The following is a 115,343-nucleotide window of genomic DNA, read 5'->3' on the forward strand; positions in this document are numbered from 1 at the left end:
TCCGATATTGCATTGATAATATCATATTGCGTGATGATATTGATTTTGCCAAACTCATCCTCTACTAATACAGCTTGTGTATCTTTATTGATCAGTGCTGATATTTTATCAATCGATGTTTTTAAGTCAACAAATGGAAACGGTTTTGTCATAACATCTTGCACGGAAGATGATTTAAGAGCAGGATTTTCCAATAGTGCAATTAAAATATCCGACTCTGTTATTTTACCAACAACCATACCTTGTTGCGTGACAGGGATCTGAGAAATATTGAGTGTTTTCATGAAGTTAAATGCTTCAAATACGGTTTGTTGTACATCTGCAGTAACAATGGCCTGTTCGCCCCTTCTTTTTAAGATACTTTTTGCATTTAGTTTCTCGTCTTCTAAGAATCCACGTTCTCTCAACCAATCTTCATTATACATTTTGCCCATATAGCGAGATCCGTGATCGTGAAAGATGACGACAACGAGATCGTCTTCTTTTAAACTGTCTTTTAGTTGAATAAGTCCTGCTAATGCTGATCCTGCAGAATTACCGGCAAAGATACCTTCCTTACGCGCTAATTCTCTTGTCATCAATGCCGCGTCTTTATCGGTAACTTTTTCAAAAAGATCTATTACACTAAAATCAACATTTTCCGGGAGAAAATCTTCACCTATACCTTCAGTTATATAGGGGTATATTTCATTTTTATCGAAAATACCGGTTTCTTTATATTTTTTGAATACAGAACCATAAGTGTCAATACCCCATATTTTAATATTTGGGTTTTGCTCTTTTAGGTATCGGCCTGCACCTGAAATAGTTCCACCAGTTCCTACACCTACAACCAAATGGGTGATTTTTCCTTCTGTTTGTTCCCATATTTCGGGACCAGTTTGCTCGTAATGCGCTTGTGCATTGGAAGGATTATCGTATTGATTGGCTTTCCAGCTATTAGGAACTTCTCGTTCTAGCCGGCTAGATACCGAATAATAAGAGCGAGGGTCTTCCGGATCCACATTTGTCGGACATACGATTACTTCCGCACCAAAAGCACGTAAAGCATCGACTTTTTCTTTAGATTGCTTATCAGTTGTAGTAAAAATACATTTATAGCCTTTGACAACAGCTGCCATGGCCAAACCCATACCCGTATTTCCTGAAGTTCCTTCAATGATCGTTCCTCCCGGTTTCAATAAACCCGCCTGCTCTGCATCTTCAATCATTTTGAGTGCCATCCTATCTTTAATCGAGTTTCCAGGGTTGGTGGTCTCGATCTTCGCTAGGATAGTTCCTTTGAGATCTTTGGTTATTTTGTTTAGTTTAACAAGAGGGGTGTTGCCTATTGTTTCTAAAATGTTATTATACCACATAAATTTACTGTTTGTTTATACAAAAATACCAAAAATAGTCTGTTTCTTAGAATTTCAAATGTTTCACAGTCAACCCATTATTTTTAAGTTGTTTAAGTGCGTCTATTCCAATACTGATATGTGCATCGACATATTTAGCCGTTACACTAACATCACTATTGGCTGTTTTGACACCTTCAGGAATCATCGGCTGATCGGAAACAAGTAATAGTGCACCTGTTGGAATCTTGTTCGCAAACCCGACACTGAAAATGGTAGCCGTTTCCATATCCACAGCCATAGCACGTATTGCTTTAAGATATTTTTTAAAATCTTTATCGTGTTCCCAGACTCTTCTATTGGTCGTATATACTGTACCGGTCCAGTAATCTCGGGAATGATCGCGGATAGTCGTTGAGATCGCTTTCTGTAAGGCAAAGGATGGTAATGAGGGTACTTCTGCAGGAAAATAATCGTTGGATGTACCTTCACCCCGGATGGCTGCAATCGGCAAGATGAGTTCTCCAACACCAATTTTCTTTTTCAGTCCTCCAGTTTTTCCTAAAAATAGGACTGCCTTTGGTGAGATGGCTGATAATAGATCCATTACAGTTGCCGCCATTGGGCTTCCCATACCAAAATTTATAATTGTAATACCACCTGCTGTGACACTTTGCATCGGTTTATCTTCTCCATAGATGGGTGCATCGTCATGCATTTCTGAAAAAATAGTGACATATTTTGAAAAATTTGTTAATAAGATATAATCTCCAAATTCCTCTAATGGTCTTCCAGTGTAGCGTGGCAACCAGTTATGAACGATCTCTTCTTTAGATTTTAAACCTGGTGTGATAGGGGTATCAACATTTTTTTTACTTTTTGCCATAATTCATCTATTTAATAATTTAACCTCATTTGAAGGAAGAGCGGTCTGAATAATACATATGGTTAAAAAAAATCCCTCGCGATTAGCGAGGGATTTTTTTAAGCGACTTGCAATTTTTTGATGTCCGACTTTTCAAATTTTTTCGTGGCATATTCTAAGGTGATATGCAACTCCTTTTGATTCGTCTTTTCCTTTGATGTAGGAATTTCAAACATTGCGTCGAGCATAATAGCCTCGCATATACTTCTTAAACCACGAGCTCCAAGTTTAAACTCATCCGCTTTATCAACAATAAAATTGTAAACTTCAGCATCAAATTTTAATTCAATTCCTTCGTATTCAAATAATTTTCTATACTGTTTGATTAACGCATTTCTAGGTACAGTCAAGATACTTAATAGTGTCTCTTTGTCCAATGGATTTAAATACGTTAACACAGGTAATCTTCCTATTAATTCTGGAATTAATCCAAAGCTTTTTAAATCCTGAGGGGTAATGTATTTATAGAGGTTTTTTAAATCAATCTCTGCATCATCCTCATTCATGCGGTAACCCACTGTCTGTGTACGTAGGCGATTGGCGATTTTCTTTTGAATACCATCAAATGCACCACCACAGATAAATAAAATATTGCTGGTGTTTACGGCAATCATTTTTTGGTCAGGGTGCTTACGTCCACCTTGAGGCGGTACATTAACAACTGTTCCTTCTAAGATTTTCAATAAAGCTTGTTGAACACCTTCTCCAGATACATCTCTAGTGATCGACGGATTATCACTTTTACGTGCGACTTTATCAATCTCATCAATATAGATGATTCCACGTTCAGCAGCAGCAACATCATAATCAGCAGCTTGTAGTAAACGGGTCAAGATACTTTCGACATCCTCACCTACATAACCTGCTTCTGTCAATACTGTCGCATCCACGATGCTGAAAGGCACATTTAATATTTTTGCAACCGTTTTAGCCAATAAGGTTTTACCTGTTCCCGTTTCACCTACAACGATCAAATTTGATTTTTCAATTTCGATCTCGTCTTTATCAACTTTTTGATTTAAACGTTTGTAGTGATTGTATACTGCAACAGAGATGACCTTTTTAGCGTCATCCTGTCCGATCACATACTGATCTAAGTGTTCTTTTATTTCTAACGGACGAATTAACTTTAACGCAGTCTGTAATGTTTTACTCTTGCGCTGTTTCAATTCTTCTGCTAGAATTTCGCCAGCTTGATTGATACAACGATCACAGATGTGAGCGCCATCTCCGGCGATAAGCATTTGGGCATCATTTTTACTCATCCCGCAGAATGAGCAATGAACACCACTGTTATTATTTTTAGCCATTACTATTTAATAATCTCCTTTTTAGGAAGTAAAATCTCATCAATCATTCCAAAATCTTTTGCCTCAGAAGCTTTCATCCAATAATCGCGGTCAGAAGATCTTTCTACCCATTCATAAGTTTGTCCCGAGTGATCAGCAATGATGGTATAAAGCTCTTCTTTCAATTTCATCATTTCACGTAGATTGATTTCCATATCTGAAGCAACACCTTGAGCACCACCTGAAGGTTGGTGGATCATCACACGTGAGTGTCTCAATGCAGCACGCTTACCTTTTGCACCAGCAACCAATAACACAGCACCCATAGAAGCAGCAATTCCTGTACAGATTGTCGCTACATCTGGTGCAATATATTGCATAGTATCGTAAATACCTAAACCAGCATATACACTACCACCTGGTGAATTGATGTAGATTTGAATATCACGTTGTGCATCTGTTGATTGTAAAAACAACAATTGTGCCTGAATGATATTCGCCACTTGATCGTTGATACCATCACCTAAGAAAATAATACGGTCCATCATCAAACGTGAGAATACATCCATTTGAGCAACATTTAATTGACGCTCTTCTACGATGTACGGGGTCAAGTTTGTAGGTGTATTTACTTGTGCGCGTGCTATAAAACCATCAACATGTTGACTTCCAATTCTATGATGCTTGATGGCATATTTTCTGAATTCGTTTTTATCTATATTCATATTCTTTGTGATTCAAATTTATAAGACTAATATAAAACTATATTTTAAATAATAAATACTCTGCACGATTTGTTTTACATCTGAGTTACAATTCTATTAAAAGTTGATCGTAACTGGGGAGCTCTTCGATAAATATGAATGAGCTATTTTGAAAATCAATCTTACAATAGTAATGCTCTAATCCATTGCTTACTAACAGTAACGGAATTTTATGGATAGAATTGTAATTGGCGATCTGTTCGAAGGTCGCTTGTGTAATTTTGATGTGTGGAGCTTTAAATTCTGCTAACACTATTTTTTCACCTCGATTATTATAGATCAATAAATCACTGCGCTTTTGAAGATCATTTAATTTTAAACCGCCTTCAATTTTCATTAAGGATTTAGGATACTTTTTCTGAAGATGGAGATAATGGACCCAGTGTTGACGCACCCATTCCTCAGGTGTTAGAACAAGTTTCTTTTTCCGAAGATCATCAAAAATGAAAATCGTTTCATTTTCCTTTGTCAATTTCGCGGGATATGGCGGTAAATTTAACGGAATCGGGTTAAACATAATGCAAAGATACTAATATTTTGTTTTACACCTAATAACCTTGATTGCGGATTCCACAAGACAAATTTTACTGTTCATCAATTTAGTTGTAATTTAGAGGCATCATGAATATCAGCCCTATTTTAACAGACATCAAGAAACGTAAATTTCAACCCATCTACCTATTGCACGGTGAAGAAAGTTATTTTATAGATGTCATTAGTGATGCTTTGGAGCATACTGTTCTTAATGATGCTCAAAAAGGTTTTGATCAAACTGTATTGTATGGAAAGGATACTGATTTTTCGACTATCGTAAGTGCAGCTAAGCGCTATCCCATGATGAGTGATCATCAACTTATTATTATTAAAGAGGCACAGGATCTGAAATGGAAGGATGACGAACTCTTGCTGAAATATGTGGAACAGTGTACGGCATCTACTGTATTGGTGTTCGATTACAAATATGGTAAATTTGATAAGCGGAAAAAACTGTATAAAGCCATTGAAAAAAAGGGTCTTGTTGTTGAATCAAATAAACTTTATGATGATAAGATAGCTGCTTGGGTTATTTCTTACCTTAAAGAACAAGGGTGGAACATCCACCCGCAAGCGGCAGCATTGCTTTCTGAATATTTAGGTACAGAGCTTTCTAAGATTGTAAATGAGTTGAATAAGCTCATGCTCAACGTGCCCAAAGAAAGAGAAATTCTTGTTTCGGATATTGAACAGAATATCGGTATTTCTAAAGATTTTAATGTATTTGAACTGAATACCGCTTTAGCTAAACGAAATGCACTCAAGGCTTATCAGATTGTTGATTATTTTGCTGCTAATCCTAAAAGTAATCCATTGGTGTTGGTTCTGGGGACTATTGCAGGTTATTTCACTAAGATATTAAAGTATCATTACATCGTTGATAAAAGTACAGCAGCTAAAGAACTGGGGGTCCATCCATTTTTTTTAAAGGAATATGAACTTGCTGCGCGCAACTATAATAGAAGAAAAACATTTGCCATTATTGAAGCATTGAAAGATGCGGATCTGAAATCTAAAGGAATGAATATTGGAAGTAATACCACTACGAAAGATATCCTGACAGAATTGATATTTACAATACTGAACTAAATATTCGCATTTTTTAAAAAGAGAAAAATATAAAAATTATCTAAAAAAGCCTTTCTTAATTATTTAAGAAAGGCTTTTTTTTGTCAATAGGGTCGTGTTATGTTCGTTTAGTAATCTTGTTTTCAGTGGTTTGTATGTAATGTTATCTTTTTGTAAATTTTAAATTAAACACTTGTTTAAATTAAACACTTGTTTAAATTTGCACACGGTTTTTAAAAAAACAAAAAAATGGAGTTTAGTGAGAAACAGTTAGAGATCCTGCATGTAGCAGAAAAGCTTTTTTCAAAGAATGGTTTTGATGGTACTTCTGTCCGTGATATTGCGCATGAAGCTCAGATTAATGTGGCTATGATCAATTATTATTTTGGATCTAAGGACAAATTGCTGGATGATCTTTTTGATTACCGAGTTGAAAAATTCAAAATGGATGAAAGTATTTTGCAGTTGACGATTCCTGTCATGGACATATTGGACGAAATGGTGAGCTCGTATATTAAATATATGAATTCCAGTTTAGCCATTTATCAGATCATTGCGATAGAAGCGGGCGTGAAGAAAAGATTGATGCTTTCTGATTCTTACAAGAATTTGAAGGTTCATAATTTACATGTTATCTCGAGTATTATTCAAAAAGGGGTGGATACAGGTGAGTTTCGTCCAGGTAATGATCCTATCCTCATACATGCAACGATGATGGGTACTTTTATGAATTTCCAGATGAACCGCTCATTTTTAAAATCAGAATTAAATATTACTACAGATGAGGAGTATAGTGAATATATGGAATCTACTTTAGTAACACATTTACAAAGAACGATTAAAGCTTTATTAACATATGAATACTAACATAGGAAAGTTTACACTTATACTTTTCTGTCTACAAGGTGTAGCATTTGCTCAGCAAAGTGCTCCCCTTACTTTGCAAGAGGTTATTCATCTTGCGCAGACACAAAGTTTAGAAGCAAAAGCTTCAGAAACAAAAATTACTGGTAAAAAATTGGAATTGGAGGCATCAAAGAATACATTACTTCCAGATGCTAAGTTGAGCGGACAATATTTGGCCATGACTTCTCCGGATGTCAAATTTCAGATCCCCTTGTCATCGTCTTCAGATCCGATGAGTATTAAGGCAAATCAATTATTACTTGGTCAAGCTTCTGTCAGTATGCCTATCTATACAGGTGGTAAAATCAAAAATAGTATTGCAGCTGCTAGCAACGCTGTCAAAGCAGAGGAGTTTTCTGCACTCGCATTGAAAGATCAATTGGCGGAACAAGGGATCAATCTCTATATCAATTTATATAAAGCGCAGCAAACGACTCTTTTAATGGAAGAAAATATCAAAAGATCTGAACAGCGTGTTGCCGATTTTAAGGCAATGGAAGCAAATGGGATTATCCCTCGCAATGATCTTTTAAAAGCGGAATTGCAATTGTCCAATTACAAAGTTGCCTTGCAGGAAGCTCAAAAGAACGCTACTGTTTTAAATTATCAGTTGGTTAATTTCTTGAAATTGGATGAAGCAACCAAAGTCCCTTCTATCAATTTGGATGAAGCGCCATTAATGGTAGATATTTCAGATGCAAATACTGCATTAGCCAATAGAAATGAGTTGAAAGCGCTTCAAGCAGAACACGATATCGCTTTGAATAGGGTAAATATTGAAAAATCAAATGCCTTACCAAAAATTGCTTTGACTGGTGGTTATGCTGCATTGGATGTGCATAATTTGATTACCGTTAAAAATGCGGTAAATGTGGGGGTCGGAATATCTTACGACATTGGATCGCTTTATAAAAACAAGAAGAATGTCAATATTGCGCGCAATCAAGTAAGTCAAGTGGATGAGCATGTTGTGATGATGAATGATAAAATTAAAGTTCAAGTACAACAGGCTAATGAAAATTATCACTTAACGATATCTCAAAATCAGTTATATACAGAGGCCGTAAATCAAGCAAATGAAAATTATCGGATCGTTAAAGATAAATACGATAATGGGGTAGCGGATACCGATGATTTGTTGGAAGCCGATGTACAGCAATTACAATCAAAAATCAATTTAGCCATTTCCAAGGCTAATACGGTTGAAAAGTATTATGATTTACTTTTAGTAAATGGTCAATTAACAACAAAATAATTAGAAATATCAATGGAAAATCAAGAAGAAAAGAAACCATCAAATAAGAAATTTGTCTTCATTCTTATTGCTCTTATCTTAGTTGGAGGAGGGTACGGAGGTTATAAATACATACACAGTCAATCGCATGAGACTACTGATGATGCACAGGTGGATAAGAATATGAATCCGATCATCCCAAAAGTAGGGGGATATATTGCTCAGGTCTATGTGAAAGATAACGATATCGTTAAAAAAGGAGATACTTTATTTACAATTGATACACAAGATTATTTGATTAAAGTAAAGGAGGCAGAAGCAGCTTTATTAGGTGCTGAAGGTTCTCTTGAAGTGTCAAAAGCTGATGTGAATGCGACTTCTGCAAATGTGGCGATCTCAGATGCTACCGTACGCTCTAATATCGGAAGTATTGATGTTGCTCAAATTCGTGCAGAACAAGCTCGAAATGATTTCAACCGGTATTCCAATTTGTACAACAATCACTCGATTACAAAACAACAGTATGAACAAGCGTTAACAACTAAGTTGGAGGCCGAGAAGCAGGTGGAGATTTTGAAACAACAACGAAATGCTTCCAATTCGCAACGTGAAGCAGTGCTTAGTAAAACAAATGTCGCTAGTAAACAAACTGCCGTAGCACAGGCGAATATTGATCGTGCGAAGGCCGCCGTTGATGCTGCTAAATTGAATCTTTCTTATACGGTAGTAACTGCTTCTGCAGACGGTCAAATTTCCAATGTGAAAATTAGACCAGGACAAATGGTTAATCCTGGTGCTGCTTTATTTTACATCGTCGATAATCATGAAACTTGGGTAGTTGCTAATTTTAAGGAAACACAAATGAATGATATTCGAATTGGACAAAAAGTATCAGTCATCGTAGATGCCTATCCAAATATTGAATTTGAGGGCGAAGTGAATTCATTTTCTCCAGCAACAGGTTCTCGGTTTTCGTTGTTACCACCAGATAATGCAACTGGTAATTTCGTAAAAACAGTACAACGTTTACCTGTAAAAATATTACTTACAAAAGCTAATACTGCAGATCATATTGCTTTATTGCGTCCAGGCATGAATGCAGATGTTGACGTTCATTTAAAATAAAATTATGACAGCTACACTTGATCAAGATAGCCTCATTGAATATGGGTATCGACGTGTAATCATTACCATTATAGCCGTTTTATGTGCTTTACTGGAGATTGTAGATACTACGATTGTCAATGTTGCTCTCAATGATATGAAAGGAACATTAGGTGCGACATTGACGGATATCGCTTGGGTCATAACGGCATATGCGATCGCAAATGTTATCGTGATCCCCATGACAAGTTGGCTATCGCAACAGTTTGGTCGCAAAAATTATTTTGCTGCCTCCATTATTATTTTTACGGTTGCTTCTTTTTTATGTGGTAACTCCACTAATATTTGGGAACTTGTATTTTTTAGATTTATACAAGGTATGGGCGGTGGAGCTTTATTAGTTACCGCTCAGACTATCATTACTGAAAGTTATCCGCCTGCCAAAAGAAGTATGGCACAGGCTATCTACGGCATGGGTGTTATCGTAGGTCCTACTTTGGGCCCGCCGTTGGGTGGTTATATTGTGGATCATTTTTCCTGGCCTTACATTTTCTACATCAATGTACCTCTAGGTATTATTGCAGTTCTTTTAACGCTTTCATTTGTTAAGAGTCCAAAATATGGAGAAAAACAAGCCGCTAAAGATGTTGATTGGTGGGGTATGATTTTCCTTATCATGTTTATTGGTTCTCTACAATATGTGCTTGAACATGGACAGCAGGATGATTGGTTCTCTAATAGGACTATCGTTATTTTATCCATTACTTCTATTTTGGGATTACTCTTTTTCGTCTGGCGGGAGTTGACATACGACAGGCCTATTGTTAATCTCCGGGTTTTAAAGGATAAAAACTTGCAAGTGGGTGTCGTAATGAGTTTCATTTTGGGTTTTGGCTTATTTGGATCAACGTTTGTTATTCCGATCTATACCCAATCGATTTTAGGTTGGACGGCTACGGATGCAGGATTACTACTGATCCCAAGCTCACTCATGACGGGGTTTATGATGCCTTTTATAGGAAAGATGATTCAAAATGGTGTTCCCCAGAAATACATGGTGGCCATAGGGCTTTGTGTTTTCTTTGGTTTTTCATTCGTAATGTACAGTCGCTTGACCAATGATACAGGTGCTGAACATATGTTTTGGCCTTTGATATTTAGAGGAGTGGGATTGGGCTTATTATTCGTACCCGTGATGACTTTATCATTGTCGACTCTGTCAGGTAAAAGTATTGGTGAAGGTGCTGCTTTTACCGGTATGATGCGCCAGTTGGGTGGTTCATTTGGTATCGCACTGATTACTACTTTTATCTCCAGATTTACACAAAGTCACCGCGTGAATCTGATAGCACATCTTGATCCCACTAATTTTGAAGTGCAACAAAGAATCAATCAGCTACAGGCAAGTTTTGTGGCAAAAGGATTCACTCCTAATGAAGCTTTGGCAAAGGCGTATCAATTGTTAGAAGGTTCTGTAATGAAACAAGCAACAGTCTTGTCTTATATGGATGTGTTTTTATATATCGGATTATTATTTATAGTCTGTGTACCCTTTGTATTGATGATCAAGCAGGGTAAAAATAAAGTTGATACTTCCAGTTTACATTAAGATTTTTGTAAACTTTTGATAAAAGCAGCAGTAATATAGATTACTGCTGCTTTTTTTATGTCAGTAAATCGACATTAACTCTGATCTTTCTGGAGCGAAATATAAAATGCGCATGCTGCAGCAGGTTATTCTTAAAATGTTGCAGCAGGGTATTGAAAATTTTGACTGTAACAATTCATGTATTTATTTGTTGCTATATTAAGAATTGATATAAACCTGGTAGTTGATCAATAGTTGATATCAGGACAAAAAACTAAGCAAAAAACTTATGAAATTATTACTTATTCTTTTTACCGCTTTTTTCATTGCTTTAATAAGCACAAAAATAGTTTATGGTTTTTGGGATTTTTTGTTTGCCGGAAATCTAGGTATGGCTGTTTTCATCATTTTTACAGGCTTGTCACATTTCAGATTCCAAAAGGGTATGGTGATGATGATCCCTGAATTTATTCCAGCAAAACTATTTTTAGTGTATCTAACTGGGGTACTCGAAATCGCTGCAGGTATAGGTTTGATGATACCGTCTTTACGAGCTATGACAGCCATATTGTTAATCATCTTTTTTATTGTAGTTTTTATAGCTAATGTGAATTCTTCAAAAAAAATGATCAATATTTTTAAAGCCGATTATACAGGGCCAGGTATGAATTATCTGTATGCTCAAAGACTTCCGATGCAACTTATTTTAATTGCATGGACTTGGTATTTTGGACTTTATTTAAAATAACCATCCTGTAATAAAAATCCTCCTACATCGAGAGATGAGGAGGATTAAACCAAATATAATAGAAGGGGGAGGGAATGTTATTTTGTTAAGATATTATCAAAGGTGATAGCCATGTAGTATAAAGCTCCAAGTGTTGGACCACCTGCATATTGAATGTAATGATTATTCAGTATATTACTTCCGCCAAGTTTTATTGTCGATTTTGACATTTTGTAACTCACCTGAGCATCAATATTATGATATGCAGACACACGTGCATTTACAAGTGGACTTTCCCAATTAAACGCATCTTGCCATTTCCAGACGACATTAAATCCAAAGTTTGGAAGTATCTGTCTATTTCCAAACGAAAGGTTTGACGCCCATTTTGGCGTATTAAATCCTGTAACAAAAAGATCAGAATCTTTATTTTTTGTGATGTCACTATAGTTGATATTCCCAGCTACTGTATAATTTCCGCTGAAATTGTACGTAATCCCTAAAGAACTACCGTAATTGTTATAACTATTTTTTGCATTCGTATAGACGCGGTAACGCGTTTGTTTGGATCTATTGCTAGCTAGCATATCCAATACAGATGCGTCTGTGTTTATTTTATCGGTAGCGGGAACAGCAACTTCTACTTGTCCCAAAAATCCATTGTACACATTGCTGTAGAGATCCCAATCAATTGCTAATTTATTTTGAAGAAGGACTGCTTTATAGCCAATTTCAAAAGATTTAATACTTTCAGGTTCTGTTGCTTTTAGATTTGTGACCGTCAGTAGACCTCTGTTCTTAAGCGCTGCATCATTGGATGTTAATCCAGTGGCAACATCTTTATTTACTGCTGCATTGAATGTGTTAACAGACTGCAATGTATATGAATTGTCTAAATATCCAAGACCCTCATTGATATAGGAAAGGCCACCTACCCGACGTACATTCCCATTATTGACAAATGATAACGCTTCGAAAAGTGCAGGAAAACGGTATCCATTTTGGAATGATGCACGTAGATTGTGTTTTTCTTTTAGTGTATATACCGCTGCGATTCTGGGATTTATTTTAGCTGAAAATTCAGGATTATAATCGACTCGTAATGATCCAAAAAGTTTTAATTTTTCATCTAATAATGATTTGGTAATCTGTCCAAAGCCACCAAATTTTTTATAATACACATGATCTCCGAAAGAGCCATTTGCTAAGGGTTGGCTACGTTCTGCAATTGGTCTTTTAAAATCAACAAAGTTATTTCCATCTGGAAGGACTTCATATACAGTTGCATCGCCACCGATAAGCAGGTTGAATATGTTGATGTGCCTACTTAAATCCCATTGAGCATTAGCATGATAAGTTCGACTCATTTGCTTCAACTGAGCACCACCCGTTGCGGTTCCGGTAGCCACTCCGGCGTTTAGGTGATCCCAATTGTTGATTTGTGTAATGGTATTTTTCAAATCCGCAAAATCTTTTGTACCTGGTTCTACGCGACCATTATCAGCAAGTTTTCTCGCATTTTGTAGCGCTTCGGTTAGTGAAGTACCCGAATTTAATTGTGTCTGTAATGAATTTTTAAACAAGTCACGCCAAGCATTGTTCGATAGATGTGTTAGATCGAGATTATCAGCCAACGGTTTGATGTTATAGGAATCACCTGTATTTTCAGTAGAAACATAAGTTTTGATGGAGTAGTCATTTCCTTTTAATTCTAATTTATGATTTTGAACTTTCACATTGTCGAGTTGAATTTTGTTTCCACGTTGAAATACGCCATCCATTTGACCAAATCTATAACTGTATGATAATTCGGCATTTTCGTTTAAACGGTAATGTAGCGCAGCATCAAATTTTAAATTTTCAACTGTAGGCTTTGAAAGATCTTCCTCTTTATAACCTGTGCGTCTAACAATTAGAGATTGGTTTGCTTTACCATTAATATTCAAACCAGAAAGGGTTACGGCATTATTATTTTCGTCACCATAAATATTCCAGCCATCGTAGGCGGAGTTATTATTTCCTGAAAGTTCTGGGAAGCTAGGATTTGCTGTGTTTAGTGTGTTTGGATTTTGATCCTGATAAGAATTAGAGAGCCAGTCAGTTCCTCTTAAGTAGCTAAGATTGACCTTGAATGCAAATTTATTATTGAAGGATTTGGCAAAACGGACGGCATTTTCAGTGAGGTTGCTCAATTCTCGGCCAGTACCACCGGTATGATTTAGCCCATTTTTGGAGTACACGCTTAATCCTTCGTACAAAAACGGATTTTTTGTCAATAGATTAGCCATCCCATTAATGGCATTCATACCATATAGAGCAGAAGAAGCGCCAGGAGTTATTTCAATACTTGCAATGTCCAATTCAGTTGGACCAATAGCATTACCTAATGGAACACCTAATGTCGCTGCTTGCATATCAACACCATCAGCCAACTGCACAAATCTAAAGTTATTGGGAATATTGAAACCTCTAGTATTGGGGATTTTGAATGTAAGACTTGAAGTAGTCATCTGAACTCCCTTAACATTTTCAAGTGCATCGTAAAAACTAGGAGCTGGTGACTCGCGAATAGCCCTAATATCCAGTTTTTCAATAGATACAGGAGATTTTAAGATGCTTTCTTGAGTTCTTGAAGCTGTAACAACCACTTCCTTGCCCAATATGGTTTGAGTGAGTAGGGAAAGATTTAGATTGGATTGAGGTCCAGTGACTTCATAGGTCTTGGTTTCAAAACCAACACCTGATACTTTTAGTGTAAAAGGATATTTTGCTTTTGTATTCAGTTTGAAATCGCCCTGATTATTTGTAGAAGTACCATTTACGGTTCCTTGAATCGTAATGGTAATACCTGGTAGCGGCTCCTTTGTATTTTCATCAATGATATGCCCTGTCAGTTCAATGATGTTAGAACCCTGAGCAAATGATTGGGGTGTTTTAGTAAGTCCAATTATGGCTACAACTGTAAAGGTTAGTAATGTTCTTTTCATATTTAATATTAAATCTATCGATTTGGTAGACAAATATATTTTTTAGTTTTCATATTATAGAATTTATTTTCAAATAATAGTACTTATGTTATTTTAATCGACTGAAAAAGAGTGTGTATCGTTTTGTTTTATTGCACTTGTAGGATCTCTAAAAGAAGTTTTTTATGAGAAAAATATAAATTAATTTAATTTTTCATAACTGATATTTTCGATTTGTAGTGGAATAAAATCTAAAAAAGGAGAGTCAGTAAGAATATTTTAGTATTTAATTATTTTGCAAATGTTAGATTCCGTTGCAATTGAAAGCTAAAGATTGTTATTACAAAAGTGATACTTCTTATCTACAAAAAATTAAAATGTATGATTAGAAAATTTAGATTACTTAAAAGGATCAATACTGCTATAGATAGAGCGAAATATTATTTTTTATTGTTGATCAATACTATTGTAATTTTTGTTTAGTACTAATTAATTTTTAGGGTCTTAGATCATTGTTACATTCTTTTTGTTACATGAGATATAATTGATAGCGAAAAACAATCGTTTGCGTTAAGTGAAGTATTATATTTTTTAAATTATTTTTTCTAGAATGATTTGTCTTTTTTAAATTAGGTTAATACCAATTTAAACATTAAATATGAAGAATAAATCATTTTACCTATGGTGTAGTTTAATACTACTGACTGTTTTTTCCTGTAAGGACATTACGCAAGATTTAGCTAACAACGAAGATTCTATGTCTGCCGTCAAGAAGAATCAAGCACTTAATTTGACCAATGAGTGGCGCAATAATCCCTACAAATTAAATGTCATTTACTTTGTTCCAAATGATGTGGATTCTATTCCAAATTTTAGAAAGCGTTTGAGTAGAATATTACTCGATGCGCAAAACATGTTTGCAGATAATATGAATCGTGAAGGTTTTGGAAGAAAATCTTTTGGTTTGGACTTGGTCAACGATTCTCTTATCAACGTCATCTACATTGTAGGTAACTTTGGTAAGGCAACCTATCCTTATGAAGGTGGATCTGGAGCTGTAAAAGCTGAAGTAGATGCTTACTATGCCTTAAATCCTACGGCTAAAAAGAGTGAGCATAACTTGATTATTATCCCAACTTATAATACGGATCCGGCTAATCCTGGAGGACCTCCTTTTTATGGAACCGGAACGACTTGTTATGCTTTAGACTATATCAATTTAGATGCAAAAAATTTAGGAATAGGTGGTGATATCGGATGGAAAGCAACAGTTTGGATAGGAGGGATGATTCATGAATTGGGGCATGGTCTAAACGCGAGTCATAATCGTATGAATAAAACTCTGGCACCTACTTTGGGAACGGCTTTAATGGGAAGCGGTAATTCTACTTATGGCATTTCAACAACATCATTGACAAAAACAACAGCTGCAACCTTTAACAATAGTCAAGTATTTAGTACAGTGACACGTAGTGATTGGTATCAAGCTGCATCTGTGGATATTACTTCACTGTCATCATCTTACACCAACAATAGCATTATTGTTTCAGGTAAATTTACGGCAACTAAACCAGTAAAGGATGTTGTTATCTGGCATGATAGAACTCCTTATGGAGGCAATCAGGATTACGATGCCGTACAGTGGGCAACAAAGGTTATTGGCGTTGATAGTTTTAGATTCGAATGTCCATTAGCTGATTTTTACGATTTAACAAACGAGTATCAAATGAGAATTGGCTTTATGCATGAAAATGGAAGCCGTTCGACTTATAGTTACTTATATAGTTTTGTCAATAGCGTTCCTGATTTATCTAAAGTTGTGGTTCATAATCTGTTGCCTACGACAGGATGGTCGATCATAGCTGCTGATAGTCAAGAAAATGGTGCTCCTGCAAGTAATGTTTTGGATAAAAATAGAAGTACGATATGGCATACGCCATGGTCTTCTGCACAAACGCCGCAGCCCCATTATTTTTCTGTTAATATGGGAGCTAATCGTTCCGTAAAAGGTCTTGCTTTCCGCAATCGTGATAATCTGAACGGTGCGATGAAAGATATTAATATCTATTCAAGTACAAATGGTACGACTTGGACATTAGTGAAAACAGCTCAATTGATACAGGTGTCAGGTAGCTGGATTAATGTTGATCTTCCTTCTGTATTAAGTACGCGCTATTTAAAGATTGAATCAACTAGCTCTTGGGGAAATTTCTTCTACTCTCATTTAGCTGATTTCGGAGTTTATTCAAATTAGTATGATTGACATAAAAAGAGAGAGGTCTTGATTATTTGATCAAGACCTCTCTCTTTTGTAATAATCTGGAATAATTATTTATACATTTCGGCACGTTGTGCTTGTACTACTTCACTATTGATATATTCATCATAGGTCATTAGTTTGTCGATGATACCTTTTGGAGTCAACTCAATAATACGGTTTGCTACTGTTTCCGTTAACTCGTGGTCACGAGAAGTAAATAACATCGAACCTTTAAAATCAACCATACCGTTGTTAAGAGCAGTGATGGATTCTAAGTCTAAGTGATTGGTTGGCTCATCAAAGATTAAAAAGTTTGCGCCTTGTAGCATCATTCTTGAAAACATACAACGCATTTTTTCTCCTCCTGATAATACAGAACATTTTTTCAATACTTCTTCTCCCGAGAATAACATCTTACCTAAGAATCCACGGATGAATTGTTCATCGGCATCAGGATTTGTCGTGTAATCTCTTAACCAATCAACAAGGTTTTCTGTTCTACCTTCAAAGAAAGGTGAATTATCCATTGGCATATCTGCTGGAGTAATCGTAATACCCCATTTAATATCACCTTCATAATCTTTATCACGACCCGATATGATATCGTAAAAAGCTGAGGTAATCAATGAATTGGCTCCTAAAACTGCAATTTTATCACCTTTATTAATCATAAAGGTAATGTCTTTGAAGAAAACTTCACCATTTATGGTCTTACCCAATCCCTCTACTTGTAAGGTCTGATCTCCCGGCTCTCTGTTCATGGTATTGAACATGATTGCAGGATATTTACGATTAGAAGGTTTGATCTCATCGATATTGATTTTATCTAAAGCTTTCTTACGAGAAGTCGCTTGTTTAGATTTAGATGCATTTGCTGAGAATCGACGGATAAATTCTTGTAATTCCTTTACTTTATCTTCAGTTTTCTTATTTTGATCAGTACGCTGTTTCAACGCTAATTGAGACGATTCGTACCAGAAAGAGTAGTTACCTGTATAGATCGTCATTTTACCAAAGTCAATATCCACTGTATGTGTACATACAGCATCTAAGAAGTGACGATCGTGGGATACGACCAGTACAATTGCTTCATACGTAGCTAAGAAATCTTCTAACCAAGCGATCGTGTTAATATCCAAGTCATTGGTAGGCTCATCGAGAATCAAAATATCTGGTTTCCCAAATAAAGCTTGTGCTAATAAAACACGTACCTTTTGATTACCATCGATTTCTGAAACTAATTTATAGTGAAATTCCTCTTTAATACCTAAACTACTCAATAGTGTTGCCGCATTGGATTCCGCATTCCAGCCATCCATTTCTGCAAATAAACTTTCCAATTCACCTGCACGTTCGCCATCAGCATCCGAGAAATCCTCTTTCATATAGATAGCATCTTTCTCTTTCATGATTTTGTACAGTTCTTGGTTTCCCATCATAACCGTTTCCAATACCGTAAATTCGTCGAAAGCATAGTGATCTTGGCTTAAGACCGACATTCTATCGCCAGGTGTGAAAGCAACTGAACCCGTAGAAGGGTCAATATCACCAGAAACAATTTTTAAAAAAGTTGATTTTCCAGCTCCATTGGCACCGATAATACCGTAACAATTACCAGGTGTGAATTTTAGATTGACATCTTCGAATAGTATACGTTTACCATATCGAAGAGAAAGATTTGATACATTAATCATGCTGCAAAGATACGGTTTATTTCTATAATTTTTATTACGTTTTTACGTGTATTGTAAAGTAATGAACATGTCTTTTATCTAATTATACGTATGGAAAGTTACTTTTTTTAGTCGTTAGCAGAGACCATTTATTGTCTTGTTTTCATGATCGTTTATTTAAACTTTGATCAGAGTATAGATCATATCAATTTTGGTAGTAGAGCTCATCAGTACCTGTTGTTGATGAAACTATATTGATCATATGTAACATAACTAAAAGATTGATATATTTATTGGAATGAATTTTAAATTATTTTAACAATAATTAATTTCCTTTTATATCTTTGTACCTTATTTTTAAAAGCTTATTATGAAAAAAATTTTACTATTATCGTTGTCAGTTATTACACTCACTTCTTGTGCAACACTTTTTACAGGAACTAAGCAGACAGTAACCATTAAAACATTTCCAGAAGGTGCTAAAGTAGAAGTAGATGGACTTGATAGGGGTATAACTCCTGTAGCGGTTAGGCTTAAGAAAGGTTTTAGTGGACAAACAGTAACGTTAAAGAAAGAGGGGTATGAATTTAAGATGTTTCAGCCAGAAACTACTTTTAATCCAGTATCTGTCTTAAATTTTATTGGGATAATTGGTTGGGGTGTAGACGCCGCTACTGGTGCAATGATGAAATATGATCCTAAGGTATACGAGATAACGCTTGACCCTAAAAAGTAGGGATTGTTTAGACTCTTACTGCTTATACATTCCCTGTTGTTTGGATTTTATTTTTTATTCTTTACAACAGGGAAATTTATTTTAATATAGCTTTACGCTAAACTATTAGCAGTTCTAATTCATAACGTGATACAATTTTTTAAACTTTTATCTTACATATGACCTATAGGTGTTTGGTTCTAAGAAAAAAAACTCATTTTTTCATTTAATAATTCTTGTTAAATAATGTGAAAACTGATAGCGTGTGGATAGATAGATTATGAAATTGATTAAATTGCTCTTTAATTGTTTGAAAAATTAGAAACAGGAAGATATGAAATGTCCAAATTGTAATGAAACGTTATTGATGACAGAGCGTCATCAAGTTGAAATCGATTATTGCCCTATCTGTAGAGGGGTATGGCTGGATAAGGGGGAACTGGATAAGTTAATATCATATGCCGCGGATCAAAATAAAGTTTCTGCCCCTGTATACGAAGATCGTTCGATCCGTACAGAACAACATGGCGATAGAGAACGATCTGACTATAGAGACAATTACCGTGGCGATCATCATAATGGACAGCATAAAAACCAACAATATCCCAAAAAGAAGAAATCCTTTCTTTCTGATTTCTTCGATTTTGATTAAGGTTTACATGTAAATCTCTGGATGATATAATTTTTCAAAGTCAAATATATACATGATATCACTGCGCTGATATAAAAAGTAGAATGTTTTGAATTGATAAAATAATCGATATGCAGTAAACAGCAATAAGGTTTGTTAAAAATCCAATAGGGTCTTTAACAAACCTTATTGTGTATTAGGCTCTTTAGTAGTTATCTATTGGAGTTGTAAAAATTTTTATTTTATTTTCAATAGCGAATTATATTTTCTTTTGAAGAATATTTAGATGTTGTTATGGTGTCTTAAATTGATCTTAAATATGTTTATTTATTTAATTTTGTCTTTTATGCATAATATATTGGCTATTGTGAAGAAATTATTTATCAAAATAGTCTCTAAGTTTGCAACGCAAAATTTTTATAGATACAAAAGTGATACTTATTACCAGAATGGTAAAGCGGATTTTAACAATTGGGTTGTTATCATGTGCTATTTCAGAGTCAAAGGCTTCTGATACTTTAAGAACTTCTTTGGATGACATCATCAGTAAAGCATTACTGAATTCCAAACAAATAGAGCAGTCTCATCTGCAAATTGGAGAACGGAATCTAGCTGTCAAACAGCAACAAATGGAATTACTTCCTGAGATTTCATTAAGAGGGTCGGCAAGTTATGCAACCAATATGCCGATCTACGATCAAGGTATTTTTAATAAACCTAGCCAGCATGATGTTATCCATTATTTATACGATACAGGAGTTGATTTTTATTTAAATCTGTATAATGGGCATAAAGATTTAATGAAAATCGAATCTCGAAAATTGGAACAGGTGCTTGCTTCAATTGAATGGTCCAATGATAAGGCGCTTATCAAATTAGAGGTGTGTAATCTATTCTTGGAGTTAGAAAGATCTTATATGGATAAAGCCCTTATTGAATCGGATATCATAGATCAAAAGGCGCAAATAAAGGAAATTAACGACCTGTATCATTCAGGAGTTGTACTACACAGTGACGTGCTGCGTATGGAACTGGAACTTTCCAAACGTGAGATGCTGCTGATTCAGATTGTTCATGACATTCAAGCTCTGAATCAGAAATTAAAATTCATTATTGATGTTGACGCTGAGATTATTCCGATTCCTCACGATTTTAAGCGTACGGTCGAAAGTTACGATGATGCCTGGTCTTATGCCAAGCATCACGCTTTCAGCCTTCAAAAATCGGAAGAAGAAGTGAGATTAAAACAACTTGCCATTAAACAATCTCAAGCAAATTACCTTCCTGAATTGTCTCTGACTGGAAATTTTACTTTTGCTAACCCCCAGATATTTCTATATCCCTATAACGATAGTTGGTATCATCTCGGAATTGTTGGTCTTAAATTAAAAATTCCAGTTTCATCCATTTATCGCAATAAACAATTAGTACGAGAGGCAAAAATTTCTTTGGAGCGAGAGCAAGTGAGACATCATTTGGAAGAGGAAAAGATGCAAAATCAACTGTTACAAGCACACTTGGATTACAAATTAGCCTGTGTACAGCGGGACGTATGTATGAAAAATGTAGGCCTCGCTACAGAAAATGCACGTATTATAAAAAACAGGTACTTTAAGTCATCGGCTTTGGTAACTGATTTGCTAGATGCAGATATGGAGCATCTCAAAACCTTATTTGAGCTAGAAACAGCTAAAATAGCCATACAAAAGCACTATTATTTTATTGAATTTTTAAAAGGTACTATTTAAATGAAACCTAAATCTCGTTGGTTTTTAACCGATGCTAATTTGACAACTGTTACGAATTGGCTCGCTGTATTTGTTTTATGTGCACTACTATTTTGGGCAGGAAGTACATTATGGATGAGACTGCACTATGTCTATACCAATGATGCGCAAATAACGCGATATATAAATCCCATTATATCTAGAGTAGGAGGCTATGTCGTTTCAGTAGATTATCACGATCATCAAATGGTAAAGCGTGGTGATACCTTGTTGATTATCGACAACCGTGAATATAAATATGAGGCAGATCAAGCGAATGCTTCGGTCTACAAAGAACATGCAGAAATGAATGTGCTGAGTAGTCAAAAACAAATTTTGATCGAAGAGCACGAAGCGTTGAAAAAATCTATTGCAGCCAACGAAGCCCGTGTCAAAAAACAGCAGTTAGAGTTTGATCGCTATCAATATCTATATGAAGAGAGATCGGCTACTGCTCAGCAGCTGGAAGAAGTGAAAGCTACTTTGGATATCTATAGAAGTGAATTAGCAGCCTTAGAACATAAATTGGAAGCATCACAAGAGCGTGTACACGATGTCGAAGTGCAGAAAACAGTGGTTACTGCTGAGAAAAACAGATTATCCGCCGCTGCTGGACGAAAACATTTGGATGTTGGATATACAATTGTCCGTGCTCCTTATGACGGTATGATTGGTAAACGGAGTATTGAAGAAGGACAAATGATCAATGCTGGTGAAGTATTGGGATTTATTGTAAATACTGAAACTCCAACTTGGGTAACGGCAAATTTTAAAGAAACACAGTTACGTTATTTACATATTCATGATCAAGTGGAAGTGATCGCTGATGCCTATCCAGGTCGGGTATTTAAGGGTAAAATTATTTCAATATCACCAGCAACCGGATCATCTTTCTCTTTACTGCCACCTGATAATGCTACCGGCAATTTTGTGAAAATCGTGCAGCGGGTTCCGGTACGAATTGAACTGGATAAAAAACAAGATGAACGGGTATTACGATCGGGAATGAATGTCAATGTATCCATTGCTAAACATCAAAATAGTGAAAGCAATATTTAGAGAATGGGTTCCAGAATGGCTTATTAAATTGATCCTATTCAGCTGCTTAATGCCGAGTATGGTCTTATTCTTTTTACCAGGAGCCAATGTGCAGGTTACAGCAGGGTACTACGGTGCCCAACCAAGTGATGTACAATTTTTGATTATTCTTTTTTATGCTGGATTTGTTGGATTTTATATATTAGAAAGACGCTTTTTTATATTTTTCCCTATTAAACGGTATTATATCATCTTCAACTTAGTGCAGATTTTTAATTGTTATTTGATGTATCATATTACCGATATCACATGGGTCTATGGCTTACGTTTTATTCAGGGTATGCTGTTTGCCAGTGCTGTTAATCTATCCATATCGATGATATTTTCTCGCCTACATAGCGAGCGTGCAAAGGAGGTCAGTTATTCTATCTTTTTTGGAATGTTACTCTGTAGTTCTCCTTTTAATAGTTTTGTAACGGCCGAATTTATAGATTCATTTAATTTTGATGAATTATACCTCTATGCCGCTTTGGCATTTTTACCCGGAATGCTGTTGGTGTTGATATCAATGAAGTCCACGCGACACATCAAGCCTTATCCTTTATTTTCATTGGATTGGGTAAGTTTTATCCTATTCAGTGGACCTATTATTGCATTTGGTTACATGATGGTTTACGGTCAAGAGGTGTATTGGTTCTGGGACTGCCATATGCAATTAGCACTGTTTTTAGGAATTGTATTATTGCTTTGCTTTGTCATTCGACAATTGACCTTAAAACGTATGTATATGGATATTTCTATTTTTATGAATCGCCGATTTCTTTTGGGTTTGTTGATTCTATACATGATGTACATCGAACGATTTTCTCTTTCAATTTCCAATCAATATTTTCTGCAGGTACTTAAAGTCGATCCGATCCATCTTTCTTATATGCAGTGGTTTAATATTTTGGGAATTATTATGGGTGTTTTATTTGCTTTGTACTGGATCGTCGCCCATAAATCAGTCAAATGGATTTGGATACTCGGTTACTGCTTATTGCTCGCATTTCATCAGATCATGTTTTTTTCATTTGAAAGTGAAGGCAATGATTATAATTTCTGGATTCCCTTATGTATACACGGAATAGGTGTAGGATTGATCATGGTACCGACGATATTATTTACGATTGCAAGTGTCAAGCCACATCTTGCTGTTTCGGCAGCAGCTATATGTTTGTCTGTACGGTATTTGGGGTATACTAGTAGTATTGGCTTACAAAATTTCTTTAAATTATTTGAAAGCAATCAACATCAACAGATATTTCAGGATTATTTGCAAAGGAGCAATGTTATTTTACAAACTTATTTTGATAAAGAAACTACTAAGCTCATGAAAAATGGTCTTCAATTTCATGAACAGGCGACTGCTGAAAAACTCATAGCGCAGCGCGTCAATAATCAATCATTCGTTCGTTTTGCAATGGATTATTATGAGTTGATGTCCATGATAAGCATCTGCATATTAATGTTGATTTTCTTATCGCCTTCGCTAAAGAACATGTACAAAAAACTAAAACAGAATATGGTATCTCCAGCATAATAAAAACGCATCCATACCAAGGTTGTAGTATGAATGCGTTAACACGTGCTACAAAAAATGGTAAAGGAATATGACATCACCCACATATGCAGGTTTAGCATTGTCCTTGATCAGTAATGATGCTTCGATAATAACTTTGATTACACCTCTTAAATTGATCACCGATTTTACTTTTGCTTGTAACTGAACTTCATTATCAACTAATACGGCTTGACCAAATTTTAAATTTTCAATACCATAGTTAATTTCCATTTTCACATTTTTTACCTCGGCAATCTGTTTCCACAAATAGGGTATCAGTGAAAGTGTCAAATATCCATGTGCAATAGTCGATTTGAAAGGTCCTTCAGATTCTGCTTTTTCTTTATCGACGTGGATCCATTGATGATCCAATGTTGCGTCAGCAAAATTGTTGATTTGTTTCTGATCGATCTTATGCCATTGGGATAATCCCAAGAGTTTACCCTCATAGGATTTATAGTCTTCGTAGTTGTTTATTGTAACCATATATATTTGATATGTTAGTTGAAAGTTGACTAATCTTGTTATTTGAAATAGTTTTTTTGAATTAATATAGCGAATATATAATAAAATTAGATTATCCTTAAATGAAAAATGGTATAAAAATCAAATGTACTTAATCACACACTATTTTTAATTTCACTATATAAGGAAGATTTTCATTTTGCAGATACTCTTACTCTTAAAATATGTTATTTTTATAGCAGAATGATGTTAGGTATTATGCGAGTATATAAAACATATATAAGTTGGATTTTCATGCTATTTGGATTGTTTTTTTTATCATTCATAGATTCAAAAAATATAAAAATGGAATTTTCCACATCACAAGTCATGTATCATGCATTATTCCAAAATAGCGCAGGAACAGAGATCAATCTACGTGACCTAAAAGGGAAGGTAGTGGTGATTAATTATTGGGCAAGATGGTGTGCCCCTTGCTTAGCAGAAATGCCTGCCCTAAATCAATTGTATCTAGAACTAAAAGATAATAAAAATATTATTTTCATGGCAGTAGATATGGATCGAGATGTACATCAAGCGACAAGGTTTATGGAAAAAAGAAAATTCAGTATTCCAGTGTATCAGATTCATTCACAACTTCACGAAGATTTAGATACCAGATCTATACCCACAACGATTATATTGGATAAAAAAGGATTGTTAGTGAATAAACATATCGGTACGATGAATTTTAAATCTCTCAAGTTCAAAGAAGCTTTGATTCAGCTCACTGAGGAATAATTATAAATTTAAAGTTTAGGTATTTCAAAATAGTTGTATTATCATTTTTCAGAGCAAAAATCGTGAATTGTCCTGCAGATTAAAAATAAAATTGCTCCAAATTAATCTGCCTTCAGAAAGAGAAAAATTTCTGAAGGCAGTAATATGGTATTAAGTTAAAATTGTTGAGGTAAGGACCTTGGTTGTTTAAAACCTTTGGAGCTATCAATAATTATTTGGGGAGCTTCGGGTTAATCAAAAAATCATGAAATAATTTGGTGTTTTTAGCCACTAAATATTCATATATTTTTGCGCCATGGCTTAGCCTTTTGACCCCAAGGTCTCCTAATATAGGTGCTTTTGGAAGCTTGTCCGTTAAAAATAAATTGAGCGGTAATGTTGTTGCACTGACGATTTGTTGAATATCCGCTTTAGTTTCTGCTAAAGGAACAAATAAACCATCTGCACCTGCCTGATTATATATTTGTGCTCTTTTTATAGTTTCTTCAAGGGCACTTTGGTGTTTCGTCGTGTACGTATCTGTTCGGGCATTAATGAAAATATTTTTAGTCATGGCTTTAATCGCCGAAATTTTATCTGCTAACAAATTTGATTCCCCAAGTTTACGAGCTGATTTAACAACTTTTCCATCTTCTAGATTAATTCCCACAACACCCAAATCGACTAATTGCTTGACAGATTTGGCTACCTGATCAGGATCATCCGAATAACCCGATTCAAAATCTACAGAAACAGGTACTTTGACTGATTTTACAATTCTTTCCACTATAAAAAGTAAGTCATCTACAGGGATCTGCTCCCCATCTGCATAACCAAGTGAATTGGCTATAGCGTGACTGGAGCTTCCTAATGCTTGAAATCCCGATGATTCTGCAATCTTTGCGCTCTGTGCATCCCACACATTTCCTAATATAAGAATATCATGCTGTTGATGTAGTTTTGTAAATTTCGAATATGACATATCGTTTTATTTTTATTGTAAAACATATAATCCTATCAAATTGTTTGTCAACCAACAGTAAAAGCATGTGCTTACTTTTCAGAAAGCCCAAATATTGCCACATGCTTATTTTTAATGTAAAGGTTCAGCGTCTGTTCAGCAATATCATAATGAAGATCTTTGTTCTCAAGGACTTGATATAGATCTGCTTCAATATTCTGTCCCATACAGGCACGCATGGTGGTGCCTAGGTTTGGAAATGAAATTTTATTACTACTTATCAGAAATGGTCCGAAGAAATTATTACAGCTGGAGTTGCCCGAGATACGACCATTTTCTGCATCAAATAGGAGAAAAGCATGGTATTTGGATACTTCTTTTCCATTTAAGCTAATCAATTTCCATTTGAATTTTGATAAGAAAACAGCTGCGGTAGGTAGAGAGAGCTTGCTTTTACTAGCTGATTTGCTCACGACTTTTACTAAATCATATCGATATACTGAAGCATCTTGTGGTGGGTTTTCTAGCTTTGTACGATTAACGATTATTTTGTATGTGTATCCCTCTTCATACTCCAAACCTTTGATATGATCATAAAAATACTCCCATTTATCATTCGGGTTAAATTTAACCATTAGACATTTCATTTGTCCCGCTCCTTGACAGTCTACTCTTTTGTCATTGATTTCCATAGTGAGCTGTTCCCCTTTCATCAGTGATTTTTGTACTACTTTTACAAGTGAGTAGCGATAATTGGATTTATTGGGTTCAACGTTTGTTAATTTTGTTCTTCTCACACGCAGTTCATAGCTATAATTGGGATCATAGTAAAACGACTCGATATTAGCGTAAAAAGGTTCCCAGTCTGCACTGTTATAGTATTTAACTTGTAGTGCTTGTTCGTTTGGAATGCCACCTTTCATTTTAATAGTAAAATCGTTTGTCTGTGCCCATGATGTTAAACTCACTATAGTGAGGGACAAAAATAAGAGTGCCGAGAATTTGATCATATACTTCATTTGTAAATAGAAAACGGTGTATCCTTAAAAATTATTGTATTTTTAAGGTATGAATCACTTAAGCAAAGTTATTGTTTTTTACTTTTTATTCTTACAATTACAAGTTGGGTATAGTCAAGTTAATGCGCCGCTGTTTAATCCACAAAAGGCATTGGGTGAAATTATCGATAAGCAGTTAAGTGAATTATCAGGTATTATCAGAGCAAATCAATCGTCCTATTTTTGGGTACATAACGATAGCGGTGATGATGCACGTATTTATTTGATCAATAAGAAAGGTAAATTAATGTGCAGTTATCAATTGGAATCTATTGATGTCAAAGACTGTGAAGATATAGCCAGAGTGATGATCAATGGAAAATCATTTTTAATCTTAGCAGATATCGGTGATAATCGAGCCCATCGTAAACATGTGAAGTTGTATATATTTCCCGAGCCTGTTTATGAAGATGGTGATCTTTCAATAGTCATCCCAAAACGTGAAATTCGTACCATCACGTTGCAATATAAAGATGGACCTAGAGATGCTGAAGCCTTATTTGTTGACCCAATAGATCGTCAGCTCTATATCGTTTCAAAAAGAGATTTTCAATCTACGGTTTATAAGTCTAACGTATTTAACGATATTAAAAAGAACTTTAGCATATTGACCCCTGTTCAGAAATTACCATTCACTTTTGTGACATCTGCAGATATTAGTCCTTCAGGAGATGCTGTTTTGATTAAAAATCTGACACAGATTTTCTATTGGAAAAGAAAAAGGAGTGAATCGATTGAAGAAACTTTATCTAAAAAACCTATATCCATTCCTTATGAAGTTGAGCCGCAGGGAGAAGCTATTGCTTTTGGTCTAGAAGGTGAGGGGTTTTACACTGTAAGTGAACGTCCATTTGGATTAAAATCATATCTTTATTTTTTTGAAAAACGATAATATAATGAACAAGTGTATCAAGTCTTGGCTAGTGAGCCTTATTTTCATCTTTATCTGCGGCAATATCCAAGCTGCAACAGTAGATACCCTAAATATCAATAGTAAAAGTATGTCAAAAGCAATAAAAACAGTGATTGTGCTTCCTGACAAATATAATCCAGCAGAACAATATCCCGTATTATACCTGCTGCATGGCTATAGTGGAAGATATGATAATTGGGTAAATAATGCTCCAGAGATCAAAAAACTTGTCGATATCTATAATTACATTGTCGTATGTCCAGATGGAGGATTTGATAGTTGGTACTGGGATATAAAAGGAGATAAAAACTATCAGTACGATACATTTGTCAGTCAAGAACTGATCCTTTATATGGATACACATTATGCGACAAAGAAAGATCGCTCGGGACGTGGGATAACTGGATTAAGTATGGGAGGACATGGTGCGATGACCTTAGCTATCAACCATCAAGCGACATATGGTGCAGCAGGCAGTACTTCTGGCGGATTGGATATTCGCCCTTTTCCTATGAATTGGAATATTAAAAGTAGGATTGGAACATACTCGACTCAACCGATGGAATGGGAAGCAAAATCCGTAATTAATTTGATCCATTTACTTGAGCCAAATCGCTTAGAATTAATCATAGATTGCGGTAAAGAAGATTTCTTTTATAAAGTGAATTTGGCAATACACGATAAATTAGATTATCACAATATAGCACATACATTTATCACACGGTCAGGAGCCCATAACTGGGGTTACTGGTCTAAATCAATCATTTATCAAATGGCATTTTTCCATGAGTTTTTTAATAAAAAAGGGGATTCGAAAAAAAATTAATAAATGATTGGCTATTTTGAATAAATGATATAAATTTGTAATATTGAAATCTTTATTAATTTATTATAAACTTAATGATACAAAGCCTTGCTAACCACAAGGCTTTTTTTATCTTTGGTAAAAATCACTAACTTAATATAATGTCACGATTACTACGACCTATCCTTTTTATCTTTTTCTGTTTCTTCCTTAATTTTTCTCTCACTTTTGCACAAAGTAAATTTCAATATTCCGGATATATTAAGAATGCATCGAATGGGGAGACACTTATAGGTGCGGTTGTGCGAGATCTGAATTCGAGTCAGATTGCAAGAACCAATAATTATGGTTTTTATTCGATTCAGTTGCCGGCGGGTAGCCAATCTATCGCTATATCTTATGTTGGTTTTGATGAGCGCACGTTCGATGTAGTTATCGATCGAGATTGTGTATTAAACGTAGACATGACCCCTGCTGGACGCAAGTTGGAAGAAGTGGTCGTATCTGGTCGAAGAAAGATTGGAAATGTTTCGGGTGTGCAGACCGGATTAGTGAAGTTGGAGATTAAGGATATTAAGAATATTCCTGTTGTTTTTGGCGAGCAAGATGTGTTAAAGACCATTCAACTATTACCCGGCGTTACCAGCGGTGGAGAGGGATCCAGTTCTTTCTATGTTCGTGGTGGCGGTGGCGATCAAAATTTAATATTATTGGATGAGGCTGCTGTTTATAATGCTTCACACCTTTTTGGTTTTTTCTCTACATTTAATTCGGATGCGATCAAGGATGTTAATTTTTATAAAGGTGGTATGCCTGCCCATTTTGGAGGAAAGGTGTCTTCCGTTATGGATATCAATATGATTGATGGTAATAATAAAGAATTTGGTGTAGAAGGGGGGATTGGACTGATCGCTTCGAGGTTAAAAGTAGAAGGGCCTATAGTCAAAGATAAGGGCTCTTTTATGATTAGTGGACGTAGAACATATGCTGATCTATTCTTAAAACTATCAAAGGATGAAGATATCAATAAAAGTAAATTATTTTTCTATGATCTAAACGCTAAGGTAAATTACCGTTTTAATGATAAAAACTCCGTGTTTTTGTCTGGCTATTTCGGGAAAGATGCAATGGCTTACAGTGACTTATTTGATTTCAACTGGGGCAATGCTACTGGAACGGTGCGCTGGAATCATGTGTGGAACAGTAAGCTGTTTAGTAACACCACGTTTATTTATAGTGACTTTAACTATAATGTGAATATCGAAGACAATTCAAATTTTAAGATCACTTCTAAAATTGAAAATATAAATTTAAAACAAGACTTCCAATATTATCCAAATAACGATCACCAGATTAGATTTGGATTACAAGCATCTGCGCAAACCATTCGCCCAGCTAGTCTGTATGGAGGAGAAGGATCAGCCGTTAATACCATTGAGATTGAACCAAGAAAAGGATTAGAGACCGCAGTTTATATATCAGATGAGTGGACACTTTCAGATAAATTTAAAGCACTATATGGTCTAAGGGTGAATAATTACAGTATGTTGGGACCCGGTACCATCTATAGTTTTGATGCCGATGGAAATCAAACGGCTAAGACCCTTTATGATAAAAATGATGTGATTCAAAATTACCTCACTTTGGAACCTCGACTATCGTTAAACTATATGTTCAATGAAAATCAGAGTATTAAAGCCTCATTAAATCGTAATTCTCAAAATTTACATCAATTAACAAATACAACTTCAAGTCTTCCAACGGATCAATTTGTGTTAAGTTCCAATAATATTAAACCACAATTGGCAAATCAGATCTCATTGGGATATTTTCAAAATTTCGATAATGCGAAGTATGAAGCTTCTGTGGAAGCCTATTATAAAGATCTAAAAAATCAGATTGATTTTAAAAATGGTGCTGATTTGCAAGCAAATGAAATGTTGGATGGAGAACTTCTATTTGGTAAGGGTAGAGCTTATGGTATCGAATGGTTTTTGAAGAAAAATAAAGGGAAATTGACAGGTTGGTTAAGTTATACCTTATCAAAAAGTGAGCGTCAATTTGATCAGATCAATGGTGGAGAGTGGTTCAACGCACGACAAGATAAAACCCATAATGTAGCTGTAGTTGCGATGTATAAATTAACAGAGAAATGGACATTAGGATCTACCTTTGTTTACTATACGGGTGATGCTGTTACATTTCCTTCTGGAAAATACCAAGTCGATGGCAAAACGTTATTTTATTACACAGATCGTAACAGTTACCGAATGCCTAACTATCATCGTTTAGATATATCTGCAACCTATGATCCTGGAGCGAAGTTAAATAAGCGATATTCCTCTTCTTGGTCATTTGGGCTTTACAATGCATACAATAGAAAAAATGCATACCTAATTGATTTTAGAGAAAATGAAGATAATCCAAATATTACAGAAGCTTATCGTATTGCACTTTTTGGTGTAATTCCTTCTGTAACCTGGAATTTTAAATTTTAATGATGTAGCCATCATGGAACACTAGAAGTCAGATAATGATTATCCTTAGCTGCCCCATGATCGTTAAATCCCTTATAAAGAATAAAATATTTTGACAAAAATGAAAGTTATTTTTAATTGTATCGCATTATTCATAATGGTCTTTTTGAATTCCTGTGAAGATAAAATTGATCTGAAGTTGGATTCTGTAGCTGATAAATATGTGATCGTCGCAGATTTGCACAACGCAAATCCTTCACAAATGATTGTGATCAGCCGCGCGGTTGATTTTTCTAATAACTCCGCGAGTAATCCCGTGATAGGTGCCGATGTGGTGGTGAAAAATATAACCAGTGGTCGCTCTTATCAGTTTGTTGATCGGAGTAATGGAGACTATGTGATGGATCGTATGACATTAAGAGAAGGTAATACATATGCTTTAACAGTCCAAATGCCAGATGGCAGTTTATTCGAATCGACCTGTACCATGCCAGCCTATGTTCCTGTTGATTCTATCGGTTTAGTTCGTAAAAAGACTTTTGATGAAGAATACATCTATGCTTCACTGAGTTTTTTAGATCCACCAGCAAAAGAGAATTACTATAAGTATAAATTGAAGTTGAATAATGAAGACTTCAAATTCAGTGATGTTTTCAGTGATAAGTTTAATGACGGTCTGTTCGTGGAGCATGAAATCGCCAATGAAGATAATGATATCAAAGAGGGGGATGAGATCCAGATTTTGAGACAGTGTATAGCTAAAGATGTGTACACCTACTGGTCAAATATCAAAGGTCAAAATCCAGGATCTGCGGCGCCTTCAAACCCCATTTCTAATATTTCAAATGGAGCATTAGGGTATTTCAGTGTAAGTAGTGCCCAATATTACGATTTAAAAGTGCTTCAAACCAAGAAATTATAACAGTTCAAAATGATAATTCTTAGAAAGTAAATAAGCGATGGTTTTTGGTAGTGCATATTCTACTCTAGGAATCGCTTTTATGTTATCATGAAAAACAATGATTGAACCATTTTCAGTATGCTTAATCGCATTTTTATAACACTTTTCTGGAGATAACGATAGATCAAAATCGCCAGTGAGGACATCCCACATGATGATTTGATAGTCAGGGTATAGTTTTGCTAACTGTGATTTTTTAGCTCGCCCATAAGGTGGACGGAACAGATTACTCTTCGTTAATTCTTGACATTTTTCAATGTTTTCCAGAAAGTGAGCATCCGTTGTTTGCCAACCTTTTAAATGATTATACGTATGATTTCCGACTTGATGACCTTCTAACAAAATTCTTTCGAATAAATGTGGATTTTTTTTAATATTTTCACCTACGCAAAAAAAAGTAGCTTTGATGTTATATTGTTTTAATGTATCTAAAACAAAAGGAGTTAATTCTGGAATAGGTCCATCATCAAATGTGAGGTAAATTTTGTTTTCTTTCCTTGATTTATTCCAAATTGATTTTGGGTAAAATAATTTAAGAAAGAAGGGTGCTTTTACAAGATACATACTTTTATATTTTAGCAAAAATATTAAAACTATTAAGTTCTTACTATGGACGATAGAAAAAATTATAAAAAAATGGCTTTTATGACCATCGTGTTATCCATGGTGGGACTTGCGAGTTTTGGTCAAGGTCAAGTAACTGTTGAAGATGCGATTCGAATCACATTGGAGAAAAACCTGCAGATTAAACAGGCTTCGTTAAATAAGGATCTGGCGGCTCAAGATGTATTTCAGGCCAGGTCAAACTTATATCCAGATTTGAGTTTAGGAGTTAGCCAACGCTTTAATAATGGTCTTGCGTTTGATCAAGTATCCGGAACATTGATTACAGGTAATAAATGGACGACCTCAACTGGCGCAAGTTTAAGTTCTAATGTAACCGTATTTCAAGGTTTTCAAAAAATCAATCAGATTAAGGCCAATAAGCTGTTGTTAGAATCAGCTTCCACCCAAATTGAAAAGATAAAATATGATCTGATGTTATCCGTGTTGGTCAACTATTTGGAAGCGATTACTAATAATGAGATGATGATTGCGAGCAGACAACAAATTTTATTGTCCAGAGAGCAAGTAAAAACCGATTCCATTCAATTTCAGGTAGGTAATAAAACATTGGCAGATCTATCGCAGTCTAAAAATCAGGTAGCCACAGATGAACTTAATCTCGTTAATGCTAGAAATGCATATGAATCTTCTTTATTGGCGTTAAAACAGCTCATGGAATTACCTCCGCAGACCGATCTCCAATTGGTAAAACCTAAGATAGAAGCATTCAATCATGCTTTAGGTCAATACGCCGCTGCAGAAGTTTTTGAAAAAGCTAAAAGTTTCAACCCAGAGGTTAGAAAAGCGCAGATAGACAAACAAGTTGCTATGAAGCAAATTGATATTGCAAAAGGAGGCTATTATCCTACTCTTTCGGTAGGAGTTAGCTATGGAACAAATTACTCATCAGAAGGGAGAAATCTCTATACTGGAGGGTATCTTCCTTTTGGAGATCAATTAAATCAGAATAAATCATTCGGTTCGGGTATTACGTTATCTGTTCCAATTTTTGATAATAATAGAAATAGAGTAAATGTTTCAAAAGCAAGAATCAACCTCCAATTGGCAGAAACCAATGAACAGCTTTTGGAAACAACGTTGAACAAAACTGTTAATCAAGCTGTTTTAGATCTTTCTGCGGCAGCACAGCGTTACCAATCAAGTATGTCTGCATTTAATAGCGCTACAGATGCTTTTCAGGTCATCAAGGAACGTTATGATATTGGAATGGCTAATGGTATTGAATTATTTACTGCGCAAACAAACAGAAATAAAGCTGAATTTGATTTGATTCAAGCAAAATATAATATGATCTTTAAAGATAAAATAATTGATTATTATGTTGGAAATCCTATTAAATTCGATGTCAATTAACCTTATAATGAAAATCTGAAATGGCTAAAAAGAAAAGTAAATTACCAAAAATCATACTCATAAGTGCCGTGGTTATCCTCGTATTGGTTTTAGTGGGCAGCAAATTGGGATGGTTCGGAAAAGGTGATGTCGTAAAGGTTGCCGTAGATGCAGCAAAAGAAATGAATATCAATGAGCTGGTGTCCGCTAGTGGAAAAATACAGCCTGAATTTGAAGTAAAACTAAGTTCTGAAGTATCTGGAGAGGTCGTAGAGTTGAATATCAAAGAAGGAGATATTGTTAAAAAAGGACAAGTTTTATGTCGTATCAAACCTGATATTTTGCAATCTGGATATGAGAGGTCTATAGCAACATTAAATTCACAGAAGGCAAATCTGGCTGCTGCCCAGCAACAGTTGAAACAACAACAAGCTAATTTTAGTAATGTAGAAGCTACGTACAAGCGTAATTTGGAATTATTTAATAAAAGAGTAATTTCTGCTGCTGAAATGGATAAAAGTTCATCCGAATATTATTCAACCTTAGCAGCTATTGAAGCGCAGAGGCAAAATGTACTTTCCACTAAATTTGGTATTGATCAATCACAGGCAACTGTAAAAGAAGCAAAGGATAATTTGGATCGCACCACGATCTATTCACCATCGGATGGTGTTGTATCTTTATTATCAATCGAATTGGGAGAACGTGTGGTAGGTACTGCGCAAATGGCCGGAACCGAAATCATGCGTATCGCTAATATGGATGCTATGGAAGTGAATGTTGATGTAAATGAAAATGACATCAACCGTGTACATGTTGGAAATGAAGCCGAAATCGAAGTAGATGCTTATCAAGATCGTAAATTTAAAGGTATCGTAACAGAAATTGCCTCTTCATCTAAAAATATTGCAACTGTTAGTGCAGGTTCTTCTACAGAACAGGTGACAAATTTTAATGTAAAAGTGAGAATTCAATTAAGTTCTTATGAAGATCTGTTAAAAGAAAATCGTGTTTCCCCTTTTAAACCAGGATTATCTGCCACGGTGCAGATCTTTACAAAACAACAGAAAGGTTTAGCAATTCCAATCCAATCAGTGACCATAAGAAATGGTACTGGAGTAGATAGTTTAAGTACAGATAGCCTCAAAGAATATGTGTTTGTTTTTAACAATGGTTTGGTAAAACAGACAGTTGTCAAAACAGGGATTCAAGATGATAAAAATATCATTATTTTATCGGGACTTAAAAAAGGTGATGAAGTGGTTTCTAGACCATTTGACGCTATTTCTAAAACATTGAAGAACGATAGCAAAGTAGAAAAAGTAGATAAGAATAGCTTGTAGTGATTGTTTTTGAAGTATTTGTTTGATTTACAGTTTTTTTTGTTTTATATAAAAATTTCTGTATTTTAAATAAAACTAATTCAGCATGTTACAGCAGTTTTTTAAATATTTTAAGTTATCCAGAACTGAACAGAATGGTTTCTTTGTACTCTGTACATTGATATTATTGCTGTTCAGTTTTCCTTATATGGCCAATTTTTTTAATAAAACTGATTATGACTCGTATACTATTCAAGCATTTTCACTGTCTGAAAAAGCGGCAATCGCTAGTTCTGATCATCAAAGAGCTGAATCTTCAATGAGAATGAATACCCCCACTAAAGATGTGCATACAGAAAAAAGCTTGTTTCAGTTTGATCCCAATACTTTAGATCAGAAGGGATGGATGAAATTGGGTTTTACGGAAAAGCAGGTCAAGGTTCTACTCAATTTTAGAGATAAAGGAGGAAAGTTTTACAAAAAGGAAGATCTTGCCAAAATCTATTCCATTTCGCTAGCTGAATATAAACGATTAGAAAATTTTATTGCAATTTCACCAACGTTTACTCAAAAACAAACTCAGGATAGGTTAGAAAATCGCGCTAGTATAAGTAATAATGATTCGGGCAAGAAAAACTTATCCATCACAATCGATATCAATACTGGCGATACTACAGCTTTCATGATCTTAAAAGGAATCGGGTCCACATTGTCAAAACGAATTGTAAAATATCGAGAATCCTTAGGTGGTTTTGTTTCTATAGAACAAATTAAAGAAGTGTATGGATTACCCTCCGAAACATTTGAGGCCATACTTCCAAATTTAAAAATTAGTCATCAGGCTTCTGTTGCCAAACTTGATATTAATCAGCTGGATGTAAAATCTTTATCTCAGCACCCTTACATCAGTTTTAAGCAGGCAACAGCAATAGTCAATTACCGCAATCGGCACGGTCGTTTTCAAAATTTGATTGATTTAAAAAAGGTCCTCCTATTAGATGATGATTTTTTGCGTAAACTTGCGCCATATTTAACATTTTAAAGATGCTTGAAGAAAAATTAAAACATATCGTACGTGATGTACATGATTTTCCAAAACCTGGAATCGTTTTTAAAGATATCACACCTTTATTGCAAGATGCGCAGCTTTGCACAGAGATGGTGGACGCATTTGTAGAAAAATTAAAAGATTGTCAAATGGATGCTGTAGCCGGGATCGAAAGTAGAGGCTTTTTATTTGGATTGATGTTAGCCAATCGCTTACAGGTGCCTTTTATTCCTATTCGTAAGCAAGGTAAATTACCTTTTCATACGATTTCAGAATCATATGCTCTTGAGTATGGACAGGCTACTATCGAAATGCATGAAGATGCTTTTCCAAAAGGAAGTAAGGTTTTGATACATGATGATTTATTGGCTACAGGAGGTACAGTTGTGGCTGCTAGTAAATTGATCGAAAAATTAGGCGGTGAAGTTGCAGGTTATTGTTTTGTCATCAGTTTAGATTTTTTAAATAGTCAGGGAAGATTAACTAGATTTAGTCCCCACATTTTTTCTTTAGCACATTATAAATAATTTAATTTATAAAAATCCCCAATATATTTTATGGAATGGATCTCAGACCCACAAATTTGGATTTCACTGCTTACATTGACTGTACTAGAAGTGGTACTTGGTATCGATAATATTGTTTTTATATCGATTCTCAGTGGCAAACTTCCTGCCGAGCAGCAAAAGAAAGCACGTCAGTTAGGCTTAATATTAGCATTGGTAACGCGTGTATTGTTGTTATTCTCTATCAAATGGATTATGTCATTGACAGAACCCTTTATCAATCTAGCGACCACGTTTGGTATTGATAATCCCGATTGGTCCCGTTATTTGGAATTATCAGGAAGAGATTTGATTTTATTTATTGGAGGCCTATTTTTAATTTATAAAAGTACAACGGAGATACATCATAAAATGGATGGTCCACACGATGAACAAAAAGTAATCAAAAAAAGTGCAACTTTTATGAGCACAATCTTTCAAATACTGGTACTGGATATTGTTTTTTCATTAGATTCCGTGATTACAGCTGTTGGTATGGTAGATCAGATTGGGGTTATGGTTGCTGCCGTTATTATTGCCGTATTGATTATGTTACTATCTGCAGAGCAAATCAGTAAGTTTGTGAATGATTATCCATCGGTGAAGATGTTGGCACTGTCATTCCTTCTTCTAATTGGGGTATCATTGACAGCAGAAGCATTTGATCAGCATATTCCTAAAGGATATATTTATTTTGCGATGGCGTTTTCTGTTCTAGTAGAATTTTTAAATATTAAAAGTGAGAAAAAACATTTGCAAAAGCAAAGTGATAAATAAGGAAATAATTAATTAAGCAAAAAGGCTATCACATGTGATAGCCTTTTTGCTTAATTAATTTAAAGCTTATCATAAGCTCAAGTCTGCAGCTTGTGCTATTTTTTTAGGAATATCGATATTTTCCATTTTATGTGTAAACAGTTCTGAACCAGCTCCAATAGCATAAATCGGAACATAACCTGCGGAGTGATTTCCAGATCCCCAAGAAATATTAGCAACTTCATTTAAAGTTTTAACAGCTACCGAAGCCAGCTTATCGTCATTGGCATAGAGACTCTTTTCAGTTGCATGAACATGTTTGATAAAACTATTTTCATAAGCCTCAAAGATTACTTTCTCTTGATTTGCATTGACTTTAACTTGAGTCCATAAGCCCAGATGATCGGCCAATACAGTTTTGATTTGTTCCCAAGTAGCATTCGGTTGATTTATTCGTAATTTAGAAATTATCTTAGAGAGTTCTCCTTGTGAAACTTTTTGATTAGCAAGAGCTTTAAAGTTTAGATTACTACTTCCAGTACCCAATGTCATGCCACCTGTTTCATGGTCAGCAGTAATGATGATGAGTGTTTCTTCTGGGTACTTTAAGTAAAAATCATACGCTACTTGAACAGAGTTATTGAAATCGACCACTTCGTGCAGCGTAGTAGCAGCATCATTGCTATGGCTTGACCAATCAATCTTGCCACCTTCGACCATTAAGAAAAAACCTTTGTCATTATTTTTAGTAAGTGATTCAATTGCTACTTCCGTAATTTCTTTGAGATTTAGATCACCATCTTTTTGATCAATCGCAAATTTTAAAGATTCTGGATCAGTATCTTTATTATTCATCAAGATCATCTTGCTTGCTTTTCTTTTTAAACGATCATAATCTGCTTTTCCGAATGCTAAAGTATATCCTGATTTCTCAAATAAGTTAAAGATCGAAGTAACAGATTCTTGAGCAGCATTAGTATTATGCTTTAAAAACCCAGATCCAGCAAAAAAATCAAAATTTGATTTTGTGATATCTGTTGCTATTTCATAATACTTGTTTCTATTGGTTTGGTGTGCATAGAACGAAGCAGGAGTAGCATGATCGATACTCACGCTTGTTGTGATTCCAACTTTTAATCCTTTCTCTTTAGCTGCATATGCGATACTTTTCAATGGTTTAGTTTGTGAAGAATCCATTCCGATCACGCCATTTTTTGTTTTAGAACCGACTGCAAGCGCGGTGCCGCCTGCTGCTGAATCCGTAATACCATTAGAAAGGGAATAGGTAGATGCAAAAGTAGCTATTGGGAATTGTGAAAAAATTAGCGGTTTCACACCGATCCGATTTTCAAGATCTGCCAGATATACTTCTGTTGAATTTACCTGATTCAATCCCATACCGTCGCCGATCATGTAGAATATATATTTCGGTTTATTTTGAGCAAATAAAATGGATAGTGATGCTAAGTAGAAAAAAGTCGTTGCGAATGTACGTGTAATCATGTCTAAAATTATGTTAGTATTGGTATTAAAATGAATGTATTGTGTGCATGAGGTGGCGAATATAACAAACCTATATTTGCTTAATGTTAAGTTTTAGATTATGGTGGAAACGAGCATAATTGCTCGAATCGAGTTAGTGATATGAAAGAACTAACATTTATTTAAAATACTATATTAAAATGCAATGTAAAAACAATTCTTGCAAGATAATTGTTACAATATGGTGAAATTGTATAATATCAGTTGATATAGCAATATCACTTACTATAACAGATAAACTAAAATTTGAACATTATGGAAATTAATCTTTTAAATTCTGCTAAAGAATTTTTTAACGATGATATCTTGTCTAAGCTCGGTAATTCCGTAGGAGAAGATAAAGAAAATGTAAGGACTGCAATTAATGCAATTGTGCCTGCTGTTTTTATTGGTTTACAAAAGGAATCAGGGATAGGTTTGAGTTCTATTGTTGAAAAAGCTAAACAATATTATGGAGATTTTAATTTTAGTGACTTCTTAAAGACAAATTCAGAAACCGGTCGCATCAATGGGTTGGTAGATGCAGAGCCTCTAGAGCCACATCATAATGATTTATTAAGTTCAATTTTTGGAGATAAACTGAATACTATTATTTCCTCGCTATCAAGTTTTGTTGGAGGCAATGGATCGACTGTTGAGAAATTATTGAATCTTTCCCTCCCGGCCGTATTTTCAAGTTTGACACAAAATGGAACCAATTGGAGCGTAAGTTCCATTGGCAGATTGTTGGATGAAAATAAACATCATTTTACAGCAGCTTTACCATCAGGTCTAGGTCTTGCGGTATTTGGAACTTCCTTTGCTCATGATGATCAGATAACATCATCGACAACTGACGGGATACCCCATGAAAGTACAACACCCGATATCCCGGTAACTGATAAACCAGTAGAAGCTATACTCGTATCAGTTCCACTCGCTAAAAAGGACGAACCACCTGTAAGTCATCCAAGCGATGTCACAGATGAGGCTGTTGCTAAGGATGAAGAATTGACTGTGGTGACCCCACCAGTTGTTTCTCCTGCGGAAGCAACACATGATGAACCGTTAACTGTTGTGCCACCAGTAGTGCCTCCAATTGATCATGTGCCAATTATTCCTCCTCCTCCAGCAGGGCCTACTGTGGATCCTTTGCATACCGAAACTCCACCATCAGGTGGTGGTGGAATCTGGAAGATCTTGATACCAATTGTTATCATTGCGGTTCTATGGTTCTTATTTGGAAAAGGTTGCAAAGGAGATAAGGATCAGGTTGCAGCAACGGATAGTGTTGAAAGAACGGCTGTAGATACGGGGACCACTGTTGTTGCAGTTGTTCCTGTAGTAAGAGAAAGTTTAGAAGTTATTTTACCTGATGGGGTTAAATTGAAAGCTTATAAGGGCGGTATTGAGGATCAACTGGTTCAGTTTCTCAAAACGGATTATAAATCTATGAGCGAAGATCAGTTAAAAGATAAATGGTTCAATTTTGATAATTTGAATTTTGAAACAGGGACGGCTAAAGTATTGCCTGAAAGTCAAGTGCAATTAGAAAATTTAGCTGCCATTTTGAAGGCATTTCCAGATGCGACCATTAAGATTGGAGGATATACAGATAAAACTGGAAATGAAGGTTTTAATAAAAAATTATCTACTGACCGCGCTCAAGTAGTTCAAGTTTATTTGGTAGGAAAAGGACCGAGTAGTCAAGTGATCGGAGCAGAAGGGTATGGCTCTGAGTTTGCAAAAGCCGCAGCTGATGCACCTGAATCTGAACGGATATTGGATCGTATTGTTGCTGTAAGTGTACGATAGATTTCAATTTTCGAAATAAAAAAGGAGTTGAATCATATTCACCTCCTTTTTTTATTTCATAATAATATTGCATTTTTGCGAGTATGGAACAACAGTTAAAGGAAATTTTAAAATCTGACTTTGAAAAATATATGCGTTTTGCCGTACAATCAACTACTGGATTTGGATTTGATGTTTTCGGTGAATACGCGGTATCTGTATTAAACTTTTATGTTGGAAGTGCAATTTTAAACTATCAAAACAAACTTGAAGGTTCCTTATATTTGCTAGAATTATATAATGTAGGTCTTGGCGGGGTTATGACAAAAGAAGATAGAAAAGAGTTGGCTCAAGTTTTTGCACAAGATCCAACTCTTGATTATGGTGTTTTAAAACCAATTTTTGGTTAATCTTGTTGAGTCCAAACCAAGTTCTCAATAGCATAACCAGATTTTCGAGCATACTCCAGATATGCTAATTTTACTTCATCTGGTATATTTTTTTCTCGAGACAGTATCCACATATAATCCAAATTATCACCAAAAACCAGTGCATACTGATAATTTTGATCAAGTTTTACTATATGATAACCACTATAGAAAGGACCAAAAAAAGATACTTTTAAAGCTCCTTTTTTTTGCGAATCCTTAAATTTTGCTTTACCAATGGACTGTTTCCATTTATTTTTGTGATCATGAAATCCTTGGTTATTGACAGCAATACTTCCATCATCATTCTTGTTATAAGTCGCAGTTACCTGAGATAAACCTTTTTCCCATTTGAAATCTAATCGTGCGATTTCATACCATTTACCTAAGTAACGATCGATATCAAATGGCTCGATGACCTTCACCTTCGATTTGACAGGCTTCAATGCATTGTAAGCTAATGTTACTGCGGCAGTAGTGGCAAGTAAGAGTAGTGATTTTTTCTTATCCATCGTTTTATGATTTATTCTAAAAATATAAAGTGTTCCGAATATGATATGCAATAAAAACGCCAAAGAGGATTTGAATGTTTGGTGCTTTATGAAAATAAAAGTAGTAATTTCGTTATTTTAAAATTTAACGCGGTGTATTCAAGAGAAGAAGTAAAACAATTAAAGGAAACTTTTTGGACCCGATTTGGGCAGTATATGGCATTACACACTTCTGCAGATGGTGAGAAGATCAATTGGGTAAATTATAGGACGGGAATTAAAAATCTTCGCTTCAAAATGGAAGCAGATAAACGTGTGGCTTTAATCGCCATCGAGTGGACCCATCAAGATATATCCATGCGAAGATTAATGTGGGAACAATTTGAAGAGTATCGTAATATGTTGACAGGCATACTGGGAGAGGAGTGGATTTGGGATTTAGAAGTAGTAGATGAGCTGGGCAAATTGGTGAGTATGATTTACACGACCATGGAGGGAAAGAGTATTTTTAAACAAGAAGATTGGCCAGATCTTATCTCTTTCTTCAAGCCACGATTAATGGCATTGGATGAATTCTGGTGCGATGCACAATACGGATTTGAAATTTTTAAAAGTTAAATTGTTACGTGAATAGGGTTTTATTTGAGGATGTAATTTTTACCTTTGCGCTAAAATTGTATTGTTTATGAAAAATATACTAAAAAGTCTGATTGTACTCGCCATGACTTTGCAGATTTCTTCCGTATTCGCTTGGGGATCTACTGGACATCGCGTGGTTGCCGAGGTTGCAGAACGTCATTTGACGAAAAAAGCAAAAAAAAATATTCAAAAAATAATTGGCAATCAAAAACTGGCTTATTGGGCAAATTGGGGTGATTTTATTAAATCGGATCCACATGATGAATTTAAAAAATTAGGAAATTCCCACTTTATAAATACCAATCCACATTTACCTTGGGCCGATTTTCAATTGGCAATGGAAAATTCAAATGATGAAAATTTATATAAATCTGTATTAAGGTTAGAGCAGTCATTTGCAGATAAAGATTTATCACTGGAGAAAAAGAAACAAAATTTATACATGTTGATTCATTTAATTGGTGACGCGCATCAACCGATGCACGTCAGTAGAGCTGAGGATCAGGGTGGTAATAAAATTGAAGTAAGCTGGTTTGGCAAAAAATCCAATATTCACCGTGTTTGGGATTCTGATTTGATCGATGGTGAGAAATACAGTTATACCGAGTATGCAACGGTATTGGATATCTTAAATAAAAATGAAGTGAAACAATTACAAGGAGGAACGTTGGCCAGTTGGTTATTTGAATCAAATCAACTATCAGATAAAATATATGCTGATGTTGAGCTTAATGCGAACTTGTCTTACAACTATATTTACAATAACATTTATACTGCAGAAAACTGCATGTTAAAAGGTGGTTTACGTTTAGCAAAAGTATTGAATGATGTTTTTGGCTAATCATTAGTATTTTAGAATACCGAAAAGGGAAATGAAATGATTCATTTCCCTTTTTTTATATCTTTTTTTGGTTTCGGTATTATTGTTGTTATCAGTTAAATACAACGAATTTCATGTCGTTTCCATTTTTTTCCTTCATATATGACGATATCACTACTGTTTAAAAAAATAACACCTTTTGCCAAACCTTATAAAAATCTTATTTTTTATACTTTAATTTTGACCTTAATAGGCTCTTTTGCTGCACAGATCAATGCCTTTATTTTGAAGTATACGGTTGATTCGATCAGTGATTTGATGGTGGCAAAAGAACCTTTATCAAAAGGGATGCATTTGATAGGTGTTATTTCGGGAGTACTTTTGGTCAAAGAGATTGTCTATTCTTTTATCCAATTTGGTCAGAAGTTCTATGGTGAGAAACTACGTATATTTATTGCCCGTGATTTTTCACAACGCATTGTAGAAAAAATCCTGACTTATAAGATGGCCTTTTACACGTCAGAAGAAAATGAAAGTGGCAAATTGCAAACACGGATCGACTCGGGTATCAGCTCACTGACGCGATTAGTCCAAAATTTCTTTATCGATATCTTACCGTTGTTTGCTAATGCGATTGTAGCCCTTGTTTGTATGTTTATGGCAAACCTATATGTAGGTCTAGTGGGCTTGGCGGTTATACCCATTTATTTTTATATCAGCCAGACACAAGCGGGAAAATTAAGTGGATTTAGACGTCAAATGCGTAAGTATAGAGAATCTAAGAATAATAGAATCATCAATTTGATTGACTCTATATTGGTTATTAAATCTTTTGTTCGCGAACCTGAAGAGGCCGATCGACATGAAAAGATCCAGTATGAGATGACCGAAAATCAGATGCAAACACGTAAAACGAGTTTCATTTTTGATAGCCTAAAGAACTTTATTGAACAAATAGCTGTCGTTGCCATCATTGTGTTAACCGCTTTTTTGGTCTTGGACAACCAGATTACCATTGGAGCAATCATGTTTCACATTATGCTATTTTCCAATGTCTCGGCACCAATCCGCCAATTGCATCGCATCTATGATGAAGTAAACGATGCTTTAATCTACTCGGAATCTTTTTTCGAAATACTGGAATCTGACGATCTGATAGAAGGAAGTGGAACTTTCAGACCTGATCAAATCAAAGGTCACATAGCGATTGAAGATGTATCATTTGAGTACCCCAATGGAACTCATGCGCTCAGAGATATATCCTTTGAAATAAAACCCAATCAGATCACAGCTCTAGTTGGATTGAGTGGAGCTGGAAAAAGCACAGTGATCAATCTGCTCGACAAATTTTATGAACCTACAGCAGGAAGAATACTATTGGATGGTGTGGATCTTAAAAATTATGATACCAATTTTTTGCGGAAAAATATCGGTATGGTACTGCAACGCAATCATATTTTTAAAGGATCGATTTTCGAAAATATTGAATATGGAAAAATAGGGAGTTCAAAGGAAGAAATCATCCAGGCAGCAAAAGATGCTTATATCCATGAACAAATTATGGAATTGCCACAAGGGTATGACTCTGGTGCTCATCTGTTATCTGGAGGTCAACAACAACGTATTGCGATTGCTCGATTATTTTTAAAAAATCCACCAATCATCTTCTTGGATGAACCAACAGCAAATTTAGATGCAATCGCTACTGAGCAGATAAAAAATAGCTTAGATGCAATCAAAAAGGATCGTACGGTTATTATTGTTTCGCATAGTATCTCTCAAATTATTGATTCCAATGAGATCGTGGTGATGGAAAAAGGCAGGGTAGTAGAAAAGGGTATTCATGAAGATCTTTACGATCGGAGGGGCACATATTATAAAATATTCTCTGCTATGGCCAATAGTCTTAATTTAGATAAAATTAGTAAGACACTCAATCATTAATTGTTTTTGCTATGAAGATACATACCTACCACCACTAAGAAAATCCCCAAAGTAGCTAGGTTGTTAGGGAAAGGACTGTTTAAAATAATGATTTCACCTACTAAAGTAAAGATCACTTCCATCGCTTGGGTCGCCTCTACAGCAGCAAGTCCTTGATGATCATGTTGCACAAGTTCTGTTCCTTTAAAGAATAGCAATGTGGCTATGACACCCGAAAATACGGCTACGAGTAGCGTTTGGATGAGTTGATCTTGATTTGGAAGTCCATGTTCTTGGTAGCCATATGCCATCAGAATGATCCAGAAAGGCATACTCGCCAGCGTCATGCCCAACGTGCGTTGATAAGTATCCAAACTGCCTTGTGTCATACTCATCATTTTACGGTTACCCAGCGGATAGGCAATTGCGGCTATTAAAACTGGAATGGCACCTCCTAATATCGTTGACCAAGAAGTGGATTTGGCTTCAGAAATTTGCATGATTATAATACCCAAGAAAATGAGGCAAGAAAAAAATAAAGAAGCTTTCGAGAAAGGTTGTGTATTTCCTTTTTTTTCCAGTATAGGACCAATACACATACCAGCTATTATGGTAAATTCAAATGTGCCTGCAACTAACCAAGAGGGGCCGTAGCTAGCACCGAATGTCAATAGTGCATAAAAAAGTCCAAATCCAATTGTACTCCAGAGCACCCATTGTCCTAATTTTTTTTTCATCTCCACCAATAGCTGTTTAAGATTTCCCCGTATAATAACGATGAGTAATAATAGAGGCAGCATCCATACAAAGCGTAAGGCTGCTGACCACTGCCATCCACCCCCAGAAACAGCCATGATACGGTTAAGTACAAATGTGCTTGCAAAAAATAAGGAGGCTAATATACCGAGTGAAAGTGCTTTTGATTTATTTGTAAGGAGCATATTTTGTAAGCATGAAGATTAATCTCTTCTAAAGTAATTAATGGATATGACAATAACAAGAGATCATGTATCCCATATCTTGAAAAGATATTCTTGATTTATGCATCAATTGTTACTAAAATTTGTTTATTTTGCATCCTTAATAAAACATGAGTAAGAAAATTAATCATTATGATTATACAACCAAGAACTAGAGGTTTTATTTGTTTAACCTCGCATCCAGAAGGAACTGCGCAAAACATTAAAAACCAGATTGAATACGTAAAATCCAAAGGCGAAATTGCCAATGGCCCTAAGAAAGTATTGGTCATTGGTGCATCTACGGGATTTGGTATTGCATCTCGTATTTCGGCAGCATTTGGTTCTGGAGCAGCAACGATTGGCGTATTTTTTGAAAAACCAGCAGCAGAAGGTAAACCTGGTACAGCTGGTTGGTACAATACCGCTGCTTTTGAAAAAGAAGCACAAGAAGCTGGTCTTTATGCAAAAAGTATCAATGGCGATGCTTTTTCAGATGAAATCAAAAAACAAACGATCGAACTAATTAAACAAGACTTAGGTCAAGTAGATTTAGTCATTTACAGTTTAGCTTCTCCACGAAGAACACATCCGAAAACAGGCGTTGCATATGCATCTGTTTTGAAACCAATCGATGTTCCTTTTACAAATAAAACAGTAGATTTTCATACTGGTGTAGTTTCTGATATCACAATCAATCCGATTGATAATGAAGAAGATATTTCAAATACAGTAGCAGTGATGGGTGGTGAAGATTGGAAATTCTGGATGGAAGATTTAAAAGAAGCTGGAGTTTTAGCAGACGGTGCTAAGACTGTTGCTTATTCTTATATCGGCCCTGAGCTTACATTCCCAATTTATCGTAATGGTACAATTGGTCGTGCTAAAGATGATTTAGAAGGTACTGTCCCAGCGATCAATGCATTATTGAAAGACATTAACGGTATCTCTTATGTATCTGTTAATAAAGCTTTAGTTACACAGTCGAGTTCAGCAATTCCTGTTGTTCCTTTATATATTTCATTATTATATAAAGTCATGAAAGAAAAAGGAATTCACGAAGGAACAATCGAGCAGATGCAACGATTATTTGCAGAACGTCTTTATACAGCTGATGGTCAAGTTCAATTGGACGAGAAAGGCCGTATCCGTGTTGACGATTTAGAAATGAGAGCTGATGTACAAGCTGAGGTTGCAGCACTTTGGGAACAAGCATGTACAGAGAATTTATCTGAAATTTCAGACATTCAAGGTTACCGTGACGAATTCTTTAACCTATTTGGTTTTAATTTTGATGGTATCGATTATAATGCTGATACCAATGAGCTGGTCAATATACCAAGTATCTAAGATTATTAAATTCTTATCATAAATAATAAAGGCGACCTTTGGTCGCCTTTATTATTTATGAACAGTTTGTGATGTCATTTTGAAAAGCTCTTGAAGTGTTTTCCAATTTCTTGTCGTAGCAGATACTTTTAGCTTTGATTCGATTAGGTTATTCGTTAATTTGGTTTTCCCATACCCATTTGGGCAGTATAGATAAACGGTTCTATCGACTAAAAAGATTTCTTCCTCAGGATGTTTCTTTTCCCTTAGAGTAGCGATATCATTTGATTTTGGTTTTTCAGCTAATAGGGTGACATGAAAAAAAGTGACATCTTTATCAAGCTGTGCAGATAGGGGATTTTGATTGATGATATGATCCAATTCATCCCTATGAATAACAATACATGGAATATCGTAACCGAAATGCTGTAAAATCATATTGCTGATCATATTTTCCAAAGTCTTTTCATCTGTGATATCGGAGTGAAATATCATATTTCCACTTTGGATATAGGTAGTGATTTGTTGAAATCCTAATAATTGAAGAGCATGTCGCAAAGCTTCCATTTTGATGAGATGGCGACCGCTTACATTGATCCCTCTTAAAACTGCAACATACATAAGTTGTTCTTTAATTTATTTGACCAAAAATGAATCACCTGAAGTCAGGATAATATCAAAGATAAGCATTGATATTTCGTTATGCTAAGCATAGTTTGAAATATCATCATGCAATCGGAAATAGTAAAAAAGGCTCATAATAAATTTATGAGCCTTTTTTTAAAATCGTTTAATCCGGATGATTAGTGTTTGAAATGGCGCACACCTGTGGTCACCATTGCTAATCCTTTTTCATTACACATATCTATAGATAACTGATCTTTGATCGATCCTCCTGGTTGAAGCACTGCTGCGATCCCCGCTTCAGCTGCAATTTCAACACAGTCAGGGAAAGGGAAGAAAGCATCAGAAGCCATTGAACAACCTTTTAAGTCAAACCCAAAGGCATTTGCTTTTTCAATAGCTTGTTTCAAAGAGTCAACTCGTGATGTCTGGCCTACACCAGAAGTAATTAATGTACCATTTTTAGCAAATACAATTGTATTTGATTTGGTATGTTTCACAATTTTGTTTGCGAAAAATAAGTCTTCTAATTGAGCTGCTGTTGGTACAATACGAGTAACTGCGGTCATTTCCTCAGGACCTTCAACTGTATTGTCCTTATCTTGTTGGATAACCCCGTTTAACAATGTTTTGAATTGTTGTGTAGGTAATTCTACTTCTTTGCGCACTAAAATAATACGGTTTTTCTTTGCTGTAAGAATTGCAATTGCTTCTTCAGAGTAAGCAGGTGCGATGAGCACTTCAAAAAACAAATTGTTGATTTCTGTCGCAGTTTCAGCATCGACCTCACCATTTGTAATCAATACACCACCAAATGCAGAAACTGGATCACATGCTAAGGCATCAACCCATGCTTGTTTGATAGTTGGACGTGAAGCTACTCCACAAGCATTTGTATGTTTTAAAATTGCAAATGTTGGTTCTGTAAATTCATCAATAATTGCTACTGCAGCATCAACATCTACTAAATTGTTATAAGATAATTCTTTACCGTTCAATTTAGTAAACATCGCATCTAAGTCACCATAGAAAATACCTTTTTGATGTGGGTTTTCGCCGTAACGCAATACTTGAGCTTTTTGTTCAGATTGTTTGAATACATCCAATGTATTTTCTTTATTGAAGTAATTGAAAATAGCAGTGTCATAATGAGATGATGTATTGAAAGCAAGCTTAGCAAATTCTTTACGTTGTTCCAAAGTAGTTGTTCCTTCTTGATTGGCTAACATTTCTTCTAATGCCGTATAATCATTTTTTGAAGATAAAATTACGACATCATTAAAGTTTTTGGCAGCTGCACGAATCAATGAAATACCACCGATATCAATTTTTTCGATGATGTCTTCCTCTGAAGCTCCAGAAGCGACCGTTTCTTCAAATGGATATAAATCAACAATGACTAAATCGATCTCTGGGATCTCATATTGTGCTAATTGCTGTTGATCACTTTCTAAAGGTCTTCTTGCTAATATACCACCAAATACTTTTGGGTGTAATGTTTTTACACGACCTCCTAAAATAGAAGGATAGCTCGTTAAGTCTTCTACAGGAACTACATCAATACCTAAATCTTTGATGAAAGCTTCTGTGCCACCTGTAGAATAGAAGGTAACACCGTATTTGTTTAATAATTGAATTAATGGTGCTAAGTTGTCTTTATAATATACAGACACTAAAGCATTTTTAATCTTTACAGAATGGCTCATTAGTATAATTTGTTTGCTGGCGCAAAGATAGCTAAATAATAAGTATACACAAACCCTTTAGCACAGATTGAAAACAAAAAAGACTGCATCATGCAGTCTTTTAATCGTTATTTATAAATTTTATCTTTTAGTTCCTGACAGATATCATCCGTGATCTTCCAAATTGGTTCTGGATCATCCGTATTATTGATAATAACCTGATCACAAGTGTTTTTATAGGGCAATAAATATTCATTATAAGATGGCAATACATGGTTAATCCACTTATATCGAACATCTTCTTCAAAATAACCGCGCTCGATCAAATCACGGCGCAACCTGCGCTCTAAAGCGATATCTTGATTTGCATCCAAAAATATACGATGATCGATTAACTGATTTACTTCCGTATAATGGTAGATAAATAAACCTTCAATAATTAGAATCGGTGCTGGTTTAATTTCCAACATTTTAGGCTTTATCGCGGGATTGTTGAACGTATATTCTTCTTTATGAATTGTTTTACCTTCAAATAGGTCACTAATATCTTTGTAAAAAGCATTACGATCGATAGAAGTTGGAAGATCAAAATTGTACAATTTATTTTCCTCCTGCGTTTTTGTATTCGCAGGAATGTAATAGTCATCTTGTGAAATAAGCGTTACTTCTTGAGGACTAAAGTGTTTTAAAAAACAGTTCAGAAAAAATGTTTTACCGGAACCGCTGCTACCTGCGATTCCAATGACATATGGTTTTTTATTCATTTAATATATAATATTCGAAAAGAATCGATGCGTATTAGTCCTCTAGTGGAACTCCGTAAGTAATTTCGACTTGAAAGCGTTTATCTAATGCGCCAATATAGGCAGCCGCAGACTTTGATAAAACAACTATTGCATTGTGCGTATCTGCATTTTCATTAAATTTCCCAACGACTTTAGCATAAGTGACACTTCTGGTCATGGGGTTCGTAATTTTTAAAACAGTACCAATAGCCGCTGTTTTATGAAGGGCTAAATTGCTTGTTCCACTTTCGTTTAATCCATCAATCCAAACACCGATCCCACGTTCTGTTTTTTCACGGATACCATATTTATTGGCTGTAATAGCCGGCTCTTCTGTAGTGGTGGTATCCGGAGTAATTAAAAGGGTATCTGGTTTTTGTGGAATAATAAAAGTACCATTACTTGGGATTTTTAAAATCTGACCCCCACTGATATTATTAGAACGCAGATTATTGGCTCTTTTGATTTCTTCAACCGTTACATCAAATTTACGGGATATTGCATAAAGCGTCTCTTGGTCACCTACCTTATAGTCGATGAGTTCTTTTTGAGTTCCTTTATTGTTGTTATTTTTTGGATTGCTTGGGGTTACATAAAACATTCTTCCTGTTGGGATTTTAACAATCTGTCCAACAGCTAACGTTTTATTTCCATTTAACTCTGTTATTTTTCCAACACTTGTTTTGTATCGCTTACTCAATTGATAATAGTTATCCCCTTTTTCAATTTTGAAAAGAACATATTCCTGACCATCAATTTTTTCGACTCCTACTGAATCAGGAACAGCCGTTACAGAAAATGTGCCCGCTGACACTTTGTTATGATTGATCGCTAACATTGTTAATGATAAGAATGCTAGTGTTTTATATGTGGTAGATTTTGATAGAATATTCATCATGTTTTACAATTATACTAAATACGATACAAATTCCTGTTTATTGTGTGTTAAAAGAAAAATCTGACACCCAATCTGAAAATAAATTTGTACCAATTTTAAATCTAGATCCTGAATAATTACGGCTTCATCTAGAATTTGTTTTTGATCAGAGATCAGTAATCTGACCGTATATTTATCCTGCTGTTTTTCATGAAAGCACCATAAAAAATGATCATGACATTTACTGATCCAAAGATCTTCATTATTTTTATAATGTTGCAAAAATGCCGGTTTTTCAGCATTAAATTCCAATGGAAAGACTATATCATTATCAAAAGGTTTAATTTCTGCTGGTATGCTGGTTAAAACTTCATCATCTATAAGTGAAAAGTAGAGTTCAAAACCCGAAGTGATATGCTGGGGCCTCATTTGGATATAGCCGTTCAGTATACCCAGATATTGATACTGATGAAACAATGAGGTCGTATTTGGATTGGTATAATCGATTATCCATAACCCGGGTGATACAGGGCTATTTTCCGATACTTTTTTCAAAATGACTTTTTTACCCTGTATAGCGGTCAATGTCCATTCCTTTTCAGGCAAGATATAATGATCCAAATGCACTAGCCCATCAAAATCCATAACACTAATATATGGTAAGGTATTTTGGGGATCACGGCACTCTATTGCGATTAATTTACTCTTTTCATCTATTTCTATTTTCCAGATCGGAAATCTGAATGTTTGAGAAAATGCATTAGAAATAGTATATTTAGACATAGCAAATGTATTAATCGCTCGTTTATTATTTTTAATAATCTTATTTATGGAAAGCAAAATTAGTAAATCATTTTTAATAACAGTCTTTTTAAGCTTGGTATTATTCTCGTCAAGTTTTGCTCAAAAGGTTTATGTGTTTGAATTAAAGGATGATATAGGGCCAAGTTCTTGGCGTACTGTTAAGCAAGTTTATGACAGTGCACAGAGTAAAAAGGTTGATTATGTATTAATGGAATTGAATACCTATGGTGGTGCCTTAAATTTTGCAGATTCGATAAGGAGTAAATTACTCGATTCTAAAATCAAAACGATTGTTTACATTAATAATAATGCGGCATCCGCGGGAGCTTTGATTTCCCTAGCCAGTGATTATATTTATATTCATCCAGGCGGTAGTATTGGAGCAGCAAGCGTGGTCAATGCCAAAGGGGAGGTGCTTCCGGAGAAATATCAATCCTACATGCGGGGATTGATGCGCGCAACTGCTGAAGCTAAAAAGCGTGATCCACAATTGGCTGAATCATTTGTTGATCCCAATGTCTCTGCACCTCATATCAAAAAAGACGGTCAGTTACTTACATTGACCAGTAGTGAAGCTGTGAAATTTGGATTAGCAAAAGCAGAAGTTGCCAACCGGGAGATGATCTATAAGGATTTGAATTTAAACCATGTGCAAGAGACCGTATATCGCAAAGGAACAATCGACCATATCATCAGTTTTTTAATTAATCCAGCTGTGAGTGGAGTTTTGATATTGTTGATCATAGGTGGTATCTATGCTGAAATGCAGGCTCCGGGATTAGGATTTGCCATCGCTGTCGCAATCGTAGCCGCACTGTTGTTTTTTGCTCCGCTCTACATTCAAGGTTTGGCCGCCAATTGGGAAATAGCAATTTTTGTCGTTGGTCTTGTCTTGCTCTTTTTAGAAGTTTTTATAATACCTGGTTTTGGAATTGCCGGTATTTTAGGAATAATTTTCGTTATTTGCGGTCTGACATTTAGTCTCGTTGCGAATGATTTTTTTGATTTTAAACTCGCTTATCCAGGTATGTTATTCAATTCATTTTTATTAGTCATAGGGGCCATGATACTATCTGTAGTATTGATGGTCATATTTGGAAAGAGTTTATTAAAAGCTCCTATTTTTAGACGTCTTGTGCTGAAAGAAGAACAAAAATCAGAAGAAGGGTATACTTCTTCCATATTAAAATCCAACCTCTTAAATAAGGAGGGTATAGCGAGAACAGTATTGCGGCCTTCAGGTAAGATCGAAATTGAAGGTGTTTGGTACGATGCTGTTGCATTAGATGGTTTTATTGAAGAAGGGGAAGAGATCTATGTAGATAAACATGAAAATTATAACTTATTCGTAAGAAGAAAAGTTGAACAAGTTTAAATTTTTCCTTCACAAAAAAGGCTTCTATTTCGTTAAAAATAGAAGCCTTTTTTGTGAAATAGTAATTAATTAGAACTTTGATCCTATTGTTAACATGACGTTTGTTCTGCTATTTTTAATATCAGCACGTGGGCTAACGGTATTCCAATCACCTTCATAAGTAATTTTATAAGGACTTTCTTTATAATTATTAGCATTATAAACGCCTGTCAAGTCCAGATAAACACCTCCACCTAATTTGGCACCTACACCTGCTGAGATACCATAGGTCTTATAGTCTGCATTTTTATAAGGATTACCATTAAAGTTGAAACCAGCTCTACCACTGAATGTTTGATCAAATAATACCTCCCCACCTAAGCGAACATTGAATGCTGCTTGATAAGTTTCTTTGATGTTATCATTCATACGTTTTTCTGTTATTCTGTTGCTATTGATATCTCTCCAACGCATACTTGAATAATCGACGAATTCCACTTCAGCTGTTAATAAACCTGCAGCGAAATATTGTGTTACACCTGCAGATAATTTGTATGGAGTTTGTAAGTTGTAGTCGTAAGAGCTATCGTAATAGTCAGATTTAAAATTCGAAAATGAAGTTTCTTCATTAGGCTTGAAATAGTTGATATCTGTGTACGCCGTAGATTCATCTGTGATCGATAGGAATGTAGGTGTTTTAGCTGTAAATCCTAAACTAAGTGAAGGAGTAGGCTTATAGATCATCCCTAATTTGAAATCAAAACCAGATCCTTGTGTTACCTGACCATAATGATCAAATAATTCATAATCTACATCTACAAATTTAGACTCTTCTTTATCTGGTTTTAAATAATCGGAATCTGGATTTAAAGCAGAGATACCAGCCGCAGTTTTCGTCATACCGTATTCTGTAAATACAGCAGATTTTTCATAACGAAAATCTGTTAAACTAAAAGTAGCACCGATATAAAATTTATTACTGTAGTTTGAACCAAAAGATAAGGCTGTTTCTGATATTCCACCTTTGCTCCATACGGAATTAAACTGTTCACTATTTTTATCTTCGGCTAAAGGAAAATAAAATTTTCCTTGCTTATCGTATGCTTCTTCGAACATAAAAGAACGATAAAAATCATTTGACCAAGCAGACCCATCGGTATCGATCATTCGATCGGCATAGGCATGAGTGATGGAATTATCGGTGTTTACACCGCTGTAATCTAATTTGTTGTCAAAAAGATTCGTACGGTTGTAAGCGATTCCAACATTGAAGTTTAACCAGCCCTTTGTTAGATCTCCACCATAGCGTGTGGTCGGCAAGTGAAAAACAACACCACCGTTGTCTATATTGAAATTATCCGTTTTACTATCACCATTACGACCAAAGTAATTGACCTTATTTTTATTATATTGATAACGTAGTGTTGCAGATGCATCAGATTGATTATAGAAACCCAAACCTGCCGGGTTACCTGTAATTGAACTGATATCTCCACCTAATGCTGTTGATGCACCACCCATTGCCTTGAAACGAGCTGTTCCTCCATTATCTCCTTGAGAAAATAAAAGTGCGTCTTCCGTATACTGGGCTTTTGCAGTGCCAACCATACCTATAGCTAGTACACTTCCAAAAAGTATTTTTTTAATAGTCATATAGTTTAATTGTTATAGTAGTAATGAAAGAGTGATTGAATTTGACTCAATCACTCCTTTTATTTATCGTATTATCTTGTACGGCCTCCGCCACTGCTACGAGTTGCGCCGCCACCGCCGCCGCCACCAGATGAGCGTGTTGCACCACCGCCGCTATTAAAACCACCACTGGATTGTGTTCTCATTGTTGGTTGTGATGAACGAACTGGTTCGCTACTACGTGTTCTTGACTCTTGGTAAGTATCTCTACTTGTACTTCTTGTAGGTGTGTTAGATTGTGTTCTATTTGTACTTGTTGATCGGGTTCTGCTTACACCGCCATTTGTATTGTTATAATTATCTGTCCGAGTTGAGCGTGTTCTGCCAACACCATTGTTGTAGTAGTCACCTCGGTTCGTATTGCTAGATCCGATACGTGTTCTGCCTGTTCTTGTATCATTCGGATTATTGCTTGAAGCAGATGAACGTGTTCTACCAACTGTATTGATTCTGCCGTTTGCATCTCTAGATACAACGGTATTGGAGCGTGTGCGTCCTGATGTTCTGCCAGCATCGCTATATCGTCCGCTAGAACCAGAACGTGTATTATAATTGTCGCGATAAACGCTACGGGACGCTAACTGACGAGATCTGTGGTTCCCCCAATAAGGAGCACCATATCCACCACCCCAGTAATTGCCGTATCCGCCGCCCCAATAGCCGCCAAATCCGCCACCCCAGTAGCCGCCACCGTATCCCCATCCTGAATACCATGGGTTATATCCCCATCCATGACCAAAGCCAAAACCTAGTCCGATCGACCAACCGCCGCCATAGCCAAATCCAAAAGATGGACCATACCAACCTCCGTAACCCATGCCCATACCATACCATGGATCAAAGAAAGGGTCAAAGTAGGTCATACCTGGAGAAGAATAGTAAAAGCGATTGATTCGATTTGCATATTCCAAATCCTCATATCTTCCTTCTTCATATTCTTGATCAGAATAATCATCACTATAATATCCATTATCTTGGCCTTGATTCACTTCACTTTCATCCGTATAGTAATAGTCAGGACTTTGGTAAGCTTGTCTAGCCTGGGCATTATTATTATAGACATCATCAGTATGCGTGATTTGTCTGCTAGTAGTACAAGAACCTAATGTTAGGGCTCCTGAAATCACAATAGCGCCGAGTAAAAAACTATTTTTTTTCATAATATACTAAGTCGTTATGTTCGACAATACAGTCTAATTTACTATCTTAGACCCAGATTTCTGATAAGGGTTTAATCGTTTTTCAAAAATAAATAAATATTTCTTTTTAAAACTGACATCCGCTTATTAGACGGAATTCTTAATCACAATGTTACAATAATTTTTGAAATAAATAATATGGGTAAAGGTATAACAAGTCGTGAAGAAGACTATTCACAATGGTATAATGACCTTGTGATCAAGGCTGACTTGGCAGAATACGCTGCAGTAAGAGGATGTATGGTAATTAAACCATATGGATACGCTATTTGGGAGCGTATGCAAGCCGTTTTGGATAAAAAATTTAAAGATACTGGCCACAGTAATGCTTATTTTCCTTTGTTCATCCCTAAGTCATTTTTTTCGAAAGAGGCTTCACATGTTGAAGGTTTTGCAACTGAATGTGCAGTCGTCACACATTACCGTTTAAAAAACGATGGTCATGGAAATATTATTGTAGATGAAGATGCTAAATTAGAAGAAGAACTAATCGTTAGGCCAACTTCAGAAACGATTATTTGGAATACTTACCGCGGGTGGATCGAATCTTATCGTGATCTTCCGATCTTAGTGAACCAATGGGCCAACGTCGTACGTTGGGAAATGCGTACAAGACTGTTTTTACGTACGACAGAATTTCTATGGCAAGAAGGTCATACAGCGCATGCCACACAAGAAGAAGCAATTGAAGAAACAGAAAAAATGCTTCACGTATATGGTGACTTCGTCGAGAACTATTTAGGTGTACCTGTTATTCGCGGTCGTAAAACAGAAAATGAACGTTTTGCAGGAGCAATCGATACGTATTGTATCGAAGCATTGATGCAGGATGGTAAAGCTTTGCAAGCTGGTACTTCACATTTTCTAGGTCAAAACTTTGCAAAAGCCTTTGATGTTAAATTTACTTCTAGAGAAGGTAAACTTGAGCATGTGTGGGCAACATCTTGGGGTGTTTCTACGCGTTTAATGGGAGCTTTGGTTATGGCACACTCGGATGATCAAGGTTTGGTATTGCCACCCATGTTAGCACCAATTCAAGTCGTAGTCGTTCCAATTTTTAAAACTGCAGAAGAAAAACAAGCGATCGATACGTTTATCGATGCCCTGTCTACAGAATTAAAAAGTAAAAATATTTCTGTGAAATATGATGACCGCGATACGCAAAGACCAGGATTCAAATTTGCAGAGTGGGAGCTGAAAGGTGTGCCATTGCGCGTGGCCATCGGAGCCCGTGATATGCAAAATGGAACGGTTGAATTAGCAAGACGTGATACACAAATAAAAGAAACTGTTGAACAAGCTGGTTTAGGTGACAGAATTGAGCGATTATTGAATGAAATTCAAGAAAACATTTTTAAGAAAGCATTAGATTATAGAGATTCTCATATTACAGAAGTAAATTCATATGATGAATTTAAAGCAGTATTAGAAACCAAAGCTGGTTTTATTTCCTGTCATTGGGACGGAACAGTAGAAACGGAGAAACTTGTTAAAGAAGAAACGAAAGCTACCATCCGCTGTATTCCTTTGGATGCCAAAGAAGAAGCCGGTATCTGTATTTTCACAGGTAAGCCATCAACAAAAAGAGTTTTATTTGCGAAAGCATATTAATCTATAAATCACTTTCTCATGCGTTATCTTATATTAGGATGTGGATGGGTAGGAGAGTTTGTTGCTAAGTTGTGGTTGAACGAAGGACATGAGGTCTGGGCATCAACGACTACAGATGAAAAATACCATCGGTTACGCTCCGATGGTATTTTTGTATTTACACACAATTTTGACAAATCTGCTACACTTCCTGATGATCTGCCAATTGACTTTGATTATATTTTAGTGAGTATTCCGGCATCAAGTAAATCAACAATCGAACAATTAACTCATCGGTTTTTCCATGTAGCTCAATCGTTATCGACGCTAACTTATAAAAAAATTATATACTTAAGTTCTACCGGAATATATCCCGATGTGTCCAAAGAAATTATGGAAGATACTTTTGCAGAAAATGAGCTGCAGGAAAAATTATTGTTAGCAGAAAAAGCCATTGGTCAATTTCCAAGAACACATGTTTTCCGTTTAGGAGGCTTGTTTGGTCTAAATCGCATATTTGCTAAGTATTTTGCAAATAAGATCTGTACAACAGGAGGGCAGCTCGCTAACTTTATCCATTTAGAAGATGTTGCTAGGATTATCAGTTTGGGGTTTGTGACCCCCTTAACCTATGCGATATATAATGTGGTATGCCCGCTTCATCCCTCAAAAAAAGATGTCATTGAAGCATCTGCAAAAAATTATGGCTTTGATTTGCCCAGCGCTTTCAATGATAGCGCATCATTCCAAAAAATTGTACGATCAGCGCGTCTGCAAAATGACTTGAATTATACTTTTAAATACAAATCTCCGTTAGATTTTTAATAAATTTACTTTTCAGAATTAACATAAATAGTAAAAAATATGGCATATAAATTTGCAACGAAAGCAATTCATGCTGGTCAACAATCGGATCCAACAACGGGTGCGGTGATGACTCCAATATATCAAACCTCTACCTATCAACAAGCATCTCCTGGCGAACACAAGGGATATGAATATTCGAGAGGAACAAACCCAACACGTAAAGCATTGGAAGATTGTTTAGCTGCTTTAGAAAATGGTCAGTACGGCTTAGCTTTTTCAAGCGGTATGGCAGCTACAGATTGCGTGTTGCGTTTATTGAAACCAGGAGATGAAGTCGTGACAGGTGACGATTTATATGGCGGTTCTTACCGAATCTTTACCAAAGTATACGAAGCTTATGGTATAACTTTCAAATTTGTCAATACCTCAGACGTTGATGCAGTCCGATCAGCAATCTCGGATAAGACTAAATTAATCTGGGTAGAAACACCAACCAATCCAACATTGAAGATTGCAGATGTACAAGCAATAGGTCAAGTTGCTAAAGAGAAGAAGGTGCTTTATGTTGTCGATAATACCTTTGCCTCTCCATATTTACAAAACCCTTTGGATATGGGGGCTGATATCGTCATGCATTCGGCAACAAAGTATATCAATGGTCACTCGGATGTGGTTATGGGAGCATTAGTCATGAATGATGAAGACTTATATAAACAATTGTTCTTTTATTATAACGCTGTAGGTGGAACTCCTGGTCCTCAGGATTCTTTTTTAGCACTTCGTGGTATCAAGACTTTACATCTGCGTATGGAAGCACATTGTGCCAATGGACGTAAAGTCGCGGAGTACTTAAAAAGCCATCCTAAAATTGAGAAAATTTACTGGCCAGGTTTCGAAGATCATCCTGGACATGATATTGCTAAAAAACAAATGCGTGATTTTGGTGGTATGATATCTATTGTATTAAAAGGTGCCGATCTAAAGGAAACTTTCCGTATCGCTTCACAATTTAAAGTATTCACCCTCGCTGAATCTTTAGGAGGCGTAGAGTCTTTGATCAATCATCCAGCAACGATGACACATGGATCAATTCCAAAAGAAACACGGGAAAAAGTTGGTGTGGTGGACAATCTGATCCGTATCTCTGTAGGAATAGAAGATGCTGATGACTTGATCGAAGATCTGGAACAAGCTTTAGTATAATTATAGATTAAAAAGGTTATGACCATCAGTTTCTTCTGATATTCTTTATTAGAAGAAACTGGTGGTTTTTATTTTAGTGTAAATGGCAGATTTTAATATTAAGGATTTTCTAGATAAAAAAGTTGAAGAATATAATCAACCCAATTTTATAACTCATGATCCCATCTGTATTCCCCATCGTTTTCAAAAGCAAGAAGATATTGAAATTATGGGATTTATAGCAGCTATATTAGCATGGGGGCAGCGTAAAACGATTATTAATAAATGCACAGAGCTGATTGAGCGCATGGATGGAAGTCCACATGATTTTATCATGAATCATCAAGAAATTGATCTCAAGCAAGTGCTCGGATTTAAGCATCGTACTTTTAATGATACCGATCTTTTGTATTTTATTCAGTTTTTCCGCTATCATTATAACCATTTTACATCTTTGGAAGATGCATTCTTAGTTGGTCAGGAACATGCTGATGAGATTATTCTTGAAAAATCATTAGATGAGTTTAAAAACTATTTTTTCTCGCTCCCCGATTATCCATTAAGAACAAGAAAGCATATCAGTTCGCCTATTCAAAAATCAACTGTAAAAAGGATCAATATGTTTCTGCGTTGGATGGTACGAGACGATGATAAAGGAGTAGATTTTGGAATTTGGAAGCGGCTGAATCAAAAAGATCTCATTTGTCCCTGTGATCTTCATGTAGAACGTGTAGCACGAAAATTCGGATTGATTACCTTAGATAAAGTAAATTGGAAAACAGCACTGGAGTTGACTGCCAATTTAAGAAAATTGGATCCCCTTGATCCTGTTAAATATGATTTTGCTTTGTTTGGTTTAGGCGTAGAGCGAGAATTATAAAATAAAGATCAGCACACGAATGGAAATCTGACCTTTATTTTATAGCTATTTGATAAACTATTTATGCAGTATAGTAGGCTTTAATCAAGGTTATAAATTGTTGTAAAACGGGATGCTGGCTTTTTTGATCATAGGCTAGTATGACTTCCGTTTGAATCTCCTGCTCCTTTAGACTATGGAAGTTTAAGGTCAGCTCGGTGTCCTGTTTAGAGACCGATGTTGGAACAAATGCGATGCCCAAGCCATTTGCTACTAATTCCAATATGGAATGCATGGTATTACATTCGTGGACAATCTGTGGATGAAAACCAATTCTATTGGCACAAGCTATAATTTGATTGTGATAGTCGTCCGCATAGCTGGCATTATAGGAGATAAAGTCTTCTTGCATCAATGTAATCGCACTGATATCTTTTGTCCAATCTTTTGGAGTTGCTAGACAGAACGAATCTTTGAATAAAGAATGAACCTGAAGATCGGTCGTGAATATTGGCGCACGTAAGATCCCTAAGTCCAACTTGCCGTTTTCTAATGCTATTTTTTGCTTTTGAGAAGAAATCTCATAAAGATATACATGCAAATATGGAAACTCTGCTTTTATCTTTTTGAGGATGTGTGCCAACATCTTTTTCGGGGTAGAGCTGATGTATCCCAATCTAAAATCGCCCGATATTGCTTGATGTAGCTGCTTGGCCATCAATTTAGCTTTCTCCAGCTGCTGCATCAATTGATCACATTCCTTTAAAAAATAGCGACCAGCATTAGTCAGCTCTACACGCTTGTTATTACGATAAAATAAAATCACGCCCAACTCTTTCTCCAAATCTTTAATTTGGCGGGTAAGCGGAGGTTGAGAGATGTGCAATTGTTCTGCTGCTCGTCCAAAATGTAACGTGGTCGCTACTGCTTTAAAATAATGTAAATGTCTTAATTCCATCGATACTTGAAAGGTATTAATAATTGCCTAAAATAGTATTTTTAAAGTATTAATCAATGCTTTAGATTTGAAAAAGTTAAAAAACAATGATATGACAGAAAAATCAACATTAAAGGAGATTGAAGAGCGTTTTGATAAGGATGTAAGTCGTTTTTCAAATCTTGACACCGGTCAGCAGACGACTTTAGATGCGCTTTTTAATATGGAGCTGATCACGGATGGTATCGCTGCTGTATATCCCGATTTAAAGCAGGTGCTAGATATTGGTTGTGGTGCCGGAAATTATCCAGTCAAATTAGCACATCAAGTTTCAAATTTTGATTGTACGCTGGTTGATTTAAGTCAACCGATGCTCGATAAGGCCTATGAACGCCTACAAGGATTGACATCAGGCAAAGTTGAAATAATAAAAGGTGATTTTAGAACAGTGGCGCTAAAAGAAAATAGTTATGACGTGATTATAGCTACGGCGGTATTGCATCATCTGCGTGATGATCAAGATTGGGAACAAGCGTTTGAAAAATTATATCGGTTGTTGAAAAAGGGCGGGAGTCTGTGGATTTTTGATTTGGTAATACAGGATCATGAAGCTATTCAGCATTTAATTTATCATCAGCATTACGGAGCCTATCTGACGAATTTGAAAGACGAATCCTACCGCGATCACGTGTTCAATTATATTGAACACGAAGACACACCACGTAGTCTGACCTATCAGCTAAATTTATTGAAAACAGTGGGGTTTAATTTCGTAGACGTGCTTCACAAAAAATTAAATTTTGCCTCTTTTGTGGCTTTTAAATAACTGTCGATTTTGCTTCCACAGTTTCCATGTCAACTTCGGATTTGATTAATAGCAAGTTCACTAATAATAGGGATATAATAGGGGGTTTATAGTGGGTTAGTAGGGGGTTAATAGGGGTATACCCCTATTAACCCCCTACTAACTCTAATTTATATCTAAAGTAAACCTAAATTAATATCTAATTTGGTGTCTTTTTGATATGAAGCAGTATTTTATATATTCATAAATAAGAGACTCTTTCATTAAAAAAATAATATTTGTAGATGATCACTCCCTATCCGCCAAATGATTTTCGTACTTTTATAAGCTATTTTAGATAACATATAATATTAGGAGAAAGCTTTGGATTTTTTAGCAGGATTGAACCCTTCTCAAAGAGGAGCTGTAGAACAAACTGACGGTCCAGTAATGATTGTTGCTGGAGCTGGATCAGGAAAAACGCGTGTCATTACTTACCGTGTCGCACATTTAATACAAAAAGGAGTAGATCCTTTCCATATATTAGTATTGACCTTTACGAATAAGGCAGCTAAAGAAATGCGTAATCGTATTATGTCTGTTGTTGGTGCTGAAGCCAAAAACATATGGATGGGTACATTTCACTCTGTATTTGCAAAGATTTTACGTGTTGAAGCGGAGTTAATCGGATACCCACGTAATTTTACAATTTACGATACCGATGATACGAAAAGCTTATTGAGGTCCATTTTAAAAGAAATGAACCTGGACGATAAACTCTATAATGTCAATCAAGTATATGGACGTATTTCGCAGGCTAAAAATAACCTGATCTCACCACAAGAGTACAATAAAAATGAAGCTCTTAAAGCTGAAGATATTTCCAACGGGCGAGGACAATTGGGAGAAATCTATATGACGTATGCACAGCGTTGTTATCGTGCAGGTGCGATGGATTTTGATGATCTGTTATTTAAGACCAACGTACTGCTTAATAAGCACCCAGAAGTACTGCATAAATATCAGCATCAGTTCAAATACTTGATGGTCGATGAGTATCAGGATACAAACTTTTCACAGTATTTAATCGTTAAACGTTTAGCTGCTGTCAATGAAAATATTTGTGTGGTGGGCGATGATGCACAAAGTATTTATGCGTTTCGTGGAGCAAATATTCAGAATATCCTGAATTTCCAAAAAGATTATCCAACTGTTCAAGTATTCAAATTAGAACAAAATTATCGGTCGACTCAAACGATTGTGAATGCAGCTAATTCGGTCATTGCTAACAATCAAAATCAATTGGAGAAGAATGTCTTTTCGGATAATGAAGAAGGGGAGAAAATTAAGGTCTCTCGTGCATTTTCAGATAATGAGGAAGGGAAAATTGTCGCAGAATTGATTTCACAGGAAAAGGCTTTAAAATCTTTAAACTATAAAGACTTCGCTATTCTATATCGTACAAATGCCCAATCTAGAGCGATGGAGGAAGCCTTACGAAAAATTAATATTCCTTATAAAATATACGGTGGTACTTCATTCTATCAAAGGAAAGAAATTAAGGATCTAATTGCTTACTTTAGGTTGACCTTTAATCCAAATGATGAGGAGGCGTTAAAACGAGTGATTAATTACCCACGTCGTGGTATAGGCGATACCACAGTAGAGAAGATTGTTATTGCAGCGGATCAACATCAATATCGTCTTTGGGACATTGTAGCCAATGCTCAGATGTTTATGGATGGTCGCAGTGCGGCATCTGTAGGTGGTTTTGGTCAAATGATATTGAGTTTTCAGGCATTAGCAAAGACCAATAGCGCTTTTGATACCGCGATGCACATTGCGCAGCATTCGGGTATATTAAAGGAATTGTACGAAGATAAATCTGTAGAAGGATTGACTCGTTACGAACATATCCAAGAATTGCTCAATGGTATTAAAGAGTTCTCTGAGCGTGAAGATATCGAGGAACGTGGTTTAGATGTCTATATGCAAGATATTGCTTTGTTGACTAATGATGATAATGACAAAGATCCCAATGCAGACACGGTTTCGATGATGACTATACACTCTTCAAAAGGGTTGGAATTTCCAGTTGTATTCATCGTAGGACTGGAAGAAAATTTATTTCCATCACAATTAGCGTTAAATTCGAGGACAGAATTGGAAGAGGAGCGAAGATTATTTTACGTTGCAGTTACCAGAGCTGAAAAAAAATTATTACTTTCGTACGCAACTTCTAGATATCGTTGGGGAACACTGAATAACTGTGAACCAAGTAGATTCTTGGATGAACTGAATCCAGCTTGTTTGGATTTAGATTTTAAACCAAGACAAAGTTCTTCTGCAGAATCTGGAGGTTTTCAAGGTGAGCGTATTGCTTGGCAGCAAAAAGAGACGGATAGTTTTTCGAAACCTAAGCCGAAACCTTTTAAAACTACCTCGATATTACCCAAAGCGCATACACCTTCCGCTGGTTTTACTCCGTCTGATACCAATAATTTACAAGTTGGCATGGAAGTGGAGCATGAAAGATTTGGATTTGGAAAGGTTGTGAACCTGGAAGGATCAAAGGGAGAAGTAAAAGCAACTATTTTCTTTAAAGACTTGGGACAGAAACAATTGTTGCTTAAATTTGCAAAACTGAGAATTATTCAATAATTTAATACCAAAGTATCAAATACAACGTTGTATTGGTACTGAAATTCACTATATGAACTTTGACTACAACAGCACAAGACCGAAGCTAATCCTAGCTGAATACGGTAGGAATGTGCAAAATATGGTAAACTATATTTGTGATTTACCGACAAAAGAGGAAAGAAATAAGTATGCTCAAGTTGTCATTGACATGATGGGGGTTTTAAATCCTCATTTACGCGATGTGGCAGATTTTAAGCATAAATTGTGGGATCACTTACAAATTATTTCTGACTTTAAAATCGATGTAGATTCACCTTATCCTACAGCAACTCCAGAATTGGTAAAACATGAACCGGAATTGTTAACCTATCCACAGCATAATATTAAGTACAAACATTACGGTTTTACTGTGGAGAAGATGATTAATAAGGCTATTTCGATCACAGATGAGGAAAAGCGTCAAAAAATGGCTCTTTCCATTGCCAACTTTATGAAGATGGCTTATACAACTTGGAATAAAGATGCGGTCGCAGATGAATTTATTATTCAAGATTTATCCGAATTATCAAGTAAAGTTTTGCAATTGCCTGAAGGTACGGTCTTAACAAAACTAGATTTTAAAAGCGCGCCTCCAGGCAATCGTGTAAAAGGAAATAACCCTACTCAGACAACGAATAACAATTCAGGTCATTCTAATAATAATCACAGTCGCGGTAGTAATAACAACAACTCAAACAATAGAAGACCTTCTGGCACAAATTCGTTCCAAAAGCGTAGCAACTCTGGTGGCGGAAGCAGTAATAACAACAATAGACGCCCTTATCAAAATAATAATAATAGCAACAGCAGTAGTAACAGTAACAGCGGCTATAAAAGAGGATAATTGTTAATACCTTGGGTATTATATAAGGCAATTGTGAAGTGATTTATATTTCTTTTCAATTGCTTTTTTTCTTATAGATAACGTAAAAGAAAATATAAAAAGATATAGGTGTACGAATGAATGCATTTGAAATCAATGGCGGGAAGCCATTAAAAGGAGAGATTATTCCTCAGGGAGCAAAGAATGAAGCATTACAAATTTTGTCTGCAGTATTGTTGACGGAAGAGCCCGTGACAATCAGTAATGTTCCCGATATTAAAGACGTTAATAAATTAATTGATCTTTTGAAAGCTTTAGGGGTAAGTGTTAATCGTATTGATGAGGATACTTATGTTTTTGAAGCAAAAAATATTAATATCGATTATTTCCAATCCAACGAGTTTAAAGAAAAAGGGGGTAGTTTACGCGGATCTATCATGATCGTTGGACCTTTATTAGCTCGTTTTGGAAAGGCTGCTATTCCGAAACCAGGAGGTGATAAAATCGGTCGCCGACGTTTGGATACGCACTTTTTGGGATTTGAAAAGTTGGGAGCTAAGTTTATCTACGATGCGGAAAATCATTTCTTCAATGTTGATGCTTCTCAACTAAAAGGTGCATATATTTTATTAGATGAAGCGTCAGTGACCGGTACTGCCAACATTGTGATGGCAGCTGTATTGGCAAAAGGAACGACTGAAATCTATAATGCTGCATGTGAGCCATATCTACAACAGTTATGTAAAATGTTGAATCGCATGGGAGCTAAGATCTCAGGTATCGGTTCAAACTTGCTTACCATAGAAGGAGTAGAGCGCTTAGGAGGTACCACACACCGGATGTTGCCGGATATGATTGAGATTGGCTCTTTCATTGGACTGGCAGCTATGACAGGCTCTGAGATTACCATCAAAGATGTTTGTTATAAGGAATTAGGGATTATTCCTACTGTTTTTCAACGATTAGGAATTAAAATGGAACTAAGAGGTGATGATCTTTTTATTCCAACTCAAGATTCATATGAAATTGATACTTTTATTGATGGATCAATTTTAACGATATCCGATTCTCCTTGGCCAGGATTTACACCTGATTTATTAAGTATTGTGTTGGTTGTGGCTACGCAAGCAAAAGGAAATGTTTTGGTTCATCAAAAAATGTTTGAAAGCCGCCTTTTCTTTGTTGATAAATTAATCGATATGGGCGCTCAAATTATTCTTTGTGATCCACATCGTGCTACTGTGATTGGTTTGAATAAAATGTATCCTTTGCGAGGTATTGAGATGACTTCTCCAGATATACGTGCAGGAGTATCCTTATTAATTGCCGCTTTATCAGCTAAAGGCACTTCTACAATTCATAATATCGAACAAATAGAACGTGGTTATCAACATATTGAAGAACGCTTGAAAAAACTAGGGGCTGATATTCGACGTGTAGAGGCAACTCCAAAAGGACATTAAAACATGGTATTGTCATAATTTAATTTTGTATACTACAAAGGTAGATTTTATTTCAATCTTATAATATATTTGATAAATCAAATGTTTAAACATATAAAAGTATATTAATTATGAAAAAATTATTGTTATTGCCCGCTATTGCAGCTGTTATTATGTCTTCATGCGCTGGAAATCCCGAAGGAAAAAAAGCTGAAGTTCAAGATTCTGTCGCTACTGAACAAATTGATACTCCCGCAGGAGAGGTTTATCAAGTAGATGTGGCGCAATCGAAAGTAGTATGGACAGGTACAAAAGTAACAGGTGCACATACAGGTACAATTGCAATTAAATCAGGTACTTTAAGTGTAGATAATGGTGTTCTCACCGGTGGTACATTTGCGTTGGACTTGAATACAATTAGTTCTACAGACTTGGAAGGTGAGTATAAGGAGAAATTGGATGGACATTTGAAAGCAGCAGACTTCTTTGATGTAGCTAAATTTCCAGAAGCCACTTTTGTTATCACTAAAGCTGAAGCAGGTGCTACTCCTCAAGATGTGAAAGTCTCTGGTAACTTAACGATCAAAGGTGTTACTAAAAATATTTCATTCGATACTAAAGTTGTTGAATCAACTGCAACAACAATCAAAACAGAAGCTGATTTTAATATCGTTCGTGCAGATTGGGGTGTAAGTTATGAAGGTAAAAAAGATGATTTAATCTCTGCTGAAATTAACTTTAAGGTTTCTTTGGTAGCGACTAAATAATATCAACTGCTTAGAAGCAGTATAAAAAAAGGAGCGATAAAATTTTATCGCTCCTTTTTTTATACAATAGGCCGCCTTAGCAACTGTTATGAAACCTTAAGCAACATCTCTCAAATCTACAGCAACTACGCGTGATACACCTTGCTCGACCATGGTTACACCATAGATGATATCGGTGCTTGCTATCGTTTTCTTATTGTGAGAAACCACTATAAATTGTGAGTTCTTCGAAAAGTCGCGAATAATGTTGTTAAATTTATCAATATTAGTATCATCCAATGGTGCATCCACCTCATCAAAGATACAGAAGGGGGCAGGCTTAGATAGATACAGCGAGAACAAAAGCGCCGTAGAAGTTAATGTTTTCTCGCCCCCAGATAACTGATTGATCGAAAGTGGTCTTTTTCCTTTTGGACGCGCGATGATATCAATATCTGAATCTAAAGGTTTGGAAGGATCTGTTAGGATTAAATCACAGCTATCCTCTTCATTAAATAAGGAACGGAAAACTTTGATAAAGTTATCACGGACACTATTGAATGTAAACATAAATTGTACTTCTGCGGTATCATCAATTTCTTTAATTGTTGCCATTAAAGATCCTTTTGCTTCTAATAAATCAGCTTTTTCTTTATTGATAAAGTTGTAACGTTCATTCATCTCATCAAAAGCTTCTTTGGCCATTAAATTGATAGAACCATATTCATTCAACTGTTTTTTCAGCTTAGTACATTTGGCTACAAGTGCATCCTGATCTTCGGAAATCGTGGGCGCTTCTTCCTGGTCCAATAAATCTTTCAATTCAATATTAAACTCCGCTGATAGGCGCTCTTTTAACGTATTGAGATCAATTTGAAGTGTCGTTTTCTTATCTTTTATTTCAGAAATTAGGAGATCGTCTTGTTCTTTTGAACGACGATACTGGATGATCTGTTCCTCAAGCTCATTGATTTGTTTCCGTACGCCATAGTAATTCTTTTCTAAGTCCTCTAAACCCTTTTCTAACGCATCTTTCTGGGTATACATATCCACGAGGTCTTCATCTTCTTCATCGACGAATTGGGCCGTATTTTTTAAAGAAAGTTGCACTTCTGCGAGATCTTTACTGTTACGATCGATACGGTTTTGAAAATCATCTTGTTGCGTTTCTCGGAATTCAAGATCTTTATTGATATTTGAAACCTTGTTTTGCTGTTGGTGGTAAGCAATATTCCCTTGATTATAGCTGGCAGATTTCTCGGTTAAGATTTCAGAAATTTCATTGAAACGATCCTGATAGTCTTGTAAATCACCAACCTGTTGTTCACGTTCGTTTTTGAAATCTTGTATTTTGGGTTCCAAAATCAACAAATCATTTTCGATGGCGACAATTTTATCTTGTATATCCTTCTTGCGATTGAGCGCATTGGTAATAAAGGTTTGATACTGTTCTTGTTTTGTTTTAACAGATATCAGTTCATTATTTAACCGGTTTAGTTGAAAACGAAGTTCATCAATTGTTTCCTTTTGCGAATTCGATTGTAGAGCTGTTAAGCGTCCAGTCTCATCTGCTATTTTATCTTGTAAAATATGGATACTTTCATTAAGCGTTTTGATTTCTTTCGCTAAGATTTCAATATTTTTAGCACGTCCAATTCTTTTTCCTTCAAATAATCCAACAGACCCCCCTGATAGCCCCAATTTGCTTTTAGAAAATTTACCATTTTTTTGCAAAATAATAGTATCTCCTTGAGGTAGTGCTAGTTCGAGTTCATGATCACGTTCACGTTGTAAAATAAAAACATGTTGCAGCAGTACTTGACACAGGGGTTTGAATCTGTCATCAACAGTAATCACATCCAATGCCGGTGTCAGGAGGTCATGATCAATTGATGGAGCAGTGGGTACTGACTCAATAGCATCCAGAATAAAGAAATTTGCACGTCCACGGGCCGCGTCACTCAAAAGGTTGATCGCCTGAACAGCATCCTGTTGTGTTTCCACGACATAATGGTTCATGATCGGTTCCAAATAATTTTCGATTGCTACACGATAATCTTCTTCACAGAATAGGATATCCGAAAATAAAGGTGGCTGCTTTTTCCAGCCTGCATTTTTCTTTAAAAATCGGATGGAGTCCGGAAATCCTTCTAAGTTATCTATTAATGATTTTGTTAAGTTATATTCGTTTTGCTTGGCATCTGCTAATCTAGATTCTTTACTTAGATCTTCTTTGAGGGTATTGATGTTTGTAGTATGATGCTGCAGTTGCGTTTGCAACTCTTCTTCCATTTGTATGGCGGTCTCATACTGTTGCTGTTGTGTTTCAACACGTCCTTCCAACTCGGCAACCGCGATGTTGAATTGATTTAATTCTGCTTCTTTTGATTCGGTATCCGCCAGTGTGCGGACAGACTCTTGCAAAAGGGCTTCTTTTTGTATATTTAATACTGCAATATCCTTTTCAAGCCTATAAATATTGTCCTGCAATGATGTACTTTCTTTATTGAAAGCATCGAGTTTTCCTTTGGCAGCTTGCTGTTGACCTCTCAGTTCTTCGACTTCAAATTTATCCTTTTCAAGATTCGCTTGAAAATTATCCAATTGCTGTTGTTCATGAAATAATTCTTCATGGAGACGTTTAATGGTATAGAGCACATGATTGAGCTGCTGATTGTCATTGTTGATCTCCAGATTCAGCCGATTTTCTTTGTCTTGAAGATTTTTAAGCTGCTCGTTTTTAACTTTTTTCTCCGACTCATAATTTCGGATTTTATTGATAAACTCTTGCGTTGCTTTTTGTTGTAGGGAGACGTTTTTTTCTTGCTCTAAATTATCTTCACGAATTTGCTTCAATTCATTTTCAGCTTTACTGATATGTTCTTGAGCATCTGTGCTTTGCTTGTTCAATTTAGATTCCTGCTGCTGTAAACGTTCCAATTCACTGCTGAAATCTCCGATGCGATAGTAGGCTAGATTGATGCTACTTTGACGGTATTCATCTTTTAACAGCGTATATTTTTCTGCTTTTTTAGCTTGACCTTCCAAAGACCTTAAGTTTTTAGTGATCTCAAAGAGCAGATCATCTACACGACTTAAATCGACTTCGGTGTCTCTAAGCTTATTTAAGGTTTGTTTTTTGCGAACTTTGTATTTGGAAATTCCTGAAGCCTCTTCAAATAGATTACGACGTGAGTTTTCTTTATTATTGATTATTTCATCGATCATCCTCAATTCAATGATCGAATACGAATCAGCACCAACCCCTGTGTCTAGAAAGAGGTCAGTAATATCTTTTAAACGACATTTTACATCGTTCAATCGATACTCACTATCCCCGTTTCTAAACAATTTACGCGTCACGGTGACTGTCGTAAATGCGGTAGGAAGCACATTTTTATTATTATCAAACGTGAGCGATACTTCAGCCAAGTTTGCGGCTTTACGATTTTTCGTTCCATTAAAAATGATATTTTCCATTTTTTCTGAACGGAGCATCCGTGTACTTTGCTCTCCCAAAACCCAACGTATTGCATCTACAACATTTGATTTTCCACAACCATTAGGACCCACGATAGCCGTGACGCCTTCATTAAAGTTGATGGTGATCTTGTCGCCGAAGCTTTTGAATCCTTTTATTTCTAGTTTGGTTAACTGCATTTATACTACAATTTTTCTGCATTAAATAGGAAACGAAATTAAGAAATAAGTTCAACTTATTCGCACGATTTTGCGATTCAAAAGCATAAGTTTTGGTAACCTGATGGTTATGTCTGATTATGAAAATTGTTCATGGAAAACCATTAACAACATCCTGCTTCACTATCGCAGCTAGGACCTTCATTATCATTCATAATGATTGCCGGTTTGGCATCATCATAGGCTTGACGAAGTGTTTTCTCAAACATTTCTAAAGGTTGTGCTCCTGCGATTCCAAATTTTTGGTTAAAAACAAAAAACGGAACGCCACGTAAACCTAAGTTGATGCCTTCTTGAATATCTTGTGTCACTTCGTAGGCAAAGCGGTCACTGTGTAGCAGCTCTTCAACAGCTATTTGATCTAGACCTATTTCTACAGCGAGTGCAGTTAAACTGTCGATATGATTGATATCTGTACCTTCACTAAAATGTGCTTTAAATAAGCGCTCTTTTAATACATTGCCCTGACCGATTTCTTGAGCGAAATGAATGAGGCGATGTGCATTTAAGGTGTTAACGATCAATGATTTTTCAAAATTAAAGTCAATATTCAGAGACTTGCCGATGGACTGTACTTGATGCATCATGCCCAAAGTCTCTTCTTCACTCAATCCTTTGGCATCTTTGATGTACTTAATTGCGGGTATGCCTGCTGCATCTTGTGGAAATTGAGGATGCAATTGGTAGGATTTCCATACAATTTCTACTTCATCACGATGTGGAAAGGATGCTAAAGCTTGTTCTAATCTTTTTTTGCCAATATAACAAAATGGACAAACGATATCAGACCAAATTTCTATTTTCATAATATGTGCTTAATAATGGGAACATTCTTCATTAGAGGGTTCCCAGAAATATATCTAGTTAAATTTAATAATAAAATCTTCTTGGAGCGGTCTCACTTTTTTCATGTTCACTAACCAGTCATGAGCTTCATCACGATAGCCGATTGCTATGATGGACACTGATTTAAGACCTAATTTATCCAGTTCAAGTAAGGCATCTAATTGTTCATTGTTGAAACCTTCCATAGGAGTGGCATCAATCTTTTGCTCTGCTGCTGCTGCTAATGCCAATCCAAAACCAATATAAGCTTGACGCGCAGCATGACTAAATTGCTGTTCTTGAGACAATGCTGATAATTGTGCGAATAAGTTATTTTTGTAATCATCTGCAAAGTTTAAAGGTAATCCTCTTTCTTCTGCTTGTTGTGCAAAAGTTGCTTCGACACGTTCTTTTGTATAGGCATCGTACGCTGCAAATACCAAGATATGTGAACTATCGACGATTTGTGATTGTCCATATGCGATGGGCTGGATTTTAGCTTTCCATTCTGGATCAGAAATTTCAATGACGCGAAAAGGATGTAATCCAGAGGAAGTAGGAGCCAGGCGAGCAGCTTCTAAAATGTAGTCAATTTTTTCTTGTGCTACAGGAGTGCCATTCATTTTCTTGGTGGCATATCTCCATTTTAAATCTTCTAATAAACTCATGTTAGTTATGATGATGTTTTAATGATATAATAAATCCTTGAATCGCATCTGTTAAAATTGGAGACACTTCTTCTGGATTGGTTTTTTGGTTTGATAGAAATTCAATAGTGATAATGCCATGTAAAATCGACCAAAAGGTTTTGAACTTTAAATACAGATCGATCTGATCGACATTATTTTCAGTTATACATTTGGAAATGCAAGTTAACATGACAGTAGATGTTGCTTTCATTTCTTTAATACTGTTAACGACCTCGCATTGTGGAATGCCTAATCCAAACATAATTTCATAACATTTTTTATGTTCAAGGGCAAATTTCCAGTATGATGTGGCGATGTTGTATAAATTGTCGTCAGCACTTTTATTGAGGTCCACGGCAGAAGCGAGTTGCTCTGCCATCATCGCAAAACCTTGTCTAGTAAAATAAGCAATAATGGCATCTTTGTTTTCAAAGTGCTTATAGATCACGGGTACACTGTACTCGATAGCATCGGCAATTTTACGAATCGAAAGTGCCTGCCAGCCCTCTTCCTCTACAATAAGCCATGACTGTTCAATTATTTGTAATTTAATTTTTTCTAAATCTCTTAATTTGCGCTCTACAACCCCCATCTATACTCCATTAGTTAACAGTGTTAGCAAAATTAACAATGATTTTTAAAACCTGAATATCACGCCAAATTTACTACACTCAGATGACAGATGCTCCGACCATGATAAGCGATATTTTGATAATTCTATAAGATGCTCTCCATATTTTCAACTATCGGATAATATCATCTGGCTATGAGTCCTATACTTTTTATTTACTTATATTTTAGTTATTTATAAAATAAAATATAATATATGTCAACTAATATTTTGCGTATGACATTTGGTTATATCTAAAAAAATTAGTACATTTGTGGTTAGTGCAAAATTAAATGCTCTATGATGGCTTTAATTTTGGTCAGTTCTTGAATAGCATTCATGAAAAAAAATAACATTTTTTTTCTCATCCATACGTTTCTTGCTATTTTAAAATTGACTTCATAGTTTGATTCATCAATATATTGGTTCTTCTCCACCAATTTAGATTGCTGGTCATATTTTATGCTAGTGAACTAAGACTTCAAAACTGGGCATCATCGTTTATTCACACGTGGGGCAAGAATTGCCAGCGTCTTATTCAATTCACTTTAATTTATTATTATGTTAGGATTTATTATTAAATTTTTATTGACGGTAGTTATTTCAACTTGGTTAATCATGCAAAATGCAACTGGAAACTTACTAAGCTTACCTGTACTTTTTGCAGCATTGGCGTTTGGTTTGTTTATATGGGATGCCATTATTTCTTATCGTAAATCGGAGGAAAGAAAGGAAAATATACAGCATTTGAATGATTTTTTTAAATATAAACAAAGCAAATACCGTGGTTTATAAAACTTGGTTTCTATTGGAACATCCAATTTAATGCAGTGTCGATTTTTATCCACTGCATTTTTTTACGCTCTTTAATTAAAAAGAACGTAAAAAAGTGTTGATTTCCTGGTTGAATTTTTTGGGTTCTTCTAAATTAGGCAAATGACCAGATGCTGCAAATTCAACGTATTTAACATCTGCTATCCCCTCCAATAAGCTATTAATTTGTTTTTCATTTACCAATTTATCTTCTTTTCCCTTAATCACGAGAGTGGGGACAGTTATAGACGATAGCATTGCCGTGGTATCTGTTCGAGCTGCCAAAGCTAATTGCGTGGCACAGATGCTCGCCAAATCGTTTCTTCTGATCGAACTTTTAATCACTTCAATCGCTTGAGGATTGTCGGATAATGTTTTCTTGGAAAAAATAGTTTCAATAAATCCTAAAGAAAAGGGACGCTTGCCATATTTCAGTAATGCTTGGATCGAGTCAAAACGTTTTTGTTTGCCTTGATTATCATCGGCAAATGCGTGCGTGTTACTTAAAATAAGTCCTTTTATTTTATCATTCTTTAATTCATAGGTCCGAAGTGCAATATAACCTCCCATGGATACGCCACAAAGCACAACATTATTTAAATTTAAATGAGTGATCAATTTGATTAAATCCTTTGCGAATACATCGATACTAAAAAATCCATGCCCTCGAGTGCTATGTCCATGTCCCCTAATATCAATTGCAATACCAGTCATTGTTTCATCTAGATCCAGTAGTTGTTCACGCCACATGTTTTTGTTAAATGGAAATCCATGTAAAAATATAATCGTCTTTTGCGGCATATGCAGCTTGCTTGGTCTTATCATGTAAGAAATGCTGATATCATCGATGCGTATTTTGTTTAGTTTCGTTTCCTTTTGGAACATAGGATCGTCTTTATGAAAAAAAATATTAAAAAAATAACTCCTGTAAATGTAATACTATCAATAAGATAAAAAAAATATTAGTTTTTTTGATCAAAAAAGTTGGAAAATAGTTTGCAGAATTGAAAAAAGTCCCCATATTTGTATCACCAAACAAAAGGGTATGACTTTTAAACAAGTCAAATTAAAATGCACTCATGGCTCAATTGGATAGAGCACCTGACTACGGATCAGGAGGTTAGGGGTTCGACTCCCTTTGAGTGCACAACTACAAAAGCTTAGTCTGATAAAGATTAAGCTTTTGTTTTTTCTATATCTTTCCTATCATCTGTCATCTATTTTCTCGGAGCCCCCACTAATATTGTAAGGATATCAATTATGTTATATAATCTGATGTTTGATTTTTTATGACGATCATAAGCCAAGACCAAATTGAGATACTGCTGCTATACATAAAAGAGGGAAAATAATTTTTATGCTATTATTGTAGTTGATCATCAGCCATGATATTAATATTCCAATTTTAACTTCTGATTGTTGATCGCTGAGACGTTTTGTACATGATCTATAATGTGGTATCAGGAAGCTTCTGAGATAGATTATAAGTAATCATTAAAGTATTCGATAAGCGATTATTTATTTTGTTTCATTATCAGACTATTAGATAAAATTTGAAAAAAAAATTTGGAGGGAGTGCTATTTTGCCTATATTTGCATCACCAAAACGGAAGAACAGCAATGAAGATGACGTAATGGTTGACGCGCTCATGGCTCAATTGGATAGAGCACCTGACTACGGATCAGGAGGTTAGGGGTTCGACTCCCTTTGAGCGCACTATTTGAAAAGCCTAATCAATATAGCGATTAGGCTTTTATTTTTTTACTCTATTACTCTAAATACTACTATGCTAAACCTTGTAATATTTGGCCCTCCGGGGGCAGGGAAGGGAACACAATCGCAGAAACTTATCGATAAATATCAGTTAGTTCATGTTTCAACGGGTGATATCTTTAGAGCTCATATTCAAAACCAGACAGCTCTAGGTAAACAAGTAAGTCAGATTATTGCCGACGGAAATTTGGTGCCTGATTCGATTACGATTGCGATGCTGGAAGAGGAAGTGAAGAAAAATCCGGAAGCGAAAGGATTTATTTTTGATGGTTTTCCACGTACAGTGGCACAAGCTGAAGCGTTGGATGAATTTCTAACCGGTATTAACTCTTCTATTTCTGTAGTTATTGCTTTAGATGTGAATGAAGACGAATTAAAAACACGCATTGCCAAGCGTCAGGAGATTTCTGGACGTGCAGACGATGCAGCAGATAAATTGGTAAAACGTATTGATGAATATTTCACCAAGACAATTCATGTTTTACCCTATTATGAAGCACAGGGTAAATTGTCCAAAGTAAACGGTATCGGTGATATTGATTTTATTTTCGGAGAGTTAACTGCTATTATTGACAATTATTAAATAAGGAAACGGAAACGTTTTACTAACAAACATATTTTATTTCTATGGCGCAGGGTTCGAATTTTGTTGATTATGTGAAGGTGTGTTGTCGATCGGGACACGGAGGATCTGGCTCAGCGCACTTGCATCGAGATAAAACAACCATGAAGGGTGGACCTGATGGAGGTGATGGAGGCCGTGGAGGTCACATTATTCTAAAAGGGAATACACAATTGTGGACGCTATTACACCTTAAATATAGAAAGCATATTATTGCTTCTAGTGGTGAATCTGGTAGCTCAGCTACAAGTACAGGTGCTTCGGGTAAGGATGAAATTCTGGAAGTTCCTGCTGGTACAGTTGCTAAAGATGCTGAAACCGGAGAAGTTTTATTTGAAATTACCGAAGATGGTGAAACGCAGATTTTAACTCCTGGTGGTAAAGGTGGATTAGGAAACTGGCACTTTAAATCTTCTACACAGCAAACTCCACGTTTTGCGCAACCAGGTATGCCTGGTCAAGAACGCTGGATTATTTTGGAATTAAAAGTATTAGCTGATGTGGGATTAGTAGGTTTTCCAAATGCCGGAAAATCCACGCTTTTATCTGTTGTTTCTGCTGCTAAACCAGAAATTGCCAATTATCCTTTTACAACTCTGGTTCCCAATTTAGGTATTGTGAGCTACCGTGATGGCAAATCTTTTGTAATGGCAGATATTCCTGGTATTATCGAAGGTGCTTCAGAAGGAAAGGGCTTAGGGTATCGATTTTTAAGACATATCGAGCGAAATTCTGTTTTATTATTTATGGTACCTGCTGATACAGAACGTACCATAAAACAGGAGTATGATATTTTATTGAACGAATTATCTGTTTATAATCCTGAACTTCGCGATAAACCAAAATTATTGGCGATTACGAAGTCGGATATGCTGGACGAAGAATTGGAACGTGAGATGGAAAAAGAAGTTCCGGAAGGATTGCCACATATTTTCATATCATCAGTTGCGGGTAAAAATATTTTGCAATTGAAGGACATGATCTGGAAGGCTATTAATTCATAATTATTAGTATATGGATAAGAAAGGCGATTGCTGTTTTGCAATCGCCTTTCTTATTTTAAATTCATACCACATTGTATCATTATGATCAATTTTATTGTTATTAGCGCAGTTTAGAGGGGATATAGTGGCAAATAGGAGTACTGTTGCGTACAGCAACTTCGATTAGAATTACTTCTGCTTATATGATTAGCAAAAATAACGAACACTGACCATGTCATCATATGCGAAAGGTTAAAGATGGGTGTTTGTTCGTGATGCTGTATCTTTTTAAAGTTGCGGGATTCATCATCGTCACTGATACAAATAGGAGCATCTGGATTGTTATCTTTGGTGCATGTAACATCTGGTATATCATCAATCTACTCCTGATTATTTGGTGATATGGTAGGGTTATAGCGTAAATAGCATTGGAAATGGATAACAAATACATTGTTTTTGTGCTGAAATTTAATTTATTACGTCAATAAATTTAGAATATCACAATTAAATAAAAAAAGTCTTTTTACTTTGATGATTTTGTTATACCTTTGTCTCCTGTGAAAATTGAAGTAAATGCTTTCGCAAATGTTATAAAGAACGATAAATTCGTTATCGTTAAATCAATTGTTTAATTGATAATTTAGCCCATTTAGGGCTTTTTTTATACACCAAACTTCGATCAAGCAAGGAATTATTAAAAACAATTTTATATTTAATAAATAATGACCAACTACAGCAAATTGCCTGCAATTTTAGTTTTAGAAGACGGAACAGTTTATCACGGAAAAGCAGCGGGTAAAATTGGAACGACTACTGGCGAGATTTGTTTCAATACCGGAACTACAGGTTATCAAGAGATTTTTACGGACCCTTCATACTTCGGACAAATCATGGTAACAACCAATGCCCATATTGGTAACTATGGAATTGATGAAGATGACACAGAATCTGGTAAGATTCAAATAGCAGGACTAGTTTGTAAGAATTATAATATTAACTATAGTCGTAAAATGGCTGATGAATCTATTCAAAGCTATTTTGAAGAAGGAAATCTAGTGGGTATTTCTGATATTGATACGCGATCTTTAGTACGTCATATCCGCAACAAAGGGGCTATGAATGCCATTATTTCATCTGAGAATTTAGATGTTGAATCTTTAAAAGCAACATTAGCTACTGTTCCATCTATGGATGGACTTGAATTATCATCTCAGGTATCGACCACCGAGCCTTATTTCTACGGTAATGAAGATGCTCCGGTTCGTGTTGCAGTACTAGATCTAGGTATTAAGAAAAATATTCTTCGCAATTTCGATCAAAGAGAAGTTTATGCCAAGGTATTTCCTGCTAAAACAACTTTTGCTGAAATGCAAGAATGGAATCCTGCGGGATATTTTATCTCTAATGGTCCTGGTGACCCATCTGCGATGAGTTACGCCATACAAACAGTAAAAGATATTTTAGCGGCTGATCAGCCTATGTTTGGAATCTGTCTTGGGCATCAGATATTGGCCTTAGCAAATGATATTCGTACTCAGAAAATGCACAATGGACATCGTGGTATCAATCATCCTGTGAAAAACATCATTGCCAATCGTTGTGAAATTACATCGCAGAATCACGGTTTTGGTGTAGTTGCAGAAGATATTGAACAGTCTGATAAAGTTGAAGTAACCCATATCAACTTAAATGACCAATCGATTGAAGGTATCCGTGTGATCGGTAAAAATGCATTCTCGGTACAATATCACCCAGAGTCATCACCTGGTCCACATGATTCACGTTATTTATTTGATGATTTCATTGAATTGATAAAAAAATAATGAATAAGTATAGGAGAGGGGTTAGCGATTTGCTAACCTCTTTTTTTGTTCTTTAGCTATTCATTCTTGCCATAAAATTGTGTTTTACGTTTTTTAATCAGCCCAATTTTATTTATATTTGATTATTAAATCAGAATATAATTTTTTAGTGTAAAAATTACACTAAGTATTGTATAAAATACTATATAAAAAGTTTAAACCAATATTACAATGAGTTTAATTATTGATGTACATGCGCGTCAGATTTTGGATTCGCGCGGAAATCCTACTATCGAAGTAGATGTAACGACACAGAATGGTTTCGTTGGACGTGCTGCAGTACCTTCTGGTGCTTCTACAGGTGTTCACGAAGCAGTAGAGTTGCGTGATGGTGATAAATCAAAATACTTAGGTAAAGGTGTTTTGAAAGCAGTAGAAAATGTAAATACTAAAATTGCTGAAGCTTTGGCAGGTGTTGACGTTTTTGAACAAAATGCAATCGACAAAATCATGATTGATTTGGACGGCACTGAAAATAAAGGAAATTTAGGAGCTAATGCTATTTTGGGTGTTTCTTTAGCTGTTGCAAAAGCTGCTGCGCAAGAGTCTCGTCAACCTCTATACCGTTATATTGGTGGTGTTAATGCCAATACGTTACCTATTCCGATGATGAACATCATTAATGGTGGTTCTCACTCTGATGCTCCTATTGCTTTCCAAGAGTTTATGATTATGCCAGTAGGTGCACCTTCATTCTCAGAAGCTTTGCGCTGGGGAACAGAAGTATTCCATAACTTGAAAAAGATTTTGCATGACCGTGGTTTATCTACAGCAGTAGGTGACGAAGGTGGTTTTGCTCCAACTTTTGATGGTACTGAAGATGCTATTGAAACTGTTTTAAAAGCTATCGAAGCAGCAGGTTACAAACCAGGTTCTGATATCTGTTTGGCTTTAGACTGTGCTGCATCTGAATTTTATGTAAACGGAAAATACGATTATACTAAATTTGAAGGTGATAAAGGTGCCATCCGTACTTCTGAAGAGCAAGTTGCTTATTTAGCAGAATTGACTGAGAAATATCCGATTATTTCTATTGAAGATGGTATGCAAGAAGATGACTGGTCTGGATGGAAATTGTTAACTGAAAAAATCGGTGCAACGATCCAATTAGTTGGTGATGATTTATTTGTTACGAACACAAAACGTTTGCAACAAGGTGTTGATACCGATACAGCAAACTCAATCTTGGTAAAAGTTAATCAAATTGGATCTTTAACGGAAACAATCAATGCGGTTACTTTAGCACAGCATTCAAACTATACTTCAGTAATGTCACACCGTTCTGGAGAGACTGAAGATTCGACAATTGCTGATTTAGCTGTTGCATTGAACTGTGGTCAAATTAAAACAGGTTCGGCTTCACGTTCGGATCGTATGGCTAAATACAATCAATTATTACGTATTGAAGAAGAATTAGGCGCAAATGCACGTTTTATTGGTAAAAACTTCCGTTTTGCTAAAAAATAATTCTTTTAAATAAAGCATAAAAATAAAAAGCCTAATCATTTGATTAGGCTTTTTATTTTTTTCCTGTTCTAAGAGTTACCTTTATTTGGACAAACGATATTTAGACCGAACTCTGCATTTAATTGTTGAATAAAATAAGTTGCCAATAGGGGAGACTCCACTTCTATATTTTGGTGGATAAAGAAATATAATTTTTGCAGTCCTGCCTTTCTCCATTGTTTAATAACCGCAATCCATTCATCCAATCGGGAGTAATCCGAAGCATGATTGGCACCAACATACCGTATAAAGGCGATAGGTGTAGTCAAGCGCATGTGCAATAAGTCACGTCGTCCTGCTGTATCAACCAATACATTTGTTATCCTGAACTGTTCCAGTGATTGAAAGTAGGCTTCAGCTATTTTGGGATCTGAAAACCATTCTTGATTGCGTACTTCTACTGCTAGTGGAAGACCTTTTGGAAATTTTGACAGAAACTCACGCAAGCGTTCCATGTCTTTAGGTTTATAGTTATCGTGCATCTGCAAGAAAATCATCCCTAACTTCTCTTCGAAAAAAGCGATATTGTCAGTAAATTCTTTTACTTTTTCTTCGGTATTCAATAGGCGACTATAATGACTGATAGACTGCGGTATTTTAGGAAAAAATTTAAAATCTTCTGGTGTCTTATTCTTCCAAGTTTCTACTTGTTCCTTGGACGGTGCATGATAGAATGTTGCATTTAACTCGATACTATTAAATTGATGGCTGTAATAGGTCAGTTCATCTTTGGTTCCTCTTGGATAGAAGCCTTTCAATTCTGTCTTATTCCACTTGGCACAGCCCACATATACTTCAAAGGATTCTTTGTTTTTGTGTTGCTTGAGTAATCTCAGTGTTTCAGGGGAGCTCGGTGGTAAGGTAAAATCGATATCTTGAGGGTTAGTGACTTGTCCAAATTTCATATTGTCGGTTTTTATTGTTTATAACAAGTAAAGCGAAATGAAGTTTAAATAATATACAAATTCCAGTTCTATTTACAATGGTATTGAATAGATTTTAAAGCATTGAAAACTTTTATTTTTGAAATGCAATCACACCTAATATCGCTATTTCATTGTGTTTACTGACAGACGAAAATTCAGTGTATCTCTTGCTATTTCTTTAAAACATGAATTGATTTTGATTAAGTATTAATGTAGTTCATCCCAAAATTCCTGAAATTGTTGTTTCAGTTGTGCTAATTCCAGTTCTAATGTTTCAATTCTTTTTTGGAGAAGTGCAGTGCTTTCTGATGTAGCAGGAGTGTGTTCAAATTGTTCTAGATCAACGTCCCCTAAAAGATGAATATATCTGACTTCTTTATGTCCAGGTTGTTTATCGAGTGCTTTTAAAAATCCTTCTGATGCCAATTTATCTAGCTGAACCGTGATATCCTCTAAAGCTTCAAAATCGTAAAGACGTCCTGAATTTGAGTTTATTTCGCCTGCAGTTAATGGTCCACGAAGTAAGAGTAGGCATATAATCGCTAATTCTGATGGTACTAATGGAAATTGTATGGCCAAATTGTGTTTATACTTGGTCACGCGGCTTCCACCACCAACAACATGTGCGATAAGTCCCTTTTTCTTCAATATGGCTAAGGTATTGATAATAGTTTCATCAGAATATTGTACTACGGGTCTTCTAGCGGTTTTTTGATTGCAAGCACTTTGGAGACCGTTCAGAGACATCGGATAAGATTCTGGAGTGACCTTTGACTTTTCGATCAAAGCGCCTAATACACGCTGTTCTTCGGTTGATAATTGTGGTTTGGTGCTAAGTTCCATAAATGTAATGAGTTGAAATCAAATATGCTATTTTTTATAGGGGGAAACAATTATTTTTAAATATTATCCACAATAAAAACCAATAAATATCCTTTTTATTATCTTAGTGAAGTTTTAAATATACTGCTTTGTTGAAGATAGCGTTCCATCCCGAATATATTCATCCCGTACGAGAAGGTCATCGATTTCCGATGGAAAAATATGAGTTAATTCCATTACAGCTTTTACATGAAGGTGTTGTGAGAAAGGAAAATTTTTTTGAACCTGCTTTATGCTCTTTTGAAACAGCTTGTTTAGCTCACGACTCTGTATATGTGCGGGATATCTTTGATTTGACATTAAACGCTAAAATGATTCGTAGGATAGGTTTTCCTTTGACAAAAAGTCTTGTTGATCGTGAGCGCTATCTTGTTGATGGTACGATTCAGTGTGCGCTGTATGCACAAAAATATAATATATCTTTTAATATTGCAGGGGGGACACATCATGCAGGCTATGACTTTGGTGAGGGATTTTGCTTGCTTAACGATCAAGCTGTGGCAGCGCGCTATTTACTGAATCAGCAGTTGGCCAACAGAATTTTAATCATTGACTTGGATGTACATCAAGGAAATGGAACTGCACATATTTTTCGGGATGATGAACGTGTGTTCACGTATTCGATTCATGGAGATAAAAACTTTCCCTTTATTAAAGAACAGTCAGATTTGGACATTCCTGTTGCTGATGGTTTAGAAGATGACGTATATTTGCAACTATTAGGCGATTCTTTGCCGCTAATTTTTGAAAAGGTAAAACCCGATTTTGTATTTTACCAAGCAGGTGTGGATATACTGGCAACGGATAAATTAGGCAAACTCAAACTATCTCCTGAGGCATGCCGGATGCGTGATGAATTTGTTTTTACCCTTTGTATGACCAATAAAATCCCTGTTCAGGTCAGTATGGGGGGAGGATATTCTATGCATATCAAAGATATTGTCAATGCACATTGCCAAACATTTAAGATCGCTGTCGATTTATATAATTTTTAATAATACAGATTTAAATAAGAACTATGTTTTTTCATCAAGATGCTACTTTTGATCAACTTGCTATCCACCGTGTAGGAAATAAGTCGCAGGAGGAATTTTATATTTTATCGGAACAACCTGTTCCTTTGGAAAATGACGAAGTGCTGCCCCCTCTTCTGATGCACTACTTTATGAGTCCTTTTGCAAAAGTAAATGAGGTATATCGCTTGTTTCATCCCAATGGGGAGCTGGAACTGAATGAAATTTATCACTTTACAAAACAGTTTTTCAAGGACCAATTACCTTTTCATGAATTTTCTCAACAAGTAGCAAAGCATCTGTATGAGGTCTGTATGCATCCTAAAATTAAACCGGGTGAAGTATATGTGGTCTCTTTAAAAAATATACAGATTGAAGGGGAAAATCATGATGCAATCGGAATTTTTAAATCGGAAAATAAGGAAACTTATCTCAAGGTTTATCCAAATCAAGGTGGTTTTCAACTGGATTACGAAGAGGAAGCGATTAATATCAATAAATTGGATAAAGGTGTAATCATTGTGAATGTTGAAGAGGAGGAGGGATTCAAAGTATTGGTTGTGGATCAAACCAATAAAACGGAGGCTGTCTATTGGAAAGATGATTTTCTAAATATTAAAATTCGAAATGATGATTTTAATCAAACTGGCAATTATTTAAAGGTCTATAAAAACTTCGTCAATGAAAAATTGGATGATATGTTTGAATTAGAAAAAGCGGATAAGATAGATCTGCTCAATAAATCATTGAATTATTTTAAAGAGAAAGAAACTTTTGACCAAGAGGAGTTTGAGGAAGAGGTAATCGGTAATCCTATTGCTGCAACCATGTTTAATGACTTCAGATCTGGATTTGAAGATGAATTTGATTCCCCTTTTCAAAGCAGTTTTGATATAGCAGATAAAGCCGTCAAGAAAATGGAATCTTCTTATAAGACAGTATTAAAGCTGGATAAAAATTTTCATGTTTATTTGCATGGCAAACGAGAGTATATTGAAAAGGGATTTGATGAAGAAAAGGGAATGAACTATTATAAGTTATATTTTGAAAATGAGAGCTAAATTTTAAATGAAGTATATGTTAAGGAAATCACTTATCTGTTTTGCAATACTGTGTTCTATTATTGCAGTAATCACCATTCTGGAAAGGAATACTGTTTTTATTGAACACTATTATTCAAGAATGTGGTATCCTTTTTTTTCATATTTGCCACAAGCTTTTTTTGGTTATCTACCTTTTAGTATTGGGGACTTATTTTATTTTTTTGCAGTTTGTTTCCTTTTGATATTAGCGTTTACCGTTATTAAGCATCTTTTTAAAAAGACATATGCTCATGCGGGTAGATTCCTGGTGTATCTTATTAATGTAATTTTGGGCTTATACTTGTTTTTTTATATAAGCTGGGGGATGAACTATTACCGGACACCCATTGCACAGAATATCGGTTTAAAAACAGATAGTCTAAAGTTGGCTGATTATCTTGTCGTTTTGGAAACATGTCTCGATTCGACAAATTTTTTACGGTCCCAGATAAATCCAAATCAATGGGAGCATCAAGATGCAAAAATAAGAAGAGAGATGGTTCAGTTAGTATATTCGGATACGACTTTTCAATCTTTTCTTTCAAAGACTTTAGTCGGTGCAAAGGGGCCCTTCAATAGTAACTGGATTTCCTATTTTGGTGTCTCGGGATATTTTAATCCTTTTACGCATGAAGCACATGTCAATACAGCAATGCCTGTTTTTTCCAGCCCTTTTACGTATGTTCATGAATTGGCACATCAACAGGGGGTGGGGTTTGAAGACGAGGCAAATTTTATTGCCTATGTTCGATTGAAAAATCATCCAGAGCTTTTTTACCGCTATTCAAGCTATTTACAAACGACATCATATATGCTACAGGAGCTTCGAGGGATAGATGAGAAATTGTTTGCCACTTATAAAAACAGGCTTTCACAATTTGTATTAGATGATCTGAAGCAAGAGGCTATTTTTTGGAGTAATTATACCGGTTGGACTAATAAAGTCTTTGGCATCTTCTATAATGGTTATTTAAAACATAATAATCAGCAAGAAGGATTGGCTCGTTATGATAGAATGACCAGGTTGGTGGTTGCTTATGAATTAAAGCAGAAAGGTTGTCGTTAGACTAAAATGTATAAAATAAAAAAAAGCGAGCATTTACATTGCTCGCTTTTTTTTATTTTATGGTGATAATTTCTGTCTTACCATCTATACCCGGACTTCCTGAGAAGATCTGTCCTTGAGGAAGACCTCTTAATCCAGCTGGTGCCTGTCTCACACGATCATAAATCGATCGAAGATCAGTTGTTGCATTCACATTTTTACCTCCGCCTTCATTAGCAATCTGAAGATAATTGGGTTGCTTCTTATTTTCTCGTTGTGGTACGATACTATTTTCTGAAAGTGATAACTTTACATTTCCACCATTTCCATTTGGAAATGTTTTCGTTCCGTTAAAGGCATTATCTCCTTTTGCTACAATGTATAGCGATCCTAACTTTTGGAAATTTGCTTGAATATCAAAATTTGATCCGTTGTTTTTACTATCGGTACCTGAAATGGAAGCGTTGTTGCCAATAATGGCATGTCCAATTGTTAGATTGACATTTTTATTCGCATAAAACATCAAAGACGCTTTATCTCCCATAATTAAGGTATCAATATGTAAATTAATTGTTGAATCGGATGATTTGGTATTGTAGACTTTTTTAGCCTTTTTCCCAATTTCCAATTTGTTGATGTGCTCCACATTGCTTTGTGCATATGACTGAAATGCCAGAAAGGCACATGTTAGCATTGTAATTATTTTTTTCATGGCTATTTGTAATTTATGTTAAATAACATCTATTTGACGAATAGCGTTTTTGAAAGTTTAATGCGCTACTTCATATACTGAACAATTAATTTAGCTGTTTTGTTTGAGGCGCCTGGTTGACCTAGTTTTTGAGCTAATATTTCATAATTTTCCAGTACGCTTGCCCGATACTCAGGCTTATTGATCAATTGATCTAATTCCTGTGCGATATCATAAGTTGTACAATCATCTTGGATGAGCTCACGGATAGATAGGTAATCGTTGATCAAATTGACCAAGGAGATAAACTTCACTTTGATCACAAGTTTTGCAATCCAAATGGAAAGCGCATTAGCCTTGTAAACGACTACCTGAGGGACTTTAAGAATTCCTGTTTCTAAGGTCGCTGTTCCACTTGTCACAACAGCTGCTTCGGCATGTTTTAATAGATCATAGGTGGCATTAAATACAATTGGAATCTGTTGGTCGCTAAGGTACTGTTGATAATAAGATTTATCGAAATTAGGTGCACCAGCGATGACAAATTGATGCATAGGGAAGAGGTAAGTTAAATTGGCCATGACAGGTAGCAATTTAGCTATTTCCATCTTACGACTCCCTGGAAGTAAAGCGATGATAGGTCTTTCTGAAAGTTGATGCTCGGCAATGAAATCAGGGTTGAATTTATAGGACGAAATCGCATCTAAGAGTGGATTTCCTACATAGTCAACGGGCATTTTCCATTTTTTATAAAAGTCCACTTCAAAGGGAAGAATACAAAACATATGATCCACAATACGTTTAATCTTAACGACACGTTTTTGATTCCATGCCCATACTTTCGGGGAGATGTAATAACAGGTTTTAAAACCTTTTTTCTTAGCAAAGTCGGCAATTTTTAGATTGAATCCTGGAAAATCGATTAAAATTACACAATCTGGCTTTTGTTTGATGATATCTTCTTTAACCTTTTTTAGATTTTTTGAAATGGCACCTAAATTTTTTATTACTTCTACAAATCCCATAAAGGCCATTTCAGAAGTGTGAATCAAGGCTTTTTGATTGGTAGATTCTTCCATTTGTGTACCACCAACGATGCTAAAAGTAGCTTCAGGATCTTCAACTTTTAAAGCGTTGATTAGGTTTGCACCGTGTAAGTCTCCCGAAGTTTCGCCTGCTATAAGATAATATTTCATTTGCTCGATTCTATTCAATAATAGGGTTAAACTTAGATAAATTTGCTTAGATCCGCAATATAATTGCAAGCATATTGCTGTAAATTTATCAGCTATTTTGTTTTTTTAGGCACTAATGAGTATTATTGCTTCAATCCTCATTGATTTTACCCACTCATGATTACATGCACCAATTCCTGTTTTTAATGACATATTTTTATCGTTTTTTAGATATTAAAAGCGGTAAAATCTTTTTAAATAATGGATGATCGTTACGGTGTTTTTCCATAAAAAAATGCTACTTGGCTGGTATGTAATGATTTTTCAAATAAATGTTTCTATATTTAATTGAGATTTAGCATGTTTAGATCTTTAATATTACTTTTGCACCATGGATAGATTTTTAGCACTTATTCGAAATAAATATTTTCTGGCGGCTATAGCTTTTACCGTATGGATGTGTTTTTTTGATCGCAATGACTTTGCAACGCAGTACAGCTACCAACATCAAAAAAGTAATTTAGAGCGAGAGAAGGCTTTTTATGAGAAAGAAAACCAGAGTATCATTGAAACCATTACTGATATTAGATCTGATCAACGTGAAGTTCAACGTATAGCTCGAGAAAAGTATAAGATGAAGAAGGAGAATGAAGACGTTTATATTGTAACGGAAGTGGAACCAAAAGAAAACGAATAAAGGATTACTTTCTTGCAAAATATGTTATGCGATCATGAGTATTTAGATCACATAAAAAAGGCTATTTCTGGATTGAAACAGCCTTTTTACGTTAATCTTTTAATTTATGTTCTTCCGCATACTCTTTTCGGATTTTCGAATGTTTCTTGCTATATATAAAATAGATAATGACACCAATTACCATCCATATTCCTAAGCGTTCCCAAGATTCAATTGGTAAAGAAGCCATCATCAGTACACATACTAATATCCCTAATATTGGAACAAGTGGTACAAATGGTGTTTTAAAAGGTCTTTCTAAATTTGGCTCTGTTTTGCGCAACACCAGGATACCGATACAAACTAATGTAAAGGCAAATAAAGTACCTATACTCACCATATGGCCTAAATCGGATACGGGAACAAACCCTGCGAATATACTGACAAAAACCATAAAGATTAAGTTGGTTTTCCAAGGTGTTTGTCTTTTGGATAGATCTGAAAATATTTTAGGTAATAAACCGTCTTTACTCATAGAGTAAAAAACACGGCTTTGTCCCAATAACATGACTAAGATTACAGAAGTGTATCCAGCAATGATCGTCACAATTAAGGCTGTATTTAAGAATGTATAACCTGTTTTAGCAAATGCTGTAGCAACTGGTTTTGCATCTCCTTTAAATTCGGTATATGGGGCTAAACCTGTCAATACATATGAAAACAATACATAGAGTAAGGTACAGATAATTAACGATCCGATGATACCGATAGGCATACCTTTCTTAGGATTTTTAGCTTCTTGTGCTGCTGTACTTACAGCATCAAAACCAATAAATGCAAAGAATACAACACCTGCCGCTCTCAAAATTCCACTGAAACCAAAATGCCCGAAGTCATCGCTTCCGAGAAAACTCCAAAAGCCCAATTGACCACTTTTTACGAGTTCTTCACCGTGGTTGACAGGAATGAATGGTGTATGATTTGCTGGATCAATGAAACCCCATCCTAATACGATAAAAATTAAAACAACGGCTACTTTTAATACAACCAAAATATTATTTACAAAAGAAGATTCTTCTGTACCTCTCATGAGCAATAATGAAAGTAAACAAACAATAATGATGGCAGGAACATTTACAATACCGCCTTCCCAAGGACCATGTAAAAATTGCGTTGGAATTTCAACTCCTAATGTGAGTAATAATTGATTGAAATACTGGGACCAACTTACTGAAACAGTTGCTGCAGCAAGAGCGTATTCCAATACCAGGTCCCATCCGATTATCCAAGCCATAAATTCACCCATGGTAGCATATGAATAGGTATATGCCGATCCTGCGACAGGAATCATGGAGGCAAATTCAGCGTAGCATAATCCTGCGAAACCACATCCAACGGCTGCTATAATGAAAGACAGCACTACGGCTGGACCAGCATGATCTGCCGCTGCTATACCTGTCAATGAAAATAACCCGGCACCTATGATTGCACCTACGCCTAAAGCAATAAGCCCAGAACTGGAGAGCGTACGTTTTAATGTACCTTGGCCGTTAAGTTCTGCTTCTGCAATTAACTTGCTAATCGATTTTTTAAAAAGCATATATTTATTTTATAATTGAGTTGTTTTTTAAACTATTACTGATTGTCTTTTCAAAGTCAAATATAGTTTAATAAATGAAAAAAAAGGAAGTTTTTTTTGTTCTCTTTCTTGATATTGTGATAATTAATGTTTAGAACACTATCGTAAATAATTTTGCGATCTTGGAATTTTTATATGCATAACTGGTAAAATTTTTATATTCTGTCAGGGTAGAAATATTTTATCAACTCTATAAGACTCGTAAATTTCTGATTTATTCAGGTTGTTTAGTAATCCAATGAACAAGATCTGGATGTAAGAATAGCACGTATTCTTTAATTGGCCATGTGGATAGGCAGTTGATAAAAAACAAAAGCTTTTAACTGGGGATATGAGTAATCCAGTTAAAAGCTTTGATAGGCACGGGGACAAGGAATAATTATTTCCCCTTTTTAGTATTGAATTTCTTATAGGAATCTATGACATAAATTTTGATATCTTCTGCTGAAGCTTGTTCCATAAATTTGTAACTAGGTCTATATTGTTCTTTAAAAAGAGCTAATTCAGGATCTTTAAGCGGGGTTAAAGATTGGATCAAATCTGTTGTAAATTTGCGATCAATAACTCTTTTATGTTGTTCCTCTACCAGTAATTTATAGTTTTGACGTGCTTTCTTTGCATCCTTACCGAAGATGCGAGAAGGAGAAAGACGGATGCCTCCACGTTCTTGACCTACATCTGAATATTTACCAGCGAGTTTTGTTGCATCTATTTCTGCTTTTAATCGACTATCGGTCATTCGTTCAATATAGACCTCATTGAGTTCAATAGCGTTATTGAGTCTATTGAGGTAAATTCTTTTAACACCATAATCATATACAAAAACCGTATCTTTTTCATAACCAGTCGCTTCAATGGCTAAGTAATCATTCAATTGAACATCAATCGCAAAATTACCTTCTTGATCTGTTTCTACGATTGTATTGGTGCGTATGTTTTTAATTGAAACTCCACCTATTCGTTGACTGCTTGTGAGTTCTAGTGCAATACCTTTAACTTTTTCTTGTGCTCGTATTTCTGTAAAAAGACTACTAAGACCTAGAATTGTAAATATGCTTAAACTATGTATAATTGTTGTTCTCATTTTCACGTTTTTATAATCAAAAATACATAATTATAAGTAGTAATGTGCTTAAAACGAATTTTTTTAAATAAAAATCTCCTAGTCGAAAGTATCGGAGATTTTTATTGTTTTATTTCGCCGTCCAGATGTTGTTTTCGGGAACATGATCTGGAAAAACATGATCTGGATCCAGTTGAACAGATACTAGAGGTTCTCTTGTATCGATCTTGAAATCGAAAGATTTATTTCTTTCCCAAATTTCTACAGGTAATTTTTTTCGAATTTTCTTTCCAGATGCTGTTGTGGCTTCAACTACGACAGGCATAGGTAATTTTTCCAGATTTTGAACCGTAATAACTGCGCCAAGCTTTGGATCATTTTTTATATAGGATACTTGGGTAATGGCTTGATCGACACGCCAATTGTTAAGAAACCAGCCTCGCCAAAACCAGTTTAAATTTTCACCAGTACCATTTTCTATGGAACGGAAAAAATCTTCTGGAGTTGGATGCTTATATGCCCAATCTGATATGTATTTTTTAAAAGCAAAATCGAAACGTTCTTTACCTATAATCTCATTGCGCAATAGTTTTAATCCATAAGCTGGTTTGTAGTAAAGTAAAATTCCAATATTACGTTCATCCATATTTTGTGGCGTATTCATAATAGCTTCCAATCGTGGATCGGTAAATCGAACTGCTTGACTGTTTGGATCACCGACTTGCTTGAAATATTCGCCATTATTGAAACTTTCAGTTGCAATTTCGTTAATGAATGAATTGAACCCCTCATCCATCCATCCAAATTCTCTTTCATTGCTTGACACAATCATAGGGAACCAATTATGTCCAAATTCGTGATTGGTTACGCCCCACAGTGACCCTGCTTTGGCTTTGTTTCCGCAAAAAGATAGCGCTGGATACTCCATTCCACCGACGTTTGACGCTACGTTGACAGCTACGGGGTATGGGTATTCAAACCATTTATTGGAATAATGTTCAATTGCTGCTTTTGTATATTCCGAAGATCTTTCCCAAGCATTGTTGCCGTTACTTTCCTCTGGATATGCAGATATTGCAAGTGATTTTTTGCCACTTGCTAAATTAATTTTTACTGCATCTAGTATAAATGATGATGAAGATGCCCATGCAATATCTTGTGCATTTTGGAGACTGTACTTCCAGGTTAAACTTTTTTTATGAGGTCTTGAATTGGCTTGAGCAACTTCCTGTGCCGAACGGATGATAATTGTTTGATCACTGTTTTTAGCGTTTTCATATCGTTTTAGTTGTTCAGCTGTAAATACTTCTTGTGGATTGAGCAATTCTCCTCCTAATACAACGATATGATTTGCTGGGGCTGTAATTTCGACTTGATAATTACCAAATTCGCGGTAGAATTCTCCTGGTCCGGTATAGGGTAGAGTATTCCAACCTCTGATATTGTCATAGACACATAATCTTGGAAACCACTGTGCAATAGAAAAAATAGGACCTTTCGCTGCTTTCAATATGCCTGTACGATCGGCACCATATTCCGGAATCGTGTAGGAATATTCTATCTTAAATCCTGCTTTTCCTCCTTTAGCAGCTAATGCTTTTGGAAGTCGAATTTGCATGCGGGTATCTGTGATGATGTAATCTACGGGATTACTTGATAGATCAGTGACTGAGGCAACGGTGTAACCTCCGTCAAAATTGATGTTGGCATCACCGTATCTACTTTTTGTTAAAGGAGATATGGCAGTCCCTCTACCTTCTTTGGAGAACATATTTTGGTCCAATTGTAGCCAGATATAGTCTAACTGATCGGGACTATTATTGGTATAGTTTATTTCTACTTTTCCAGCAATTGTATTTTTTTGATCATCTAATGTTGCCGAGATTTTATAGTCGGCATTGTTTTGCCAATAGGCTGGACCTGGTTTTCCACTTGCAGAGCGAAATTCATCTCCATTATTCTTGAAAAATAATGGGGCAAATGTTTCCGTATAACTGTAGTTACTCTTTTGTTGAGCAAAACTTAAGGTTGATAATGATAAGGACAGAATACTTATGGACAATAGGGGTAATCTTTTCATACTAAATTGTAGAACTTGTTTTCTCTAAATATAGTATGAAAAGATGTATTGTTAAATTTTTTCAGTCAAATACTGTAATTGTAACGATTATTTTAGAAAGGAGCTGTATTCATTTTCATCGAAACCAACGACAAGTTGTTTGCCTCCTTCTATTAATGGACGTTTGATCATACTTGTATTTTTTACTAATATTTGATTTGCTGATTTTGCATCTGTAACAGCTGCTTGATCCTCAGTAGTTAACTTTCTCCAAGTTGTTCCTTTTTTATTGACTAATGTTTCCCAACTGATTTCCTTTTCCCATTCCTTTAATTTCTCTTCTGAAATTCCTTCCTTTTTATAATCGTGAAAAGTGTAATCAAATTTGTTTTCTTCTAACCAATTAAGAGCTTTCTTTACTGTGCTGCAATTCTTGATACCGTATACGTGTAACATATTTTTCTCTAATTTTTAAATCAAACTTAGAGAATTGTATGTTAATAAACAAGATGATAGGGGTGGTATGATCATGTTAAAAAAGATGTCATGCTGCTCTTTAAAATGCTAAATCTATCTTTAAATGGATTGTATGAACATTAATTACCAATGATAGTGTAACATGTACACTTTATAAATTATGTAGAACAATATTTTTTTTTTACCTTAGTCCATAAATAACAAAAGCAAATTATAATATGAGCCTAAAAGATTTTAAAGGTGTATTGACGGGAGATCAAGTACAAGAATTGTTCGAATTAGCAAAAAAACATAAATTCGCATTACCTGCAGTTAATGTAACAGGTACCAACTCGATTAACGCTGTAATGGAAACTGCTAAGGCGGTTAACTCACCTGTAATTATTCAATTGTCCAATGGTGGTGCACAATTTTACGCTGGTAAAACATTAAATAATGATGGTTTAAAAGCATGTATTCTAGGTGCTGTAGCTGCTGCTCAACACGTTCATCTATTAGCAGAACACTATGGTGTTGCAGTTATTTTGCATACTGACCATGCTGCTAAAAAATTATTACCTTGGATCGACGGTCTATTAGATGCTGGAGAGAAATTTTTTGCACAACATGGCAAACCTTTATTCTCTTCTCATATGTTAGATTTATCTGAAGAGCCTATCGAAGAAAACATCGAGATCTCTGCAAAATACTTAGCGCGTATGAAGCCACTAGGTATGACTGTAGAAATTGAATTGGGAGTTACAGGTGGTGAAGAAGATGGTGTAGACAATTCTGATGTTGATAGCTCAAAATTATATACACAGCCTGAGGAAGTGGCTTATGCTTACGAGGAACTATCAAAAGTTTCTGATAAATTTACTGTAGCTGCTGCTTTTGGTAATGTACACGGTGTTTATAAACCTGGAAATGTAAAATTACAACCTGTTATTTTACATAATTCACAAGAATATATTCGTGAGAAATTTAATTTAACAGCTGAAAAACCTGTTAATTTTGTATTCCATGGTGGTTCTGGATCTTCTCCAGAAGAGATCGAAGAAGCTATATCTTACGGTGCTATCAAAATGAATATCGATACGGATATGCAGTGGGCTATGTGGGATGGTGTTCGTGAATACGAAGCTAAAAACCATGATTACTTACAAGGTCAAATCGGTAATCCTGAGGGAGCGGATTCACCAAATAAGAAATACTATGATCCTCGCGTTTGGTTACGTAAAGGTGAAGAGGCTTTCGTAACACGTTTGAAACAAGCTTTCCAAGAATTAAATGCCATTGATATCAATAGCAAATTGTAATATTGTATATAACTGTTTAAAGCAGGAATTAAAAGCGTATGATGTGATTTCACATCATACGCTTTTTTGTTAACGCTTAGTTTTTTGTTATTTTTGTTAAAATGTGCTAAATAATAAGTTAAATTCACAAATGGTGCATATTTTGTATAATAATACGAATAGAATATATTAATATGAAAAAATTAGGATTAGGTGCGATTTTATTTTTTATTGCGCAATTGGGCATTGCTCAGACAAAGCAAAATGTAGGAACTTTTAACTCGGTAGAGGTTACAGATAAAATTCAGGTTGAATTAATCCAAGGAACTTCCAATGAGGTCGTGACCGAGGGAACTAATTCTGAAAATATTCAAGTGATCAACAAGAATGGTGCATTGCGTATTAAGATGAATACGCTAAATGCATTGCAGGGAAATAATATCAATGTAAAGGTTCATTTTCAATCATTAAAAAGTTTATCCGCAAAAAAGGGTGCAAAGATTATCAATAGACAAGATAGTAAGATTGCTTCTGATCAATTAAGTGTATCCGCAGCGGAAGGAGGTTTGATTGTGGTTTATGTGGAGACTAAAAAGGTTGATGTCAAGTCAACTTCAGGTTCTACCGTATCTCTAATGGGAAAAAGTATCACACAAGATGTTATTTCTAATTTCGGAGGCAAGTATGAAGGAAAGGATTTAATTACTGATGTGACCAATGTGACTGTTAATGGGGGAGGAAACGCGGAAGTGTATGTTAAAGATTCGATAATCGCTAAAACTCGTGCTGGTGGTATCATCGATGTTTATGGTAAACCTCCACACACATCGGAAAAAAAATTAGCTGGTGGTACTATAAATTACAAATAGGCTGCTGGAAAGACAAAAAAAAAGCACTTCCTCTCAGAAGTGCTTTTTTTTGTCTGTAATATCAGTCTTTTTGATAGTTGACGATCTTATTTTTTGCAATTCCTAAGCCATCTATTCCATATTCGATTTCGTCTCCTTCCACCAAAAATCGTTGTGGTACATGACCGATACCTGTGCCTGATGGTGAACCGGTTGAAATAATATCTCCAGGAAATAAACCAAAGAAATCGGATATGTAGGTAATTAGTTCTTTGACAGGAGTAATGAAATCTTTTGTATTTCCTTCTTGCATCAATTCACCGTTTAGTTTTAACCAGATCCTTAAATTTCCGTCATCTTCGATTTCATCCTTAGTGACAAAATATGGCCCTACAGGTGCAAAGGTATTACATCCTTTCCCTTTGTCCCAAGTACCACCTCGATGTTTCATAAAATGACGCTCTGTTACATCATTCATCATCACATATCCAGCAATATAATCTGTTGATTCTGCTACCGAAACATGTGTACCTTTCTTCCCAATTACAAGAGCAAGTTCCGTTTCCCAATCGGTATGAAAAGAATTTTTAGGGATGATAATATCATCAAACGGACCGTTTAATGCCGAAATAGCTTTTAGAAATAAAATGGGTTCTTGTTCTTGTGTAAGTCCTGTTTCTGCTGCATGGTCAGAATAGTTGAGGCCCACACATACAATTTTATTTGGATTAGCAATTGGAGTTCCGATACGACTATCGGCTGCTATTGGTTTGAGATTTGTCTTATTTTTCGCAATAAACTCTTCTAATCGCTCAATGCCTCCTGTTGCAAGGAAATTATTGTCATAATCTTCTCCAAAATCAGAGGTGTCGTAGTGGATATTGTCGATTAAAATTCCTGTTTTTTCTTCATTTAATTTTCCGTATCGAAATAGCTTCATAGCATCTAAATAGTTATTCGGCAAATGTACCCGTATATTCCTATTAATTCGTTTTACTAGTGTCAAAATGTCGTGATCCGATACAGCAACATTGTATCATTGCGTTTACTTGCTCGTACTTTTATTCGTTTCTAAACTTATTTATTTACAAAAAAGGTTCCTATTTTGTAGGAACCTAGATTTTATAAATTACTTTCTTTCTTTTTCTTTTTACGTATCTCGGGTTTAGCCGCTTTTTTCAATTCAAATTGTTTCTCCAAGTAAAGGATAATTTCACTGGCAATATCTTTTTTTGTTGCTTTTTCAATACCTTCTAATCCAGGAGAGGAATTGACCTCGAGCACTAAAGGGCCTCTGTCTGAAGGCATCATGTCAACACCGCATACCGTCAAACCCATAGAAGCTGCAGCAGCAATAGCTGTCTCTCGTTCATTCTTTGTCAATCTGATTATTTCGGCAGTTCCTCCACGATGAATGTTCGATCTGAATTCGCCTTCTTTAGCAGTTCTTTTCATTGCACCTACCACTTTTCCACCAACGACAAAAGCACGAATATCAGTTCCTTTTGCTTCTTTAATATATTCTTGAATTAATATATTATTTCCTAAGCCATAAAAAGCTTCGATGACAGATGATGCTGCCTTTTTAGTTTCTGCTAATACAACACCGATGCCTTGTGTTCCCTCCAAAAGTTTGATTACTAATGGTGCACCACCGACCATACTAATGAGATCGTCCACATCAGAAGTGGTACGGGCAAATCCTGTTATCGGAAGTCCTATTCCTGCGCCAGAGAGGATCTGCATACAGCGAAGTTTGTCTCTTGAACGGGTAATAGCTTGGCTTGGATTAGCAGATATGACTCCCATAACCTCAAACTGTCTAACGATGGCCGAACCATAGAAAGTTACTGAAGCCCCAATACGGGGGATGATCGCATCAATATCTGAAATATCTTGACCTTTATAGTGGATACTAGGTTTGCCCTGCTTAATTCCGACATAGCACTTGCTATGATCGATGACGACGCATTCATGTCCACGTTTTTCTGCAGCTTCTACTAATCGACGTGTCGAGTATAAGCTTTTAACTGTTGATAATACAGCGATTTTCACTTTGCTATGATTAGAATTATTTAATTGTAAAGTTGGTATGTTGGTAAATTAACAATTATGTATGAACATTAGTTTTATCCAACGGATTTTTGAGATAAGTTTGACCTTGAGACGTCCACGATAAATTTTTTAGATAGGAAACTTTTTCCTAATAACATGGGATATCGCATGGAAGAACGGTTTCTAAAAGATAACTTGATTTCGAATGATTGATTGTACAATTTGGCTTTCGTAAGAATATAATAACGTTTTTCTTTTTGACCGAATGAACTTTTAACGATTTTCTCTCTATACACAGGGAACTTAAATATTCGAAGTTCTCCTGTTTTAAAATTAACGATTATTTGGCAAATAATCCACTTATGATTATCAATTATTTTTACCTCATATGACTCACAATGTAAAACAGAAGATCCTGCTCCAGTGTCGACTTTTGCCTCGATGTTAAAAATACCAAGTTCTGGTAAATCTAATGATTCCTTCCATCCCACAATTAGTTTATCTTTCATGGCTATTATAGGGGTGATGAGGCTTGGAGTTAATCAAGCCTCATGTTATTTTATTATTCGTAAACAAATTCGCCGTAAGGAGATTTTACTGTTACTTGTTTTGTATCAGATGCTTCTACGCGACCAATAATTTGAGCTGGAATACCAAAAGATTCGGAAATAGCAATAATGCCAGCTGCGATTTCTTCAGGAACGTATAGTTCCATACGATGTCCCATATTGAATACTTTATACATTTCTTTCCAATCGGTGTTTGATTCTTTTTGAATCAATTCAAACAAAGGAGGAATTGGGAATAAATTGTCTTTGATGACATGAACACCATCAACAAAATGAAGTACTTTTGTTTGTGCACCACCTGAGCAATGTACCATGCCATCAATCTGTGAGCGATACTGATCTAATATCTTTTTGATGACTGGGGCGTATGTACGAGTTGGTGAAAGCACTAATTTACCTGCTGTAATGTCCTCTCCAGTCTCGACAGTGATCTTGTCAGTTAAATTTTGACTTCCTGCAAATACTAAATCATAAGGAACTGCTGGGTCAAAACTTTCGGCATATTTCTCTGCAATACTTTTATTAAAAACATCATGACGTGCTGAGGTCAATCCATTAGAGCCCATACCACCATTATATTCTTTTTCGTAAGTAGATTTACCTGAAGAAGATAGGCCGATAACTACGTTGCCGGATTTTATTTTATCATTAGATATAACATCTTCCCGTTTCATGCGACATGTTACGGTACTATCAACGATAATGGTTCGAACCAAATCACCCACATCGGCAGTTTCACCACCTGTTGAATAGATCCCGATACCCATTTCTCGAAGTTCAGCTAGAATTTCTTCTGTCCCGTTTATAATTTCGGCAAGTACCTCTCCTGGAATGACATTTTTATTACGACCAATGGTTGATGATAATAAGATGTTATCGGTAGCACCTACACAAAGTAAATCATCTAGGTTCATGATTATAGCATCTTGTGCTATCCCGCGCCATACGGATAGATCTCCTGTTTCTTTCCAGTAAACATAGGCCAAGGAAGATTTTGTACCTGCTCCATCGGCGTGCATAATATTACACCACTGCTCATCACCTCCTAGAATATCAGGGATGATTTTACAAAAAGCTTTTGGATACAATCCTTTATCGATGTTCTTAATAGCATTGTGTACATCCTCTTTACCTGCGGATACACCTCTTTGGTTATATTTTAAATCTGACATGTTGCTGCAAAAATAAGGATTCAATATGAATTTTAAGCTTTTATTGTAGGAAATATTTGTTAATCTTTTTTAAATAAATGTTGCCATTCCTGAAGTAATTTTTCCAGCGAGTACTGCGCATTTGCAGGACTGGTACTGGGCAATGTATAGTATTGATAGTGTTCGCTCTTTGTAAAATGCTTCTCATATACACGATGGGCTTTTTGTCCATTGAAAATAATGGTCTGTAATTGTGGGTGCTGCGAAAAGAAACCAGGTAGATCATTGGGGATCTCTTCTACAATATCGAGGTCCATACTTCCTTTTCTTTTGGCTTGGGCGCATACATCCCACAATCCAATCTGATTTTCTAATAGCAAGTCAAGCTTTTGAGGATAGGAAAGAGGGGCGGTCCTGTTGAAAATGTGTTGGATTAATTTCCAAAATCGATTTTGAGGATGGGCATAGTACTGTTGCTCATGAATCGATTTATCGCCAGGCAATGAACCTAATATTAAGATTCGAATTTCTTTATTCTCAATGGGTAAAAAGGATTGTTTAAGCATATTTAATGTGAGCATTCATAACGAATATAAAAATTAAATTTTGATATTAAATAATTTTTTGGAAATGGGATCTTTATGGTATATATTTGATATCAAAATAATATCAAACTTAAAATTATGGAAAAATTAATTAAACCCTTGTCTGGCTATTTAGCGCTATTAATGGCTATTATTCTTTTTGTATTGGGTATTGTCTGTTTCTTTCAAGCGAAGGATTCTGCATGGTATGTCGCGGTAGGAATTTTGTTTGTTTTAACGGCTTTATTCTTATTAAAAGGTTTAATGATTATTAATCCAAATCATTCTCGTGTTTTGAATTTTTTTGGCCGCTACATGGGAACAGTTAAAGAAAATGGATTATTTTTTGTCAATCCGTTGTACTCAACCTTAAATGTCAGTTTAAGATCGGACAACTTACAAGGACAAACATTAAAAGTCAATGATAAAATGGGAAACCCTATTGAAATTGGTGCAGTTATCGTATGGCAGGTGGGGGATACCTATAAAGCAACTTATGATGTTACGAATTACACTTCTTATGTCCGTACTCAAAGTGAGGCAGCGGTGAGGCATTTGGCAGGGAGCTTTCCGTATGATAATTTAGAAATTGATGCTAATAATCAAGCTACAATCACTTTGCGTGAGGGGGGGGATACCGTCAATCATATCTTAGAAAAAGAATTGCTAGATCGATTGGCTCCTGCTGGTATAATAATAAAAGAGGCGCGTATCAGCCATTTGGCATATGCTTCCGAAATTGCAGGGGCGATGTTGCAGCGTCAACAAGCTACAGCTATTGTTGCGGCTCGTGCTAAAATTGTTGAGGGAGCAGTAGGGATGGTTGAGATGGCTTTACAAAGATTATCTGAAAAGGATATTGTGGAATTAGATAATGATAAAAAAGCAGCTATGGTGAGTAATCTTATGGTCGTACTGTGTGGGGAAAAGGCAGCATCTCCGGTATTGAACACAGGAACCTTGTATCAATAGTATCAGAATATTAAAAGTATGGCGGAAAAAAAGAATTTCATGCTCCGGATAGAGAGTGATGTATACAAAGCATTGGAAAAATGGTCTGCCGACGAATTTAGGAGCGTGAATGGGCAAATTGAATATTTATTGCACAAGGCTTTGAAACAGGAAAAGCGCTTGGAGGATAAAAAAAAGAAGACCGATGTCAATAAGTCGATAGAATGAAGATTTTTTTAGATTAATTTTTAATCCGGAATAAGAGTAGTAAATTGATTCTGTTGCAGAGATACAATTGGGCTAGCGTGAAAATAAAGATTTTATTAAATCTTTTTCACGCTAGCTTTTTTTATATTGGAATAACATAATAAATTCTAAATTTGAAGGATTTTTAGGTAGTAAGATAATGGATATGAATAGTAATATTAGATTGCTTGTTATCAGTACGAGCACCATTCACGGAAGTTCTTTTTTGACTTATATAAAAGACGATTTGGTTGATTTTATTCAAACTGATGAATTGATTTTTGTACCCTACGCAAGACCTTCTGGTATTTCTTATGATGAATACACGGCAAATGTGCAGACAGCTCTGGCAGATAAAGGTATTCGTGTGAGCGGTTTACACACTTATTCGGATCAAAAGGAGGCGATTGGGCAGGCAAAGGCGATTTTTATAGGTGGGGGAAATACTTTTCTTTTGTTGAAGACCTTGTATGAATTAGACCTTGTCAATGATTTGAAGGCAGCAGTCGCCGCAGGTTTACCGTATGTTGGTACCTCTGCAGGATCTAATTTAACTGGATTGACAATCGGAACAACTAATGATATGCCAATTGTATATCCACCTAGTTTTGATGCTTTGCAATTTTTACCTTTCAATCTTAATCCACATTATCTTGATCCGGATCCGAATTCTACCCATAAAGGTGAAACAAGAGAAACCCGAATACGCGAGTTTCATCAATTTAATACTCAAGCTGTTTTAGGCTTGAGAGAGGGGAGCTGGCTCCATGTTGAAAATGCTCAAATTGAACTTAAGGGTACTTTATCAGCCAGATTGTTTCAACAGGGGAAGGAACCTATTGAACTCCAGCCTGGCCTCCTTCAATTTTGAATATTTCTATCATGATATTTTTCGTTTAGTTTTCAACATCTCGCGGAGACAAAAAAGTAACTATGTATGGGTAAAAAAATAAAAATACATCCCGCAGATCTTGCCGAGGCTCTAAGTACATTGGATCAAGAGGCCTTGTATCAACAATTCAATCAATATGATTTTGAATTGAGGCTCGAAATTTTTTCTTTTTTAGAAAAGGATGTTCAATATAGATTGGCGCGATCTCTATCGGAGTCGCAATTATCGGAATTGCTTAATAATCTGAAACCGGATATTAGGAATCAGTTGTTTTCTGAATTACCCGATGATCTGATTAAGTATTTAATCAATCTATTGAATGAACGTGAGAAGCAGTTGGCGCTAGAGTTGATCGGTTATGCCGAAAACAGTATTGCCCGTTTGATGACGCCCATGTACGTACAAGTACGACCTTATTTTACAGTTGAACATGTATTTAAACATATTAAGTTATTTGGTAAGAAAGCTGAAACCTTAAATTTTATTTATGTGGTCGATGAAAACAATGTATTGATTGATGATTTGAAAATTGGCGAACTGCTATTAGCTGATGCGGATACTAAGATTTCAGAATTGATCGATTATAATTTCGTCTCCATAAAAGCGGTGACTCCCATGGAGGAAGCCTTTGAGATTTTTAAAAAATATGATCGCAGTGCACTGCCTATAACGACAGAAAATGGTGTTTTGGTTGGAATTGTCACCTTTGATGATGTGCTGGATCAGATTGAAGATCGAGATACGGAAGATATCCATCGTTTTGGTGGTATGGATGAACTTGATGTTGCCTATACAAAAACTCCTTTATTAAAGTTAATTCAAAAGAGAGCAGGTTGGTTGATTATTTTATTTTTAAGTGAAATGCTTACTGCTTCGGCGATGGCTTATTTTGACGGGGAAATTGAGAAAGCGGTCGTACTCGCTTTATTTGTGCCACTGATTATTTCAAGTGGTGGTAACTCTGGATCACAGGCTGCTTCGTTAATTATTCGTGCTATGGCTTTGGGCGAGATCAAACTGAAGGACTGGTGGTATGTGATGAAAAGGGAGATTTCCTCTGGGTTAATTTTAGGTGGTATACTAGGTCTTATTGGTTTTTTGAGAATCCTACTATGGCAAGAATTAGGAATTTATGACTACGGTATTTATTGGGTTTATATTGCTTTAAGTGTTTCTTTATCTTTGCTATTTGTGGTTCTTTGGGGTACTTTATCTGGATCTGTTATTCCGTTTGTCTTACGAAGATTTGGTTTGGATCCTGCGACTGCTTCTGCACCATTTGTAGCGACATTGGTTGATGTATCTGGTTTGATTATTTACTTTACTGTTGCCGGATTATTTTTAGCTGGTAAATTATTATAACCTTTCTTAACAGAAAATTTTAAAACTGATTGTAACTTTTATTGTTATTTAAGTTAGAGAGCTATTGATTGCTCTTTGACTTAAATCATTTAATATGGCAAAGATTGTTGCAGATCAGTTAGTTGAAATGCTAGTTGAAGCAGGCGTAAAACGTGTATATGCGGTTACAGGAGATAGTCTAAATTTTTTTAACGAAGCAATCCGTAAAGATGGTCGGATCAAATGGATCCATGTACGGCATGAGGAAGTGGGTGCTTATGCCGCCGCCGCGGAAGCAGAATTGGATGGAATTGCTTGTTGTGCGGGTAGCTGCGGTCCAGGACATGTGCATCTGATCAATGGTATGTACGATGCTCATCGTTCTCATGTTCCCCTCATTGTGATCGCATCGACGATAAACACGCCTGAAATGGGAATGGGCTATTTTCAGGAAACAAATACCATCAAGCTCTTTGATGACTGCAGTTGTTATAATCAGTTAATCACTACGGCTGAGCAAGCACCAAGAATCATTCAAACAGCAATACAGCATGCTATCGGACAAAAGGGGGTTGCCGTTATTGGCTTGCCTGGTGATGTTTCGGAAATGAAAGCTGAAGATTCTATTATTTCTACACAGTTGTTCCATGTTAATCCTGTCATAAGGCCTTCGGATGAAGAGTTGGATGCACTTGCAACAGCTATCAATTCAAGTAAATGTGTGACCGTTTTTTGTGGAATTGGTGCATCAGGGGCTCATCCTGAAGTCGTTCAATTGTCTCAAAAGATTTTGGCTCCCGTCGGATATTCTTTTAGGGGTAAAATGGGAATTCAACATGATAATCCCTATGAAATAGGAATGACTGGTTTACTTGGACAAGCTGCTGCATACCAAAGTATGCATGAATCAGATTTGATCTTATTGCTAGGTACGGATTTTCCTTATGATAAGTTTATGCCTACGGATAATAAAATTATCCAAATCGATACAGCTGTAGAACGTTTAGGTCGACGTGCAAAATTGGAAATGGGATTGTGTGGTGATATCAAGCATACTTTACAAGCACTTCTTCCCTTACTGGAACAAAAAGAGGACGCTAGCTTCCTTGAAGCTCAGCTTAAGATCTATGAGAAAGTAAAGGACAATATGCGTAGTTTTATGGAAGAGAAAGGAGGCGAGGATACGATTCAACCTGAGTTTTTAGCCCATTGTATCAATGAACTAGCTACGGATAGTGCTATATTTACGGTAGATACAGGTATGACTTGTGTGTGGGGAGCTCGTTTTATTAATGGAACTGGTAAAAGACAGATGCTAGGCTCTTTTAATCATGGTTCCATGGCTAATGCAATGCCCATGGCAATAGGGGCAGCTTTGTCTCATCCGGATCGACAAGTGATTGCTCTATGTGGTGATGGTGGATTGTCGATGTTACTTGGAGATTTGGCTACGATCAATCAGTATCAATTACCTGTTAAAATAATAGTCTTTAATAATAGAGCTTTGGGAATGGTTAAACTGGAAATGGAAGTTGCCGGTTTACCGGATAATGAAACCGATATGGTAAATCCAGATTTTGCTGCCATAGCACAAGCGATGGGTTTTAAAGGAATTAATGTTCATAAACCAGAAGAAGTTCGAAATGCGGTTGAATTTGCGTTATCACATCCCGGACCTATTCTTCTTAATGTGTTTACAAATCCCAACGCCTTGGCAATGCCGCCAAAAGTTGAATTTGATCAAATGATAGGGATGGCAAAGTCCATGTCTAAATTGATGTTGGGTGGAAAAATGCAGGAAGTAATTGATACTATAAAATCTAACTATAAGCATCTTAAAGAGCTGTAATATGCTTATAAGTAGCTCATGGCATATTCATTTAAATAGTGATCCATGAGCTATTTTATAGGTCCTAGAATTTCTTTAACTTTTCATAGAGATCTGCTCTTCTATTTTTTAAGTACAGATAAAATTGATGCTTTGGTCCCTTTTGCATTTGGGAGGCATATATGCCTGTTGCGCCCGAGAAAAAATAGGCAATCAAACAAGCTATAGCGAAATAAATACCAGCTTCATACCCGAATAACTCAATACCCATTATTAAACACGCAAAAGGTGTATTGGTTGCTCCAGCAAAAACCGCAATGAATCCCATTGCTGCCAATAGCCCTAGAGGTAGTGGAATGATACCAAAAAGGGCATTACCAAGGGTAGCACCAATGAAAAACAAGGGCGTCACTTCCCCTCCTTTAAATCCGGATGCGAGTGTGAAAGTTGTCAACAAGAGTTTGATTAAAAAATCATAAGAATTTAAAGGACTGTCAAAAGAAGCTAAAATAGTCGGTATACCTAAGCCAATATATCGCGTGTTTCCTATTAACAAAATGGTGACGATCAAAATTATTCCTCCTATAAATGGCCGAATTGGGGGATAGGTTATCTTGTTAAAAATAGTGCTAAACAATTCGCTACATGTGTTAAATAGGTAAGCTACTAGTCCAAAAATCACAGCAGCTGCAACTGTATATAAAATATATTGCAAATTTACTGGAGGTATGATCTCCTGGATATGATAGTGCGTATGTGCTACATTCCAAAATGAGCATGCATAGTCAGCGATAAAAGCCACAACGATACTAGGAACAAGGGCTTTTAATCTTGATTGACCACCAATAATCACTTCCAATCCAAATATTGCTCCTGCCCAAGGTGTGCCAAAAACTGAAGCGAATCCAGCACTAATTCCGAGGATAATTAGAATCTTTCGATCGTCATCAGTGAGTTTGAAAATTTTTGTGCATTGATCAGCAATAGCCCCGCCAATCTGTACAGCTGTCCCTTCTCTTCCTGCTGAGCCCCCAAAAAGATGAGTAAGAAGTGTGCTAACTAAAACTAAGGGTGCCATCTTTAAAGGGATGGTCTGCTTGCTTTGGTAGTATTCTTGGAGCAGAAGATTGTTGCCTTTGCTAGATAAACCACCGTAGTAGTAATATAATGCTCCAATAAGTAAACCGGCAAGTGGCAATCCGAAGATCATCAAGGGGTGAAGTTCGCGATAGTTGGTGACCCAAGATAAACTGGTTAAAAAGAAGGCGGAAATAGAACCCACTATGATTCCGATGAGCATCGTGATCGACAACCACTTTAAAATGAAAATGGCTATACGTTGAAGCGAAAATTTGGAAAAGATACTTTTTTTTGTCAACATGTCTACTTGATTATATCATACACAAATATAGACCGTGCTTTTTGCACGATCGAAGTAGACGTCATTAGCTTTATCAAGCGGTTTAGGGCAGACATCATTGCCTTTCTAACACAAAATTAGATAAAACGAATGATTAATGCAACCCAACCTGCTATCATCAACAACCCTCCTAATGGTGTAACTGGACCTAGAAATTTTAAATTTTTGTTCCAATATTGTGCAAATGATAAGAAGTAGATGCTCACTGAAAATAATAAAGTTCCAGCAGTGATCCCATAGAAAGCAAATCGTTCACTGTATAAATCAAATGATAGGTTGAATCCAAATATCAAGAGGGTGATGGCAGCATACATTTGGTACCGAACACCAACTTCAAAGGAAGCCAATTTTTCATCACTAATTAATTTTTTAAAAGCATGTGCGCCAAAGGCACCAAGCATAATGGCTGTAGAACCTAAGATAGCTGCTGTAATAATAACGATATGATTCATAAAATTAAATTTAAGGTTTTATCATGTCAATATGAGGGATTCCATAATCTAAATATTCTTCAGACACTTGTTCAAATCCGAAACTACCATAAAATTTCTTAAGGTAAGTTTGTGCACCTATTTGAATTGCTGTAGTGCCATGTTTTTCATAGCTGTATGTGATGGATTTCGAGATCAGTAATTTACCATAATTGTTACCCCTGAAAGTTGGGTTTGTAACAATTCGGCCTATAGAGGGTTCCGGGTAAGATAGGCCCGGAGGTACAAGTCTGGAATAAACAACAATTTCATCATTGATCTCTGCCCAAAGGTGGCTACAATGGTAGTCTTTATCATCTAATTCGGGATAAAAACATTGTTGCTCGTTGACAAAAACATCAACTCGTAATTTGAGGATGCGGTATAATTCTGCTGTAGTTAATTCAGAGAATGTTTTATGTTTCCAAAATAATTCCATAAAAAAAGAAGAGCTATATTGCTATAGCCCTTTTACTAATAAAAAGTATTGTTTAATTAAGCGAGTAAACTTTTTACAAGCTCAGAAATCGTGCGTCCATCGGCTTTTCCTGCTAATTGTTGGTTAGCAGCACCCATTACTTTACCCATATCTTTTACGGAAGAAGCTCCAGTAGTACTGATGATATCCTTGATGATCTTTTCGACTTCTTCTCTACTCAGTTGTTTTGGTAAATAAGCTTCGATGACTTCTTGTTCCTCAACTTCAATAGCGTATAAATCTTCTCTGTTTTGATTTTTGTAAATCTCAGCAGATTCTTTACGCTGTTTAACTAATTTCTGAAGTACTTTTATTTCAGTCTCTTCTGTCAAATCTTCTGTGTGACCTTTCTCTGTCTTTGCCAATAATATTGCTGCTTTTACTGCTCTAAGGCCACGTAATTTATTCGCATCTTTTGCGATCATTGCCGCTTTAATATCTTGATTTATTTTTTCTTCTAAAGCCATATTTTAATTGATTTTATTATTTTCTATTTACGATCGTTCCAGTTGCTTGTGCAGTTGGCATAATGATCAGGTCATTAATGTTAACATGCTTCGGTCTGCTGATGACAAATGCTATCGTTTCGGCAATATCTTTTCCTGTTAATGCTTCAATTCCTGTATATACATTTTTTGCCCGTTCTATATCGCCTTTAAAACGTACTTCCGAAAATTCAGTTTCTACCATTCCAGGATTAATGCCTGTTACTTTAATACCTTTTGAAAGGAGGTCAATACGCATGGCTTGATTAAGAGCGTCTACGGCATGCTTACTTGCGCAGTATACATTTCCATTAGGGTAAACTTCTTTAGCCGCAATCGAACCTATATTGACAATATGTGCACCTTCTTGATTTTCTAAAAATGGAATTACGGTTTTGGTTACGTACAATAATCCCTTGACATTGGTATCGATCATCCGGTCCCAATCGCCAATATCACCATCTTGAATAGGATCTAATCCTTGGCTTAGACCTGCATTATTGATGAGTACATTCAAATTTTTCCATTCGGCAGGTAAGCCTTCAATTTTTGATTTCACTTCATCGTAGTTGCGTACATCAAGTTCAAAGATATGAATAGCAATTTGAGGATATAGTGTTGTCAATCTACCTTTTATTTCTTCCAGATTTTGGAAACGACGTGCGCATAGCAGTAAGTTGTAACCTTCTTGCGCTAAAACCTCAGCACATGCTTTTCCGATTCCTGAACTTGCCCCTGTGATGAATACTGTTTTTGACATAGTATTGGTGTTAAAAATAAAACTAAACTGAGATTTTTATTTTGTAGCAATATATATTGTACATACGCCAAAAGTCTGAGGACGAATTACGGTGTTTGAAAAACCTACAGTTTTAGTGATTTGAGCAAATTTTTCACCATCAGGAAAACGAGCGACAGATTCAGGAAGATACGAATAAGCACTTGAATCCTTTGAAAATATTTTCCCAATAGTTGGTGTTATTCTTTTGAAGTAGAAATTATATAATTGCTTGATTGGGAATTTTTTAGGATTGGAAAATTCCAATATCACGGCTTTACCTCCGGGTTTCAATACGCGACAAATATCGGCTAATCCTTGTTCTAAATTTTCGAAATTTCGAACTCCAAAAGCGACTGTTACTGCGTCGAAGGTGTTGTCTTCAAATTGCAAATGCTCAGAATCTCCTAATTGTACTTCAAATTGATCGGATAGACCTTTTTGCATAATCTTTTGTTGTGCAACATCCAACATACCTTGAGATATGTCTACTCCGATTATTTTCTTTGGATGTAATATTTTAATGGACTCCAATGCAAAATCACCCGTTCCAGTAGCAACGTCTAGCATATATTGTGGAGCGATGGATTTTAAAGCATTGATCGCTTTTTTACGCCAAATTATATCGATACCTAAGGATAAAAAATGATTTAAAAAATCATAAGTTTTGGAGATGTTATTAAACATATCTGCAACTTGTTGCTTTTTACCATCTTTTGCGTCTTTGTATGGTTTTAATGATGATGCTTCATTTGTCATAGTAGCAAAGATACAATATTCTCCTTGAGCTTTAATATGATCGAAACGGAAAAAATAAAAATTAAGAATTCTTGACCTTAGGCTCCAATTTAAACTAAAATTGGAATAATCTTTTTAAAATTTATTCCAATTCGGTTGTACGATTAGTGAGAGAAATAGCTTAACTTTGTTAACAGTGGTCAAAGTTGTTAACAGTGTGGTAATGTCTTGTAAATTAGATGCTGTTTTTTGTTGTTAACATTTTTTTCCACATCAAATGTGGAAAAGTGTGGATGTAAAACGATGTTTATCAAAAGCTTTTAAGGTGATTGTTTTCACAACTAATTTAACTGTGTACAACTCTTAAAAAATCTCTACCTAATTTTTTATACATTTGCTATCCGCTATCAATTTTTTAGCGTACATGCACAAGTTTTTGGATATCAAATAAAGATGAGTAACGATAATAATTTTGAAGATAATAATGCTGGAACTGGTAAGAAAACCAATTTCGGAGAGCGTAGGACTAAACTCAATAACTTAGTTAGCGGACTGGGCAAATTGCCACCTCAAGCTTTGGATTTGGAGGAAGCTGTTCTAGGAGCTTTGATGTTGGAGAAAAATGCTTTAAGTGAAGTCATTGATATTCTAAAACCGGATTCTTTTTATAAGGATTCACACCAGAAGATTTTCGAAGCTATTTTTAATCTCTTTCAAAAAACTTCGCCTATTGATCTGCTCACCGTGACTGCCGAACTTCGAAAGATGGGTGCTTTGGAAATGGTTGGCGGAGCATATTATATTACACAATTAACCGATCGAGTAGTTTCTGCCGCAAATATTGAATTTCATGCTCGTATTATCTCGCAAAAATATATTCAACGTGAATTGATTAAAGTTTCTACTGAAATTATTAATAGTTCGTACGATGAAACTTCGGATATATTTGATTTATTAGACCATGCAGAGAAGAGTTTATTCGATATTGCTCAAAACAATTTAAGAAGAGATTCTCGTAAAATGGATGATATCATGCGTGAGGCGATCTCTAATTTGGAGTTGTTGCGTGATCGTACAGATGGATTGACAGGTGTGCCTTCGGGTTTGACCGCTTTAGATCGTATGACTTCAGGCTGGCAACCATCTGATTTGGTTATTATTGCTGCACGTCCCGCAATGGGAAAGACAGCCTTTGTATTATCTGTGGCGCGTAATGCTGCTGTTGATCATCAAAAGCCTGTTGTGGTTTTCTCTTTGGAGATGTCTTCTGTACAACTGGTGAATCGTTTGATCGCTGGTGAAACTGAGATCGAACAAGAAAAATTAAAGAAAGGTAATTTAGCTGATCATGAATGGCAACAGCTGCATTCAAGGATTGGACGCTTGACCGAGGCTCCTTTAATCATCGACGATACTCCTGCATTAAACGTTTTTGAATTTAGAGCCAAATGTAGACGTTTGAAAGCGCAACATGATATTCAAATGGTGATCGTCGATTACTTGCAACTTATGCATGGTAAGGCTGAGGGTAAAGGTGGTGGTAACCGTGAGCAAGAGATTGGTAGTATTTCAAGGGCGTTGAAATCTGTGGCTAAAGAATTAAATGTTCCAGTATTAGCTTTATCTCAATTAAGTCGTGCTGTCGAGTCCCGTCCAGGAAATTCAAAACGACCAATGCTTTCCGATTTACGTGAATCTGGATCTATTGAACAGGATGCGGATATGGTATTGTTTTTATATCGTCCAGAATATTATGGTATGACCGAGGATGAGGAAGGTAGATCTACTGCAGGTGTAGGAGAGGTTATTATTGCGAAGCACCGTAATGGTGAGACGGGTATAGTACCGCTTCGCTTTATTGGTAAATATGTGAAATTTGTAGATTTAGAAGATGAATTTACTGGGATGGGTGCTGCTGATGGATTTAATAATCCAACATCATTCAGTTCGCCGGCCATGAATCCGTCTGCTATGTTCAGTGGTGGTGATACGGGCGGTATGACAGGTGGTATCACAATGCCATCGCGTATGAATGACATGCCTGATGATGCTCCATTTTAGTAGTGGTATATAAAAATAATTTACCCATAAGAGATGTCTTATGGGTAATCATAAAAAAAGCACTGTTTAAACAGTGCTTTTTTTATTTCATGCTGATGACTTTATCGACAACATACACTGTATTTCCTCTCCAGGGTAATACTCCATGGTATTCCTTATAGTGTAAGTCGAAATACTTGCCACTATTTGTTTCGAGTTGCTCAAATATAGTATTATCTTCAATGGAGAATTCAAATTGATTGCTGGCTACGCCGCCTGCTTTCATTTGTCCAAAACCCTCTTGTATCAGTTTTCCTTCATATGTTTTAAAAACATTACCTTTTTTTACAGCAAAGTTTAAATATCCTGATTTAACACCTTCGCCAAAAACGAAATAATATTTATAATAAGCCATACTCGCTCCAATGGCTAGAATGACTAATATGGCAATAATCATAAATTTTTTGAAACCACCTTTTTTTTGTTGAGTATCTGTGTAATTAGTCATATCTGAGTTTAATTTTAGTATAAACTTAGGTAAATTTGTGTATATAAGCAATATAATTACGTGGATAAAATCAAAATTCATCTGCGTATCCTTTTTATCTAATTGCTACTCGAAATGTATAAACTGGATGTTATCACTGAATAATTCCATATACCCCATTTGTTATTTCTAGTGCGATTACTCCATCAGTTTTTTTAACACATATTAGCTCCTTATTTGAAAAATATGAAATTATTGTCAGTATAAAGAGCATGTTTTTATGAATTTAAAAATGTCAATAGTGGAACATCTCTGTATAATATTCTATAAATTTGTATTACTAGAAAGCGATGATGGAGACAATAATAGATAAAAAGAGAAAAATTATTCATCTGGATATGGATGCTTTTTTTGCTTCTGTCGATCAACGTGATTTTGAAGATTTGAGGGGTAAGCCCATTGCTGTCGGTGGATCTCCTGACGGTCGTGGGGTAGTGGCAGCGGCCAGTTATGAGGCTCGAAAATATGGAGTTAAATCTGCTATGTCTTCTATACAGGCACTCAAATTATGCCCTCATATCATATTTACTAGGCCTAGGTTTGATGTGTATAAGCAAGTGTCCGATCATATTCGCGCTATTTTTAATCGATATACAGATTTGGTGGAGCCATTATCTTTGGATGAAGCATTTTTGGATGTTTCTGATGATAAACAACAGATCGGATCAGCTTTGGAAATCGCGAGGCGAATCAAACGAGAAATAAAGTCTGAGCTTAATCTTACTGTATCAGCAGGTGTATCTGTTAATAAATTTATTGCTAAAATAGCTTCAGATATGAATAAGCCCGATGGGCTCACTTTTATAGGTCCTTCCAAAATATTAACATTTATGGAAGAACTACCTGTCGAAAAGTTTTTTGGAGTTGGAAAGGTAACCGCAAATAAAATGCGTTCTTTGGGAATATTTAAAGGAATGGATCTGAAGAAGCAGTCGCATGCTGATTTGATTCGTTGGTTTGGAAAATCGGGAGATTTTTTCTATCAGATTGTTAGAGGAATTGACGATCGTGCTGTTGTGCCTAATCGTATTCGTAAATCTATTGGTATTGAAGATACTTTTTCGCATGATATTGAACAATTGGAGGAGCTTAAATCTATTTTACATGATCTGAGCACCCGTCTTTATGGTCGTCTTGAAAAAGGGGACAAACGGGGACGGACCTTGACCTTGAAAGTGAAATATGCTGACTTCACGGTATTGACTCGAAGCATTTCAATCTTACAAATATTTTCTAATCAAGAAGATATGTATCAAGTTGCACTTGCTTTGCTCCTTAAGTTGGAGCTTGATAAAAAGGTTCGATTGATGGGGATTTCGATTTCAAATTTTCAAGATGAAAAAATCGAACGTTTTGAGGGCTATCAATTATCGCTGTTTGAGGATATGTAAATTTTTCTTGTCTATTCAGCTTGTTACAACTTAAATTTCTTGTAAATAGGGTCAATTTCCTATCTTAGTGGTCAAACTTAGATAATCTTCATATTTAAATGAGTAAATTAATTACCGCGCTGAGTCTTACGGCTTTTATTCTGGTATCAGAATCTTCAGTTCAAGCGCAACAAAAACGATTGGATTTTGATCAATCTTGGGGAAATCGAA

104 protein-coding genes, 2 tRNA genes and 1 riboswitch (2 of these 107 cut by a window edge) are annotated in these 115,343 nt (G+C 35.7%); of the genes, 59 read left to right on the top strand and 47 right to left on the bottom strand.

The window, feature by feature from the left end; translation table 11 throughout:
- The 5 genes from C8N37_RS02195 to C8N37_RS02215 form a co-directional block, all read right to left on the bottom strand.
- Window positions 1–1,358 carry the 5' portion of a pyridoxal-phosphate dependent enzyme gene (locus C8N37_RS02195; RefSeq protein ID WP_108157341.1) on the bottom strand. The gene continues 7 nt to the left of window position 1, outside the view, so only the first 1,358 of its 1,365 coding nucleotides appear in the window; its start codon is at window positions 1,356–1,358; its stop codon lies beyond the left edge, outside the window.
- A gap of 46 nt (window positions 1,359–1,404) precedes the next feature.
- Complete coding sequence (locus C8N37_RS02200) at window positions 1,405–2,223, bottom strand: AMP nucleosidase (RefSeq protein ID WP_045753891.1); 819 nt, start codon at window positions 2,221–2,223, stop codon at window positions 1,405–1,407.
- A gap of 98 nt (window positions 2,224–2,321) precedes the next feature.
- Window positions 2,322–3,572, bottom strand: a complete 1,251-nt coding sequence (gene clpX, locus C8N37_RS02205) for an ATP-dependent Clp protease ATP-binding subunit ClpX (RefSeq protein ID WP_108157342.1) — start codon at window positions 3,570–3,572, stop codon at window positions 2,322–2,324.
- A gap of 2 nt (window positions 3,573–3,574) precedes the next feature.
- Complete coding sequence (locus C8N37_RS02210) at window positions 3,575–4,276, bottom strand: ATP-dependent Clp protease proteolytic subunit (RefSeq protein ID WP_045753893.1); 702 nt, start codon at window positions 4,274–4,276, stop codon at window positions 3,575–3,577.
- An 85-nt stretch (window positions 4,277–4,361) separates the two neighbouring features.
- The gene (locus tag C8N37_RS02215) at window positions 4,362–4,832 is read right to left on the bottom strand and encodes a type I restriction enzyme HsdR N-terminal domain-containing protein (RefSeq protein ID WP_108157343.1); all 471 of its coding nucleotides are present in this window, start codon (window positions 4,830–4,832) and stop codon (window positions 4,362–4,364) included.
- Window positions 4,833–4,936: 104 nt separating this feature from the next.
- Here C8N37_RS02215 and holA point away from each other — a divergent pair, with 104 nt between their 5' ends.
- From holA to C8N37_RS02245, 6 genes are all read left to right on the top strand, one after another.
- Entirely contained in the window at window positions 4,937–5,938 is a 1,002-nt protein-coding gene (holA, locus tag C8N37_RS02220) for a DNA polymerase III subunit delta (protein ID WP_108157344.1), read from the top strand.
- Between the two features lie 228 nt (window positions 5,939–6,166).
- Entirely contained in the window at window positions 6,167–6,784 is a 618-nt protein-coding gene (locus C8N37_RS02225) for a TetR family transcriptional regulator (protein ID WP_108157345.1), read from the top strand.
- Window positions 6,774–8,078, top strand: a complete 1,305-nt coding sequence (locus C8N37_RS02230) for a TolC family protein (RefSeq protein ID WP_108157346.1) — start codon at window positions 6,774–6,776, stop codon at window positions 8,076–8,078. The genes C8N37_RS02225 and C8N37_RS02230 overlap by 11 nt, the downstream gene beginning before the upstream one ends.
- A 12-nt stretch (window positions 8,079–8,090) precedes the next feature.
- A complete protein-coding gene (locus tag C8N37_RS02235) occupies window positions 8,091–9,182 on the top strand; it encodes an HlyD family secretion protein (RefSeq protein WP_108157347.1) in 1,092 nt (363 codons plus the stop codon).
- A gap of 4 nt (window positions 9,183–9,186) precedes the next feature.
- The gene (locus tag C8N37_RS02240; protein WP_108157348.1) at window positions 9,187–10,770 is read left to right on the top strand and encodes a DHA2 family efflux MFS transporter permease subunit; all 1,584 of its coding nucleotides are present in this window, start codon (window positions 9,187–9,189) and stop codon (window positions 10,768–10,770) included.
- 268 nt (window positions 10,771–11,038) lie between these two features.
- The gene (locus tag C8N37_RS02245; RefSeq protein WP_108157349.1) at window positions 11,039–11,497 is read left to right on the top strand and encodes a DoxX family protein; all 459 of its coding nucleotides are present in this window, start codon (window positions 11,039–11,041) and stop codon (window positions 11,495–11,497) included.
- Between the two features lie 77 nt (window positions 11,498–11,574).
- On the opposite strand, the gene C8N37_RS02250 is transcribed toward C8N37_RS02245, so the two are convergent.
- On the bottom strand, window positions 11,575–14,463 hold the full coding sequence (locus C8N37_RS02250) for a TonB-dependent receptor (RefSeq protein ID WP_108157350.1): 2,889 nt from the start codon (window positions 14,461–14,463) through the stop codon (window positions 11,575–11,577).
- 637 nt (window positions 14,464–15,100) lie between these two features.
- Between C8N37_RS02250 and C8N37_RS02255 the strand changes: the two genes are divergently transcribed.
- Entirely contained in the window at window positions 15,101–16,696 is a 1,596-nt protein-coding gene (locus C8N37_RS02255) for a discoidin domain-containing protein (RefSeq protein ID WP_108157351.1), read from the top strand.
- 74 nt (window positions 16,697–16,770) lie between these two features.
- Here the strand turns inward: C8N37_RS02255 and C8N37_RS02260 are convergent, their stop codons facing one another.
- The gene (locus C8N37_RS02260) at window positions 16,771–18,396 is read right to left on the bottom strand and encodes an ABC-F family ATP-binding cassette domain-containing protein (RefSeq protein ID WP_045753903.1); all 1,626 of its coding nucleotides are present in this window, start codon (window positions 18,394–18,396) and stop codon (window positions 16,771–16,773) included.
- A gap of 373 nt (window positions 18,397–18,769) precedes the next feature.
- Between C8N37_RS02260 and C8N37_RS02265 the strand changes: the two genes are divergently transcribed.
- From C8N37_RS02265 to C8N37_RS02285, 5 genes are all read left to right on the top strand, one after another.
- A complete protein-coding gene (locus C8N37_RS02265) occupies window positions 18,770–19,111 on the top strand; it encodes a PEGA domain-containing protein (protein WP_170114454.1) in 342 nt (113 codons plus the stop codon).
- 313 nt (window positions 19,112–19,424) lie between these two features.
- Window positions 19,425–19,742: a TFIIB-type zinc ribbon-containing protein gene (locus C8N37_RS02270; RefSeq protein WP_108157353.1), complete on the top strand. Its 318-nt coding sequence runs from the start codon at window positions 19,425–19,427 to the stop codon at window positions 19,740–19,742.
- Window positions 19,743–20,170: 428 nt separating this feature from the next.
- Complete coding sequence (locus C8N37_RS02275) at window positions 20,171–21,469, top strand: TolC family protein (protein ID WP_108157354.1); 1,299 nt, start codon at window positions 20,171–20,173, stop codon at window positions 21,467–21,469.
- Window positions 21,470–22,546: an HlyD family secretion protein gene (locus C8N37_RS02280; RefSeq protein WP_108157355.1), complete on the top strand. Its 1,077-nt coding sequence runs from the start codon at window positions 21,470–21,472 to the stop codon at window positions 22,544–22,546. It abuts the gene before it with no gap.
- Window positions 22,530–24,107 (top strand): MFS transporter, encoded by a 1,578-nt coding sequence (locus tag C8N37_RS02285; protein ID WP_146170982.1) that lies wholly within the window; start codon window positions 22,530–22,532, stop codon window positions 24,105–24,107. The genes C8N37_RS02280 and C8N37_RS02285 overlap by 17 nt, the downstream gene beginning before the upstream one ends.
- Before the next feature lie 48 nt (window positions 24,108–24,155).
- Here C8N37_RS02285 and C8N37_RS02290 read toward each other — a convergent pair whose 3' ends face one another.
- Window positions 24,156–24,614: a MaoC family dehydratase gene (locus tag C8N37_RS02290; RefSeq protein ID WP_108157357.1), complete on the bottom strand. Its 459-nt coding sequence runs from the start codon at window positions 24,612–24,614 to the stop codon at window positions 24,156–24,158.
- 324 nt (window positions 24,615–24,938) lie between these two features.
- Here C8N37_RS02290 and C8N37_RS02295 point away from each other — a divergent pair, with 324 nt between their 5' ends.
- The gene (locus tag C8N37_RS02295) at window positions 24,939–25,373 is read left to right on the top strand and encodes a TlpA family protein disulfide reductase (RefSeq protein ID WP_170114455.1); all 435 of its coding nucleotides are present in this window, start codon (window positions 24,939–24,941) and stop codon (window positions 25,371–25,373) included.
- Window positions 25,374–25,584: 211 nt separating this feature from the next.
- Here the strand turns inward: C8N37_RS02295 and C8N37_RS02300 are convergent, their stop codons facing one another.
- Window positions 25,585–26,334: an isocitrate lyase/PEP mutase family protein gene (locus tag C8N37_RS02300; protein WP_108157359.1), complete on the bottom strand. Its 750-nt coding sequence runs from the start codon at window positions 26,332–26,334 to the stop codon at window positions 25,585–25,587.
- Between the two features lie 71 nt (window positions 26,335–26,405).
- A complete protein-coding gene (locus tag C8N37_RS02305; protein ID WP_108157360.1) occupies window positions 26,406–27,332 on the bottom strand; it encodes a DUF4377 domain-containing protein in 927 nt (308 codons plus the stop codon).
- 49 nt (window positions 27,333–27,381) lie between these two features.
- On the opposite strand from C8N37_RS02305, the gene C8N37_RS02310 reads away from it, so the two are divergent.
- From C8N37_RS02310 to C8N37_RS02325, 4 genes are all read left to right on the top strand, one after another.
- Complete coding sequence (locus C8N37_RS02310; protein ID WP_108157361.1) at window positions 27,382–28,263, top strand: hypothetical protein; 882 nt, start codon at window positions 27,382–27,384, stop codon at window positions 28,261–28,263.
- Window positions 28,264–28,267: 4 nt separating this feature from the next.
- A complete protein-coding gene (locus C8N37_RS02315; RefSeq protein ID WP_108157362.1) occupies window positions 28,268–29,110 on the top strand; it encodes an alpha/beta hydrolase in 843 nt (280 codons plus the stop codon).
- Between the two features lie 140 nt (window positions 29,111–29,250).
- Window positions 29,251–31,587, top strand: coding sequence for a TonB-dependent receptor (locus tag C8N37_RS02320; RefSeq protein ID WP_108157363.1), 2,337 nt, complete (start codon window positions 29,251–29,253; stop codon window positions 31,585–31,587).
- A 100-nt stretch (window positions 31,588–31,687) separates the two neighbouring features.
- The gene (locus C8N37_RS02325; RefSeq protein WP_108157364.1) at window positions 31,688–32,488 is read left to right on the top strand and encodes a DUF4249 domain-containing protein; all 801 of its coding nucleotides are present in this window, start codon (window positions 31,688–31,690) and stop codon (window positions 32,486–32,488) included.
- On the opposite strand, the gene C8N37_RS02330 is transcribed toward C8N37_RS02325, so the two are convergent.
- Entirely contained in the window at window positions 32,483–33,091 is a 609-nt protein-coding gene (locus C8N37_RS02330; protein ID WP_108157365.1) for a polysaccharide deacetylase family protein, read from the bottom strand. The two genes, C8N37_RS02325 and C8N37_RS02330, sit on opposite strands and share 6 nt — an antisense overlap.
- 45 nt (window positions 33,092–33,136) lie before the next feature.
- On the opposite strand from C8N37_RS02330, the gene C8N37_RS02335 reads away from it, so the two are divergent.
- From C8N37_RS02335 to C8N37_RS02355, 5 genes are all read left to right on the top strand, one after another.
- Window positions 33,137–34,507, top strand: a complete 1,371-nt coding sequence (locus C8N37_RS02335) for a TolC family protein (protein WP_244914321.1) — start codon at window positions 33,137–33,139, stop codon at window positions 34,505–34,507.
- Window positions 34,508–34,527: 20 nt separating this feature from the next.
- Window positions 34,528–35,829, top strand: coding sequence for an efflux RND transporter periplasmic adaptor subunit (locus C8N37_RS02340; RefSeq protein WP_108157366.1), 1,302 nt, complete (start codon window positions 34,528–34,530; stop codon window positions 35,827–35,829).
- Between the two features lie 85 nt (window positions 35,830–35,914).
- On the top strand, window positions 35,915–36,850 hold the full coding sequence (locus C8N37_RS02345) for a ComEA family DNA-binding protein (RefSeq protein ID WP_108157367.1): 936 nt from the start codon (window positions 35,915–35,917) through the stop codon (window positions 36,848–36,850).
- Between the two features lie 2 nt (window positions 36,851–36,852).
- Window positions 36,853–37,383 (top strand): adenine phosphoribosyltransferase, encoded by a 531-nt coding sequence (locus tag C8N37_RS02350; RefSeq protein ID WP_108157368.1) that lies wholly within the window; start codon window positions 36,853–36,855, stop codon window positions 37,381–37,383.
- 30 nt (window positions 37,384–37,413) lie between these two features.
- Complete coding sequence (locus tag C8N37_RS02355) at window positions 37,414–38,178, top strand: TerC family protein (RefSeq protein ID WP_108157369.1); 765 nt, start codon at window positions 37,414–37,416, stop codon at window positions 38,176–38,178.
- Between the two features lie 69 nt (window positions 38,179–38,247).
- Here the strand turns inward: C8N37_RS02355 and C8N37_RS02360 are convergent, their stop codons facing one another.
- Window positions 38,248–39,660 carry an alkaline phosphatase gene (locus C8N37_RS02360; RefSeq protein ID WP_108157370.1) on the bottom strand — a complete coding sequence of 471 codons (1,413 nt, stop codon included), beginning with the start codon at window positions 39,658–39,660 and terminating at the stop codon, window positions 38,248–38,250.
- A 294-nt stretch (window positions 39,661–39,954) separates the two neighbouring features.
- On the opposite strand from C8N37_RS02360, the gene C8N37_RS02365 reads away from it, so the two are divergent.
- Both C8N37_RS02365 and C8N37_RS02370 read left to right on the top strand, forming a co-directional pair.
- On the top strand, window positions 39,955–41,493 hold the full coding sequence (locus C8N37_RS02365) for an OmpA family protein (RefSeq protein ID WP_108157371.1): 1,539 nt from the start codon (window positions 39,955–39,957) through the stop codon (window positions 41,491–41,493).
- Between the two features lie 83 nt (window positions 41,494–41,576).
- Entirely contained in the window at window positions 41,577–41,882 is a 306-nt protein-coding gene (locus C8N37_RS02370) for a hypothetical protein (protein ID WP_244914322.1), read from the top strand.
- Here C8N37_RS02370 and C8N37_RS02375 read toward each other — a convergent pair.
- On the bottom strand, window positions 41,879–42,412 hold the full coding sequence (locus C8N37_RS02375) for a lipocalin family protein (RefSeq protein WP_108157373.1): 534 nt from the start codon (window positions 42,410–42,412) through the stop codon (window positions 41,879–41,881). The genes C8N37_RS02370 and C8N37_RS02375 overlap by 4 nt on opposite strands.
- A 132-nt stretch (window positions 42,413–42,544) precedes the next feature.
- On the opposite strand from C8N37_RS02375, the gene C8N37_RS02380 reads away from it, so the two are divergent.
- From C8N37_RS02380 to C8N37_RS02390, 3 genes are all read left to right on the top strand, one after another.
- Entirely contained in the window at window positions 42,545–43,009 is a 465-nt protein-coding gene (locus C8N37_RS02380) for a DUF4268 domain-containing protein (RefSeq protein ID WP_108157768.1), read from the top strand.
- Window positions 43,010–43,076: 67 nt separating this feature from the next.
- Window positions 43,077–43,871: a S1/P1 nuclease gene (locus C8N37_RS02385; RefSeq protein ID WP_108157374.1), complete on the top strand. Its 795-nt coding sequence runs from the start codon at window positions 43,077–43,079 to the stop codon at window positions 43,869–43,871.
- A gap of 141 nt (window positions 43,872–44,012) precedes the next feature.
- The gene (locus tag C8N37_RS02390; RefSeq protein WP_108157375.1) at window positions 44,013–45,794 is read left to right on the top strand and encodes an ABC transporter ATP-binding protein; all 1,782 of its coding nucleotides are present in this window, start codon (window positions 44,013–44,015) and stop codon (window positions 45,792–45,794) included.
- Here C8N37_RS02390 and C8N37_RS02395 read toward each other — a convergent pair.
- A complete protein-coding gene (locus C8N37_RS02395; RefSeq protein WP_108157376.1) occupies window positions 45,791–46,714 on the bottom strand; it encodes a DMT family transporter in 924 nt (307 codons plus the stop codon). The genes C8N37_RS02390 and C8N37_RS02395 overlap by 4 nt on opposite strands.
- A gap of 171 nt (window positions 46,715–46,885) precedes the next feature.
- On the opposite strand from C8N37_RS02395, the gene fabV reads away from it, so the two are divergent.
- Window positions 46,886–48,082 carry an enoyl-ACP reductase FabV gene (gene fabV, locus C8N37_RS02400; RefSeq protein WP_108157377.1) on the top strand — a complete coding sequence of 399 codons (1,197 nt, stop codon included), beginning with the start codon at window positions 46,886–46,888 and terminating at the stop codon, window positions 48,080–48,082.
- Between the two features lie 51 nt (window positions 48,083–48,133).
- Here the strand turns inward: fabV and C8N37_RS02405 are convergent, their stop codons facing one another.
- From C8N37_RS02405 to C8N37_RS02425, 5 genes are all read right to left on the bottom strand, one after another.
- Window positions 48,134–48,682: a DUF1697 domain-containing protein gene (locus tag C8N37_RS02405; RefSeq protein WP_108157378.1), complete on the bottom strand. Its 549-nt coding sequence runs from the start codon at window positions 48,680–48,682 to the stop codon at window positions 48,134–48,136.
- A gap of 182 nt (window positions 48,683–48,864) precedes the next feature.
- The gene (gene purH, locus C8N37_RS02410) at window positions 48,865–50,391 is read right to left on the bottom strand and encodes a bifunctional phosphoribosylaminoimidazolecarboxamide formyltransferase/IMP cyclohydrolase (RefSeq protein ID WP_108157379.1); all 1,527 of its coding nucleotides are present in this window, start codon (window positions 50,389–50,391) and stop codon (window positions 48,865–48,867) included.
- Between the two features lie 107 nt (window positions 50,392–50,498).
- The gene (locus C8N37_RS02415; protein WP_108157380.1) at window positions 50,499–51,134 is read right to left on the bottom strand and encodes a uridine kinase family protein; all 636 of its coding nucleotides are present in this window, start codon (window positions 51,132–51,134) and stop codon (window positions 50,499–50,501) included.
- Between the two features lie 34 nt (window positions 51,135–51,168).
- Window positions 51,169–52,053 (bottom strand): LysM peptidoglycan-binding domain-containing protein, encoded by an 885-nt coding sequence (locus C8N37_RS02420; protein WP_244914323.1) that lies wholly within the window; start codon window positions 52,051–52,053, stop codon window positions 51,169–51,171.
- Between the two features lie 9 nt (window positions 52,054–52,062).
- Entirely contained in the window at window positions 52,063–52,815 is a 753-nt protein-coding gene (locus C8N37_RS02425) for a hypothetical protein (protein ID WP_108157382.1), read from the bottom strand.
- Window positions 52,816–52,861: 46 nt separating this feature from the next.
- Between C8N37_RS02425 and C8N37_RS02430 the strand changes: the two genes are divergently transcribed.
- Window positions 52,862–54,211, top strand: coding sequence for an NfeD family protein (locus tag C8N37_RS02430; protein WP_108157383.1), 1,350 nt, complete (start codon window positions 52,862–52,864; stop codon window positions 54,209–54,211).
- 69 nt (window positions 54,212–54,280) lie between these two features.
- Here C8N37_RS02430 and C8N37_RS02435 read toward each other — a convergent pair whose 3' ends face one another.
- Together C8N37_RS02435 and C8N37_RS02440 are read right to left on the bottom strand one after the other, a co-directional pair.
- Window positions 54,281–55,843 carry an OmpP1/FadL family transporter gene (locus C8N37_RS02435; RefSeq protein WP_108157384.1) on the bottom strand — a complete coding sequence of 521 codons (1,563 nt, stop codon included), beginning with the start codon at window positions 55,841–55,843 and terminating at the stop codon, window positions 54,281–54,283.
- A 71-nt stretch (window positions 55,844–55,914) separates the two neighbouring features.
- On the bottom strand, window positions 55,915–57,042 hold the full coding sequence (locus C8N37_RS02440) for a hypothetical protein (RefSeq protein WP_108157385.1): 1,128 nt from the start codon (window positions 57,040–57,042) through the stop codon (window positions 55,915–55,917).
- 177 nt (window positions 57,043–57,219) lie between these two features.
- Here C8N37_RS02440 and proS point away from each other — a divergent pair, with 177 nt between their 5' ends.
- From proS to C8N37_RS02460, 4 genes are all read left to right on the top strand, one after another.
- Window positions 57,220–58,692, top strand: coding sequence for a proline--tRNA ligase (gene proS / locus C8N37_RS02445; RefSeq protein ID WP_108157386.1), 1,473 nt, complete (start codon window positions 57,220–57,222; stop codon window positions 58,690–58,692).
- Between the two features lie 18 nt (window positions 58,693–58,710).
- Window positions 58,711–59,496: an NAD-dependent epimerase/dehydratase family protein gene (locus C8N37_RS02450; protein ID WP_108157387.1), complete on the top strand. Its 786-nt coding sequence runs from the start codon at window positions 58,711–58,713 to the stop codon at window positions 59,494–59,496.
- A 39-nt stretch (window positions 59,497–59,535) separates the two neighbouring features.
- Window positions 59,536–60,681 (top strand): cystathionine gamma-synthase, encoded by a 1,146-nt coding sequence (locus C8N37_RS02455; RefSeq protein WP_108157388.1) that lies wholly within the window; start codon window positions 59,536–59,538, stop codon window positions 60,679–60,681.
- 82 nt (window positions 60,682–60,763) lie between these two features.
- Entirely contained in the window at window positions 60,764–61,540 is a 777-nt protein-coding gene (locus tag C8N37_RS02460) for a TIGR02757 family protein (RefSeq protein WP_108157389.1), read from the top strand.
- Between the two features lie 61 nt (window positions 61,541–61,601).
- On the opposite strand, the gene C8N37_RS02465 is transcribed toward C8N37_RS02460, so the two are convergent.
- Window positions 61,602–62,477: a LysR family transcriptional regulator gene (locus tag C8N37_RS02465; RefSeq protein WP_108157390.1), complete on the bottom strand. Its 876-nt coding sequence runs from the start codon at window positions 62,475–62,477 to the stop codon at window positions 61,602–61,604.
- A 91-nt stretch (window positions 62,478–62,568) separates the two neighbouring features.
- Here C8N37_RS02465 and C8N37_RS02470 point away from each other — a divergent pair, with 91 nt between their 5' ends.
- From C8N37_RS02470 to C8N37_RS02490, 5 genes are all read left to right on the top strand, one after another.
- The gene (locus C8N37_RS02470) at window positions 62,569–63,282 is read left to right on the top strand and encodes a class I SAM-dependent methyltransferase (RefSeq protein WP_108157391.1); all 714 of its coding nucleotides are present in this window, start codon (window positions 62,569–62,571) and stop codon (window positions 63,280–63,282) included.
- A 342-nt stretch (window positions 63,283–63,624) separates the two neighbouring features.
- The gene (locus tag C8N37_RS02475; protein ID WP_108157392.1) at window positions 63,625–65,901 is read left to right on the top strand and encodes an ATP-dependent helicase; all 2,277 of its coding nucleotides are present in this window, start codon (window positions 63,625–63,627) and stop codon (window positions 65,899–65,901) included.
- Window positions 65,902–65,953: 52 nt separating this feature from the next.
- The gene (locus C8N37_RS02480) at window positions 65,954–66,766 is read left to right on the top strand and encodes a DUF4290 domain-containing protein (protein WP_108157393.1); all 813 of its coding nucleotides are present in this window, start codon (window positions 65,954–65,956) and stop codon (window positions 66,764–66,766) included.
- A gap of 116 nt (window positions 66,767–66,882) precedes the next feature.
- Complete coding sequence (gene murA, locus C8N37_RS02485; protein WP_108157394.1) at window positions 66,883–68,208, top strand: UDP-N-acetylglucosamine 1-carboxyvinyltransferase; 1,326 nt, start codon at window positions 66,883–66,885, stop codon at window positions 68,206–68,208.
- Window positions 68,209–68,318: 110 nt separating this feature from the next.
- On the top strand, window positions 68,319–68,954 hold the full coding sequence (locus C8N37_RS02490) for a YceI family protein (protein ID WP_108157395.1): 636 nt from the start codon (window positions 68,319–68,321) through the stop codon (window positions 68,952–68,954).
- A 96-nt stretch (window positions 68,955–69,050) separates the two neighbouring features.
- Here C8N37_RS02490 and smc read toward each other — a convergent pair whose 3' ends face one another.
- From smc to C8N37_RS02510, 4 genes are all read right to left on the bottom strand, one after another.
- Window positions 69,051–72,593, bottom strand: a complete 3,543-nt coding sequence (gene smc, locus C8N37_RS02495) for a chromosome segregation protein SMC (RefSeq protein WP_108157396.1) — start codon at window positions 72,591–72,593, stop codon at window positions 69,051–69,053.
- A 143-nt stretch (window positions 72,594–72,736) separates the two neighbouring features.
- Window positions 72,737–73,438: a DsbA family oxidoreductase gene (locus C8N37_RS02500; protein WP_108157397.1), complete on the bottom strand. Its 702-nt coding sequence runs from the start codon at window positions 73,436–73,438 to the stop codon at window positions 72,737–72,739.
- A gap of 54 nt (window positions 73,439–73,492) precedes the next feature.
- Entirely contained in the window at window positions 73,493–74,125 is a 633-nt protein-coding gene (locus C8N37_RS02505) for a nitroreductase family protein (protein WP_108157398.1), read from the bottom strand.
- A 1-nt stretch (window position 74,126) separates the two neighbouring features.
- A complete protein-coding gene (locus C8N37_RS02510) occupies window positions 74,127–74,738 on the bottom strand; it encodes a TetR/AcrR family transcriptional regulator (protein ID WP_108157399.1) in 612 nt (203 codons plus the stop codon).
- Window positions 74,739–75,317: 579 nt separating this feature from the next.
- Between C8N37_RS02510 and C8N37_RS02515 the strand changes: the two genes are divergently transcribed.
- Window positions 75,318–75,551 (top strand): hypothetical protein, encoded by a 234-nt coding sequence (locus C8N37_RS02515; RefSeq protein ID WP_045752665.1) that lies wholly within the window; start codon window positions 75,318–75,320, stop codon window positions 75,549–75,551.
- Between the two features lie 75 nt (window positions 75,552–75,626).
- On the opposite strand, the gene C8N37_RS02520 is transcribed toward C8N37_RS02515, so the two are convergent.
- A complete protein-coding gene (locus C8N37_RS02520) occupies window positions 75,627–76,454 on the bottom strand; it encodes an alpha/beta fold hydrolase (RefSeq protein ID WP_108157400.1) in 828 nt (275 codons plus the stop codon).
- A gap of 188 nt (window positions 76,455–76,642) precedes the next feature.
- Between C8N37_RS02520 and C8N37_RS02525 the strand changes: the two genes are divergently transcribed.
- From C8N37_RS02525 to eno, 6 genes are all read left to right on the top strand, one after another.
- Window positions 76,643–76,716: transfer RNA gene (locus tag C8N37_RS02525), tRNA-Arg, on the top strand.
- A 496-nt stretch (window positions 76,717–77,212) separates the two neighbouring features.
- Window positions 77,213–77,286 (top strand) — tRNA-Arg (locus tag C8N37_RS02530).
- 70 nt (window positions 77,287–77,356) lie between these two features.
- Entirely contained in the window at window positions 77,357–77,926 is a 570-nt protein-coding gene (locus C8N37_RS02535) for an adenylate kinase (RefSeq protein ID WP_108157401.1), read from the top strand.
- Between the two features lie 44 nt (window positions 77,927–77,970).
- A complete protein-coding gene (obgE, locus tag C8N37_RS02540) occupies window positions 77,971–78,969 on the top strand; it encodes a GTPase ObgE (protein WP_045752668.1) in 999 nt (332 codons plus the stop codon).
- 701 nt (window positions 78,970–79,670) lie between these two features.
- Window positions 79,671–80,771, top strand: coding sequence for a glutamine-hydrolyzing carbamoyl-phosphate synthase small subunit (gene carA / locus C8N37_RS02545; protein ID WP_045752669.1), 1,101 nt, complete (start codon window positions 79,671–79,673; stop codon window positions 80,769–80,771).
- A 210-nt stretch (window positions 80,772–80,981) separates the two neighbouring features.
- Window positions 80,982–82,277: a phosphopyruvate hydratase gene (gene eno, locus C8N37_RS02550; protein ID WP_045752670.1), complete on the top strand. Its 1,296-nt coding sequence runs from the start codon at window positions 80,982–80,984 to the stop codon at window positions 82,275–82,277.
- A gap of 68 nt (window positions 82,278–82,345) precedes the next feature.
- On the opposite strand, the gene C8N37_RS02555 is transcribed toward eno, so the two are convergent.
- Window positions 82,346–83,221 carry a DUF72 domain-containing protein gene (locus C8N37_RS02555; protein ID WP_108157402.1) on the bottom strand — a complete coding sequence of 292 codons (876 nt, stop codon included), beginning with the start codon at window positions 83,219–83,221 and terminating at the stop codon, window positions 82,346–82,348.
- 228 nt (window positions 83,222–83,449) lie between these two features.
- Window positions 83,450–84,085, bottom strand: a complete 636-nt coding sequence (locus C8N37_RS02560) for a YceH family protein (RefSeq protein WP_108157403.1) — start codon at window positions 84,083–84,085, stop codon at window positions 83,450–83,452.
- Between the two features lie 128 nt (window positions 84,086–84,213).
- Between C8N37_RS02560 and C8N37_RS02565 the strand changes: the two genes are divergently transcribed.
- The 3 genes from C8N37_RS02565 (at window position 84,214) to C8N37_RS02575 (ending at window position 87,285) form a co-directional block, all read left to right on the top strand.
- The gene (locus C8N37_RS02565; RefSeq protein ID WP_186812853.1) at window positions 84,214–85,119 is read left to right on the top strand and encodes a histone deacetylase family protein; all 906 of its coding nucleotides are present in this window, start codon (window positions 84,214–84,216) and stop codon (window positions 85,117–85,119) included.
- Window positions 85,120–85,142: 23 nt separating this feature from the next.
- The gene (locus C8N37_RS02570; RefSeq protein ID WP_108157404.1) at window positions 85,143–86,198 is read left to right on the top strand and encodes a nucleoid-associated protein; all 1,056 of its coding nucleotides are present in this window, start codon (window positions 85,143–85,145) and stop codon (window positions 86,196–86,198) included.
- A gap of 121 nt (window positions 86,199–86,319) precedes the next feature.
- Window positions 86,320–87,285, top strand: a complete 966-nt coding sequence (locus C8N37_RS02575; protein WP_244914339.1) for a DUF3810 domain-containing protein — start codon at window positions 86,320–86,322, stop codon at window positions 87,283–87,285.
- Between the two features lie 52 nt (window positions 87,286–87,337).
- Here C8N37_RS02575 and C8N37_RS02580 read toward each other — a convergent pair whose 3' ends face one another.
- Window positions 87,338–87,976: a hypothetical protein gene (locus C8N37_RS02580; RefSeq protein WP_108157406.1), complete on the bottom strand. Its 639-nt coding sequence runs from the start codon at window positions 87,974–87,976 to the stop codon at window positions 87,338–87,340.
- A 65-nt stretch (window positions 87,977–88,041) separates the two neighbouring features.
- A complete protein-coding gene (gene lpxB / locus C8N37_RS02585; RefSeq protein WP_108157407.1) occupies window positions 88,042–89,151 on the bottom strand; it encodes a lipid-A-disaccharide synthase in 1,110 nt (369 codons plus the stop codon).
- 370 nt (window positions 89,152–89,521) lie between these two features.
- Here lpxB and C8N37_RS02590 point away from each other — a divergent pair, with 370 nt between their 5' ends.
- The gene (locus tag C8N37_RS02590) at window positions 89,522–89,827 is read left to right on the top strand and encodes an FtsB family cell division protein (RefSeq protein ID WP_108157408.1); all 306 of its coding nucleotides are present in this window, start codon (window positions 89,522–89,524) and stop codon (window positions 89,825–89,827) included.
- A 91-nt stretch (window positions 89,828–89,918) separates the two neighbouring features.
- Here the strand turns inward: C8N37_RS02590 and C8N37_RS02595 are convergent, their stop codons facing one another.
- The 4 genes from C8N37_RS02595 to C8N37_RS02610 all read right to left on the bottom strand — a co-directional run bounded on the left by C8N37_RS02595 (window position 89,919) and on the right by C8N37_RS02610 (window position 95,023).
- A complete protein-coding gene (locus C8N37_RS02595; RefSeq protein ID WP_108157409.1) occupies window positions 89,919–91,406 on the bottom strand; it encodes an amino acid permease in 1,488 nt (495 codons plus the stop codon).
- A gap of 418 nt (window positions 91,407–91,824) precedes the next feature.
- On the bottom strand, window positions 91,825–92,529 hold the full coding sequence (locus tag C8N37_RS02600; RefSeq protein ID WP_108157410.1) for a hypothetical protein: 705 nt from the start codon (window positions 92,527–92,529) through the stop codon (window positions 91,825–91,827).
- Between the two features lie 109 nt (window positions 92,530–92,638).
- Window positions 92,639–94,588, bottom strand: coding sequence for a M1 family metallopeptidase (locus tag C8N37_RS02605; protein ID WP_108157411.1), 1,950 nt, complete (start codon window positions 94,586–94,588; stop codon window positions 92,639–92,641).
- An 87-nt stretch (window positions 94,589–94,675) separates the two neighbouring features.
- Window positions 94,676–95,023 (bottom strand): ArsC family reductase, encoded by a 348-nt coding sequence (locus C8N37_RS02610; protein WP_108157412.1) that lies wholly within the window; start codon window positions 95,021–95,023, stop codon window positions 94,676–94,678.
- Window positions 95,024–95,262: 239 nt separating this feature from the next.
- Here C8N37_RS02610 and fbaA point away from each other — a divergent pair, with 239 nt between their 5' ends.
- Both fbaA and C8N37_RS02620 read left to right on the top strand, forming a co-directional pair.
- Window positions 95,263–96,342 (top strand): class II fructose-bisphosphate aldolase, encoded by a 1,080-nt coding sequence (gene fbaA, locus C8N37_RS02615; RefSeq protein WP_108157413.1) that lies wholly within the window; start codon window positions 95,263–95,265, stop codon window positions 96,340–96,342.
- A 173-nt stretch (window positions 96,343–96,515) separates the two neighbouring features.
- Window positions 96,516–97,190 (top strand): head GIN domain-containing protein, encoded by a 675-nt coding sequence (locus C8N37_RS02620; protein WP_108157414.1) that lies wholly within the window; start codon window positions 96,516–96,518, stop codon window positions 97,188–97,190.
- A gap of 61 nt (window positions 97,191–97,251) precedes the next feature.
- Here C8N37_RS02620 and C8N37_RS02625 read toward each other — a convergent pair whose 3' ends face one another.
- The 5 genes from C8N37_RS02625 to C8N37_RS02645 all read right to left on the bottom strand — a co-directional run bounded on the left by C8N37_RS02625 (window position 97,252) and on the right by C8N37_RS02645 (window position 101,525).
- The gene (locus C8N37_RS02625; RefSeq protein ID WP_108157415.1) at window positions 97,252–98,109 is read right to left on the bottom strand and encodes a fumarylacetoacetate hydrolase family protein; all 858 of its coding nucleotides are present in this window, start codon (window positions 98,107–98,109) and stop codon (window positions 97,252–97,254) included.
- Window positions 98,110–98,291: 182 nt separating this feature from the next.
- The gene (gene rimK, locus C8N37_RS02630) at window positions 98,292–99,224 is read right to left on the bottom strand and encodes a 30S ribosomal protein S6--L-glutamate ligase (RefSeq protein WP_108157416.1); all 933 of its coding nucleotides are present in this window, start codon (window positions 99,222–99,224) and stop codon (window positions 98,292–98,294) included.
- 74 nt (window positions 99,225–99,298) lie between these two features.
- Window positions 99,299–99,733, bottom strand: a complete 435-nt coding sequence (locus tag C8N37_RS02635) for an ATP-dependent zinc protease family protein (RefSeq protein WP_108157417.1) — start codon at window positions 99,731–99,733, stop codon at window positions 99,299–99,301.
- A 53-nt stretch (window positions 99,734–99,786) separates the two neighbouring features.
- Window positions 99,787–100,965, bottom strand: a complete 1,179-nt coding sequence (locus C8N37_RS02640; protein ID WP_108157418.1) for an AIR synthase related protein — start codon at window positions 100,963–100,965, stop codon at window positions 99,787–99,789.
- Window positions 100,966–101,024: 59 nt separating this feature from the next.
- Window positions 101,025–101,525 carry a DNA-deoxyinosine glycosylase gene (locus C8N37_RS02645; protein WP_211322179.1) on the bottom strand — a complete coding sequence of 167 codons (501 nt, stop codon included), beginning with the start codon at window positions 101,523–101,525 and terminating at the stop codon, window positions 101,025–101,027.
- Between the two features lie 102 nt (window positions 101,526–101,627).
- Between C8N37_RS02645 and C8N37_RS02650 the strand changes: the two genes are divergently transcribed.
- The 5 genes from C8N37_RS02650 (at window position 101,628) to C8N37_RS02670 (ending at window position 106,807) form a co-directional block, all read left to right on the top strand.
- A complete protein-coding gene (locus tag C8N37_RS02650) occupies window positions 101,628–102,500 on the top strand; it encodes an SPFH domain-containing protein (protein WP_108157419.1) in 873 nt (290 codons plus the stop codon).
- Window positions 102,501–102,518: 18 nt separating this feature from the next.
- Window positions 102,519–102,707, top strand: coding sequence for an Arc family DNA binding domain-containing protein (locus C8N37_RS02655; RefSeq protein ID WP_108157420.1), 189 nt, complete (start codon window positions 102,519–102,521; stop codon window positions 102,705–102,707).
- A 184-nt stretch (window positions 102,708–102,891) separates the two neighbouring features.
- Window positions 102,892–103,596 carry a dipeptidase PepE gene (gene pepE / locus C8N37_RS02660; protein ID WP_244914324.1) on the top strand — a complete coding sequence of 235 codons (705 nt, stop codon included), beginning with the start codon at window positions 102,892–102,894 and terminating at the stop codon, window positions 103,594–103,596.
- A 66-nt stretch (window positions 103,597–103,662) separates the two neighbouring features.
- Complete coding sequence (gene mgtE / locus C8N37_RS02665) at window positions 103,663–104,979, top strand: magnesium transporter (RefSeq protein WP_108157422.1); 1,317 nt, start codon at window positions 103,663–103,665, stop codon at window positions 104,977–104,979.
- Between the two features lie 94 nt (window positions 104,980–105,073).
- Complete coding sequence (locus tag C8N37_RS02670; protein ID WP_108157423.1) at window positions 105,074–106,807, top strand: thiamine pyrophosphate-dependent enzyme; 1,734 nt, start codon at window positions 105,074–105,076, stop codon at window positions 106,805–106,807.
- 64 nt (window positions 106,808–106,871) lie between these two features.
- Here the strand turns inward: C8N37_RS02670 and C8N37_RS02675 are convergent, their stop codons facing one another.
- The 6 genes from C8N37_RS02675 to ubiE all read right to left on the bottom strand — a co-directional run bounded on the left by C8N37_RS02675 (window position 106,872) and on the right by ubiE (window position 111,176).
- Window positions 106,872–108,167 (bottom strand): voltage-gated chloride channel family protein, encoded by a 1,296-nt coding sequence (locus tag C8N37_RS02675; protein WP_108157424.1) that lies wholly within the window; start codon window positions 108,165–108,167, stop codon window positions 106,872–106,874.
- 48 nt (window positions 108,168–108,215) lie between these two features.
- A riboswitch (Fluoride riboswitch) is annotated at window positions 108,216–108,278 on the bottom strand.
- 5 nt (window positions 108,279–108,283) lie between these two features.
- A complete protein-coding gene (locus C8N37_RS02680) occupies window positions 108,284–108,658 on the bottom strand; it encodes a DUF423 domain-containing protein (protein WP_108157425.1) in 375 nt (124 codons plus the stop codon).
- A 10-nt stretch (window positions 108,659–108,668) separates the two neighbouring features.
- Window positions 108,669–109,115, bottom strand: coding sequence for a GNAT family N-acetyltransferase (locus C8N37_RS02685; RefSeq protein WP_108157426.1), 447 nt, complete (start codon window positions 109,113–109,115; stop codon window positions 108,669–108,671).
- A 56-nt stretch (window positions 109,116–109,171) separates the two neighbouring features.
- On the bottom strand, window positions 109,172–109,621 hold the full coding sequence (locus C8N37_RS02690) for a GatB/YqeY domain-containing protein (RefSeq protein ID WP_108157427.1): 450 nt from the start codon (window positions 109,619–109,621) through the stop codon (window positions 109,172–109,174).
- 16 nt (window positions 109,622–109,637) lie between these two features.
- Window positions 109,638–110,399, bottom strand: a complete 762-nt coding sequence (locus tag C8N37_RS02695; RefSeq protein WP_108157428.1) for an SDR family NAD(P)-dependent oxidoreductase — start codon at window positions 110,397–110,399, stop codon at window positions 109,638–109,640.
- A gap of 36 nt (window positions 110,400–110,435) precedes the next feature.
- Complete coding sequence (gene ubiE / locus C8N37_RS02700) at window positions 110,436–111,176, bottom strand: bifunctional demethylmenaquinone methyltransferase/2-methoxy-6-polyprenyl-1,4-benzoquinol methylase UbiE (protein ID WP_108157429.1); 741 nt, start codon at window positions 111,174–111,176, stop codon at window positions 110,436–110,438.
- 432 nt (window positions 111,177–111,608) lie between these two features.
- Here ubiE and dnaB point away from each other — a divergent pair, with 432 nt between their 5' ends.
- On the top strand, window positions 111,609–113,216 hold the full coding sequence (dnaB, locus tag C8N37_RS02705; RefSeq protein ID WP_045752833.1) for a replicative DNA helicase: 1,608 nt from the start codon (window positions 111,609–111,611) through the stop codon (window positions 113,214–113,216).
- Between the two features lie 82 nt (window positions 113,217–113,298).
- On the opposite strand, the gene C8N37_RS02710 is transcribed toward dnaB, so the two are convergent.
- Entirely contained in the window at window positions 113,299–113,703 is a 405-nt protein-coding gene (locus C8N37_RS02710) for a hypothetical protein (RefSeq protein WP_108157430.1), read from the bottom strand.
- A 329-nt stretch (window positions 113,704–114,032) separates the two neighbouring features.
- On the opposite strand from C8N37_RS02710, the gene dinB reads away from it, so the two are divergent.
- Together dinB and C8N37_RS02720 are read left to right on the top strand one after the other, a co-directional pair.
- Complete coding sequence (gene dinB / locus C8N37_RS02715) at window positions 114,033–115,133, top strand: DNA polymerase IV (protein ID WP_108157431.1); 1,101 nt, start codon at window positions 114,033–114,035, stop codon at window positions 115,131–115,133.
- A 98-nt stretch (window positions 115,134–115,231) separates the two neighbouring features.
- Window positions 115,232–115,343, top strand: the 5' end (the start) of a protein-coding gene (locus C8N37_RS02720) for a S9 family peptidase (RefSeq protein WP_108157432.1). The gene runs 2,018 nt beyond the window's last position; 112 of the gene's 2,130 nt are visible here — the first part of the coding sequence; its start codon is at window positions 115,232–115,234; the stop codon falls past the right edge of the window.

This window comes from Sphingobacterium faecium (assembly GCF_003054045.1).
In the GTDB taxonomy this organism is placed as follows: domain Bacteria; phylum Bacteroidota; class Bacteroidia; order Sphingobacteriales; family Sphingobacteriaceae; genus Sphingobacterium; species Sphingobacterium faecium.

Coding starts and splice junctions, on each gene's coding strand:
- C8N37_RS02460 (WP_108157389.1), top strand. CDS start 60,764: ATGGCAGATTTTAATATTAAGGATTTTCTAGATAAAAAAGTTGAAGAA.
- eno (WP_045752670.1), top strand. CDS start 80,982: ATGAGTTTAATTATTGATGTACATGCGCGTCAGATTTTGGATTCGCGC.
- C8N37_RS02635 (WP_108157417.1), bottom strand. CDS start 99,733: ATGAAAGATAAACTAATTGTGGGATGGAAGGAATCATTAGATTTACCA.
- C8N37_RS02350 (WP_108157368.1), top strand. CDS start 36,853: ATGCTTGAAGAAAAATTAAAACATATCGTACGTGATGTACATGATTTT.
- C8N37_RS02450 (WP_108157387.1), top strand. CDS start 58,711: ATGCGTTATCTTATATTAGGATGTGGATGGGTAGGAGAGTTTGTTGCT.
- C8N37_RS02390 (WP_108157375.1), top strand. CDS start 44,013: ATGACGATATCACTACTGTTTAAAAAAATAACACCTTTTGCCAAACCT.
- C8N37_RS02625 (WP_108157415.1), bottom strand. CDS start 98,109: ATGAAGCTATTTCGATACGGAAAATTAAATGAAGAAAAAACAGGAATT.
- fabV (WP_108157377.1), top strand. CDS start 46,886: ATGATTATACAACCAAGAACTAGAGGTTTTATTTGTTTAACCTCGCAT.
- C8N37_RS02440 (WP_108157385.1), bottom strand. CDS start 57,042: ATGAAAAAAAATAGTTTTTTACTCGGCGCTATTGTGATTTCAGGAGCC.
- C8N37_RS02395 (WP_108157376.1), bottom strand. CDS start 46,714: ATGCTCCTTACAAATAAATCAAAAGCACTTTCACTCGGTATATTAGCC.
- C8N37_RS02260 (WP_045753903.1), bottom strand. CDS start 18,396: ATGATTAATGTATCAAATCTTTCTCTTCGATATGGTAAACGTATACTA.
- C8N37_RS02225 (WP_108157345.1), top strand. CDS start 6,167: ATGGAGTTTAGTGAGAAACAGTTAGAGATCCTGCATGTAGCAGAAAAG.
- C8N37_RS02330 (WP_108157365.1), bottom strand. CDS start 33,091: ATGTATCTTGTAAAAGCACCCTTCTTTCTTAAATTATTTTACCCAAAA.
- C8N37_RS02250 (WP_108157350.1), bottom strand. CDS start 14,463: ATGAAAAGAACATTACTAACCTTTACAGTTGTAGCCATAATTGGACTT.
- C8N37_RS02355 (WP_108157369.1), top strand. CDS start 37,414: ATGGAATGGATCTCAGACCCACAAATTTGGATTTCACTGCTTACATTG.
- C8N37_RS02685 (WP_108157426.1), bottom strand. CDS start 109,115: ATGGAATTATTTTGGAAACATAAAACATTCTCTGAATTAACTACAGCA.
- fbaA (WP_108157413.1), top strand. CDS start 95,263: ATGAGCCTAAAAGATTTTAAAGGTGTATTGACGGGAGATCAAGTACAA.
- C8N37_RS02510 (WP_108157399.1), bottom strand. CDS start 74,738: ATGGGGGTTGTAGAGCGCAAATTAAGAGATTTAGAAAAAATTAAATTA.
- C8N37_RS02200 (WP_045753891.1), bottom strand. CDS start 2,223: ATGGCAAAAAGTAAAAAAAATGTTGATACCCCTATCACACCAGGTTTA.
- C8N37_RS02385 (WP_108157374.1), top strand. CDS start 43,077: ATGAAAAATATACTAAAAAGTCTGATTGTACTCGCCATGACTTTGCAG.
- C8N37_RS02655 (WP_108157420.1), top strand. CDS start 102,519: ATGGCGGAAAAAAAGAATTTCATGCTCCGGATAGAGAGTGATGTATAC.
- C8N37_RS02270 (WP_108157353.1), top strand. CDS start 19,425: ATGAAATGTCCAAATTGTAATGAAACGTTATTGATGACAGAGCGTCAT.
- holA (WP_108157344.1), top strand. CDS start 4,937: ATGAATATCAGCCCTATTTTAACAGACATCAAGAAACGTAAATTTCAA.
- C8N37_RS02305 (WP_108157360.1), bottom strand. CDS start 27,332: ATGAAGTATATGATCAAATTCTCGGCACTCTTATTTTTGTCCCTCACT.
- ubiE (WP_108157429.1), bottom strand. CDS start 111,176: ATGACAAATGAAGCATCATCATTAAAACCATACAAAGACGCAAAAGAT.
- proS (WP_108157386.1), top strand. CDS start 57,220: ATGGGTAAAGGTATAACAAGTCGTGAAGAAGACTATTCACAATGGTAT.
- C8N37_RS02640 (WP_108157418.1), bottom strand. CDS start 100,965: ATGTCAGATTTAAAATATAACCAAAGAGGTGTATCCGCAGGTAAAGAG.
- C8N37_RS02590 (WP_108157408.1), top strand. CDS start 89,522: ATGGATAGATTTTTAGCACTTATTCGAAATAAATATTTTCTGGCGGCT.
- C8N37_RS02535 (WP_108157401.1), top strand. CDS start 77,357: ATGCTAAACCTTGTAATATTTGGCCCTCCGGGGGCAGGGAAGGGAACA.
- C8N37_RS02580 (WP_108157406.1), bottom strand. CDS start 87,976: ATGAAAAAAATAATTACAATGCTAACATGTGCCTTTCTGGCATTTCAG.
- C8N37_RS02340 (WP_108157366.1), top strand. CDS start 34,528: ATGGCTAAAAAGAAAAGTAAATTACCAAAAATCATACTCATAAGTGCC.
- C8N37_RS02425 (WP_108157382.1), bottom strand. CDS start 52,815: ATGTCTAAATATACTATTTCTAATGCATTTTCTCAAACATTCAGATTT.
- C8N37_RS02605 (WP_108157411.1), bottom strand. CDS start 94,588: ATGAAAAGATTACCCCTATTGTCCATAAGTATTCTGTCCTTATCATTA.
- carA (WP_045752669.1), top strand. CDS start 79,671: ATGACCAACTACAGCAAATTGCCTGCAATTTTAGTTTTAGAAGACGGA.
- C8N37_RS02210 (WP_045753893.1), bottom strand. CDS start 4,276: ATGAATATAGATAAAAACGAATTCAGAAAATATGCCATCAAGCATCAT.
- C8N37_RS02430 (WP_108157383.1), top strand. CDS start 52,862: ATGGAAAGCAAAATTAGTAAATCATTTTTAATAACAGTCTTTTTAAGC.
- C8N37_RS02670 (WP_108157423.1), top strand. CDS start 105,074: ATGGCAAAGATTGTTGCAGATCAGTTAGTTGAAATGCTAGTTGAAGCA.
- C8N37_RS02575 (WP_244914339.1), top strand. CDS start 86,320: ATGTGGTATCCTTTTTTTTCATATTTGCCACAAGCTTTTTTTGGTTAT.
- C8N37_RS02375 (WP_108157373.1), bottom strand. CDS start 42,412: ATGGATAAGAAAAAATCACTACTCTTACTTGCCACTACTGCCGCAGTA.
- C8N37_RS02620 (WP_108157414.1), top strand. CDS start 96,516: ATGAAAAAATTAGGATTAGGTGCGATTTTATTTTTTATTGCGCAATTG.
- C8N37_RS02490 (WP_108157395.1), top strand. CDS start 68,319: ATGAAAAAATTATTGTTATTGCCCGCTATTGCAGCTGTTATTATGTCT.
- C8N37_RS02315 (WP_108157362.1), top strand. CDS start 28,268: ATGAACAAGTGTATCAAGTCTTGGCTAGTGAGCCTTATTTTCATCTTT.
- C8N37_RS02345 (WP_108157367.1), top strand. CDS start 35,915: ATGTTACAGCAGTTTTTTAAATATTTTAAGTTATCCAGAACTGAACAG.
- murA (WP_108157394.1), top strand. CDS start 66,883: ATGAATGCATTTGAAATCAATGGCGGGAAGCCATTAAAAGGAGAGATT.
- C8N37_RS02300 (WP_108157359.1), bottom strand. CDS start 26,334: ATGTCATATTCGAAATTTACAAAACTACATCAACAGCATGATATTCTT.
- C8N37_RS02650 (WP_108157419.1), top strand. CDS start 101,628: ATGGAAAAATTAATTAAACCCTTGTCTGGCTATTTAGCGCTATTAATG.
- C8N37_RS02290 (WP_108157357.1), bottom strand. CDS start 24,614: ATGGTTACAATAAACAACTACGAAGACTATAAATCCTATGAGGGTAAA.
- C8N37_RS02600 (WP_108157410.1), bottom strand. CDS start 92,529: ATGAGAACAACAATTATACATAGTTTAAGCATATTTACAATTCTAGGT.
- C8N37_RS02215 (WP_108157343.1), bottom strand. CDS start 4,832: ATGTTTAACCCGATTCCGTTAAATTTACCGCCATATCCCGCGAAATTG.
- C8N37_RS02295 (WP_170114455.1), top strand. CDS start 24,939: ATGGAATTTTCCACATCACAAGTCATGTATCATGCATTATTCCAAAAT.
- C8N37_RS02320 (WP_108157363.1), top strand. CDS start 29,251: ATGTCACGATTACTACGACCTATCCTTTTTATCTTTTTCTGTTTCTTC.
- C8N37_RS02470 (WP_108157391.1), top strand. CDS start 62,569: ATGACAGAAAAATCAACATTAAAGGAGATTGAAGAGCGTTTTGATAAG.
- C8N37_RS02645 (WP_211322179.1), bottom strand. CDS start 101,525: ATGCTCACATTAAATATGCTTAAACAATCCTTTTTACCCATTGAGAAT.
- C8N37_RS02245 (WP_108157349.1), top strand. CDS start 11,039: ATGAAATTATTACTTATTCTTTTTACCGCTTTTTTCATTGCTTTAATA.
- C8N37_RS02695 (WP_108157428.1), bottom strand. CDS start 110,399: ATGTCAAAAACAGTATTCATCACAGGGGCAAGTTCAGGAATCGGAAAA.
- pepE (WP_244914324.1), top strand. CDS start 102,892: ATGAATAGTAATATTAGATTGCTTGTTATCAGTACGAGCACCATTCAC.
- mgtE (WP_108157422.1), top strand. CDS start 103,663: ATGGGTAAAAAAATAAAAATACATCCCGCAGATCTTGCCGAGGCTCTA.
- clpX (WP_108157342.1), bottom strand. CDS start 3,572: ATGGCTAAAAATAATAACAGTGGTGTTCATTGCTCATTCTGCGGGATG.
- C8N37_RS02335 (WP_244914321.1), top strand. CDS start 33,137: ATGGACGATAGAAAAAATTATAAAAAAATGGCTTTTATGACCATCGTG.
- C8N37_RS02310 (WP_108157361.1), top strand. CDS start 27,382: ATGAATCACTTAAGCAAAGTTATTGTTTTTTACTTTTTATTCTTACAA.
- C8N37_RS02235 (WP_108157347.1), top strand. CDS start 8,091: ATGGAAAATCAAGAAGAAAAGAAACCATCAAATAAGAAATTTGTCTTC.
- C8N37_RS02690 (WP_108157427.1), bottom strand. CDS start 109,621: ATGGCTTTAGAAGAAAAAATAAATCAAGATATTAAAGCGGCAATGATC.
- obgE (WP_045752668.1), top strand. CDS start 77,971: ATGGCGCAGGGTTCGAATTTTGTTGATTATGTGAAGGTGTGTTGTCGA.
- C8N37_RS02365 (WP_108157371.1), top strand. CDS start 39,955: ATGGAAATTAATCTTTTAAATTCTGCTAAAGAATTTTTTAACGATGAT.
- C8N37_RS02480 (WP_108157393.1), top strand. CDS start 65,954: ATGAACTTTGACTACAACAGCACAAGACCGAAGCTAATCCTAGCTGAA.
- C8N37_RS02560 (WP_108157403.1), bottom strand. CDS start 84,085: ATGGAACTTAGCACCAAACCACAATTATCAACCGAAGAACAGCGTGTA.
- C8N37_RS02370 (WP_244914322.1), top strand. CDS start 41,577: ATGGAACAACAGTTAAAGGAAATTTTAAAATCTGACTTTGAAAAATAT.
- C8N37_RS02275 (WP_108157354.1), top strand. CDS start 20,171: ATGGTAAAGCGGATTTTAACAATTGGGTTGTTATCATGTGCTATTTCA.
- C8N37_RS02230 (WP_108157346.1), top strand. CDS start 6,774: ATGAATACTAACATAGGAAAGTTTACACTTATACTTTTCTGTCTACAA.
- lpxB (WP_108157407.1), bottom strand. CDS start 89,151: ATGAAATATTATCTTATAGCAGGCGAAACTTCGGGAGACTTACACGGT.
- C8N37_RS02515 (WP_045752665.1), top strand. CDS start 75,318: ATGTTAGGATTTATTATTAAATTTTTATTGACGGTAGTTATTTCAACT.
- C8N37_RS02280 (WP_108157355.1), top strand. CDS start 21,470: ATGAAACCTAAATCTCGTTGGTTTTTAACCGATGCTAATTTGACAACT.
- C8N37_RS02500 (WP_108157397.1), bottom strand. CDS start 73,438: ATGAAAATAGAAATTTGGTCTGATATCGTTTGTCCATTTTGTTATATT.
- C8N37_RS02610 (WP_108157412.1), bottom strand. CDS start 95,023: ATGTTACACGTATACGGTATCAAGAATTGCAGCACAGTAAAGAAAGCT.
- C8N37_RS02595 (WP_108157409.1), bottom strand. CDS start 91,406: ATGCTTTTTAAAAAATCGATTAGCAAGTTAATTGCAGAAGCAGAACTT.
- C8N37_RS02455 (WP_108157388.1), top strand. CDS start 59,536: ATGGCATATAAATTTGCAACGAAAGCAATTCATGCTGGTCAACAATCG.
- dinB (WP_108157431.1), top strand. CDS start 114,033: ATGATGGAGACAATAATAGATAAAAAGAGAAAAATTATTCATCTGGAT.
- purH (WP_108157379.1), bottom strand. CDS start 50,391: ATGAGCCATTCTGTAAAGATTAAAAATGCTTTAGTGTCTGTATATTAT.
- C8N37_RS02520 (WP_108157400.1), bottom strand. CDS start 76,454: ATGTTCCAAAAGGAAACGAAACTAAACAAAATACGCATCGATGATATC.
- C8N37_RS02415 (WP_108157380.1), bottom strand. CDS start 51,134: ATGAATAAAAAACCATATGTCATTGGAATCGCAGGTAGCAGCGGTTCC.
- dnaB (WP_045752833.1), top strand. CDS start 111,609: ATGAGTAACGATAATAATTTTGAAGATAATAATGCTGGAACTGGTAAG.
- C8N37_RS02405 (WP_108157378.1), bottom strand. CDS start 48,682: ATGTATGTTGCAGTTTTAAGAGGGATCAATGTAAGCGGTCGCCATCTC.
- C8N37_RS02675 (WP_108157424.1), bottom strand. CDS start 108,167: ATGTTGACAAAAAAAAGTATCTTTTCCAAATTTTCGCTTCAACGTATA.
- C8N37_RS02240 (WP_108157348.1), top strand. CDS start 9,187: ATGACAGCTACACTTGATCAAGATAGCCTCATTGAATATGGGTATCGA.
- C8N37_RS02420 (WP_244914323.1), bottom strand. CDS start 52,053: ATGATGAATATTCTATCAAAATCTACCACATATAAAACACTAGCATTC.
- C8N37_RS02555 (WP_108157402.1), bottom strand. CDS start 83,221: ATGAAATTTGGACAAGTCACTAACCCTCAAGATATCGATTTTACCTTA.
- C8N37_RS02255 (WP_108157351.1), top strand. CDS start 15,101: ATGAAGAATAAATCATTTTACCTATGGTGTAGTTTAATACTACTGACT.
- C8N37_RS02360 (WP_108157370.1), bottom strand. CDS start 39,660: ATGATTACACGTACATTCGCAACGACTTTTTTCTACTTAGCATCACTA.
- C8N37_RS02435 (WP_108157384.1), bottom strand. CDS start 55,843: ATGACTATTAAAAAAATACTTTTTGGAAGTGTACTAGCTATAGGTATG.
- C8N37_RS02570 (WP_108157404.1), top strand. CDS start 85,143: ATGTTTTTTCATCAAGATGCTACTTTTGATCAACTTGCTATCCACCGT.
- C8N37_RS02680 (WP_108157425.1), bottom strand. CDS start 108,658: ATGAATCATATCGTTATTATTACAGCAGCTATCTTAGGTTCTACAGCC.
- C8N37_RS02710 (WP_108157430.1), bottom strand. CDS start 113,703: ATGACTAATTACACAGATACTCAACAAAAAAAAGGTGGTTTCAAAAAA.
- C8N37_RS02505 (WP_108157398.1), bottom strand. CDS start 74,125: ATGAGTTTATTAGAAGATTTAAAATGGAGATATGCCACCAAGAAAATG.
- C8N37_RS02465 (WP_108157390.1), bottom strand. CDS start 62,477: ATGGAATTAAGACATTTACATTATTTTAAAGCAGTAGCGACCACGTTA.
- smc (WP_108157396.1), bottom strand. CDS start 72,593: ATGCAGTTAACCAAACTAGAAATAAAAGGATTCAAAAGCTTCGGCGAC.
- C8N37_RS02325 (WP_108157364.1), top strand. CDS start 31,688: ATGAAAGTTATTTTTAATTGTATCGCATTATTCATAATGGTCTTTTTG.